At 53.0% G+C, this 105,071-nt stretch carries 87 protein-coding genes and 3 tRNA genes (1 of these 90 running past the window's edge); 44 read left to right on the forward strand and 46 right to left on the reverse strand.

What is annotated here, in order from left to right; genetic code table 11:
• A protein-coding gene (locus BUA93_RS16295; protein WP_175547413.1) for a hypothetical protein crosses the window boundary here: on the reverse strand, positions 1 to 135 show its 5' portion. 24 nt of this gene lie to the left of the window's left edge; 135 of the gene's 159 nt are visible here — the first part of the coding sequence; the start codon lies at positions 133 to 135; its stop codon lies off the left edge, out of view.
• 59 nt (positions 136 to 194) lie between these two features.
• On the opposite strand from BUA93_RS16295, the gene BUA93_RS09440 reads away from it, so the two are divergent.
• The 3 genes from BUA93_RS09440 (at position 195) to BUA93_RS09450 (ending at position 3,063) form a co-directional block, all read left to right on the forward strand.
• Entirely contained in the window at positions 195 to 2,219 is a 2,025-nt protein-coding gene (locus BUA93_RS09440) for a thrombospondin type 3 repeat-containing protein (RefSeq protein ID WP_072978897.1), read from the forward strand.
• Positions 2,186 to 2,335, forward strand: a complete 150-nt coding sequence (locus tag BUA93_RS16770; RefSeq protein ID WP_371359304.1) for a hypothetical protein — start codon at positions 2,186 to 2,188, stop codon at positions 2,333 to 2,335. Before BUA93_RS09440 ends, BUA93_RS16770 begins: the two co-directional genes overlap by 34 nt.
• Positions 2,336 to 2,400: 65 nt before the next feature.
• Positions 2,401 to 3,063, forward strand: a complete 663-nt coding sequence (locus BUA93_RS09450) for an FKBP-type peptidyl-prolyl cis-trans isomerase (protein ID WP_072978899.1) — start codon at positions 2,401 to 2,403, stop codon at positions 3,061 to 3,063.
• Between the two features lie 161 nt (positions 3,064 to 3,224).
• Here the strand turns inward: BUA93_RS09450 and BUA93_RS09455 are convergent, their stop codons facing one another.
• From BUA93_RS09455 to BUA93_RS09490, 8 genes are all read right to left on the reverse strand, one after another.
• Positions 3,225 to 4,379: a hypothetical protein gene (locus BUA93_RS09455; RefSeq protein WP_072978900.1), complete on the reverse strand. Its 1,155-nt coding sequence runs from the start codon at positions 4,377 to 4,379 to the stop codon at positions 3,225 to 3,227.
• Positions 4,380 to 4,479: 100 nt separating this feature from the next.
• Positions 4,480 to 5,355 carry an NAD-dependent epimerase/dehydratase family protein gene (locus BUA93_RS09460; RefSeq protein WP_072978901.1) on the reverse strand — a complete coding sequence of 292 codons (876 nt, stop codon included), beginning with the start codon at positions 5,353 to 5,355 and terminating at the stop codon, positions 4,480 to 4,482.
• 2 nt (positions 5,356 to 5,357) lie between these two features.
• Positions 5,358 to 6,839, reverse strand: a complete 1,482-nt coding sequence (locus tag BUA93_RS09465; protein WP_072978902.1) for a DnaA ATPase domain-containing protein — start codon at positions 6,837 to 6,839, stop codon at positions 5,358 to 5,360.
• A gap of 435 nt (positions 6,840 to 7,274) precedes the next feature.
• Positions 7,275 to 7,709, reverse strand: coding sequence for a hypothetical protein (locus tag BUA93_RS09470; protein ID WP_072978903.1), 435 nt, complete (start codon positions 7,707 to 7,709; stop codon positions 7,275 to 7,277).
• Between the two features lie 29 nt (positions 7,710 to 7,738).
• Positions 7,739 to 9,043: a U32 family peptidase C-terminal domain-containing protein gene (locus BUA93_RS09475; RefSeq protein ID WP_072978904.1), complete on the reverse strand. Its 1,305-nt coding sequence runs from the start codon at positions 9,041 to 9,043 to the stop codon at positions 7,739 to 7,741.
• Positions 9,040 to 9,342: a hypothetical protein gene (locus BUA93_RS09480; protein WP_072978905.1), complete on the reverse strand. Its 303-nt coding sequence runs from the start codon at positions 9,340 to 9,342 to the stop codon at positions 9,040 to 9,042. The genes BUA93_RS09475 and BUA93_RS09480 overlap by 4 nt, the downstream gene beginning before the upstream one ends.
• A gap of 4 nt (positions 9,343 to 9,346) precedes the next feature.
• Complete coding sequence (locus BUA93_RS09485; protein ID WP_072979002.1) at positions 9,347 to 10,918, reverse strand: hypothetical protein; 1,572 nt, start codon at positions 10,916 to 10,918, stop codon at positions 9,347 to 9,349.
• A 19-nt stretch (positions 10,919 to 10,937) separates the two neighbouring features.
• Positions 10,938 to 13,514, reverse strand: coding sequence for a hybrid sensor histidine kinase/response regulator (locus BUA93_RS09490; RefSeq protein ID WP_072978906.1), 2,577 nt, complete (start codon positions 13,512 to 13,514; stop codon positions 10,938 to 10,940).
• A 53-nt stretch (positions 13,515 to 13,567) separates the two neighbouring features.
• On the opposite strand from BUA93_RS09490, the gene hflX reads away from it, so the two are divergent.
• Positions 13,568 to 14,758, forward strand: a complete 1,191-nt coding sequence (gene hflX / locus BUA93_RS09495) for a GTPase HflX (RefSeq protein ID WP_072978907.1) — start codon at positions 13,568 to 13,570, stop codon at positions 14,756 to 14,758.
• Here the strand turns inward: hflX and BUA93_RS09500 are convergent.
• Complete coding sequence (locus BUA93_RS09500) at positions 14,755 to 17,100, reverse strand: ATP-dependent helicase (RefSeq protein WP_072978908.1); 2,346 nt, start codon at positions 17,098 to 17,100, stop codon at positions 14,755 to 14,757. The two genes, hflX and BUA93_RS09500, sit on opposite strands and share 4 nt — an antisense overlap.
• Positions 17,101 to 17,178: 78 nt before the next feature.
• Between BUA93_RS09500 and BUA93_RS09505 the strand changes: the two genes are divergently transcribed.
• The 4 genes from BUA93_RS09505 (at position 17,179) to BUA93_RS09520 (ending at position 20,742) form a co-directional block, all read left to right on the forward strand.
• Entirely contained in the window at positions 17,179 to 18,243 is a 1,065-nt protein-coding gene (locus BUA93_RS09505) for an MlaE family ABC transporter permease (protein ID WP_072978909.1), read from the forward strand.
• Positions 18,244 to 18,251: 8 nt separating this feature from the next.
• On the forward strand, positions 18,252 to 19,037 hold the full coding sequence (locus BUA93_RS09510; RefSeq protein ID WP_072978910.1) for an ABC transporter ATP-binding protein: 786 nt from the start codon (positions 18,252 to 18,254) through the stop codon (positions 19,035 to 19,037).
• Between the two features lie 12 nt (positions 19,038 to 19,049).
• Entirely contained in the window at positions 19,050 to 19,976 is a 927-nt protein-coding gene (locus BUA93_RS09515) for an MlaD family protein (protein WP_072978911.1), read from the forward strand.
• A gap of 160 nt (positions 19,977 to 20,136) precedes the next feature.
• The gene (locus BUA93_RS09520; RefSeq protein WP_072978912.1) at positions 20,137 to 20,742 is read left to right on the forward strand and encodes an ABC-type transport auxiliary lipoprotein family protein; all 606 of its coding nucleotides are present in this window, start codon (positions 20,137 to 20,139) and stop codon (positions 20,740 to 20,742) included.
• A 391-nt stretch (positions 20,743 to 21,133) separates the two neighbouring features.
• Here BUA93_RS09520 and BUA93_RS09525 read toward each other — a convergent pair whose 3' ends face one another.
• The 4 genes from BUA93_RS09525 to dapF form a co-directional block, all read right to left on the reverse strand.
• The gene (locus tag BUA93_RS09525) at positions 21,134 to 23,089 is read right to left on the reverse strand and encodes an NAD(+) synthase (protein WP_072978913.1); all 1,956 of its coding nucleotides are present in this window, start codon (positions 23,087 to 23,089) and stop codon (positions 21,134 to 21,136) included.
• Between the two features lie 41 nt (positions 23,090 to 23,130).
• On the reverse strand, positions 23,131 to 24,651 hold the full coding sequence (locus BUA93_RS09530) for a sigma 54-interacting transcriptional regulator (RefSeq protein ID WP_254793927.1): 1,521 nt from the start codon (positions 24,649 to 24,651) through the stop codon (positions 23,131 to 23,133).
• Between the two features lie 109 nt (positions 24,652 to 24,760).
• A complete protein-coding gene (locus tag BUA93_RS09535; protein WP_072978915.1) occupies positions 24,761 to 25,969 on the reverse strand; it encodes an LL-diaminopimelate aminotransferase in 1,209 nt (402 codons plus the stop codon).
• 128 nt (positions 25,970 to 26,097) lie between these two features.
• A complete protein-coding gene (dapF, locus tag BUA93_RS09540) occupies positions 26,098 to 26,991 on the reverse strand; it encodes a diaminopimelate epimerase (RefSeq protein WP_072978916.1) in 894 nt (297 codons plus the stop codon).
• 296 nt (positions 26,992 to 27,287) lie between these two features.
• Between dapF and orn the strand changes: the two genes are divergently transcribed.
• From orn to lgt, 3 genes are read left to right on the forward strand one after another with little or no spacing between them, the layout of a single operon-like run.
• A complete protein-coding gene (gene orn / locus BUA93_RS09545) occupies positions 27,288 to 27,842 on the forward strand; it encodes an oligoribonuclease (RefSeq protein WP_139257934.1) in 555 nt (184 codons plus the stop codon).
• Positions 27,843 to 27,854: 12 nt separating this feature from the next.
• Positions 27,855 to 29,252 carry a penicillin-binding transpeptidase domain-containing protein gene (locus tag BUA93_RS09550; protein ID WP_254793928.1) on the forward strand — a complete coding sequence of 466 codons (1,398 nt, stop codon included), beginning with the start codon at positions 27,855 to 27,857 and terminating at the stop codon, positions 29,250 to 29,252.
• A gap of 1 nt (position 29,253) precedes the next feature.
• The gene (lgt, locus tag BUA93_RS09555; RefSeq protein ID WP_072978917.1) at positions 29,254 to 30,132 is read left to right on the forward strand and encodes a prolipoprotein diacylglyceryl transferase; all 879 of its coding nucleotides are present in this window, start codon (positions 29,254 to 29,256) and stop codon (positions 30,130 to 30,132) included.
• Here lgt and BUA93_RS09560 read toward each other — a convergent pair.
• The 4 genes from BUA93_RS09560 to BUA93_RS09575 all read right to left on the reverse strand — a co-directional run bounded on the left by BUA93_RS09560 (position 30,107) and on the right by BUA93_RS09575 (position 33,514).
• Positions 30,107 to 31,435 carry a TldD/PmbA family protein gene (locus tag BUA93_RS09560; protein WP_072978918.1) on the reverse strand — a complete coding sequence of 443 codons (1,329 nt, stop codon included), beginning with the start codon at positions 31,433 to 31,435 and terminating at the stop codon, positions 30,107 to 30,109. The genes lgt and BUA93_RS09560 overlap by 26 nt on opposite strands.
• A gap of 26 nt (positions 31,436 to 31,461) precedes the next feature.
• The gene (locus BUA93_RS09565) at positions 31,462 to 31,704 is read right to left on the reverse strand and encodes a helix-turn-helix transcriptional regulator (RefSeq protein WP_072978919.1); all 243 of its coding nucleotides are present in this window, start codon (positions 31,702 to 31,704) and stop codon (positions 31,462 to 31,464) included.
• Positions 31,705 to 31,790: 86 nt separating this feature from the next.
• Entirely contained in the window at positions 31,791 to 33,395 is a 1,605-nt protein-coding gene (locus tag BUA93_RS09570; protein WP_072978920.1) for an alginate O-acetyltransferase AlgX-related protein, read from the reverse strand.
• 46 nt (positions 33,396 to 33,441) lie between these two features.
• Positions 33,442 to 33,514, reverse strand: a tRNA-Arg gene (locus BUA93_RS09575).
• 320 nt (positions 33,515 to 33,834) lie between these two features.
• Between BUA93_RS09575 and BUA93_RS09580 the strand changes: the two genes are divergently transcribed.
• The 3 genes from BUA93_RS09580 (at position 33,835) to purF (ending at position 39,320) form a co-directional block, all read left to right on the forward strand.
• On the forward strand, positions 33,835 to 35,121 hold the full coding sequence (locus BUA93_RS09580; protein ID WP_072978921.1) for a CobW family GTP-binding protein: 1,287 nt from the start codon (positions 33,835 to 33,837) through the stop codon (positions 35,119 to 35,121).
• A 297-nt stretch (positions 35,122 to 35,418) separates the two neighbouring features.
• Positions 35,419 to 37,692 carry an aconitate hydratase gene (locus tag BUA93_RS09585; protein ID WP_072978922.1) on the forward strand — a complete coding sequence of 758 codons (2,274 nt, stop codon included), beginning with the start codon at positions 35,419 to 35,421 and terminating at the stop codon, positions 37,690 to 37,692.
• Positions 37,693 to 37,934: 242 nt separating this feature from the next.
• Complete coding sequence (gene purF / locus BUA93_RS09590; protein ID WP_072978923.1) at positions 37,935 to 39,320, forward strand: amidophosphoribosyltransferase; 1,386 nt, start codon at positions 37,935 to 37,937, stop codon at positions 39,318 to 39,320.
• Between the two features lie 66 nt (positions 39,321 to 39,386).
• Here the strand turns inward: purF and BUA93_RS09595 are convergent, their stop codons facing one another.
• Both BUA93_RS09595 and rpsT read right to left on the reverse strand, forming a co-directional pair.
• Positions 39,387 to 40,307: an NAD-dependent epimerase/dehydratase family protein gene (locus BUA93_RS09595; protein ID WP_072978924.1), complete on the reverse strand. Its 921-nt coding sequence runs from the start codon at positions 40,305 to 40,307 to the stop codon at positions 39,387 to 39,389.
• A 173-nt stretch (positions 40,308 to 40,480) separates the two neighbouring features.
• Positions 40,481 to 40,741 carry a 30S ribosomal protein S20 gene (gene rpsT / locus BUA93_RS09600; RefSeq protein WP_072978925.1) on the reverse strand — a complete coding sequence of 87 codons (261 nt, stop codon included), beginning with the start codon at positions 40,739 to 40,741 and terminating at the stop codon, positions 40,481 to 40,483.
• Between the two features lie 102 nt (positions 40,742 to 40,843).
• On the opposite strand from rpsT, the gene BUA93_RS09605 reads away from it, so the two are divergent.
• The 6 genes from BUA93_RS09605 (at position 40,844) to BUA93_RS09635 (ending at position 50,533) form a co-directional block, all read left to right on the forward strand.
• Positions 40,844 to 41,962 carry a DegT/DnrJ/EryC1/StrS family aminotransferase gene (locus BUA93_RS09605; RefSeq protein ID WP_072978926.1) on the forward strand — a complete coding sequence of 373 codons (1,119 nt, stop codon included), beginning with the start codon at positions 40,844 to 40,846 and terminating at the stop codon, positions 41,960 to 41,962.
• Between the two features lie 87 nt (positions 41,963 to 42,049).
• Complete coding sequence (hisS, locus tag BUA93_RS09610) at positions 42,050 to 43,369, forward strand: histidine--tRNA ligase (RefSeq protein WP_072978927.1); 1,320 nt, start codon at positions 42,050 to 42,052, stop codon at positions 43,367 to 43,369.
• 96 nt (positions 43,370 to 43,465) lie between these two features.
• Complete coding sequence (locus BUA93_RS09615; RefSeq protein WP_254793929.1) at positions 43,466 to 45,049, forward strand: SGNH/GDSL hydrolase family protein; 1,584 nt, start codon at positions 43,466 to 43,468, stop codon at positions 45,047 to 45,049.
• Positions 45,046 to 46,779, forward strand: a complete 1,734-nt coding sequence (locus BUA93_RS16570; RefSeq protein ID WP_072978928.1) for a GDSL-type esterase/lipase family protein — start codon at positions 45,046 to 45,048, stop codon at positions 46,777 to 46,779. Before BUA93_RS09615 ends, BUA93_RS16570 begins: the two co-directional genes overlap by 4 nt.
• Positions 46,780 to 46,871: 92 nt before the next feature.
• The gene (locus BUA93_RS09625) at positions 46,872 to 48,722 is read left to right on the forward strand and encodes an MBOAT family O-acyltransferase (RefSeq protein WP_072978929.1); all 1,851 of its coding nucleotides are present in this window, start codon (positions 46,872 to 46,874) and stop codon (positions 48,720 to 48,722) included.
• A 266-nt stretch (positions 48,723 to 48,988) separates the two neighbouring features.
• Positions 48,989 to 50,533: a THUMP domain-containing class I SAM-dependent RNA methyltransferase gene (locus BUA93_RS09635; protein WP_254793930.1), complete on the forward strand. Its 1,545-nt coding sequence runs from the start codon at positions 48,989 to 48,991 to the stop codon at positions 50,531 to 50,533.
• A gap of 351 nt (positions 50,534 to 50,884) precedes the next feature.
• On the opposite strand, the gene BUA93_RS09640 is transcribed toward BUA93_RS09635, so the two are convergent.
• Entirely contained in the window at positions 50,885 to 51,421 is a 537-nt protein-coding gene (locus BUA93_RS09640) for a DUF5662 family protein (RefSeq protein WP_072978931.1), read from the reverse strand.
• Positions 51,422 to 51,532: 111 nt separating this feature from the next.
• On the opposite strand from BUA93_RS09640, the gene ilvD reads away from it, so the two are divergent.
• The 4 genes from ilvD (at position 51,533) to trmFO (ending at position 56,444) form a co-directional block, all read left to right on the forward strand.
• Complete coding sequence (gene ilvD, locus BUA93_RS09645) at positions 51,533 to 53,392, forward strand: dihydroxy-acid dehydratase (RefSeq protein WP_072978932.1); 1,860 nt, start codon at positions 51,533 to 51,535, stop codon at positions 53,390 to 53,392.
• A gap of 40 nt (positions 53,393 to 53,432) precedes the next feature.
• Positions 53,433 to 54,485, forward strand: coding sequence for an IMP cyclohydrolase (locus BUA93_RS09650; protein ID WP_072978933.1), 1,053 nt, complete (start codon positions 53,433 to 53,435; stop codon positions 54,483 to 54,485).
• 9 nt (positions 54,486 to 54,494) lie between these two features.
• Positions 54,495 to 54,950: a hypothetical protein gene (locus BUA93_RS09655; protein WP_072978934.1), complete on the forward strand. Its 456-nt coding sequence runs from the start codon at positions 54,495 to 54,497 to the stop codon at positions 54,948 to 54,950.
• A gap of 120 nt (positions 54,951 to 55,070) precedes the next feature.
• Positions 55,071 to 56,444 (forward strand): methylenetetrahydrofolate--tRNA-(uracil(54)-C(5))-methyltransferase (FADH(2)-oxidizing) TrmFO, encoded by a 1,374-nt coding sequence (trmFO, locus tag BUA93_RS09660; RefSeq protein WP_072978935.1) that lies wholly within the window; start codon positions 55,071 to 55,073, stop codon positions 56,442 to 56,444.
• A 6-nt stretch (positions 56,445 to 56,450) separates the two neighbouring features.
• Here trmFO and BUA93_RS09665 read toward each other — a convergent pair whose 3' ends face one another.
• The 3 genes from BUA93_RS09665 to BUA93_RS09675 form a co-directional block, all read right to left on the reverse strand.
• On the reverse strand, positions 56,451 to 57,011 hold the full coding sequence (locus BUA93_RS09665) for a hypothetical protein (protein WP_139257936.1): 561 nt from the start codon (positions 57,009 to 57,011) through the stop codon (positions 56,451 to 56,453).
• A 114-nt stretch (positions 57,012 to 57,125) separates the two neighbouring features.
• A tRNA-Pro gene (locus BUA93_RS09670) sits at positions 57,126 to 57,199 on the reverse strand.
• 363 nt (positions 57,200 to 57,562) lie between these two features.
• Positions 57,563 to 57,635, reverse strand: a tRNA-Lys gene (locus tag BUA93_RS09675).
• Positions 57,636 to 57,761: 126 nt separating this feature from the next.
• On the opposite strand from BUA93_RS09675, the gene BUA93_RS09680 reads away from it, so the two are divergent.
• The gene (locus BUA93_RS09680) at positions 57,762 to 58,772 is read left to right on the forward strand and encodes a PorV/PorQ family protein (RefSeq protein WP_072978937.1); all 1,011 of its coding nucleotides are present in this window, start codon (positions 57,762 to 57,764) and stop codon (positions 58,770 to 58,772) included.
• Between the two features lie 9 nt (positions 58,773 to 58,781).
• On the forward strand, positions 58,782 to 59,549 hold the full coding sequence (locus tag BUA93_RS09685) for a hypothetical protein (protein WP_072978938.1): 768 nt from the start codon (positions 58,782 to 58,784) through the stop codon (positions 59,547 to 59,549).
• Positions 59,550 to 59,600: 51 nt separating this feature from the next.
• On the opposite strand, the gene BUA93_RS09690 is transcribed toward BUA93_RS09685, so the two are convergent.
• The 7 genes from BUA93_RS09690 to BUA93_RS09720 are packed head-to-tail and all read right to left on the reverse strand — an operon-like array spanning position 59,601 to position 64,852.
• A complete protein-coding gene (locus tag BUA93_RS09690) occupies positions 59,601 to 60,062 on the reverse strand; it encodes a hypothetical protein (protein WP_072978939.1) in 462 nt (153 codons plus the stop codon).
• On the reverse strand, positions 60,059 to 61,831 hold the full coding sequence (gene nrfD, locus BUA93_RS09695; protein WP_072978940.1) for an NrfD/PsrC family molybdoenzyme membrane anchor subunit: 1,773 nt from the start codon (positions 61,829 to 61,831) through the stop codon (positions 60,059 to 60,061). Before nrfD ends, BUA93_RS09690 begins: the two co-directional genes overlap by 4 nt.
• Positions 61,831 to 62,772: a 4Fe-4S dicluster domain-containing protein gene (locus BUA93_RS09700; RefSeq protein ID WP_072978941.1), complete on the reverse strand. Its 942-nt coding sequence runs from the start codon at positions 62,770 to 62,772 to the stop codon at positions 61,831 to 61,833. Before BUA93_RS09700 ends, nrfD begins: the two co-directional genes overlap by 1 nt.
• 16 nt (positions 62,773 to 62,788) lie before the next feature.
• The gene (locus BUA93_RS09705) at positions 62,789 to 63,325 is read right to left on the reverse strand and encodes a cytochrome c3 family protein (RefSeq protein ID WP_175547414.1); all 537 of its coding nucleotides are present in this window, start codon (positions 63,323 to 63,325) and stop codon (positions 62,789 to 62,791) included.
• A 52-nt stretch (positions 63,326 to 63,377) separates the two neighbouring features.
• Positions 63,378 to 63,713: a hypothetical protein gene (locus BUA93_RS09710; RefSeq protein ID WP_072978943.1), complete on the reverse strand. Its 336-nt coding sequence runs from the start codon at positions 63,711 to 63,713 to the stop codon at positions 63,378 to 63,380.
• A gap of 17 nt (positions 63,714 to 63,730) precedes the next feature.
• Positions 63,731 to 64,315: a hypothetical protein gene (locus BUA93_RS09715; protein ID WP_072978944.1), complete on the reverse strand. Its 585-nt coding sequence runs from the start codon at positions 64,313 to 64,315 to the stop codon at positions 63,731 to 63,733.
• 12 nt (positions 64,316 to 64,327) lie between these two features.
• Positions 64,328 to 64,852, reverse strand: coding sequence for a sulfurtransferase TusA family protein (locus BUA93_RS09720; RefSeq protein WP_072978945.1), 525 nt, complete (start codon positions 64,850 to 64,852; stop codon positions 64,328 to 64,330).
• Positions 64,853 to 64,988: 136 nt separating this feature from the next.
• Here BUA93_RS09720 and BUA93_RS09725 point away from each other — a divergent pair, with 136 nt between their 5' ends.
• Positions 64,989 to 66,548 (forward strand): glycosyltransferase, encoded by a 1,560-nt coding sequence (locus BUA93_RS09725; protein ID WP_254793931.1) that lies wholly within the window; start codon positions 64,989 to 64,991, stop codon positions 66,546 to 66,548.
• Here the strand turns inward: BUA93_RS09725 and BUA93_RS09730 are convergent.
• The 5 genes from BUA93_RS09730 to BUA93_RS09750 form a co-directional block, all read right to left on the reverse strand.
• Positions 66,538 to 66,798: a PilW family protein gene (locus BUA93_RS09730; RefSeq protein ID WP_072978946.1), complete on the reverse strand. Its 261-nt coding sequence runs from the start codon at positions 66,796 to 66,798 to the stop codon at positions 66,538 to 66,540. The two genes, BUA93_RS09725 and BUA93_RS09730, sit on opposite strands and share 11 nt — an antisense overlap.
• Positions 66,780 to 67,112, reverse strand: a complete 333-nt coding sequence (locus BUA93_RS09735) for a type II secretion system protein (RefSeq protein WP_175547415.1) — start codon at positions 67,110 to 67,112, stop codon at positions 66,780 to 66,782. Before BUA93_RS09735 ends, BUA93_RS09730 begins: the two co-directional genes overlap by 19 nt.
• The gene (locus BUA93_RS09740) at positions 67,109 to 67,984 is read right to left on the reverse strand and encodes a hypothetical protein (protein ID WP_139257940.1); all 876 of its coding nucleotides are present in this window, start codon (positions 67,982 to 67,984) and stop codon (positions 67,109 to 67,111) included. The genes BUA93_RS09735 and BUA93_RS09740 overlap by 4 nt, the downstream gene beginning before the upstream one ends.
• A gap of 34 nt (positions 67,985 to 68,018) precedes the next feature.
• Positions 68,019 to 68,468: a hypothetical protein gene (locus BUA93_RS15955; protein WP_139257942.1), complete on the reverse strand. Its 450-nt coding sequence runs from the start codon at positions 68,466 to 68,468 to the stop codon at positions 68,019 to 68,021.
• 653 nt (positions 68,469 to 69,121) lie between these two features.
• Positions 69,122 to 70,864, reverse strand: a complete 1,743-nt coding sequence (locus BUA93_RS09750) for a type II and III secretion system protein (RefSeq protein ID WP_254793932.1) — start codon at positions 70,862 to 70,864, stop codon at positions 69,122 to 69,124.
• 314 nt (positions 70,865 to 71,178) lie between these two features.
• Here BUA93_RS09750 and dapA point away from each other — a divergent pair, with 314 nt between their 5' ends.
• Both dapA and BUA93_RS09760 read left to right on the forward strand, forming a co-directional pair.
• On the forward strand, positions 71,179 to 72,135 hold the full coding sequence (gene dapA / locus BUA93_RS09755) for a 4-hydroxy-tetrahydrodipicolinate synthase (protein ID WP_072978951.1): 957 nt from the start codon (positions 71,179 to 71,181) through the stop codon (positions 72,133 to 72,135).
• A 109-nt stretch (positions 72,136 to 72,244) separates the two neighbouring features.
• Positions 72,245 to 72,931, forward strand: coding sequence for a hypothetical protein (locus BUA93_RS09760; protein ID WP_072978952.1), 687 nt, complete (start codon positions 72,245 to 72,247; stop codon positions 72,929 to 72,931).
• 157 nt (positions 72,932 to 73,088) lie between these two features.
• Here BUA93_RS09760 and BUA93_RS09765 read toward each other — a convergent pair whose 3' ends face one another.
• Positions 73,089 to 74,573, reverse strand: coding sequence for a DUF1846 domain-containing protein (locus BUA93_RS09765; protein WP_072979008.1), 1,485 nt, complete (start codon positions 74,571 to 74,573; stop codon positions 73,089 to 73,091).
• A 161-nt stretch (positions 74,574 to 74,734) separates the two neighbouring features.
• Positions 74,735 to 76,075 (reverse strand): GGDEF domain-containing protein, encoded by a 1,341-nt coding sequence (locus BUA93_RS09770; RefSeq protein WP_072978953.1) that lies wholly within the window; start codon positions 76,073 to 76,075, stop codon positions 74,735 to 74,737.
• A 397-nt stretch (positions 76,076 to 76,472) separates the two neighbouring features.
• Here BUA93_RS09770 and rpsP point away from each other — a divergent pair, with 397 nt between their 5' ends.
• The 13 genes from rpsP (at position 76,473) to BUA93_RS09835 (ending at position 90,246) form a co-directional block, all read left to right on the forward strand.
• A complete protein-coding gene (gene rpsP, locus BUA93_RS16705) occupies positions 76,473 to 76,913 on the forward strand; it encodes a 30S ribosomal protein S16 (protein ID WP_072978954.1) in 441 nt (146 codons plus the stop codon).
• A 123-nt stretch (positions 76,914 to 77,036) separates the two neighbouring features.
• Positions 77,037 to 77,594 carry a ribosome maturation factor RimM gene (rimM, locus tag BUA93_RS09780; protein ID WP_072978955.1) on the forward strand — a complete coding sequence of 186 codons (558 nt, stop codon included), beginning with the start codon at positions 77,037 to 77,039 and terminating at the stop codon, positions 77,592 to 77,594.
• Complete coding sequence (gene trmD, locus BUA93_RS09785) at positions 77,591 to 78,295, forward strand: tRNA (guanosine(37)-N1)-methyltransferase TrmD (protein ID WP_072979009.1); 705 nt, start codon at positions 77,591 to 77,593, stop codon at positions 78,293 to 78,295. The genes rimM and trmD overlap by 4 nt, the downstream gene beginning before the upstream one ends.
• A gap of 15 nt (positions 78,296 to 78,310) precedes the next feature.
• On the forward strand, positions 78,311 to 78,658 hold the full coding sequence (rplS, locus tag BUA93_RS09790) for a 50S ribosomal protein L19 (RefSeq protein WP_072978956.1): 348 nt from the start codon (positions 78,311 to 78,313) through the stop codon (positions 78,656 to 78,658).
• 36 nt (positions 78,659 to 78,694) lie between these two features.
• Positions 78,695 to 79,618 carry a cyclic nucleotide-binding domain-containing protein gene (locus BUA93_RS09795; RefSeq protein WP_139257944.1) on the forward strand — a complete coding sequence of 308 codons (924 nt, stop codon included), beginning with the start codon at positions 78,695 to 78,697 and terminating at the stop codon, positions 79,616 to 79,618.
• On the forward strand, positions 79,615 to 80,547 hold the full coding sequence (locus BUA93_RS09800; RefSeq protein ID WP_072978958.1) for a Crp/Fnr family transcriptional regulator: 933 nt from the start codon (positions 79,615 to 79,617) through the stop codon (positions 80,545 to 80,547). The genes BUA93_RS09795 and BUA93_RS09800 overlap by 4 nt, the downstream gene beginning before the upstream one ends.
• A gap of 122 nt (positions 80,548 to 80,669) precedes the next feature.
• Positions 80,670 to 81,050 carry a preprotein translocase subunit YajC gene (gene yajC / locus BUA93_RS09805; protein ID WP_083597300.1) on the forward strand — a complete coding sequence of 127 codons (381 nt, stop codon included), beginning with the start codon at positions 80,670 to 80,672 and terminating at the stop codon, positions 81,048 to 81,050.
• A 10-nt stretch (positions 81,051 to 81,060) separates the two neighbouring features.
• Positions 81,061 to 81,600: a peptide deformylase gene (gene def, locus BUA93_RS09810; protein ID WP_072978959.1), complete on the forward strand. Its 540-nt coding sequence runs from the start codon at positions 81,061 to 81,063 to the stop codon at positions 81,598 to 81,600.
• 114 nt (positions 81,601 to 81,714) lie between these two features.
• Positions 81,715 to 83,058, forward strand: a complete 1,344-nt coding sequence (locus tag BUA93_RS09815) for a SpoIID/LytB domain-containing protein (protein ID WP_083597328.1) — start codon at positions 81,715 to 81,717, stop codon at positions 83,056 to 83,058.
• 4 nt (positions 83,059 to 83,062) lie between these two features.
• The gene (locus tag BUA93_RS09820) at positions 83,063 to 84,385 is read left to right on the forward strand and encodes a tRNA (N(6)-L-threonylcarbamoyladenosine(37)-C(2))-methylthiotransferase (protein WP_072978961.1); all 1,323 of its coding nucleotides are present in this window, start codon (positions 83,063 to 83,065) and stop codon (positions 84,383 to 84,385) included.
• Positions 84,386 to 84,421: 36 nt separating this feature from the next.
• Entirely contained in the window at positions 84,422 to 86,074 is a 1,653-nt protein-coding gene (locus BUA93_RS09825) for an SLC5/6 family protein (protein ID WP_072978962.1), read from the forward strand.
• A gap of 211 nt (positions 86,075 to 86,285) precedes the next feature.
• Complete coding sequence (locus tag BUA93_RS09830; RefSeq protein WP_083597302.1) at positions 86,286 to 89,678, forward strand: MFS transporter; 3,393 nt, start codon at positions 86,286 to 86,288, stop codon at positions 89,676 to 89,678.
• Positions 89,679 to 89,739: 61 nt separating this feature from the next.
• Complete coding sequence (locus BUA93_RS09835) at positions 89,740 to 90,246, forward strand: RidA family protein (RefSeq protein WP_072978963.1); 507 nt, start codon at positions 89,740 to 89,742, stop codon at positions 90,244 to 90,246.
• A gap of 48 nt (positions 90,247 to 90,294) precedes the next feature.
• On the opposite strand, the gene BUA93_RS09840 is transcribed toward BUA93_RS09835, so the two are convergent.
• The 8 genes from BUA93_RS09840 to BUA93_RS09875 form a co-directional block, all read right to left on the reverse strand.
• Entirely contained in the window at positions 90,295 to 90,798 is a 504-nt protein-coding gene (locus BUA93_RS09840) for an HD domain-containing protein (RefSeq protein WP_072978964.1), read from the reverse strand.
• An 83-nt stretch (positions 90,799 to 90,881) separates the two neighbouring features.
• On the reverse strand, positions 90,882 to 93,494 hold the full coding sequence (gene mutS, locus BUA93_RS09845) for a DNA mismatch repair protein MutS (RefSeq protein ID WP_072978965.1): 2,613 nt from the start codon (positions 93,492 to 93,494) through the stop codon (positions 90,882 to 90,884).
• A complete protein-coding gene (scpB, locus tag BUA93_RS09850) occupies positions 93,494 to 94,201 on the reverse strand; it encodes an SMC-Scp complex subunit ScpB (RefSeq protein WP_072797100.1) in 708 nt (235 codons plus the stop codon). Before scpB ends, mutS begins: the two co-directional genes overlap by 1 nt.
• An 85-nt stretch (positions 94,202 to 94,286) precedes the next feature.
• Positions 94,287 to 96,500, reverse strand: coding sequence for an FISUMP domain-containing protein (locus tag BUA93_RS09855; RefSeq protein WP_072978966.1), 2,214 nt, complete (start codon positions 96,498 to 96,500; stop codon positions 94,287 to 94,289).
• Between the two features lie 219 nt (positions 96,501 to 96,719).
• Positions 96,720 to 98,084: an ATP-binding protein gene (locus tag BUA93_RS09860; RefSeq protein WP_072978967.1), complete on the reverse strand. Its 1,365-nt coding sequence runs from the start codon at positions 98,082 to 98,084 to the stop codon at positions 96,720 to 96,722.
• Between the two features lie 401 nt (positions 98,085 to 98,485).
• Complete coding sequence (locus tag BUA93_RS09865; RefSeq protein WP_083597304.1) at positions 98,486 to 99,673, reverse strand: FISUMP domain-containing protein; 1,188 nt, start codon at positions 99,671 to 99,673, stop codon at positions 98,486 to 98,488.
• Positions 99,674 to 99,691: 18 nt separating this feature from the next.
• Positions 99,692 to 100,699 carry a fibrobacter succinogenes major paralogous domain-containing protein gene (locus BUA93_RS09870; RefSeq protein WP_139257946.1) on the reverse strand — a complete coding sequence of 336 codons (1,008 nt, stop codon included), beginning with the start codon at positions 100,697 to 100,699 and terminating at the stop codon, positions 99,692 to 99,694.
• Positions 100,700 to 100,717: 18 nt separating this feature from the next.
• A complete protein-coding gene (locus BUA93_RS09875; RefSeq protein WP_175547416.1) occupies positions 100,718 to 102,031 on the reverse strand; it encodes a fibrobacter succinogenes major paralogous domain-containing protein in 1,314 nt (437 codons plus the stop codon).
• A gap of 246 nt (positions 102,032 to 102,277) precedes the next feature.
• On the opposite strand from BUA93_RS09875, the gene BUA93_RS09880 reads away from it, so the two are divergent.
• On the forward strand, positions 102,278 to 103,096 hold the full coding sequence (locus BUA93_RS09880) for a TIGR02147 family protein (protein ID WP_072978970.1): 819 nt from the start codon (positions 102,278 to 102,280) through the stop codon (positions 103,094 to 103,096).
• Entirely contained in the window at positions 103,093 to 104,889 is a 1,797-nt protein-coding gene (locus tag BUA93_RS09885) for an FISUMP domain-containing protein (protein ID WP_072978971.1), read from the forward strand. The genes BUA93_RS09880 and BUA93_RS09885 overlap by 4 nt, the downstream gene beginning before the upstream one ends.
• Positions 104,890 to 105,071: the final 182 nt, after the last annotated feature.

Consider the following 105,071-nt stretch of genomic DNA (forward strand, 5'->3'; position numbering starts at 1 on the left):
GCCAAACCAAATGACACCCGCCAGCACGAACGCGGCCACCATCTGCAAAATAATGATAATCCGGTTAATGCGGCACGCCTTTTGCGTCTTACGGTGCCAGGAAGGCAATTCTTCTTTTTCTTGATCCTGATTCATTATAGGGGAAATATAGTAATTAGTCACCTAAAACTATTAACTATATTATACCACAGCGTATGAAAAAACTTTTTGCCGCATTGCTCCTCCTCTCTATCGCCGCCTCCGCCCAGGTGGGAATTGCGAGGTCTGCGAGCGGCATCCATGCGCCTTCAGCCAAGACTCTTCCGCAAGGCAACCTTTTTATATCGGGCAGTTTCGAAATCGTCAATGACGGACAGGCCCACAGTATCGAAGGCTACTACACCGACAACAAGGGCAACCAAATCGAACTCGATAAAGGTTCTCCTTCTAACGACGAAAATCTATTTGTCGGTTTTGGAATTTTTGACAACCTGGAAATTGGCGTCACATTACCTTTCCACTACGAAGGAGATATCCACGAACAAGACCTGAAGGGACTCGCCCTCGGCGACCTCCAGATTTTGGCCAAGGGGCATATCCCCATCAATGACTGGTTCCATTTCGGCCTGAGCGGCGAAATTTTTGCACCGACCGGTTCAAAGGACAAAGGATTCCGCCCAAGGCACCGCTGGTATGTCGGACGCGACGGGAAAGCCTATGCCTATACCGCCGGCAGCTGGGCCGTCGAAGGTAATGTGTACTTCACCCTCGATTTTCGGAACTACATCACCTACAACGCCTATGTAGGCATCTTGAAGACCATCGAAGAAAACGAGAACTATATCATCTGGGGAACCGGGTTCAACTTTTTCCCAAACATGATGATAAGTCCCATTTTCGAGGTCTCCGGAGAAGCGCCCCTACACACCACTCACGCCGAAAACAATTTCTTGAGCAGTCCTTTCCGCCTTACCCCCGGACTCCGGATACATCTCCCCTACGAAAGCAACCTGACTATTTCGGGGGACATCGGACTCGGCTACTTTAGAAAGAAGAAAATCGAAGAAGGGCTCCCCGTCACTCTGATGTCCAGCGACGAGCCCATCTACTATACGCAATCGGGTTCCCCGAACCTGACAATCGCCGTCACCTTCAGCAAGACGCTTGATTTCAGCTGGGACGACGACGATCAGGACGGTGTCATCGACCGCAAGGACATGTGCCCGAACACCGGAAAAATTCTCAAGGTCAACGAACGCGGATGCCCCGTAGACGAAGACCAGGATGGCGTCCTGAACATCGTCGATGTTTGCCCCGGAACCCCTGTCGGCCTGGTCGTAGACTATAACGGATGCCCACTCGACACAGACCACGACGGAGTTTTTGACTACCTGGACAATTGTTCCAACACCCCGGAAGGCTTCGCCGTGGACACCAACGGCTGCACCCGTGACACCGATGGCGACGGAATCGACGACAACAACGACCACTGTGCCCACACGCCTTCACACGAAAGGGTCGGAAGCGACGGATGCCCCCTGGACCAGGACCACGACGGTGTCCCCAACATCCAGGACCAATGCCCCAATACGCCCGAAGGAATTTCGGTTGACCGAGTCGGCTGCCCCCTCGATTTCGACGGAGACGCCGTCCCCGACGAACTTGACAAGTGCCCGAACACCATCCTCGGCGAAAAAGTGGACTCGCTCGGATGCCCCATAGACAGCGACATGGACGGTGTTGCCGATTCCAAGGACCTTTGCCCCGAAACCCCGGCTGGAGTCACCGTCAACAAGCAAGGGTGTCGCATCGATCAGGATAACGACGGCATCTTCGACGAAGACGACAAGTGCCCGGGCACCCCCGAAGGCGCCCCCATCGACAGCTTAGGCTGCCCGCAGGACAACGACATGGACGGAATTGCCGACTGGAACGACATGTGCCCCGGTACCTTCCCGAATGTCGCCGTGAACAACCAGGGTTGCCCCCTGAACGGCAAACTGAATTTCAACTACATCGCCATGCGCATCCGCTTCAAGGGAGCCGATTCCACCCTACTCAATTCCAGCTACACGGCTTTGAACGACATCGTCTACATCATGCGAAGAACCCCATGGCTCTCGAAATCCAATGCAGCGCAAGCGACATTTCGACCGGGGACCCCGACAAGGTTTCCAGTGAGCGCGCCGAGGCCATCTACAATTACCTGGTCCACAAGGGAATCAGCGAAAACCGACTGAAATTCCAGGGGTTCGGAAAGAAACTTCCGCCAACCATGCCGAAAAGGATGGAAAGCAATTACAGCGTGCGACTCATCCCCTCGCCCGAAGCAAAAAATAATACCGAGAAGCAATAGTTTTTTGCTATATTTGCGCATCCAGTACCTATGCGGACATTCCGCGCAACCCCAAAGGATTACCCATGAAAATTGCCGACAAGACCGTTGTCCAGATGCACTACACCTTGACCTCCGACGAAGGCAAGGTCATCGATTCCTCCGAAGGCCGCGAACCGCTGCAGTACATCCAGGGCGCCCACATGATCGTCGTAGGTCTCGAAAAGGCGATGGTCGGCCACGACGTGGGCGACAAGTTCGACGTCAAGGTGATCCCCTCCGAAGGCTACGGCGAATACAACGAAGAAATGACGCAGGAAGTCCCGCTGGACGTTTTCCAGGGTGTCGACAAGGTTGTTGAAGGCATGATGTTCTATGCCCAGACGCCCGCCGGCCCGATGCCCATCCGTGTCAAGTCCGTAAGCGAAAAGTCCGCCGTCATCGACGCGAACCACGAACTCGCCGGCCAGAACCTGAACTTCGCCATCGAAGTGGTTTCTGTGCGCGAAGCCACCGAAGAAGAACTCAATCCGCAAGGTCACCACTGCTGCTGTGGCGGCAAGGGAGACGGCGAAGGATGCTGCGGAGGCAAGGGTGAAGGCGATCACGAATGCAAGTGCGGCGAAGAAGGCCACGAATGCGAATGTGGCGGCGAAGGCCATGAATGCGGTGGCCACGGCCACAAGGAAAACTGCGACGGCAATGGCGGCTGCGGCTGCCCCAACCACGACAAGCATCACGGGAAGTAATTTCGGAATTCAGATTTCGGAATTCGGATTTCAGATTTCAGAGTTCGGATTTAGGATTTAGAAATTCGGGTTCAAAGCGTAAAACAATTAACGCGTGTAATTTTTCCAATTACACGCGTCTTTTTTTGAAATTTATCCGGGATCAACCCGCTTTTCAGCACTTATTCGTACTGCGGGAGCGTCCAGTCCTTCGGCATGACCGGCGTGCTGCTGTCGTCATGCTGGTAGGTGAAACCCTTCTGCGGATCAAAACCTTCAACAGCGCCCTTCACGGACTTGGCGCATTTCGACGGAGATTGGCAACTGGAATTCTTCAAAAAGAGAATGTCTCCGTAGATATCCCACTTTCCGGAACGGACATCCTCGGAGTTCTTGCCCTTCGCCGCGTCAAGAGCATATTCTCCCGACGTCTTGAGTTTCATGGTCCAGTCAACGCCATCCGCATCGGCAACCCATTCCTTCGCGATGCTGTCACGATCCACCTCGTCGAACTTGAAAGTCGTCTTTTCGCACTTGATTTCTGCGCCGGTATCCATCGACAAGTTGAAGTCGCTACTCACCTGGCCAGAAACTAGCGAATAGGCAGACTTATTAAAGAACACGGGCGTCATCAGCAAGTGGCTGCGCTGGATATCGTAGAAACCGGCCGACCAGAAGGAAGAGTCCCCTATCGATTCCTCGACAACATAGCGTCCCTTGTAGAAGGAATAGGTCTGCTTTGCATCATCGTTCTTGCAGGAAAGCCTTACGCCCTGCAGCTTGGTTCCATCGGAAAGCCAGTTCGAAGAGGTCTTCACATCGGCCTTTTCGACATCGGCATAATCACCGCCGTTAATGGAATACTGGAGCTTTTCACCCTTCACGACAAATTCAATCTTGCCACCTTTTTCGAAGAAAGCCGTCAATGAATCAGAGACAGCCGTAGCGGTCGCCATGATCGAGCCGTTCGACTTTCCATATTCAAGGACACCGTCCTTGAATTCCGAATGGACTGCAATCCACGCCGTATCGGGAATCCAAATAGAAAATACGCCGAGTTTTGCACCCGTCGCAAGGTAAATATCAGACCCGAACATCTTGCCCAGGGCCATATTCTTCTGCAAATCGTCCAGAGTAGCGGCACGGGTTCCTTCGGGAACCTCGCGCTTTTCGGAAGAGGATGATTCCTCCGAAGAAGAGGAGGTCGCCTCGACACTGGAGCTGGAGCCCTCTTCGCGTTCAACGTTAGAAGAATTATCGTCGCTGCCACAGGCGGCAAACATCATCGTCGCAGCCACTGCAGCGGGCCAAATCGCAAGTCCAAAAGATTTTTTCATAAAAACACGTCCTTCAAGACAATTCTTTTTCCACGAATATATACAAAAAGCGTCAAAAAATCAAGAAAAAAGCAAAATCTGTGAGCTAAACGACAGATTTTCACCCCTTTTCGAGCGGACAGCCGGGATTATACCCCAAATCGCGCATCGATTCGCCGATATCGGGGGCGGCATCGTACAGGAACCCCGCAAGCGCCTGCTCCGCCGTCACGCGACGACCACCGATCCAACTTTTCAGCACGGCAAGCCTGTTTGCAATCCACCACGGCAAGGGAATCATCCAGTGACGCATTCCCGCCGATTGCAATATCAGCCGCGCCATCTGCGCCATGCTCATCATGGTAGAACCGGCCAGCGAATAAGTCTTGCCACAGGCTTCTTCATTGAGGCCCGCCGCGACAATTCCCTTGACCAGGTCCTCGCTGCAAACAGGACGCTTGAGGCACTTGCCCCCGCCCGGCAAGAAATATACCGGGAAACGTTTCACGTAGGCAGCGAACATGTTGAATTCCACACCGCCACCATCGCCGATGACCAGGGTCGGCCGCACGATTGTCCACCGGAGCCCCGATTCCTTCACCACGGATTCCCCCGCAAGCTTGCTCGCACCGTATTCCGTAAGAACCGGATATGTCACCGAAATGCTCGATACGTAAACCAGTCGGGAAACGCCTGCCTCGCGGGCGGCATGCACCACATTGGCCGTCCCCTGTGCATTGATACGGTCAAACGCCCCCTTTTTTGTCGAAAGGAGAATGGCGGCAAGGTGATAGACTAAATCCACCCCCTTAAACGCAGCACGAATCGAATCGTAATCCGAGACATCCCCGTAAAAGACCTCCACCCCTTCGGGTAAAAACCCAGCCTGGGTATCGCCCGGAAGCACCAGGACCCGCACACACACATCGCGGCTCAATAGCTCCCGACAAAGCGCCTTCCCTACGACGCCCGCGCCCCCCGTCACCAAAGCAATCATCGCTAGGCTTCCAGCAAATAGCGGATATCCTGGACCTTGCGAGCAAGGGCCTCGTCTTTATCCATCTGCTTGATCAGTGAACGGACGGCGGCGATCACAGAAGAGTAATCGCGGTTAAAAAGCATCCCGATTTTTTCGTGGGAATCCGTCGTCATTTCGCGGCAAAGGTACATTGCCACCTTGCGCGGTAGCGAGACACCTGCATCCTGACGCTTGCTCGCGAGCGCCACCATATCGGTGCCGAACTCAAGCGCCACCACTTCGGCAATTCCCTTGATCGTCAATTCCTGCATACCGTTCGCACTTGAAGGAGCCACCAGACGCTTGACGGCGCACAAGTCCAGATTTTCCTGGCAGAACTGGTTCATCGCAGAAAGGCCGTTCAACATACCCTCAATCACGCGCACGTTTTCACGACGCGGAATCGAAAGGAACCTGCAAATTTCTTCGCGATCCTTGTCGACAAACGGAATATTCATCGACTTTTTCTGGATAAGTTTCATGCGGGTCGACAAGTCCGGCTCATCGATACCGACCGCCACGCAAGATTCCAGCGGGGCAAGCAGCTTGGCCGAAATGCTCGGAATGGAGGAATGCCCGGCGGGCTTCTTTTCGCCTTCGGCAAGACGGTTGAACTGGGACGGATGCCTGTCGCAAGAAAGCACCACCTGCTTGCCTGCCGCGCGGAGGTGCTTGATCAGGATAGCGAGTCGCTCCTGCGTTCCTACGCCACATTCCAGCAACTGCACGTCATCCAGCAACAGGATATCGCAATTTTCATACTTTTCCTGGAATGCCACGGCGAGTTCGCGGACATTCCCTATCTTATACTTCAGGGCCTTGCTCATGGCCGTCGCGTCACGCAAGAAATCGTAAGCGTGACAATAGACGATACGCGTATGAGCCCTGGACTTCTGAATCTGAGCGGCCACCGCCTGCAACAGGTGCGTCTTTCCGAGCCCCGACTTGCCATAGACAAACAGCGGGTTCAGCGCCGGATCACCCGGATTTTCGGCAACGGACTTGCAAGCCTCGCAAGCGGTAAAGTTGCAGTCTCCCTCGACAAAGTTTTCGAACGTATAGCCCGCATACAGCGAAAGCTTGCGGCGAATCACCTTCTTGGGCTGCGGCTTCTGGACCACGCGCGGAACGACCGGGAAAACGGGAGCAGCCTTCGGAGTCAAAGCCTGTTTTTCCGGTTCCACGATACGAATACGGTAACCCACATATTCCGAGCCCAGCACCTGCGCCAGGGCCTTGTTCAAAATGTCGCCGTAATGGGAACGAATCCAGTTTTCACGCAACTCGTCGGGAACGGCTATCTGCACGTATCCGTCAAAAAAGCCTTCGTAATCGGCCGCATCCAAGATGGTGAGGCCAAAATAGTCGTTACATTCCTCGCGAAGGAGGTCAAGCACGCGCTGCCAAACAGGGACTGCCTGGAGACGGGCGGAAGGTTCAACCAAAGAAACAGTGTTTGTCACAATCTACCAATGATCTAAAAAGCAAGGTGAAAGTTAAATAAAGCTCCCCGACAAAAACTCACTTTCTTAAAAAAATCTTCCAAAGTGCCTTTTTTGGCCCGTTTTGACCATTTTTATTTTTATCCCCCGCTGTTCCCAAAACTCTACAAACAAATCACGCCTTTAGTCACTCTCCAATCCATTCTCAACCCCTATGTTTAACACAACTTATCAACAGAAAAATTTTCAACTATCTCTTGACAAAAAATCAAGCAAACTTTTGCTCAAACAAGCACTATTCTAAACTTCTTACAAAAAAATAATAGGCGAATTTTGACAAAAAACGGCATTTTTTCGTAGAAAATCTTGACAGACAACAATTTAGCGATAGGAATAAAATACACCCAAAAGAAAAAGGGCCTCGAAGAGGCCCCGTCAACAATATATAAACTACGATTACTTGGATTCGTCCAGCTTCGAATGAAGCGCCTCGAGGCGGCGTTCCAGGAGCTTCTGGATTTCGGGCAAAAGGGAATCCTTGATGCGGTCCAAATATAGGCACTGCAACTGAATCATGCGGTTACGGTGACGGCCGGCGTGCTCCTGGATCCAGTGGCTCACGGCCCCCTGACGGTCCTGAACGCGTTCCTGCAACACCTGCTTGATGTAGGTCGTCTGCACCGACATGTATCGCTGCATATTGAACGGCAGCTTGTAGGTGCGAATGAACTGCTTTAGGTATTCCAGCAGGGAAAGGTTCTGGCAACGGCGATCCTGGATAAAGTTGCGCAATTCATCAATATGGCTTTCAAAAAAAGGCAGAATGGCTTTATCGTCTATCTGATAAAGTTCCAGTTCATCCTGCTTTTTGGTCGCTTCGTCAACAGCCATATCACAAATTTATGAAAAAAATCTAATTTTTAAGGTTTTTTCTTAAGAAAAAAGAAAAAATTAGCATTTTTTGACATATCGCCAGCAGATTCAGAAAGGAAGATCCAGCCTTCCGTCCCCGGGTGGAGCGTATCGGTATCGCCGCCCTTAAAATCCTTCATCGACAGCACATCGCAAGAAAACTGCCCCGCCGGAGTCATCAGTTCCAGAGAATCGTCCAAGGAAAAACGGTTCTTGACATTCACGCGGCACGCACGGGTCGCCTCGTCGTAAGAAAGGACCTGCGCGACAACGCAACCTCCCGCGGCATCTTCGTGCGTCGACTCGTAATTCTGCGGAAGCGGGCCTTTCATAAAGCCGGTCATAAAGCCGCGGCCATCCACGAACGAAATCGCCCTGCGGGCTTCGGCCGAAACCTCGAGCGGCTTCCCCGCCTCGGCCTGTTCGGCGCAGGCATCAATCGCCATACGGTAAGCGCGCACGACCTGACTCAAGTAATACACCGACTTGGTGCGACCTTCGATTTTAAACGAATCGAGTCCGGCCATCATCAAGTCCGGGATGACGTCCATGGCGCAAAGGTCACGACTACTCATAAAATAGGTACCCCAGGCATCTTCATCCAAGGCGATGGGGTCCAGTTCCGGGCGGTCCGTGCGTTGCAAGGTGAACGAACCTTCGTGTTCGCGATAATTTTCGCTCTGCGGTTCCGGATTGGCGTACAGGCGGTAGGGCATTCGGCAGCTGTTGTCGCAGGCCCCCTGGTTCGCATCGCGACGGGTCACCCAGTTGCTGAGCATGCAACGGCCCGACATCGACATACACACGGCACCGTGTACAAAAACTTCAAGTTCCAGGTCCGGGCAGCGTTCCTTGATTTCCACCACTTCGGACAAGCGGAGTTCGCGACTCAATATGATACGGCGCACCCCGAGATCCTGCCAGAATTTCGCCGCCAAATAATTGGTCGTATTCGCCTGTACCGACAGGTGAATCTCGACTTCGGGACACACCTTGCGCAACCACCCCACAAAACCGGGGTCGGCCACGATCAACGCATCGGGCCCTAGGTCGATTGCTGCAAGCAAAGCCTTCTGAAATGCCTCGACCTTGACGTTACGCGGAATCACGTTACTCGTCAGGTAGAACTTTTTTCCGAGACGGTGGGCGTATTCGATCCCTTCGGCCAGGTCGTCCAGATTCTTGAATCCGTTTTCGCGGGCACGGAGCGAAAAGGCGGGTTGCCCCGCATACACGGCATCGGCACCGTAGGCAAAGGCATACTTCATTCGGGTCAGGTCACCCGCAGGAGCTAATAACTCAGGAAGTTTCATAAGTTTCCAACTGCGTCGTCCTGGATTCCGTCGCTGCGTTCCAGAATGACTGTTTCTTTTGCGTCCTCCTGGATTCCGTCGCTACGCTCCAGAATGACTGTTCCTTTTGCGTCATCCTGGATTCCGTCGCTGCGCTCCAGAATGACTGTTCCTTTTGCGTCACCCCGGATTCCGTCGCTGCGCTCCAGAATGACCGTTCCTTTTGCGTCATCCCGGATTCCGTCGCTGCGTTCCAGAAAGACTGTTCCTTTTGCGTCATCCTGGAACCACGAAGTGGTGACGGGATCCATAAGCAACATTAAACTACCACTTGAATCCAGTTCTCAAATAAACCTTTTCATCGTTAAACAAGGTAATCTCGCCCAGGAAGAACACGTATTGACCTTCGTAGCTGAGCGACGGCGTAAGCGAATATTCCATCTTCGCGCCGCGCAAGAAATGCTTAGGAAGCTTCATGTGGTCTCGATTCGGAGTCGTGTCGTTCACGGCGCTGCCGAAATCCGTTCCCTTCCAGAACCAGCTGTTGCGAAGCGAGGCGAAAATACGGTGGTCTAACCTTCCGTAGGCCGTAAAGTCAACCCTCTGGCTATTGGGACCGTTCTGGTTACCGATCGGGCGACCGAGATGTTCCATCTGCGCCGTATACTGCTTGAAATGCGAATAGACATACGGTTCGATGCGAGCATATTCCGCAATGAAACCCGATTCCAGCAGATGGGTATTGATCTTAAAATCATGGGCTCCATGCATACCGGCCATCCAAGCCCACTTAGCTTCGATGTTGTCGTTTTTCACGAGGCTCACCGGACTTTCCATATCATCCAAGAAGAATTCGCTATAGACGCGGAGCGAACGGAACAGGCGGTAGTTGAAATCAAACGAAAGCGATCCGTTATTGGAACTTTCGGAATAGTTTCCCTTTTCCATGAACAGGGGGACCACCGGAACAAAAAGCCATGGTTTCAGGTTGTCATACTGAATCTGAAGTTCGCTAATGCCGAAAGTGGCATTGCCCGCGGCCAGTTCATAGCGGTGGCCGAAAATGTTGCGGGTTTCGTCCTTGTTCTTGTCGCTCATGCTCGAATAGATGCGCAAGTCCCCGTAGAAAGACATCACACGCAAGGGTCCAAGCTTCATGTCAAGTGAAAGCATGTTGTACGGGAGCGCAAACTGGTTCAGGCTCAAGTTGTTATAGTAGCCCGGGCCCCAATGCATCACGTCGCGACCAAAGTCAATTCGCGCCCAGTCGTAGTTCAGGGCAATATGGGCGCGGTAGCGAGCATAGCTCGTATATTCGATACCCGAATTGTTTTCTTCCTTCTGGACTTCCAGAAATTCCCCATCGAAAGACTTCGGATACTTCGCCGAATGGCCTTCGTCATAAATTCGGGCGTCCAGGACGAAGTCGACGGAATCCGCATAGCCGCGCAGGTAAATGCCGCCGTCAATACCCGGCCGAATCGTATCATTCAGCGCCTCGCCGCCACGATAGTCGATACCGCCCACCAGCGACATCGCCAAAGCCATGCGCGGCACATTGAGATTCTTGAGTTCGGCATTGCACACAGAATCCTGCGACGTACAGGAATCACGATATCCCGAGACAGAGGCTCCGTGTTCGCTATCGTAATAAAGCAGGGCCTTTCCCTCGGAATTCACGAAATTCTTGCGGAAAGTCGTATCACGCTGCGGATAGGCAAAGAACTGGCGGCCCTCCCCCGTCGTTACCCGGTGCAGTTCGAACAGCATCGGAGAATTTTCCAGAAGCCGCAAGTTGCGCACATTTTCGGGGCCGACCACCGGCGAGGCAGCAAGAGCCTGGACCGCGGCGAAAGCCAACATCAACGAAACAAGGGACAAGGTTGTTTTCTTCATAAAATTCATCCAAGACAAATTAAGTCAGTACTTGACCTAGCATACCGAACAGTTCCGACGAGGTCACCGGCTTGGCAATCAGTCCTTTCATTCCCGCCCTGCTCGCACGCAAGCGGTCTTCATCAAAGACATTGGCTGTCAAGGCCAATATCGGTATATTCGCATTCCGTGGATTATCCAGCTTACGAATCTTCCGAGCCGTTTCAAATCCATCCATTCCGGGAAGACGCAGGTCCATCAAGATGACATCGAACGAGCCTACCGCAGAATAATCAATCCTTTGGACACACTCCGTTCCCGATTCCACACAAACGACCCTCATGCCAGCATCCTTCAGCATTTCTCCCACGATTTCGCAGGTTTTCGGGTCGTCATCGACCAAAAGAACATGCTTTCCGGCCAAATTCACATGGGGCACGTCACGGTTCGACTTTGGGGCAACGGAATCCTCTTTGATCGTCTTAAGCGGAAGTGTCAAAACGACGCGAGTCCCCTCGCCCACACGGCTCGTCACCTTTACGGACCCCTGCATCAGGTCCACTAGCTTTTTTACGATGCAGAGCCCAAGCCCCGTACCTTCCACGTTGCGAGTCAAGGCTGTCTGTTCGCGTTCGAACTCGTCAAAAATGCGAGGCATGAAATCTTCAGAAATTCCAACACCAGTATCTTCCACCACGATTTCGACATTGCACATGCCGGGAGTCTCGTGCGAGTAGTCCCTCAGCGAGATACGCACCAAGCCGTTTTCACGCGTAAACTTGATTGCGTTGCTCACCACATTCAGCAAGATCTGCTGGATTTTTACCTTGTCCGCATAGACATACTGGTTCTTGAAATTCCTGGACACCTGGAGAAGGATATTCTTCTGATGCGCAGCCTGTTCAAAGGTCGCTACAATCCAGTTCGTCATTTCCAGCGTATACACAGACGTTTCGTTCAAAGTTTCTACGCCCGATTCGATACGGGCCATATTCAAGACTGAATTAATCAGGTCCAGGAGCAATTCGCCCGCATTGTGGATATTGTTCAGGTAGCGTTCGAATACGGCAGTCTCTTCTTTGGAAAGGTTCATGTTCCAAAGTGTTTTCTTGGCCAGGGCCTCGTAACCAAGAACCGCATTCATCGGCGTGCGGATATCGTGGCTCATATTGAACAGGAACTTAGACTTCGCCCGGTCAGCCATACGCGCCTGGTCCAAAGCGCGGACAAGTTCCATCCGCTGTTCGTTCAACGCCTTGCGCTTTTCCAGTTCCGCCGACATGACATCGTCAATAAACTTGAATCCCATCACAAACTCCGGACGAGTCTTGGACGGTTTCACCAAATGAGCCTGGAGATAGTGAATCTTATCCTTGACAAAGATGCGGTATGTAATATCGAATCGTTCGTTTTTCAGGAATTCGCGACGAACATTTTCCAGATTTGCAATCCGTTCAAAAGAAGAACGGTCTTCGGAAAGGACCATTCTTTTTTGATAAAGGGATAAAAGGGAATCGTAGCGAACATCCTGCCCTGCAACTTCATTCATCAGGCGTTCAATGGCCGGGTGAACCCTATAAGCCACCATTTTCCCCGTATCGAGGTTGATTTCAAAGGCGCTACCGTACGACTCGGTCAAGGCATTGATGACATTCAGATGACGCCCTTCGTTTTCGGAGTGCAAGCGCCGATTCGTCCTATACACGGAATGCAGATAAAGAATAAAAAAGAGGGCAACGAGCAGAATGGCCGCTATCGCTCGGCTATTATTTTTCCACGAAAATTCCTTCAGTATGTGGAACGGTACCATCTGGACAACGACCCACCCCGTATTCGAGACTCGCGCTACCCCCGCAACAGAATTTCCGTATTCCGTAGAGAAACTAAAAGCATTCGTGGAGCCGGACCTCGCCTTTTTCTTAAAGGTTTCAATGACATTCTGCGGTAGGAAATCCTGGGATTTCTTTTCGAACGGCTGACCGTAGACATCGTCATCCGTATTTGAAGCGACAATCTTCAAGTGTCGGTCACACACCAAAGCAACAACCCGTTCACCAAACAGCGTGTTATCCATCATGGAACGGATTTCAGTATTGCCCCCCAGGATTCCAGCTACAACCCCCACGACCGAATCGCGATAGAACAGCGGCGTATAAACTATTACCTGAGCTTCCGATGCGTATAGAGGGCGGTAGTCGACCCAAATTCCCGTTTCGCCACGAACACCCCGCTGGAAAAATTCACGGTCAGACACATCGAACGAAGAATCACCATACGCCGTATTCCAACCGTCGCCTCGAACATATTCGATTCTCGAGAACGGGGTCTCGGCAAGTTTCGACAGGAACAGCGAATCCGGATTACGTAGCACAGGGCCATTCATTTGATGGGTCGCCATCAGAGAAACAAGCTTTATGCTGCTTTGCGCATAACGCATACTGTTTTCTAGTTCGGTGGCGACACTTTCCGCATTCTGCGCAATGGTGGTTTCAACCTGTTTAAAGAAGTAGACACGAGAAAAAAAGGAGTACAGGCTGATTACGATAATCACTGCGACCGCCATCACGACCACCGCAGGACTAGGAGCCATCCACTTTTTTAACTTAATCTTTTTCATGCATCCAAAAACAAGTCCAATTATAACAAAATTTTTACTAATATATAGGGCGTATGAAGGATTTGACCATCGAACACAAGGCCGAAAAGGAACGATGCATTCTCGTGGGGATTTCTACCCCAAAAGTTCGCCCCTGGCTCGCCTCCGAGCAGCTCGCCGAACTGGGCCGGCTCGCCGAGACCGCAGGGGCCGAGGTGGTGCAGAGTTTTTTGCAACGGGTACAGAACTTTAGCCCGGCAACGCTCATTGGCGAAGGCAAGGTGAACGAGGTCAAGCACGCTCTAGAAGAACTGAACGCTAAGATGGTGGTTTTCGACGACGACTTGTCCGGTTCTCAGGTCAGGAACCTGGAACAGAGGCTCCCAGGAATCAAGGTTCTCGACCGCACGGGGCTTATCCTGGACATTTTCGCGAAACACGCCGTCACGGCGGAAAGCCGCCTGATGGTCGAAGTGGCGCAACTCCAGTACATGATGCCCCGCCTGACCGGTGCATGGACGCATCTTTGTCGCCAACACAACGGCGGTATCGGCACCAAGGGCCCCGGCGAAACGCAGCTCGAAACGGACCGCCGCATGATCCGCAAGCGAATCCAGGAACTCAAGAAGAAGCTTGAAAAAATCGAGGACGCCCGCGAAAGCCAGGCCGAAAATCGTAACGATATTTTCCACATCGGCATCGTGGGCTACACGAACGCGGGCAAGTCTACGCTGACCAACCGCCTGACCGGCGCCGACGTGTATGTAGAAGACAAGTTGTTCGCCACCCTTGACAGCACCACGCGCAAACTCTACCTCGACGGTGAAAACATCATTTTGTCAGACACCGTAGGCTTTATCCGCAAGCTTCCGCACAACTTAATCGAAACCTTCAAGAGTACGCTGGGTGTGGCCGCTCATGCGGACTGCATCCTGGAAGTTGTTGACGGCTCCGCCCCCGACTACCGGGAGCATCTGGAAGTCACCCACAAGACGCTGGAAGGCATCATCAGTTCCGAGACGCCACGTATCCGCGTATTCAACAAGGCCGAAATCTGCGACGAGGCCCGCCGCACAGAACTCCGCGAAAATTACCCCGAAGCAATCCAGGTGAGCGCCCGCGAAAACATCGGCATGGAACGCCTCCGCGAAACCTTCAAGGAGCAGCTCGCCGCTTGGCATAAAAAACGCGAAGCCCACGAACAGAAAGAGAAAGAACGCAGCGAAGCCCCGTGGAGAGAAACGGAGCACGCGCTAGACGGTTAATCCTCCAGGGTTTCGCTGTCCACCACCCGCTTGAGCGGAAAATCGAATTGAATCGCCCGCGGGGTTTCAATTTTATCGAATTTAATCTGGTAGCAAAGGGCCTGTTCATCGACCTTGGCGACGCTCCCAAAGCCCATGATGCGGTGGAAAACGCGGTCGCCCACGGCAAATTCCGCAGCAGGCGCCCTTTTCACGAGGCCCAAAGTTTCGTCGCTGAAAAGTTCTCGGTTGCGGTCAGATTCAGCTATGTAGGCGCGAGCCTCTTGCAGTAGCTTCTCGGAAACGCCACGGACCACATGCAAGTCGGTCATATCCATTTCGAGCAGGAACCGCGACGGGTAGCGACTCGATTCTTCGCCGACGCCGTCTTCGGCATCGCTCAGGAACAGCACATTCTCGGCACGGGTAAGCGCCACGTACGCAAGACGGCGTTCCTCTTCGAGCTGCATCTTGTTCTCGATGCGCTTGACCGGGAAAAAGCCCTCGTTCATTCCACATACGAACACGTAGGGAAATTCCAGTCCCTTGGAATTGTGGATGGTCATCAGCTGCACGCGGTCACGGTCGCCGTCGTTCTCGTCGGAGTTCGTAAACAGCACAATGTTCTGCAAAAATTCGTCGAGCGTCGCATCTTCTTCGAGAATGTTTTCAAATTCGAGCAGGCCCTGTTTGAGTTCCGCAAGGTTGTCGAGGCGGTTTTCGTCGCCATCGAGACGCAGCATTTCCTCGTAGCGGGATTCGCGCATGAGCCGCGTAAACACTTCGGTAATAGGCATTTCGCGGTACTTGAAACGGAACTTTTCAATGAGCGAGACGAACTCCACCACCTTGCTTTTCGCAAGGAAAGCCTTGCACTGCTCCGCACTCAGCGCAAAAGGTTTCGCAACCACCGCCTCCGCAACCGCCGCATCCTTCGCCTGGGCAAGCGGCAAAGCTCCCGCCACAGAACATATCTGCAGCAAGGTTTCGTACAGCGACATTCCCTGTTCATCGGCAAGAGCCGCAAGTGCCGCCACCTTTTTCGGGCCGAACTGCCGCTTGGGCGTGTTCACCGTACGCAAGAAAGCCATATCGTCGCCGTACACCAGCATACGCAAGTAGCAAATGGCATCCTTGATTTCGGCCCGCTGGTAAAAGCCCACGCCGCTATAGACCTTGTAGGGAATATCGGCGGTCATCAGCGCCTCTTCGACGGAGCGCGACTGCGCGTGCATGCGGTAAAGCACCGCGATATCCTTTTTCGCGACCCCGTTCGCAATCGCTTCCTGAATGTTTTCAACAATCCACGAAGCCTCGTCGCGGGTATTTTTCGCGTGACAGAACACGGGCGTCTTACCGCCGCTACGCATGGGACGCAGCACTTTCTCGATACGGAACTCGTTGTTCCTGATAACCGCATCGGGGAGTTTCAAGATGCTCGGCGTACTGCGGTAATTGTTCTGCAAAAGAATCGTCTTTGCGTCCTTGTGCACCTTGTCGAATTCCAGGATGCGATTCACATCGGCGCCACGCCAGCCGTAAATCGTCTGGTCCGGGTCGCCGACCACGAACAAATTATGATGGTAGCTCGAAAGGAGCTCTGCAAGCTGGTACTGCTGCAGGTCTATGTCCTGAAACTCGTCGACCATCACGTACATCATGCGTTCGCTCCACTTCTTGAGCTTTTCGGGGAAACGTTGCAATATGTACAGGGTCACCAATATCAAGTCATCAAAGTCAAGCGCAAAGTTCTTTTTCTGTTCATAAAGATAGCGAAAATAGACCTTATGCCACTTGTCAGGGGCATTTTCCACCATCTTGAGCAAGTCGTCGTTGGCCGAGGCCGAATCGTGCCCCGCAAACCACTGCACATACGAGATATCGTTGCCCTTGCGACCGCCAATAAAGTCGATTACGCTACTGATGCGCAAATCCTTGAGCGAATAGCCGAGCTCGGTGTAGGCCTTTTTCACGAGCGACTTCTGGTCCTCTTCGTCGAGAACAAGGAACTCCTTTGGGAACTGGAGCACGTGGATATCTTCGCGCAAGAGCCGCACGCAAAAGCTGTGGAAAGTCGAAATATAGCCCGAATCGTCCCCTTTCAGCATGGTGCGGATTCGTTTTTTCATCTCGAAGGCGGCCTTGTTCGAAAAAGTCGCACATAAGATATTCGACGGCGAAATTCCAAGCTCCTTGGCCAGGTACAGGTAACGGTGCGTGAGCGTCCGGGTCTTGCCGGAACCTGCCCCCGCAATCACGCGGATATAGCCTTCGGTCGTCTCTACAGCGAGCCTCTGCTCGTTATCGAGCCCGTCCGTGATTGCCGAAACCGGTCCATTTGTCAAGTCAAAATTACCCATCATAACCTATATATCGCCGTTTATCCCCAAATTATAAAATCTATTATGTAAATTTTTCTTCTTTTGCTAAATTTGCGCACAATGGAAGGAAGGACCATTACTCTACCCGTAGCCCTTACCGCAACAAACAGCAAAGAATTGTTGCGGGAGTGTCGGCGCACGCTCTACAAGGAGCCGCTCAACCTCGACGGTTCTTCCCTCACGCGCATGGACTACAGTGGCGACGCCTTCTTTGCGCTCCTTGCCGATTTGAGCGAAAAGACCGGCAACAAGCTCACGCTCGCCCACTTTAGCGAAGAAATCAAGGCGCAGCTCAGGGCACTCAAGAAAGAGAAAATCCCTGAAAAAGTCAAGACGGGCTATAGCAATTTCCTCGAAGCACTCGGCGCAAAGACCATCGTCATCGCCAAGGAAGTTGCCGAGGTGTTCATTCTCTTGAACATGAGCATCTACTGGATGATCTGCGGGCCTTTCGATAAAGGGCGCAGCAAGTTCGGCGGCACCGCCAAGCAGGTCTTTATGCTCGGCACCGAAGCCACGGGCATCTGCTTTCTGATGGTCGCCCTCATCTGCTTCACCATGGCGCTCCAGAGTTCGTTCATGCTCAAGGCCGTGGGCGGCGGTTCCTACCTCGCCTCGGGGCTTGGCTACCTAATCTTTGCAGAAATCAGCCCGCTACTCACCACCATTATCTTGGCGGGGCGTTCCGGCAGCTCCATCGCGGCAGAAATTGCGAACATGTCCGTCTGCGAAGAAATCAAGGCCATCAAGACCATGGCGATTTCGCCGGTACAGTACCTGGTGGTTCCCCGCTTTATCGCGATGACCATCTGCACGCCGATTCTTGCCTTCTGCGCAGGCATCGCGGGCTGCCTCGCCGGTTTCCTGATCGGTTACTTTTTCTTTGACATTTCTTTTGCGAACTACTTCCAGTCTATTCGCGACGGGATTCCGCCGATTCTTTTCTTAAAGAGCACAGTGAAATCCATCGCATTCGGTTGGCTGGTCACGCTGATTTCTTGCAACAAGGGCCTCAACGCCGAAGGCGGTGCCGAAGCGGTGGGCCTCGCAACAACCTCCAGCGTCGTGGTTTCGATTTCTGCCATCATCGTCGCAGACTGCGCGTTCAGCTTTATATTCTACTAGGGGCTACAATGGACGACATTACACTCAAAGTAGATCACCTGAAAGCCGGTTACGACGGAAAGACCATCTTGAACGATATTTCGTTCGATGTCAAGAAGGGCGAAATCCGCATGATTCTCGGAAGTTCCGGTTGCGGAAAATCGACGCTCATGAACAACATCCTCAAGCTCTACAAGTCCGAAAGCGGAACCATCACCTATTTCGGCAAGACATTCGGAGCCAAGGAAGGCCTTGATTTTGAGACGCGCCTGCGTACGGGCGTATTGTTCCAGAACGGAGCGCTCCTTTCGGATTTGACCGTGGCCGAAAACGCCATGCTCCCGCTGATTCGCAGCATGCCCTACATGCCCCGGAAACAGATGGAAGCGATTGTCGCCGACCGTCTCGAAAAAGTCCACCTGTTGCACGCCTTCCACAAGTATCCTTCCGAACTTTCGGGCGGCATGAAGCGCCGCGCAGCCCTTGCCCGCGCCATTGCCCTCAAGCCGGAGTTGCTCTTTTGCGACGAACCCTCGACCGGACTCGACCCGGTAACCGCCCGTTCCCTCGACGAACTGCTGCTGGAGCTCCGCGACACGCTCGGGGTCTCGATGGTCATCGTAAGCCACGAACTCGAGAGTATCAAGATCGTCTGCGACCGCTTTATTTACCTAAAAGACGGCTACGTGCTCATGGACGGCACCTTGCAGCAGGGGCTCGATAGCGACGATCCCATCCTGCGGCATTTCTTCAACAGACAATGCCCCAAGGAAGAGGACCACAATGAATATTACCATTTTAACTTTATTGACTGATTTGGAGTAACCATGGAAACCACACGTGCCGAAAGAATCAAGATTGGCGCCTTCATGCTCCTCTGCGGAATCATGATTTGCGTGTTCCTGGGCTATGTGCTTTCGCGATTCTTGAACAAGGAATACGACAACTATTACACGGTATTCAGCGAATCCGTTATCGGTCTTTACAAAGATGCGCAGGTCAAGCTGAACGGTATCGATGTCGGAAACGTCACCGAGATTGCAATCGATTCCTCGAACCTGAACCAGGTGATCGTCCGTTTCCGCGTGAACAAGGGAACGCCCATCAAGCTCGGCACCCGCGCCGGCATGACACACGGCATTTCGCTCACCGGCGAAAAGCAGATCGTGCTTTCGGGGGGCCGTTTTGATGAACCGGACGTTGCCGAAGGCGGTTTCGTTCCCGCTGAAAAAACGGCATTCGACGCTATCGCCAACAAGGCGACCGACATCATTGGCCACGTCGATTCCCTGATGACGAACCTCAACAGCATTTTCTCCGAAGAAAACTCGCAAAGCATCAGCAACTCGCTCAAGAATTTCGAAAATGCCACGCAGAACCTAAACCGGCTGACACAGAACCTGAACGCGCCCATCAACAACATCTCGAATGCGGCAAACTCCATGAAGAACGTTCTCTCCGAAATCGAAGAAGCCAAGATTGCCGCCAAGGCGGGCGAAAACATGGATGTCCTTAAGGAAAAGCTCGAAGCCATCGACACGAAGGCGATGAACGAGAACCTGACGCAGGCGATGGAATCCATCAAGCAGCTCACGCAGCGGCTTGACCAGGTGGTGTACAAGAACCAGGACCAGGTGGGCGACGCCGTCGTGGAACTCAACGCCGTCCTCGAGAACCTTGAAGAATTTACGCAGAAAATCAAGAACAATCCGTCGGTGCTGATCCATTCGGAGAACAAGGCTAGGCGGAAATAGTTTTTTAGAAAAAAAGAAGAAAAAAATTTATGATTAATAAGTTTAATGCATCTAGCGGGGAGGGGGCCCGCGCTCATAGTTGCGAAGGCCGCCAGCCCCACTCCCCTGCACCCCACCCCCGCCCGGCCACGCTTTCATTTTCTGACGAAAGGCTTGTATAATGAATTATAAATCCATTTTTCTCGCATCAATTTTATGTTGTTTCGCAGTCACGCTCACGGCCTGCCTGGGTGGCGGCTCCAGCGAGCCCACCAAGTACTACACTATCGCTGTCGAAAACATCAGCATGCCCTCGGCCGGAACATACGCCGACAAACGCCTGCAAGTGCGCAAGTTCACCATCGAACCCGCCTACCAGCGCGCAAACATTGTCTACCGCGAATCCGCCTACGACTTCATGTTCTACGACCTGGACCTGTGGGCCAGCCGCCCCGAACACATGATGGCGCAAGTCGCAAGCGAATACCTCGCCAAAAGTGGCCTTTTCAAGAGCGTCGAGACCAAGGCAAACGGCAAGCCCGACTATGAACTCCTCGGAAACATCGTCGCCATCGAAGAAGTGGACGAAGGCTCCTCGCAGTACGCACGCCTCGCCGTGCAGCTTACCTTCCGCAAGACAGAAAGCGACGAAGCCCTCTGGGAAAAATCCTTCGACCAGAAAATGAGCATGGGCGACCGCGAACCGCGAACCACAGCCGAGACAGTCTCAAAACTCTACGGCAAAATTATGGAAGAAGCGCTCGGGGATATATCTCGCAAGCTCTAAAAACTGCCTCCGATTTTAGACTCTTTTTTGTGATTTGTACCTATAAAAATGCTGTTTTTCCCATTTTATAGGTACAAAACAATCCCACAAAGCAAATTATATTGAACTTGTACCTATAAGCAAAGTCAAAAGGGTAGTCTTATAGGTGCTTTTTCCGAGCCTTTAGCATTAATTTATTCGCAAAATAAGAAAAACGTACCTATAAAGGGATTGATTTTCAAAACTTTATAGGTACGAAAAAAAAATCATTTTTCAAATACCTATAAAAAGAACTTGTCGCCCTATTTTATAGGTACCGAAATTACAAATTCCGCAATTACAGGTTCAGCAATTACAGGTCCCGCAACGGACAAAGCTAGAGCCTGTCGCCGAAGCTCGAAGTCGGCATTATCTAGAGCCAGTCGCCGAAACTCGAATCGCTGGGCATACGCCAGTCGGCACGCGGCGACAGGGAAATCGTTCCGACCTTCGGGCCGTCAGGAATACAGCTGCGCTTAAACTGCTGTGTAAAGAATCGGCGCACGAATACGGCAAGCGCCTTTTCCAGTTCCTCGTCGCTATATTTCCCTGCAAAGGCGTACTTCGCCAGGAACAGCATCTTTTGCGGAGTCGCACCGTACTTGGCAAAATGATACAGGTAAAAGTCGTGGATTTCGTAGGCGCCCAGAATACTTTCGGTCTTCTGCGCAATCTGTCCGTTGGCATCGGCAGGTAACAGTTCCGGCGAAACCGGCGTATCGAGAATGTCGCGGAGCACCAAAGAAAGTTCGTCGGCCGTCTTTTCATCGGCAATGAAGTTTCTCGCACGGTCCGCATACCAGCCCACCACATGGCGCACGAGCGTTTTCGGAATATCGCAGTTTACTGCATACATCGACATGTGATCGGCATTGTAGGTGCTCCAGCCGAGCGCAATTTCAGAAAGGTCACCCGTTCCCACCACGATACCGCCTTCCTTGTTCGCGATATCCATCAGGATCTGGGTGCGTTCACGGGCCTGCACATTTTCGTAGGTCACATTGAGCGTATTCGGGTCGTGGTCGATGTCCGCAAAATGCTGCATGCACGCCTTCTGGATATCGATCGTACGAAGTTCCACGCCCAACAGTTCCGCCATCGTAACAGCGTTGTTCTTGGTGCGTTTCGTCGTTCCGAAGCCAGGCATCGTGAGCACGAGAATTTCGCTTGCAGGGCGTTTCAGCAACTTGAATGTTTCCGAAATCACGAGCAATGCCAACGTCGAATCGAGTCCGCCGCTAAGCCCCACGACCGCACGTTTGGTATGCGAAGCCTCGATGCGTTTCGCAAGCCCCGCACACTGGATATTGAAAATTTCCTTGCAGTTCTGGTCACGGGTTTCGGCATTCCCCGGAACAAACGGAGTTGGAGCCACAAAACGGTACTTGAGGCTCTCCATCGAGCGCAGCCCGTCGAAACTCGCCGCACGCGCATAAAATTCGCGGCTATCGAAATCCTGGAACGAGCCTTCGCTCAATCGCTGCATGTTCAGGCGTTCCACGTCGACATCGGCGTAGATAATTTCTGATTCGCGGCTGTAATTTTTCGTCTCGGCAAGCATTGTCCCGTTTTCAGCAATCATCAAGTGACCGCTAAAGACCATATCCGTCGTCGATTCGTGCACCCCCGCCGAAGCATACACATAGGCGGCCATGCAACGAGCCGACTGGTTCATCACCAGGTTGCGGCGATAGTCGCCCTTGCCCACCAAGGCGTCACTTGCGGAAAGGTTCACAATCACATTCGCTCCGGCCAGGGCAAGTTCACCGCTCGGAGGCACAGGCGTCCACAAGTCTTCGCAGAGTTCCACGCCGACACGTACCTCGGAACCCTCGCCCTTCACCGTAAAGAAATTCGTCACCGGCACATCGCCAAAGCCTTCGACACGGCAAACCGGCGCAGCCCCTGCCGCACCGCCGCGCAACAAATCGCGGCCACTCGAGAAATGACGTTTTTCGTAGAACTCACGCTGGTTCGGCAAATGAATCTTGGGCGTCACCGCCACAAGCTTACCCTTCTGCACAAAGGCGGCGCAGTTGTAGAGGCAACCGAACATACGAAGCGGAAGCCCCACCGCAATCACCGTATCGCTATCCGCAAAAGCCTTCGCAATCTCCGAAAGCGATTCCAGGCTCTTTTTAAGCAACAGTTCCTGATGGAACAGGTCACTGCAGGTGTACCCCGTAATGCAGAGTTCGGGGAACACGACAAAGGCCGCTCCCCCGTCAATCGCCTCGCGGGCGCAACGGATAATTTCAGCCGTATTGTAGGCGGTATCGGCGACTTTCAGCGTCGGGCAAACAGATGCGAATCGGTAAAATCCAAACATAACCTAAATATAGATTAGTTCGGGGATTTCTGCGAGGCAAATCAATGTCCGGACTTGATTCCGAGCTTGTTCATGCGGTAATTCATCATGCGCGGAGAAACGCCCAGGTCGCGGCCAGCAGCAGAAAGGTTGCCGTTGTTGCGCTTGATGGCCTCGGTGATGATTTCCCGTTCATAATTGTTCATCATGACATCGAGAGGAGCCATCTTCGAAGTCACCGCGCCGACCGTTCCCGCACTCAGGCTTGTCTGCAGCGAAGGCGGCAAGTTGTAGCTGTGAATGCAGTCGTCACTTGCGGTAAGCACCGCGCGTTCCATGCAGTTTTCCAGTTCACGCACGTTGCCCGGCCAGTGGTAACTCATGAGCAAGTTGATGGCCGTCGTCGAAAGGCGCACAATCTTCTTGTTGTAGCGAAGGTTCATCTTTTCGATAAAATGTTCCGCGAGCAAGATGATATCGGACTTACGCTTTGCAAGATCCGGCATGGTAATCGGGAAAATGTTCAGGCGGTAGAACAAGTCTTCGCGGAACTTGCCCTGAGAAATCAGCTCTTCCAGGTTACGACTCGTGGCCGCCAAAAAACGCACATCGGAATGGAGTTCCTCGTTGCTACCCACGCGGCTAAAGGTGCGTTCCTGCAAGAAGCGCAAGAGTTTCACCTGCGTTTGCATCGTCAGGTCGCCAATTTCGTCAAGGAAAAGCGTTCCCCCGTCGGCTGCCTCGGCGCGGCCGATACGGCGGTTCATCGCTCCCGTAAAGGCGCCCTTCTCGTGACCGAAAAGTTCGCTTTCCACAAGATTTTCGGGCAGAGCGGCGCAGTTGAGCGTAATGAAAGGCTTATCCTTTCTTGCAGACAAATTCACAATCGCACGGGCGATCATTTCCTTACCCGTACCGCTACCGCCGCGAATCAAGACAGTCGCATCGCTCGGGGCCACCTGGCGCACCTGTTCGTAAATCTGCTGCATTTCGCGGCAGTTACCCACGAGTTCGCCGGGATTGTTCGAAAGCATATCGCGAAGCTTGCGGTTTTCTTCGAGCATGGCCTCGCGTTCATTGTGCAACTCGATGCATTCGTTCGCCGCATCGCCGGTGATGTTTGCGATAATTTCAAGGAGTGCCACGTCACGATCCAAGTCCGTAGAACCGTCTACCGGGCGGTCAATCGAAAGAGTCCCGATGACCTGGCCATCGTGAATCAGGGGCACGCAAATAAACGCCACCTGGGAATCATAATGGCGGCTACCCGTGCGGTTCAAGAAGCGGGAATCCTTGCGCAGGTCCGGAATCACATGGCTAATACCGCGTTCTGCGACATGGCCCGTAATGCCTTCACCCATGCGGTAAGAGCCGCGCTGCTTTTCGGATTCGTCAAGCCCGCGGGAGGCTTCAATCTTCAAGGTATCACCAAACAGAAGCGCGAACGTTCCGCGCAACATGCCAAGTTCGGATTCCAGAATACCAAGGACGTTTTCCAGCAACTTTTCCACATTGCGCTCGTGAATGATCGCGACGCTGATCTTCTGGATGACAGAAATTTCGGAACCTATTGGGGACGGCATGGACATAAGATAGAAATAAGTAGCAGGTGGTTCAACGAGTTCAGAATTCAGAGTTCAGAATTCAGAGTTGTTATAATTCCGAAATCCGAAATCTGAAATCCGAAATATATTATAGTTTCTCCCTGATTCTCCTAAGGGCTTCGACGGTGCGTTCGTAGTCACCGAAGGCGGTCAGGCGGAAGTATCCTTCGCCGCAGGGGCCAAAGCCGCTGCCCGGGGTACCCACGACTTCGCAGGTGGCAAGCAAGCGGTCAAAGAAATCGAAGGATTTTTCGCCGTCCGCAATTTTCCACCAGATGTACGGGGCATGTTCGCCACCGAACACCGTGTAACCGGCGGCTGTCAGTTCCTTGCGGATTACGCCTGCGGTACGCATGTAACCGGCAATGACTTCTTTTGTCTGTAACCAGCCCACCGGCGAATAGATCGCCTCGGCGGCACGCTGCGTCACGTAGCTTACGCCGTTGAACTTGGTGCACTGTCTGCGGTTCCACATGGCGCGGAGTTTAGAAAGTTCGTGCGGAATCACCGTATAGGCGCAGCGCACGCCCGTAAAGCCGGCCGTCTTGCTGAAACTGCGGAATTCAATGGCGCACGTGCGCGCACCCGGAATTTCGAAAATGGAATGCGGCAAGGTTTCGTCCTGGATGTAGCAGTTGTAAGCGCCATCAAACAGAATCAGCGCACCATTTTCGTTGGCATAGTTCACGAACTTCTGCAAAGTTTCGCGGCTAAGGACCGTACCCGTGGGGTTGTTCGGGCTGCAAAGGTAAATCAGCTGCACCGGATCCTTGGGCAAATCCGGCTGGAAATTGTTTTCGGCAGTCGAAGCAAGGTAAGTCACCTTAGAAAAATGTCCGTCACTTTGCAACACGCCTGCACGGCCAGCCATTACGTTGGAGTCCAGATAGACCGGATAAACCGGGTCCGGAATGGCAATCTTTACATTTTCTGTAAAAAGCTCCTGGATGTTCGCCACATCGCACTTGGAACCATCGCTCACGAAGATGTCATCCGGGTCCATTTCGATGCCGCGGGCGGTGTATTCGCCACGAACGATCGCCTCGCGAACAAAATCGTAGCCCTGTTCGGGGCCGTAACCGCGGAAAGAATCCTTCACGGCCATTTCGTCCACGGCCTTGTGCATGGCCTTGATGACTTCCGGGATCAAGGGCGTGGTCACATCGCCAATACCCAGTCGAATGATGTCTGCATCGGGCTTTTTCGCCTGATATTCCTTGATTTTCTGGGCGATCGTCGAGAAAAGGTAGCTGCCAGGCAGCAAGTCGTAGTTAGTGTTGATGATTGATTCGTTCATAATAAGTGGTCAGTGGTTAGTAAACAGTGGTTAGTGGTAATGCAGGTTGAATTAGGAATTGAAATAATCGCGGCTTCGCCACTTAAGTAAATAATTCCGAACTCCGAATTCCGAATTGTCCTCATTGCTCACGCCTCAATCTCTCCTCTAAATACTTCTTCTGCGGGGCCGGTCATCAGGACGGGGCCACCTTCTTCGTGCTTGATGTGGAGAACACCGCCGTCGAGGATGAAGTCGGCTTCGACGCCCACGCGGCCCGTGCGCTGGGCCGCAACGAGGGTTGCGCAACTGCCGGTGCCGCAAGCCATGGTGACTCCGCAACCCCGTTCCCAAACCCGCATGCGGATTTGGGTGGGCGCCGCTCCCGCAGCGGGGATTACCTGGGCAAATTCAATGTTACAACGGTCGGGGAACTGTTTGTCCACTTCTAGAATGCTCCCCCACTTTTCCAGCTGAATTTTTTCGATGTCATCCACGAAAATCACCGCATGCGGATTCCCCATCGAGACCGTCTCGGCGGTAAAATCGAAACTATCGGCCGTAAGCTTAATCGAGCCCAAGAAGTTTCTCGGAAGTCCCATATCTACGCACACGCGACCATCGTCTAAAAGCGCAGGCTTCACCAGGCCACTCTTGGTATGCAGATTAAAAACCTTCGTGCTATCGTCTTTTGCAAGACCGCGGCTGCGGATATACTTTGCCACACAACGCGTCGCATTACCGCACATGGCCGCCTCGGAGCCATCGGCATTAAAGATGCGCATTTCAAAATCAACACCATTCGGTGCTGATTTCGCAGCAGGCCCCACGCTGGCACCGACGCCCGTATCGCCCAGCACCAGGCAACCGTCGTTATCCATCGGAGTTACAATCACCACTCCATCGGCACCGATACCGAAGCGGCGGTCGCAAAGCTTGACGACGCGATCTGTAAAGGCGGCGCCATATTCCGGCGTCTGCCCCGGTTCATACAACACGAAATCATTTCCCAATCCGGTCCATTTTGAAAAATTCAATGACATATACTACTCACTGTGTATTTTGTTCGCCCTCTATTTTATTCGCCCCCTCCATTTGCAAAAAATATGCCAACTTTACAAAAATTGTTAAATCAATTCAAAATCGCCATTTTCAGCACAAATGAGCTAATTTCAAAAATTTTCCAATTTACATTTATTGTAAAATCCACATCCTTATTTTACATATTTTGTAAAACATTTTATCATAGTATGTAAGACTCCGTTCCAGACACCCAGGGGGCATCGCGGAAGCTTCTCCCTCAATCACCCCCAGCCCTTTTTTCTAAATTACGCGCGTTATGGCAAGAATTAAAAGCGCACCGAATCTCGTCTGGATGGACCTCGAAATGTCGGGGCTCGAGCCGGAGAGGGACGTTATCCTCGAAATCGCGACTATCATCACAGACCCGAACCTGAACATATTGGCCGAAGGACCCGTCTTGGCGATTCACCAGACCGAAAATGTCTTTGAGAGCATGGACGACTGGAATAAGCGTCACCACACCCAGAGCGGACTCGTGGAACGTTGCCGTAAGTCGACTCTCAGCATGGCCGACGCCGACAAGATGACCCTCGACTTTATCAAGCCCTTCACCACCGAACGCGGGAACGTGCTCTGCGGAAATTCCATTACGCAGGACAGGCGTTTTCTGTACAAGTACATGCCGCGGATTTCGGGCTGGCTCAACTACCGCAATATCGACGTAAGCTCCATCAAGGAACTGACTTTCCGCTGGTACCCCACGCTACCCGAATTCGAGAAGATGGAAAAGCACCAGGCCCTTGACGACATCCGCGAAAGCATCGCCGAACTCGAATACTACCGCAAGACGATTTTCAAGACAAGTTTATAAGTTTTTTTCAAGATGGATTTCAACAAGTACCCCCGTCACAACTACAAGCCGATTGAACGACTCCCCTACGCCGTGAGGATGCGTAACCGCATTATTGTTTTTGCAGTCTTCATGGGAATCTGCGCCCTGCTGGGCACCTGCATTTTCGGCGGTAACGAACCCGAGAAAATCGAAAACGACACGGAAATCGTAACCGAAAATACCGACGGCGACATCGAAGGTTCCCGCACAGATGCCCCCCGCACCGAGACCGGAGAACAGCAGACACAAGGGGAAATCCCGACCGGGCTATTCCCTAAAGCCGACTCCGAAGACATCGCGAACATGCAGAGCGCCATTGCCGCGTCCGTCGCGCCGACCGAGATGCCCCCCGAAGTCGAAACCATCGACAGCACGCATATCAAGGCGCAGGCCGACGTGTTCCTGGCCGAAAAGATCGACAACCTGTTGCGCCGTTTCCGCCCCGAGCACGCGATTATATTGATGGTGGACCCGAATAGCAACGAGATTATCGCCTGGGGTGAACGCCGCGACAACCACGTGCAGGAAAAACCGGACTATTTCATCAAGAACACCTTCCCCGCCGCGTCGCTTGCCAAGACGATTACGATTGCGGCCGCCATGGAAAGCAACCGCTACTCGCTCACCAGCCAGATTCCGATGATTGGCGCAAGCCACACGCTTTACCGCAACCAGCTGCGCGTAAGGGACGGATTCAAGGGACCGTTCATCGAGATGCAGGACGCCTACGCAAAATCCGCTAACCCGCCGCTCGCCCTGATAGGCATGAATGTGGGTGCAGACCGCCTGAAATCGGCAGCCAAGAAACTCGGCTACAATATGAACTTCCCCGCCGGGCTTCCCGGACGCTCCACGTACGCACCGCCCGATACCGGCTACGGACTCGCCGAGGCCAGCTGCGGTTTCACCGAAGCGACAACACTCACGCCGCTCCTGGCCGCCGCCCAAGTTCGCGCCATTCTCACGAAACAGCCTCTGGAAATTCCCTGGGCAAAGAACCTCGACGGTTACGCACCCAAGAGCCGTATCGCCCTAGATGTCGGCAAGTTCACCGAGAATACCTACTACGGGCTCCGCGAAGCGATGGTCCGCAGCGTGACCAACGGAACCGCCCGCAAGAACATATCGACCAAGCACATGGCCCGCAAGAATTTCAACGCCCTCACCATCGGCGGCAAGACTGGCTCTCTCGACGGACACGACCCCTACGGCCGCTACGAGTGGTTCATGGGTTTTGCACAGTCCAAGGAAAACCCGAGCAAGGCGGTGGTACTCGTGATTATGCAGGTGCACGACTTGCAGGGTATGCGTTCGCAGCCGGCAACACAGGTCGCCGCGAAGCTCTTTAACTACTGGGCACATCAGAATCTCCCCAAACAAGGAAAATAAAATGGAACCGACTTGGTGGAACCTCATCCCTTCTTATTTTGACGGAACGGCCTTTACGCTCGGGAGCTTCCCGGTGCGCTGGTACGGCATCATGTACATTTTCGCCTTCGTGACGGGCTACCTCACGCTGATGCACGTGAACAAGAAAGAAAAGCTGGGCTACACCAAGGACCAGTTCGACAGCCTGTTCACCTGGATTATCGCAGGCATCATTATCGGTGCGCGCCTCGGCTACGTATTCTTCTACAAGCCGGGCTACTACCTCGCGAACCCGACCGAAATCATTTTCCCGATGACCCACGATGCGCTCGGCTACCACTTTACGGGAATCTCGGGAATGAGTTACCACGGTGGCATGATCCTCGGAACGATTTTCACCTACATCGGCCTCAAACGCAACAAGATGAAGGTGTGGGAAGGGTTGAACCTTTGCTTTATGCTAGCTCCGCTCGCCTACACCTGGGGCCGCTGGGGCAACTTCATTAACGGCGAACTTTTTGGCGAAGTCACCACTAGCGGAATCGGCATGTGGTTTCCGCTCGCCCACGACAGTCCCATTACCAACCCGATTCTGCACCACCCGAGCCAGCTTTATGAGATGCTTTTTGAGGGTGTTATCTTGTTCGCAATCTTGTACAACTTAAGGCGCATTCCGCTGTTACGCGACAAGATGCCTTGCCTGTACCTGATGGGCTACGGCTTCTTCAGGTTCTTCATCGAATTTTTCCGCAGGCCCGACGCACACCTCGGCCGCGTGGACCTGTTCGGCATGAGCCGCGGACAGACGCTTTGCAGCGTCATGTTCCTGACCGGCTTAATCTGGCTGATTGTGCTGATTTACAGGCAGCGCAAGGCTAGCAACTCACTGCAAGTTCGCTGATGGCGAGCGCAGGCACCTTCACGCTAGAGAACGGATTGTAGTATTCGTTGCCGACACCAACTACATTCTGAATAATGTCGAAATAGTTTCCGGACAACGTAACACCATCGACGGGGTGTTGGATTACGCCGTTTTCGCACCAGAAGCCATGAGCTCCGATGCTGAGTTCGCCACTCACGGAGCTACAGCCCGAGCCGCCTTCGAGGCGCACCACCAAGAGACACTTGGGGAAAAGCTTTAAAAGGTCTGCCGACGAGAACTCCCCTGCCGGGACAAGCATGTTCCAGAACGCCGTAGACATCTTGGAGCCGAAGTCGCGGGCTCCGTTGCCTGTCGTGGCTCGGCCTGCCTTGGCGGCCGTTTCCAGATTATAGAGAGCTTCATTAAAGACGCCTTCCTTGATGACCTCGACGCGGCGCGTCAAGCAACCTTCGGAATCAAAGAACACCCTGTGGCAGAAGTTTTCACCCAGCGGATCACTCCAAAGAGAAAGCTTTTCGGAAGCAATCTTCTGGCCTTCTTTACCGGCAAGGCGCGAAGTTCCCTTCTGCATAGATTCCGCAATGTACGGCGATCCATACATTCCTATGAAACGTCCCGAAACTCGTTCCGAGAACACGACCGGAATCTTGCCACCTTCAATTTTCTTTGCACCGAAAAGCTCGGTGGCATAAGTGGCGGCCTTGTCGGCGATTTCACCCACGGTGAATTCACTCCAGTCGCGACCACTCTTGACAAAGTTGCCTAGTTTGCTGATTCCACCGCGCACGGCGACCGCACCCGCACCGACCGATACGGAATTATCCTTTTCGGTATAGAAAAGTCCCTTATGGTTAGCGACAATCGAAAAGTCGCGATTCAGGTCGGCCCCCAGGTACGGAATATTCTTGATGTCGGCAGAACGCGCAAACGTTTCTTTTTCGAGTTCGATGCAGAAGTCCTTGAGGTCTGCCAACGTGAGCGATTCCAGTGCCGGATTGTAATCGTGGCAATCTTCCGGAATCTTTGCAGGAGCAGGAAGTTCAATATCAACTTTTTCGGTCCACTGCGTATGGCAAACCGCATCCTTGATGGTCTGCGCAATAGCCTCTTTCGTCAAGCGTTCCGTATGGGCATAGCCCGGATGACCATCCTTAATCACGCGAATGCCAAGCCCCACAGAATCCGAGATTTCAGTATTCTGCACCTGGCCCTGAAAAACAGACAAGCCCTCGGAATGGGAGTTCGAAGCAAGCACGTCAAACTGTTCCGCCTCGCCCTTCGCGAGATCGCACATACAAGAAACAGCATCGGTAATATTCATAGTAAACAGTGGTTAGTGGTTGGTGGCTAGGATTGAGAGACGCGTTTTACTTTCGACGCGAGCATGCGCCAGTAGGCGGCGGGGCTCCCCGTTACGGATTCAAGCGATTCGGCAAGTTCGCGGGTAATTTCAACCGTTCCCGCAATCAAGCCCTCTAGAGTTTCCATCGGAACTCCGATGCGGCGGGCAAATTCCGCCTTGTCCATCTTGAGCCATTCAATACCTTCTAAAATTGCCTGTCCCGGAGTGGGAGTTCCATGCCTAGCCATTTTGCGCCTCCAGCGCAGTTTGCAGAACTTAGTTGATAGAACATAGAAAAATCAGCTTCTAAGTTCTAAGATCTAAGCTCTAAGTTCTAAAAAATTACGTCCTTCCAGCCTTCGGCACCAAAGCGAAGGTCGCGTTCCACAAATTCCCAAATCAGGAGTTTCTTGCCCTTGAGTACGCCCGCCTTGCGGGCGAGCTTTTCACGCACAAGTGTAGAAGCGCCGCCGTCGCTCACAATCGAGGACACCGGTCGGCTGATATTCCTAGCAAAATGGGCAATCCAGCCCGCGTTTACAGGCGCATCCGTCTGGTATATGCGGCTAAAGCTGTCCCCCAGAATCAAAATCTTTGACTTGCGGAAGTCGTCCTTAAAAGGAGTCTTGGTCGTATCGATTTCAAGCGCCACCGAATCGTCTACATCCAGAAGTCTCGACGCCAGAATACGTTCGTCCATCGCCTGTTGGTACACCACATGGCCCGTTACCAGCTGCGGCTTAAACACGTCAAACTTGTTGAGTCCACTCATTTCGCCAATATCGCCCATGCGATCCGCCGAGCTATCGACCGGCACATAGCGCAACGCGCCTGAACCTAGATCAATCACTCCTGCCGCATTCATCTGTAAGACCGAGCCCGCAATTACCGCCGCCGCAAGTTCGGCCCCGCGCGGAGTCCAGTGCGTATCGTCGTCCAAGTACAGCGGGCCAAAACGCCCGTCGTATTTTTTAGCGGCCAAAAGCGGCGTATACAAGTCAACCGTATTCAGCCCAAGCGAGGTCAACGAATCAAGAATCATCTTGCCGTGTCCAGGCGCCACAACGGAATCTACGATGCCGGTCAAACGTTCCGGATAAATACTCGGCTTGCCAGGAGTAATGACCACCAGGAGTTCTACACCCTTCGCCTTGAGTTGATCCCGGAACTTGAGAATCGCCTGAATCGGGTTATCAAGCTTTGCGCTGCGCACATCCAGCGGCGACGGCTGCACCAGGAATTCCACGTCCTGCCGGTAGAAAAGCCAACGGCCCGGACGCTTAGCACAATTATTCTTTTCGGGATCGCAATCGGAACCTAGCACCACCTTTTCACCGGGATCATTAAAAAGTTTCCAGACGGCGAGCTGGTACTGCGGCCTAAACTTGAGCACTAGCGCATTTTCGTCTTCGACCTTTTTTTCGAATGCTCGCAGGTAACGGCTTGTCCACACGCCATAATGCTTGACGCCACAAATCGCGCGCCAAACCGACAAATGACCAAATTCAGCCACCACAGCCTTCAGCGTTGAATCCACCATCTTGAATGATTCCGGTTCATCTTCAAGGGCAGCCACCAAGGTATCAGCCTGTTTTAACAACTTGTAGTCAGCCTCGGCCGTATCGAGTTCAGCATAGCTGTTCACCGAAAGCGCAACGGCTTCTAGATCGGAAAGTGCACTGACCACGCCTTCCAGCGACTCGCCCACATCGCCACCACCGGCAATGGATTCACGAGCGGCAAGCCAGGCATCGTTCAACTTGATGGACAAATCCACCATCCTAGATTCACGCACAAACGGCGTATAAACGATGTCCTTGAAAATATCTAAGCTAACGAACCGTTTTTCGCCGCGTAAATCAGCAACCGTCTGCACCGAAAACGGCAACAACAATAAAACTGCAAAAACGACGACAAAAAAGATATAGATTTTTTTCACAAAAGAAAAAATAAAAAAAAGCTGGCAGCCGAAGCTACCAGCGATATACCCGGATCGCGATTCGAACGCGAGTCTGATCCTTAGGAGGGACCCGTTCTATCCAACTGAACTATCCAGGCAACTAACTATTGGTTTCAATAGAGCGGGCAAAATATAGCAAACAAGCAAAAAATCATCAACTTGACCTCTTTTTTTACGAAAACGGAACTTTTTGTACCATTCATTTGTTTCAAATCACGTAAAAATCGCAAAAATAATAATTTTGTAAGTTTCTTAAAAGCAAATCCCTTGCCTAATCTCGCAGAATTTTGTATCTTATTGTGCAGAACTCTTTGTTCTCCTCCTAACCCCCAAAAAACTAGTCCGGCTCTGCTGGGCTAGTTTTTTATGGGAAAAGCCGAAATTCGCCTTGCTCACTTTTGCTAAATTATAGGGTACTATGAAAAAGTCAGTACCTATTACGCTGCTCACCGGCTACCTCGGAGCCGGAAAGACCACCCTCCTCAACTTTGTTCTCAACAACCAGCAAGGTTACCACGTCGCCGTGATTGTAAACGACATCGGCGAAGTGAACATCGACCAGACCCTTATCGAAAAGGGCGGAAACATCACTAAAGAAGACTCCGGCAAGGTGGTGCCGCTGTCTAACGGCTGCATTTGCTGCTCCCTGAAGACCGACCTTTTGGAACAAATTGCCGAACTGTTGGAAATGAACAAGTTCGACTATATTCTGATTGAAGCCAGCGGCATTTGCGAACCCATTCCTATCGCACAGACTATTTGCATGGCCGGCGCCCAACTCCAGAGCCGCGACGGCCGTCCGCTCCCCTGCCACCTGGACAACATCGTTTCCGTGGTAGATGTGGCTCGTCTAGCCGACGAATTCGCCGGTGGTCAGAAGCTTTTGTCCAAGGATCTCGAAGAAGAAGACATTGCGAACTTGCTCATTCAGCAGATCGAATTCTGCAACACCATCGTGATGAACAAGGTTGATAGTTTGTCTAAAACCGACCTTGAACACGTGAAGGCCGTGGTTCGCGCCTTGCAGCCCGAAGCCAAGATGATTGAGACGAACTACGGCAAGGTCGACATGAAGGATATCTTGGACACCAAGCAGTTCGACTTCGAAAAGGTCGGCAACTCCGCCGCCTGGGCCAAGGAACTCATGAAGGAAACGTCTCCCGAAGACGATGACGATGACCACGACGAGCATGAGCATCACCATCATGACCACGATGATGATCATGACGAACACGAACATCATCATGACCACGATCACGAAGACCATAGTCACTGTGATCACGAACATGGCGTGTGCCACTGCGGTCACCACCACGACAAGGATCATCCGCATGGTGACGAATACGGCATCAGCACGTTTGTGTACGAACGCCGCCGCCCGCTGATTCGCGAGCGTTTTGAAGTGTTGCTTGACGACTACCCGACTAGCATTATCCGCACCAAGGGTCTCGTGTGGTTCGAAGATGAACGCGACAACAGCTACCTGTTCGAACAGGCTGGCAAACAGGCGTCCGCCCAGAATTTCGGACCTTGGTTCGCTAGCGAAAGCGAAGCGGAACAGAAGCGAATCCTGCGCGAAAATCCGGACTTGCTCAAGGTGTGGGACGAAAAGTACGGGGACCGCATTATCCGCCTCGTCTTCATCGGCCAGCACATGGACAAGAAGAAGATTATCGCCGCGATGGATTCTTGCCTAGGCGAGTAACAGACCGAGCTGGCTAAACTCAACCGAGTCCTTACTCTGAAGCCAGCTCTCTCGCCACCGCCCCAGCTTAACGCATGGGGCTTTGTGGCTCACAGAAGACCGAGCTGGCTAAACAAGACCGTTCGTGACAATTCAAGATAAGTCCGCACCTAAATGGTGTGGACTTTTTTCTATCTTTACGCCCGAAAGAAGTAAACAGTATACAGTGATCAGTAAACAGGAATGTAAAAGGAACATTCTTATTACAATCCCAACCACTAATCACTAACCACTAATCACTAACCACTAACCGCTATTATGCTTTTCAATTTCGACATGATCCAGGGCGTCTATGCCCGCATTCCCGCCCGCGTTGAAGCTGCCCGCAAGCAGCTGGGCCGTCCGCTCACCCTCGCCGAAAAGATTATCTACAGCCACCTAATCGATGGCGCCGAGAACAGGACTTACGAACGCGGCAAGGATTTTGCCGAATTCCACCCCGACCGCGTGGCCATGCAGGACGCTACCGCCCAGATGGCCCTTTTGCAGTTCACCACCGCCGGTAAGGCCCGCGTGGCAGTGCCCAGCTCCGTGCACTGCGACCACCTGATTATCGCCCGCGAAGGTGTCGAAAAGGATTTGCCCCGCGCCAAGGAAGAAAGCAAGGAAGTTTACGATTTCCTCCAGTCCGTGTCCGCCAAGTACGGCATTGACTGCTGGCTCCCGGGTGCAGGCATCATCCACCAGGTGGTGCTCGAAAACTACGCCTTCCCGGGCGGAATGATGATTGGTACCGACTCCCACACGGTGAACGCTGGCGGCCTCGGCATGCTCGCGATTGGCGTGGGCGGTGCAGACGCCGTGGACGCCATGGTCGGTCTTCCGTGGGAACTCAAGTACCCGAAGATGATCGGCGTGAAGCTCACGGGCAAGCTCCAGGGCTTCGCTACCGCCAAGGACATTATCCTGAAGCTCGCTGGCATCCTCACTGTTAAGGGCGGCACCAACGCCATTATCGAATACTTCGGCGAAGGCGCACGCAGCCTGTCCGCCACCGGCAAGGCAACGATTGCCAACATGGGTGCCGAAGTGGGCGCCACCTGCTCCACCTTCAGCTACGACGATTCCATGAGCCGCTACCTCAAGGTGACCGGCCGCGCCGACGTTGCCGCCGCCGCCGACAAGATTGCAGAACACCTCAAGGCCGACCCCGAAGTCGAAGCAAATCCGGAAAAGTACTTTGACCGCGTCGTGGAAATTGATTTGAGCACGCTCGTGCCGCACTTCAACGGCCCGTTCAGCCCGGACCGCGCTTTCGCCGTGACCGACATGGCAGAAAGCCTCAAGGCCACCGAAACCAAGCCGGAATCTACCCCGGTCGTGAGCGCCGCCCTCATCGGCAGCTGCACGAACTCCAGCTACGAAGATTTGTTCATGGCCGCCAACATGATCAAGCAGGCCCTCGCGAAGGGACTCAGCCCGAAGTGCCCGCTTCTCATCAACCCGGGGAGCGAACAAGTTCGCTACACCGCCGAACGCGACGGCCTCATCGACTTGTTCAAGCAGTTCGGTGCCACCATCATGACGAACGCCTGCGGTCCTTGCATTGGCCGCTGGGACCGTGCCGGAGCAGACAAGAAGGAACTCAACACCATCGTTCACAGCTTTAACCGCAACTTCGCAAAGCGTGCCGATGGCAACCCGAACACTCACGCCTTCGTCGCCTCCCCGCTCATGGCCGTGATCGCCGCCCTCTCTGGCGACATTCGTTTCAACCCGATGACCGACACCCTCGTAAACAATGAGGGCAAGGCCGTGAAGCTCGACCCGCCGGAACAATGCGAACTCCCGCCGAAAGGCTTTGAAGTCAAGGACGCCGGTTATCAGGCCCCGGCAGAAGACGGTTCCAAGATTACCGTTTCCATCAACCTCGAAAGCAAGCGCCTCCAGGCTCTCGCTCCGTTCGCGGCTTGGGACGGCAAGGACATCGCCGGTGCCCCGCTCCTCATCAAGGCCAAGGGCAAGTGCACCACCGACCACATCTCCATGGCCGGTCCGTGGCTCAACTACCGCGGTCACCTCGAAAACATTTCGAACAACATGCTCATCGGCGCCGTGAACGCTTTCAACGGCGAAACGAACAAGGTCCTCTGCCAGTGCGGTGAATACAAGGAAGTCCCCGCACTTGCCAAGATTTACAAGGCCAAGGGCACGGGCTCCATCGTCATCGGTGACGAAAACTACGGTGAAGGCTCCAGCCGCGAACACGCCGCTATGGAACCGCGCTTCCTCGGCGTGAAGGCCGTGATCGTGAAGAGCTTCGCCCGCATCCACGAAACGAACCTCAAGAAGCAGGGCATGCTCGCCCTCACTTTCAAGAACGCTGCCGACTACGACAAGATCCAGGAACAGGACGTGTTCGATATCGTTGGCCTCACCAAGTTCGCCCCGGGTTCCGAGTTCACGCTGGTCGCCCACCACAAGGATGGCTCCGTCGATAACATCGCCCTCAGCCACACCTACAACGAACAGCAGTGGGCATGGTTCAAGGCGGGTTCGGCCCTCAACCTCATCCGCGCGAACAACAAATAAGTTTATCGAAAAATTTTTCGATTTACACCTCATGTAAAAGATTTTCGCGATTTGCGAAAATCTTTTTCATATTATGTTAAACTCAGCGAAAAGGCTTAAAAAAAATTTTTTTTGACAGCTTTTTTGACCTATCCAACAAATAAAGTCCTTTTTATATTTGCCTTGTTCGCTTTCCCGCTTGCACCCATACGGGTGGGCAATGACCATCGAGGTAAGGAAAGCACACATTCCAGAGAGGCGTTATGCTCGACGAATTGCACGAAGAATGCGGCGTCATCGGCATCTATAATGGCGATACCGTCGTAAGGAATATTACCATGGGGCTTTACGCCCTGCAGCACCGCGGTCAGGAAAGCGCCGGATTCGCAGTCACCGATGGGGAAAAGATCCGCGTCCGCAAATCCATGGGACTTGTATCGACCCTGCTCCGCGAACACAATATCGACGAATTCGACGGTTTTGCAGGCATCGGACACGTGCGTTACAGCACCACCGGAGCCTCCACGCTCGCCAACGCACAACCGATTCTCGTAAGTTGCAAATGGGGCCAGATTGCAGTCGCCCACAACGGCAACATCACGAACGCCGCCGAGCTCCGCGCCGAAATGGAAGCCGACGGACACATTTTCCAGACCACCTCCGATTCCGAAATCCTTCTACACGAAATAGCACGCACCCAGGCCGATGACCTGGGTGAAGCCATTAAGAAGGCTATTGCAAAATTTACCGGTAGTTTCTGCCTCGTCTTTATCAGCAAGGATTCCATGTACGTGGCCCGCGACGGCTTCGGTTTCCGCCCGCTATCGCTTGCCCGCATGGGCAAAGCCTGGTGCGTTGCCAGCGAAACATGTGCCTTCGACCTGCTCGGAGCAAACTACGTTCGCGACATCCAGCCCGGTGAATTTTTGACGATTACAAAGAACGGGCTCCATTCGGAACGCTTTACGCACAAGGACCGCCTCGCCCACTGCATTTTCGAATACATCTACTTCAGCCGCCCCGATTCCAAGATATTCGAGCAAAGTTGCGACAAGATCCGCCGCAAGATGGGCAAGCAACTTGCCAAGGAATGCCCCGTCGACGCCGACATCGTCATCTCCGTTCCCGACAGCGCCACCACGGCGGCATTAGGTTATTCGCAGGCCAGCGGCATCCGCTTCGAAATCGGATTGCTCCGTAACCACTATGTGGGCCGCACCTTCATCGACCCGACACAAAACGTTCGCGAGCAGAAGGTCAAGCTCAAGTTCAACCCCATCGAGGGCGTCCTCAAGAACAAGCGCGTCTGTGTCGTAGAAGATTCCATTGTACGCGGCACGACCCTCAAGATTCTTTCCAGGATGCTCCGTGACGCGGGCGCTCTCGAAGTGCATATCCGCATCGCATCGCCACCTGTCGCACACCCGTGCTTCTTCGGTATGGATTTTCCGAGCCAAGGCGAACTCGCCGCAAGCTCCATGACGCCCGACGAAATTGCCAAGATGCTCGGAGTCGAAAGCCTCGGCTACTTGAGCGTCGAAGGCATGAAGGAATGTACCGGCGAAGGCGAAAACTACTGCGCAGCCTGTTTCGACAACGACTACCCCGACTACATCGGCAACGATTCCAGCAAAACAAGGTGCGGGTAAAAATTTACCATTACCAATAAAAGGCGAGAGCAAATGCTCTCGCCCTCTTTACAAATTTTCGGTTCATTAAACTTGGCTATACGTCCACTTGACGTGATCCATCATGAAATCATGCGCATCGAAGGCCAGTCCGAACTGGTCCTTGATTTTGCTGACATCGAAAAGCATCGGTTCATCGCCCCAGCCCAGATCCGTTTCGACAATTTTCGACTTACAGCCGGGCTTCTGGGAAATCATCATTTCGGCGATTTCCTTCCAGCTCATCCACACTTCACCGAGACCGAGGAAAATCTCCTCATTCTTGTCGGATTCAAGCAAGCTCAGGTAAAGCTGCGCCTGCTGACTGGCATGGATAAACTGAGTACCGTCATTCTTGATGACATTGATATCCTTGTTTTCCTTGACGGCCTGAGCCATGGCAAAGAATCGGCGGTCCGGTTGGCTACAGCCATCGGGCCAGGCGGGATTACCGAACGTGTACCCGGGGCGAATAATGTTGCGGGTCATCTTGACTTCGGGGAACTGCGTCCCGTAACCGTGCGTAAAGCCGAGGACAAAAGCTTCACCTGCGGCCTTGGTTGCACCATAAAGATCCATCGGCAGGTTGCTCGTGATTTCGCGCATCGTAGGACGCATACGGCCCATGGCAGCGGTGCTACTCGTGTAAATAAACTTCTTGCAGCCGGCCTTTGCTGCATTTTCAAGAAGCATGACCGTCGCACGCGTATCGTTCATCATCATGGCACTCGGGGTATCGCCCCAGCCGAGCGCAATATGGATACAGGCGTCACAACCATGCAGGCCCTCGGCCATGGCATCGAAATCAGTCAGTGCACATTCTACAAAAGAAACATTGGGCATCGCCTTGAGCGTGGGCACCTTGTTCGGATGCCTCGTGGCAATAACCACCTCATGGCCTTTTTCCAGAATGGCCTTGACGACGTAGTGACCAATAAAACCTGTTCCACCAGTAACGAATACACGCATAACAACCTCTTTTTCCCTAAAATACAAACCTTTTAGGATCAAGGCAACCCTTTTTTTGTGCAAGATTTCTAAACCCGCAAAGAAAAGGGCATACCTTATAAAACACGAACAAACCGACACACTCAGTGTATCGGCCTATTCAAAAGTTTCGGCAACTTGCCGAGATTCGCTAATTAAGCGAGGCTGTTGACGACCTTAGCGGCCTTAGCCTTGTAGTTAGCGGCGCGGTTGGCGCAGAAACCGGCACGACCCTTGGCGGCAGCCTTGTCAAGCATGCTGAACAGAGCCGGCATAGCCTTGAGGGCTTCTTCCTTAGAGGTAGCAGTACGCACAGCCTTGAGAGCGGTACGGATAGCAGAACGAGTCGAACGGTTCATGGCGTTGGCCTTTTCAGCCTGACGCAGACGCTTTTTGCAAGATTTGTGTTGAGGCACCTTATTATCTCCGGGTGAAAACCTACTTAAAAATGTTGGCACAAAGTTAGTAAATTATTCAAAGATTTCAAGGGGTAGTCAAAAAATTCTAACTTTGGAGGCATGATTCCCTTCGTAAACCTCACCGGACAGCGCGAAAAATACCGTTTTGAACTCGAAAAAGCCGAACAGGCGGTGCTGGACAGCGGATGTTTTATCGGAGGGCCGCAGGTCGAAGCCCTGGAAAACGAGCTTTCGGACTACCTGGGCGGGTGCCACGTCCAGACCTGCGCAAGCGGGACCGACGCCTTGACGATAGCCCTGATGGCACTCGGACTACAACCGGAAGACGAAGTCATCGTCCCCGATTTCACCTTTATCGCCCCCGCCGAATGCGTCGCCTTTCTTGGAGCGACCCCGGTATTCGCCGATATTGACCGCGAAACCCTGCAAATTTCCCCCGAGAGCGTCCGTTCGCTGATCGGATCGAAAACCAGGGGTATCATCGCCGTTGACCTTTTCGGACAATGCGCCCCCTTCGAGGAATTAAGGGAAATCGCCAACGAGCACGGGCTTTGGATTATAGAGGATGCCGCCCAGGCTTTCGGCGCCACCGTCCGTGAAGCAGGAAACGCCAGCAAAGCATGCACCTTCGGCGACATATCCATCACAAGTTTCTACCCGAGCAAGCCCCTCGGCTGCTACGGGGACGGCGGGGCACTCTTCACCGCAAGCAAAGACCTCGCCGACAAGATGCGCATGATAGCGAACCACGGGTCTTCGGGTAGGTACTGCCACGAAATCATCGGGATTAACAGCCGATTGGACGCCCTGCAAGCATCCGTCCTCCGGGTGAAGCTTGGTCACCTAGCCGAGGAACTCCCCGTCAGGCAGCAAAACGCCCAGAATTACGACCATTTTTTCACGGAATACAACCGAACCGCCCCTGACGGACAAAAGATTCTGTTGCAGAAAATCGCCACGGGCAACACGAGCACTTACGCACAGTACACCGTGCTCGCCGAAGACCGTGATTCGTTCATTGGCAAGATGAAGCAAGCCGAAATCCCCTGCTGTATCCATTACCCCATGCCGCTGCACAAGCAGCCCTGCTTTTCGAAGGGGAACGAGCAACTCTGCCCAAATGCGGAATGGGCTTCGAAACACGTCGTGAGCCTCCCCGTCTGCGCCTTTACCGACGCCGCCGAAATTACAAACAAATTAAAGCTGATTTTTCGGTAAACAGCCTCAATTCGCCTGCTATTTAGGGCGTGAATCGTTGTGGATTTACAATAGACAGCCCTATTATTTTCTAAATTGCGTGCCACTATGAGTATTTCTATCCCTCAGTTGCCCAAGGGCACACGCGATTTTTACCCGGAAGCCGAGCGCATCCAGAACTACATTTTTGACACCTGGCGTAGCGTCGCCGAATCTTTTGCCTACGAAGAATACGAAGGCCCGATGTTTGAGCATCTGGAGCTTTATACGGGCAAGTCCGGCGAAGAAATCGTAAGCCAGCTTTACAACTTTAAAGACAAGGGCGACCGTGAAATCGCGCTCCGCCCCGAAATGACCCCGACGCTTGCTCGCCTCGTAATCCAGAAGGCCCGCGAACTCAAGAAGCCTTTCAAGTGGTTCAGCATGCCGCGCCTGTTCCGTTACGAAAAGGCACAGAAGGGCCGTCTCCGCGAATTCTTCCAGCTGAACATGGACATTATCGGTACCGAAAGCATTTACGCCGAAGCCGACCTGATGGCAGCCATCGCCACGATGCTCCGCAAGTTCGGCCTCAAGGACGGCGAATTTGCGATTGGCGTTTCTAGCCGCAAGCTCTTGGCCACCTACCTCGAAGAAATCGGCGCCCCGAATCCGGCGCTTGTTTACCCGGTGCTTGACCGCCGCTTGAAAATCGGGCCCGAAGCGTTTGCCAAGGCTCTGGCCGATGCTGGTCTCAGCGAAGACCAGGTGAAAAAGCTCGACGACTTCATGAGCTGCAAGAGCATCGAAGAAGTCAAGGCCAAGGTGCATAGCGAAAACGCGACTGCCGCCCTCGCCGAAATCGAAGACCTGTTCGCAACGCTTACCGCTGCAGGCTACGGCGAATGCGTGAACCTGGACCTCAGCATTGTTCGCGGCCTCGCCTACTACACCGGCATCGTGTTCGAAGTGTTTGACAAGGGCAAATCCATGCGCGCCATCGCCGGCGGTGGCCGTTACGACAGCCTCACCGAAAAGCTCGGTGGCGAACGCATTCCGGGGGTGGGCTTCGGCATGGGCGACGTGGTACTCGCCGACTTGCTCGCCGAACACAAGTTGCTCCCGAGCCCGAAACAGAGTGTCGACTTCTACATTGCAAGTTTTACCAACGACATGAAAAAGGTTTTCGAAACAGCCCAGGTGTTCCGCAACGCCGCAGGTAACACGAACGCCAAGCCGTTCTCGGTCGCACACCCGCTCGCCGCCATGAAGATGGGTAAGCAGCTGGACCAGGCCAACTATCAAGGCGCCAAAATCGTCGTGTACGTAGACGGTTCCAAGGCCGCCGAAGGTGAATTCGAATACAAGGACATGCGCACCGGCGAAATGTTCGTCGGAAACGTAGACGCCATCGTAGAACGACTCAACACCGAGGTAAAGAAAGCCTAGCCAATTCAGAATTCAGAGTTCGGAATTAAGAAATTAGGCGGCGCTGCCAAGATTGTATTAATTCAGAATTCCGAAATTCGAATTCATAATTATACCATGATGTCCCCTTTAAAAGTTCTCTTATCCATCATCAGCCTGTTCGCCGTGCTGGGGCTAATCGCCCTAATTTACCCCGACGGCGGCATCCATGTCGGAGATTACACGCTCCGTTACCCGAAGCTCACCGAAATCTTCGAGAAACAGAACTCCGCTATGGGGGATTCGCTTGCGGATTCTTCGGCGGCGGACCCCGAAGATGCCATTCGAGAAATGATGGAAGCGACCAAACGGAAGGAATTTGCAGCCTTCAGCGACTCGCTCAAATTCTACGAGGACTTTTTTAGAAAGGGCAAAACCCGTTTCGACTTGCCGAACAACGATCCGACTTGGTTTGACCGTTTCTTCTTGCACCTGGAACTGGCGAGCCTCGATTCGAACGTGGTCCACATCGTGCACTACGGCGACTCGCAGCTCGAAGAAGACCGCATTTCGGCGACCATCCGCGAAGACTTGCAGGACGAGTTCGGCGGTGCAGGCCCCGGCATGATGCCGCCGATTATGACCGTACCCTCGATGACGACGAGCCACTCCAATTCCGGAGCCCTTTCGCGTTACATCCTGTTCGGCCCCAAGGAAGAAGAAGCGGACCACAGCCGCTACGGACCGCTAGCCCAGTTCGCGAAACTCGAAGGCGAAGCCGCGATTACAATTCAGAAGCGCAAGGAACGCAAGAACGCGTTCAGCCACGTAGGCGGCTACAGCACCGTCAAGATTCTGATGAACAAGGGCGCGCACCTCAAGGCGAAGCTCAACGTGAACCAGACTTTTGTGGAAGTCGTCGGTGAAGATGCCGAAGGCAACCCGAAAGAAAAGCGCACGACCAAGGTGGTCGACGCAGGCGAGCCCACCGTCGAGACCTACAACAAGCTGAAGGTCTACACCTGGAAACTCAAGGACACAACCTCGATTGCCAAGATGTACCTTTCCGGTAACGCCGAAATCTACGCCATTGCGGCAGACGGCGCCTACGGCGTCGCCGTTGACAACGTCGCCATGCGCGGATCTTCGGGTACAATTTTCCACCGCATTGACTCGGATCTTCTTGCGGAATCTTACAAGGCGATGAACGCCCGCCTGATTATCATGGAATACGGCGGCAACCTCGTTCCGGGCACGAATTCCGGCAACATCGAATGGACCAAGAAAATCATCACCCGCCAGATTCAGGCAATCCAAAAGGCGAACCCCGATGCAGACATTCTTTTCATCGGCCCTGCCGACATGGCACGCCAAAAAGACGGGCAATGGCAAACTTACGCCGGACTCAACATGACCATCAAGGCTCTCCGCGAAGTGGCCCTTGATAATGGCGCCGCCTACTGGGACATGCACCGCGTCATGGGTGGAAACGGATCGATGATCAAATGGGTCAACAAGGAACCCGCGCTCGGTTTCACGGACCACATCCACTTTACCCGCAGGGGTGCGGCCTACATGGGAGACCTTTTCTGCGCAGCACTCCGCATGCACTACGACTACTTCAAGTTCCGCGATCGCCATCACATCAGCGACGAAAAGCTGAAGGACATCCACGAGTGGAAAAAAAGCGAAAAGGATAGCGCAAAGGAGAATAGCAAGTGAAGCGTCTCTTCCTTCTTGTGATATTCATCGCATTGGTCGCCACGAACGCCCTCGCAGGCGAGACAAAGCAACCAACCGCGCCGGGAGCATATTCCATTGACCTGTCGCGCTACGACTTTATCGATTCTTCGCTGAACGTAATCCAGTTCCCCAAGGGGAACGCCGCGTTCACACCGTTTTTCAATAAGCTGGACACGCTTGTATTCGAAAATAAGGGGCAAGTCCGCATCTTGCATATCGGCGGTTCGCACCTGCAGGCGGACGTGATTTCCGGACGCATCCGCGAGCACTTTATCAAGGAATATCCGGGAGCATCCGCCGGTCGCGGTTTCGTTTTTCCCTACTCCGCGGCACGCACCAACACGCCCGCCAGCTACGCCAGTTACTATAAAGGCATCTGGGACATGAACAAGAACGTGCAACGCGAAATCAAGAAGCCGCTCGGACTTCTCGGCATCGCTGTCAGCACCTCCGACCCGCGCGCCGAAATTTCGATTCTTCTGGACAAGTACAATTCGACACCGCTCTGGGGCGAAACCAAGTTCCGCCTGTTCGGCTATAGCGACAACAACGATGTCATTCCCGTGCTGCGGGTCGATTCAACCGATATCTACGGCACGCTGGATACCACAAGTCAAAGTTACGTGTTCACCTCCCCACGGCCGATTGATTCCATACAAATTGCATTTCGCTGGATGGATTCTTTACAGCAGGCGACTGTTGCGCAGTTTATTACCGACTCCCTGTTGCAGGATTCCATCGCCCGCGCCGTCGAGGATTCGCTAAAAAAAGCAAATGGAGACACACTTGCAAACGACAAACATGGTTCGGCAGGCTCGCCGACCTCAAAAATCGAAACCGATGCTCCCGCCAAGATTCCGAACAACGTAGCGATTCCTCAACCTGACGTTGCCCGCGACTCCATGTTCCAGGGAGAATGCGACGTTCTTGACACCGCCTGCCTCGCTCGCGAAGAAGCGAAGAACAAGGCTGCAAGCAACAGTTCCCGCAGCTGTGCCAACATGGCGAAGAAGCCCTCCGTCAACTACGCCGAAGGCGAACTTGATTCCACGAACATCGCCGAAGAGCACTGCATCGCCGACACCGTCGCCGTTCCCGATTCTGTGAAAAAGAACGCCCGTCCGCGTTTCACGCTCACCGGCATTCTCACCGAAACCGACGCCCCCGGCATCACCTATACGGGCGTAGGAATCAACGGAGCCAAGGTTCATGACTATTTCGAAGAAGTCTGTCCGCTGTTCGAAAAGCAGCTCGCCTACTACAAGCCCGACCTCGTCATTTTCGCCATCGGCATCAACGACGCCAACGTGCAGCACTTTAACGACAAGCAGTTCAAGGACGATTATGATAAGCTGATAGCCCGCATCAAGAACGTGAACCCGAACGCAGCGATTATCTTCGAGACCAACAACGACATGTACCGCAAAGTCAAGAAGAAACGCTACGTGCAGCACCCCAATGGCGACATCGCCCGCAAGGCGTTCTTTGCACTCGCCGAAAAGCACCAGGCCGGCGTCTGGGACAAGTTCAGCATCATGGGCGGCCTCGGTTCCATGGCCAAGTGGGAAAAGGCGGACCTCGCCAAGGCCGACAAGGTTCATTTCAAACTTTCGGGCTACAACCTGCTCGGCGACCTGTTCTACAAGGCTATCATCAACAGCTATCAGGAACACATCGCGAATTTGCCCGCACAAACGAGGAGCGAATAAAAAGGAACTTAGAACTTAGACCGCTTCGCTCTTAGAGCTTAGACAAAAGATAGTACTAAGTTCTAAGATCTAAGCTCTGCCAACTAATTCATATGCTTGACTATTTAATACCATACCTCACTCGCACTTTCTCGTTTGACCCGAACAGTCCGCTGCTGTTTACGCAATTCTACTTCTGGGGATTCTTCGCAGTCGTTTTTGCGTTCCTCACCCTCATCAAGAACCGCATTCTACTGCGCAACGCATTCTTGTTTGCGACGAGCATGTTCTTCTATTACAAAACGAGCGGGAGCTACGTTTGCATTCTTATTTTCTGCGTGGTTGCGAACTTCTTTATAGGCAAGTGGATTGAACGCGCCGAAGAGCATTGGAAAAAGAAGCTTTGGATGATCATCATCGTCATTATTGACCTGCTTGTATTGTGCTACTATAAATATTCCTACTTCTTCTTGGACGCTCTCTACGACTTTACCGGCATCGAGCTTCACGTCTACAATTTCTTTGCCGCCGCCAGCAACAAGCTGTTTGGCACGAATTCCCTCGTCGACACCATCATCCTGCCCGTAGGCATTTCGTTCTTCACCTTCCAGGCGATTAGCTACTGTATCGACATTTACCGCGGCAAAATTTCGGCCGTCAAGAACATTCTCGATTTCGGATTCTATCTCACGTTCTTCCCGCAGCTGGTCGCAGGTCCGATCGTTCGCGCCGACAAGTTCGTGCCGCAGCTTTACCGCAAATACTTCCTGCCCCGCCGCACCTTCGGCATCGCCGTCTTCTGGATTCTAAACGGACTTGCCAAGAAGATTATCTTGAGCGACTACCTCGCCACCAACTTCGTAGACCGCGTTTTTGATACGCCGCTCCTGTTTACGGGACTTGAAAACCTCATCGCCCTGTTCGCCTACTCGCTGCAGGTTTACGCCGACTTCTCCGGCTACACCGACATCGCTATCGGCGTGGCCCTCCTGATGGGATTCCGCCTACCTCAAAACTTCAACAGCCCCTACAAGGCGCTCAGTCCCACCGAATTCTGGCGTCGTTGGCACATTTCCCTTTCGAGCTGGTGGCGCGACTACCTGTACATTCCGCTAGGCGGTAACCGCAACGCCACCCTCGGCACCTACTTCTGGATGGCCTTCTTGAGCCTTGTCGCCATTCTCCTTTCCGGTAGCGTCTGGGTCGGCATCGCCCTCGGCCTGTTCTTCCTCTACATCGCTATTTATGCTTATTTCAAGCCGGATTCCCGCAAGTTCATCACCACCAACATGAACGCCATGTCCACGCAGATTGTGGGCGGCTGGTGGCACGGAGCGAGTTGGAACTTTATCATCTGGGGTGGCCTCAATGGTTTCGGCCAGGTATTCAATAAGTTTTGGGTCAAACGCAGCAGGACGTTCCGCGCCTCGGCAGCCTTCCTGCTTTTCGCCGCTAGCGCCATCATCTTCAAGCAGACGCACACCGCCATCTTCGCGATTACCGCGGTCTATTTCGGCGTTCTCTTCGCAGGCATCTACGCCGTCATGATTTTCCGCCTGTTCAGCGACAAATACTTCCACGGCCTTTACGTTGCCTGGAACGTCACCCTGACCTTCGTGTTCATCACGTTTACGCGACTTTTCTTCCGCGCCGGTTCAAACCTCGACCCCGCCGAAGCAAACGAAGTCGCCTGGAACACCGCCAAGAACATGGTGCAGCAGATGGGTACCGCCTGGAAATGGGACACGCTCGGCTCCATCGCCTGGGAACACATCAACATCATCCTCGTGTTTGTCGCGGGCATGCTCATCCACTGGGTCCCGAAAAAATTCAAGAGCCGCTACCGTATCGCATTTGCGTCGCAGCCGGTTCCGCTCATGGTTATTTCGACCGCTTTCATCATCTTCGTCATTTACCAGTTTATGAGCGCAGACAGCTGCCCGTTCATCTACTTCCAGTTCTAGCACATTCAAAAAATTCACCTCGCGCAAGGTGAATTTTTTCAAAGCCCTTGCCAAATGTCCAAAAAAGGTGTTTTTTTCGACATCTTTTGAAAAATGACGTCTTTTTAAGGGTCTTTTGAGGCGGGCGGGCATATAAAGCCGTCTGTTTTTCGATTTCATATGCTTTGGCCCACACAGGGAAAGTTAATTTATTCAAATCAAGCATATAAAAGAGACTTTCTCTGCAATTTATATGCTTCGGCATTCGTAAAAGTTATATTTGGGGCGTGATTCACACTCCGGCAACAAATTCCGCTTTCGAAAAGCGCATCAAGCGACAAGTCATCGGCAAGCCACACCGATTTCAGGCGGTTGTCCCGCTCGGTTTTGAAAAAACGCTCGCCCACGAACTTAGCAGCATCTTAAAAAACGGCGATTCGGTCAAGACACCCGACACCAATTCTCTCCCGCACGTCACCGGAGACGGCAAAGTTGAATTCACCGCGAAAATCACCGACGCGTGGAAAGCGGTCGCCTGCAGCCGCATTGCCAACCGTATTCTGATGCACATCGCCGACTTCAAGGCTGAAAACTTCCGCAATTTTGAAAAGAAAGCCGCCGAAATTCCATGGGAGCTCTATTTAGACGAGAGAACAGGTAGCGTCCAACAGGCGATAGACGAGAAATCAAATCCTACTAATTCAAACAACGTAGCTCGCAACACCATCAACATCCATGTTACCTGCAGGCATTCACGCCTTTACCACAGCGACGCCGTCGCAGAAAGGCTACAGAATATTATCGAAGGGGAACGCCGCCTCGCTCCTGCAGTCACGGCATCCGCTACCCCCTCTGCGGGGACACCCCGCAACACCCCGTTCAAAGTCATCCTCGCAAAGGCGGGGAACTCCAACCCAATAAAAAATTTCGAACAACATTTATACGTTACCTTCCTCGATGATCGTTGCACCATTTGGCTAGACCTCGCCGGAGAAGAGCTCTATAGACGTGGCCACGAACGGTTCGTCAACGACGCCCCACTCAAGGAAACAATTGCCGCCGCAATGATCTTTGAGGCACAAAGTATCATCCAAAATTCTTCAAATCAGTCCCATCACATTTTCACACAAGACACCCCCTTCCGAGCAACCCTTTTCGACTTGATGGCAGGCAGCGGCACCTTCAGCCTCGAAGCCGCCTACATGGCAAACGGATTCATTCCCGGCATCTGCCGCGACTTTGCACTCAAGCACCAGCCCGCCTTCAAAGAAGCAACGTGGAAGTTCTTAACTAGACGAGAGAACGGGCAAAGCCCTACAGACGAAAGACTAGAGGTTGCTGCCGCAACAATCACTAAAATTGTCACGAGCGACATCTCGGAACACGCTATCGAAATCATCAGGCACAATGTGGAATGCAGCCCGCTCGCAAGCTTCGCTCCAAACGGGAACTCGCCCACCATCACCCCGCAACTCCGCGACTTTTTCAGCTACACCTCAAAAGAAATTGCAGGCCTTTGCGGCGACACCTCACCCATTCTCGTGTTGAATCCCCCCTATGGCAAGCGCCTCGACTTTGACGCCCCGAAACTTTATACTAAAATTGGGCGTCATCTCGCTTCGCTCGCAAGCGGATTAAGGCAGCTCGGCAAATTTTTCAGTGTCGCCATTCTCGTCCCGAAAGACGATACACGCGATGGCGCCAGATACACCTGCACCGCAAATCTTTTACGCGAATGCCCCGCCCTTTCGCCGGAGAACAACGCTGCAGCCAAACACATCGTCACAAGCCACGGCGGCCTTACGCTGAATGTGCTTATTGCAAAAATCTAGTGACATTCACAGACGCAGACCATTTTTCGCCAAAGCATTTTTAAATAGAGCTATTTTACCTATAAACCAAGCTAAAGTCAATCATTTATAGGTACGTCCCCCAAGCAAATATAAAAGTGTACCTATAAAAGACTCAAAATAAGAATGTTTATAGGTAGTCGGCCTTAAATCACAAACAAACCAAGTAAACGTTTTTCATCATTTTTATTATTTTTACCTATAAGGCCCTATTTAAACAAACCGTTATAGGTACAATGCCCCAAACATCAACCAATTACAGAAGTAAAAAAAGGCTTTTCGTACCTATAAACTTCATTTTTTCCGATGTTTATAGGTACACCTAGCGAAAAACTACTCTGTCGGCAACACCTTCGTGCGGCGCATAAATGCAAGCGTTTCTTTTTCGCCCTTTTCGGCAAGCATCTTTAGCAGGTAAAGCAACTTCTTGTAAGTCGTCTCCGTCATTTTTTCACGGGCGGTACTTTTGGTAAGGTACAGCAACGGAGATTCCTGCGTGTACCCCGCCTTGTTATACGTCTTGGAAGCAGCCACACGATCGCAAAACATTTCCTTGATGTAGCGGTCGGGCATATCGATGGGCACCAACTTCTTGGTCGCCATTTCGTAGTCGTACCAGAATTCAAAATGATGCTTGTTTCGGCCCTTGTGGTGCATCCATGCGAGGCTGTAGCCCTTGTCGTTGCGTTCGCCGTTATTTGGCGACTGGTCACCCAAATAATACTTCGCCCCGGGAATAAACTCCGTCGGACTGTACTTGGACAAATCATGGAACAGGCCCTGAAAGCCAATTCCCGCCTTAAAGCAAAGCCGAATCACCTCGTTGCGGTGCTTAGTTATCGTCAAGAAATGTTTTATTGGGTGAAACATAGCACGCATAAAAATAGAATTTTCTACATTTTCATTCGAAATTTGGCGTTTTCATCCGTAATTTTTTACGGGTAGCGTCGCAGAGCTTAAAGACACAAAAAGAGGATTATTATGCCGAAACTTCGTTCGCTCAAGACTATGGAAGGCCGTGAAATGGCCGGTGCACGCGCCCTGTGGCACGCAACTGGAACCAAAGTGGAAGACTTTGGCAAGCCGGTGATTTGCGTGGTGAACAGCTATACCCAGTTTGTTCCGGGCCACGTTCACCTGAAGGACTTGGGTCAAGTGGTCGCCCGTGCGATTAAAGCCGCCGGCGGTGTCGCTAAGGAAATGAACACCATCGCGGTCGATGACGGTATCGCCATGGGCCACGACGGCATGCTCTACAGCCTCCCCAGCCGCGACCTGATTGCGGACTCCACCGAATACATGGCAAACGCCCACCGCGCCGACGCCCTCGTGTGCATCTCCAACTGCGACAAGGTGACTCCGGGTATGCTCATGGCCGCCATGCGCCTCAACATTCCGGCAATCTTCGTGAGCGGCGGCCCGATGGAAGCTGGCCACGTGACCACGAAGGACGGCAAGGATCGCGCCCTTGACCTGATTGACGCCATGATCGATTCCGCCGACAGCACCATCAGCGACGAAGAAGTGGCCGCCATCGAAGCGAACTCCTGCCCCACTTGCGGTTCCTGCTCCGGCATGTTCACCGCGAACTCCATGAACTCCCTCACCGAAGCCCTGGGCCTCAGCCTCCCGGGTAACGGCACCATCGTTGCCACCCACGCCGAACGCAAGAAACTCTTTGAAGCTGCCGGTAAGCGCATCGTGGAACTCTGCCACCAGTATTACGACTTGAACGACGACAGCATCCTTCCGCGTAGCATCGCCACGAAGGACGCCTTCGAAAACGCCATGCGCCTCGACATCGCCATGGGCGGCTCCTCCAACACCGTGCTTCACTTGCTCGCCGTGGCCCAGGAAGCAGGCGTGGACTTCACCATGAAGGACATCGACCGCCTCTCCCGCAATACGCCGTGCATCTGCAAGGTGGCCCCCACCGTTCACAACATCCACATCGAAAACGTGAACCGCGCCGGTGGCATCATGGGCATTCTCGGTGAACTGGACCGCATGGGACTCCTCCACAAGGACGCGAAGACCGTCCACGCAAAGACCATGGGCGAAGCTCTCGAAGTGAACGACCTCAAGCGCAACCCGACCGAAGAAGCCAAGCAGCGCTACCTCGCTGGCCCCGGCCGCAAGTACAACCTGGTCGCCTTCTCGCAGAACTTCATGTACCCGGACCACGACCTCGACCGCGCTAACGGCGCTATCCGCGACGGCGAACACGCCTATACCAAGGACGGCGGCCTCGCTGTTCTGTACGGTAACCTCGCCGTGGACGGCTGCATCGTGAAGACCGCTGGCGTCGACGAATCCATCTTCAAGTTCACCGGCCCCGCCGTGGTGTTCGAAAGCCAGGAAGATGCCGTGAAGGGCATTCTCGACCCGAACATGGTGAAGGCAGGCGACGTGGTCGTTATCCGCTACGAAGGCCCGAAGGGTGGCCCCGGCATGCAGGAAATGCTCTACCCGACCAGCTACCTCAAGAGCCGTCACCTCGGCAAGTCCTGCGCCCTCCTTACCGACGGTCGCTTCTCCGGCGGTACCAGCGGTCTCTCCATCGGCCACGCTTCTCCGGAAGCCGCCAACAAAGGTAACATCGGCCTCGTGCACACGGGCGACGTCATCGAGATTGACATTCCGAACCGCTCCATCAACGTGCAGCTCACCGACGACGAACTCGCCGAACGCCGCAAGGAAATGGAAGCCCGCGGCGCCAAGGCATGGAAACCTGAAAACCGCGACCGCGTCGTGTCCAAGGCTTTGCAGGCATACGCCGCGATGGCATCGTCCGCTGACAAGGGCGCTGTGCGTGACCTCTCCCTCATTGGTGTGAAGTAATCTTCACCCCACAGAAATTTTAGACAACAAAGGAATAATCATGTCCGAAGAACTCGTTTTGAAATTCGTTGACCCGAAGCCGATGCGCTACGGTGAAAACTCCCACCAGTCCGCAGTGTTCTACCGCGACCCGACTTGCACCGAAGCAAGCCTCGCTACCGCCAAGCAGCTCTGGGGTAAGGAACTTTCTTACAACAACATCGTGGACGCTGACGCCGCCCTCGAAATGGCCCGCGAATTCAGCGAAGGCAACGCCGTCGTGATCGTGAAGCACATGAACCCCTGCGGACTTGCTACCGGCGAAAGCCTGCGCGAAGCCATGGAAGCCGCCTGGGCAGGTGACCCGGTGTCGGCCTTCGGTTCCGTGATTGCAGTGACCCGCAAGGTGGACCTCAAGACTGCTGAATTCTTGAAGGGCCGCTTTGTCGAAATCTTGCTCGCTCCGGCATTCGACGACGACGCTCTCGAATTCCTGAAGAACAAGTCCAAGGACATTCGCCTGCTTGAAGTCGGCGAAATCAAGAAGGCAACGCACTGCAAGGTGTACAAGCACGTGATCGGCGGCATGCTCGTTCAGGACCGCGACGTGGACACCTACGAAAAGTTTGAATGCGTGACGAAGGCCCAGTTCCCGAAGAACAAGGAAGACCTCGCCCGCTTTACCTGGCTCGTGACCAAGCACACCAAGTCCAACGCTATCGTGATGGGTTACGAATACAAGCCCGGCTACTTCCAGGTGATGGGTCTTGGCCCCGGTCAGCCGAACCGCATCGACTCCAACCTCCGTCTTTGTCAGCCGCGCGTGCGCGACAATGTCGCCCGTATGGAGGAAGCCAAGGCTTTCTTTGACGAAAACGGCAAGTGCATCAACGAAGCTGGCCTCAAGGCTCTCGAAAAGAAGGTCTTCGGCGAAGTCGTGATGGGTTCCGACGCCTTCTTCCCGTTCCCAGACAACGTCGAAGCCGCCCACGATGCAGGCGTACGCTACATTGTACAGCCGGGTGGATCCAAGAAGGACGACCTCTCTATCGAGAAGTGCGACGAATTCGGCATCGCCATGGTGTTCACCGGCATGAGGCACTTCCGCCACTAAGGGTCGCCTATGGTTCCAACCTCCCAAAAGGAAATCAATCAGCGGGAAAAGGACCTGTATTACACGGTCCTTTCCTTCCTGAAAAAAATTCGCAAGGCAGGCAAGACTACAGCGAAAGAGTGGGACGAATACCGTTCCGCTATCAAGAATGTAGCCATGACCGCCGATATGGGTAAGGCCGCTGACTTGTGGACCATGGACAACCTGGACCAGTTCAGCCCCGACAACACGCAGCTTCCGCCGCTCAACGACATGGAATACGTGGCACGCGTATCGCCCGAATTCCTTTCGCAGCTCATGGAAGCGCTGTATTACGGGATGCTGAACCCGACCCAGGCGAACATGATTTCCGACGAGATTCAGGACGCCGATCCGGAATACGTAACTTCGGCCTCGCTCGAGGAACTGCTCGTAAAACTCTGGATCGGTAACGCCAAAAGCTACCGGAAGATGATTGCAAACTAGGTGTGAGGTGTGAGCACGGGCTAACGCCCTCTGAGCCACAGAGAACAATTTCTCAAAACCTCAAAGCGCCATAGGCACGACCTCATACCTCGTAACCCCAAATCCCTCAAAGCGAATGAAATGAGCGACCTCATTACTCAAAGGGGCGAAGCCCCGACTTCAAAGCCTCAACGTGTACGTGTAATTGGCGGTGGTCTCGCAGGTTGCGAGGCGGCTTTACAACTGGCGAGCCGCGGTTTTAAGGTCGATTTGTACGAAATGCGCCCGGAGAAAAATACACCTGCGCACAAAGACGGCCATCTAGCCCAATTAGTTTGTTCCAATAGTTTTAAGGCTTTGGGCATTACATCTGCCCACGGGCTCCTGAAGCAGGAACTCACGATGCTCGGGAGCTTTCTGCTGGATTCCGCCCGAGAAGCTGCCGTGCCCGCAGGCGACTCGCTCACCGTGAACCGCGATATCTTCAGCGAATCGGTTGAAAAAAAGATTGCAGAGAGCCAGAACATTACGCTCCACCGCGAAGAAGTCACAAGCCTCGAAGGCGACTGCCCTACGCTCGTTGCCGCGGGCCCCCTGGCAAGCGACACGCTCGCCGATGACATTTTCAAGCGCCTGGGCAGCAACCGCCTGCATTTCTTTGACGCCATCGCCCCGGTTGTCGAAACGGACAGCATCGACTTTGACCACGCCTTCTACATGAACCGCTGGGAAAAAGGCGAAACGGCAGACTTTATCAACTGCCCCTTGGACAAGGAAACCTACGCAGAATTTGTACGCAAGCTCTGCGAAGCCGAAAGCACCGAGCCGCGCCCGTTCGAAAAGAACGAACTGTTCGAAGGTTGCTTGCCGGTCGAAGAAATGGCCCGCCGCGGTTACGAGACGCTCCGCCACGGTCCCATGCGTCCGATTGGCCTTGGACTCGGCAACAACGGGAAATTGTGGTACGCAGTCATCCAGCTCCGCGCCGAAAACAAGCAGAAGACTTTGTTCAACATGGTGGGTTTCCAAACGCGCCTCAAGTGGGGCACGCAAAAGGAAATCTTCACCATGGTGCCGGCGCTCAAGAACGCGAAGTTTGCACGCCTCGGCTGCATGCACCGTAATACCTTCATTGAATCGCCCAAGTTCCTGGACAAGACTCTTCGCCTGCGCCCGGATCTTGAATGCGCCAAGGGCATTCCGCCCACGTGGTTCGCAGGCCAGATTACCGGCAGCGAAGGCTACACCGAAGCCGTCGCCACCGGCTGGTACGCCGCCTGGAACATGGCGCAGACCCTTTTGCACGGGCATGCCGACCCGCTCCCCGACGAAAGCTGCATCGGTTCCTTGATGAACCGCCTGGTGGAAGAAAACGAAGACTTCCAGCCCATGAACTTCAACTTCGGGCTGCTCCCCCACCACGAAGGCCTCAAGAAGAAGAACAAGAAGGAAATTCTTGCGGCCCGCGCCGAAGAATCCGTGCGCAAGTGGATTGCGGATAGGAAATTGGTATAAACCGCCCTACTGGGTCAATTGTTGCTTGGCCAGTTCCGAACGGCGTTCGCCTTCTTCAACAGAGACTTTTTCTCCGTTCGCACACTTGTAACCGGACAAGCTGCCTTCAGCCTTGAAATTTGCCATTGAGCATTTTCCAAGTTGTTCTGCAACTCTATTATAAGCCCCGTTCACAAGATATTCTGCACACCCCTCATAAGCCGATGGCTGTGTCGGCGTTGTGCAATAGAGTTGTTCCGACTCAAAGAAACTACCATAGAACACGCCCTTGTTCAGAAGCATCGAGTCTGCACATTTATCATTACAGTCTGCCAACTTCTTTATTTCATCTGCAATGGTCTGCTCGCATGCATCGTAGCCCAGCCCAGACATCTTGTTCACATCAAAAATCGGGTTGCACATTAACGAATTATCTACTTCGGGCACGTCATCGTCTACGCCATAGGCACAAGCAATATGCTGAACGGCCCAAAATCCTGCAAAAACGCTGCACAAAAAGCGTTTCTTGTTGCCCCAAAAACAGGCAAAGATTCCAGCAAGCATTTTTCCAATAAATGTTCTCATCATGCGTTTAACATACAAATTAATTTGAAAATGGGATGTTTTTTGTCGAACTGGTCTGTTCAATCTGGCGCCTAAGATACAAGAAAAGCCCCCAAAAGGGGGCTTATCTTTCTTGTATCGGGGTAACCAGATTCGAACTGATGACATTCTGCTCCCAAAGCAGACGCTCTACCAGGCTGAGCTACACCCCGAGTGTGTGCAAATATAGCAAATTATTTTGACCTTTTGGAAAGTTATTTATAGTTTTTATTCGGTCCTGACGGACCGGGGTAACCAGATGGCCAAAATTCTCACTTCGTTTCGTATTTTGCCCTTCGGGCTTACTTGAACTTCGTTCAAGATAAGGCCTAGAATCGTCATGTTCGCTTCGCTCTCGACGATTCTAGTCGAACTGATGACATTCTGCTCCCCAATAAGACTGCAAAGTCCTACAGACTTCGCTCTCGCAACCACCCTCGGTTTACACCCGAGGGCGTGTTGGCTCACGACAGACGCTCTACCAGACTGCGTCTTAAAAAGAAAAACCGATTCTAGAAAATCTAGAACCGGTTTCCTGAGCTACGAAGGGCTCGAACCTTCGACCCACGCCTTAAAAGGGCGTTGCTCTACCAACTGAGCTAGTAGCCCGAACGCACCCAAATATATTAAACCTTTCGCCATTTGTAAAGGCGAAACTCGCCTTTACCTCAAAAAAACATCGCATTTTTCTGCACATTTCACATATCCGAACCACATTATTTGTAAATTTCAACCATGAATTTCAAACACTTTTTGACCTCGGCACTTGTGCTGCTCGCGATACCTGCAGCAAGCCACGCCTACTTTACCCAGGGCGACGCCGGACAAGAAGTTTTTTCCTTCATCAACACGTTCGACAGCCCCCGAAACGCAGCCCTCGAAAAATCCGCTGGCGCAGGTCTTTCAAACGACCCGACCATTACGCAGCTAAACCCGGCCGCCTTTGTCATGCCCGAGAACAAGGACCACGTGGCATCGGCTCACTGGCAAACGGGAGACATGGCCGACAACCAGGGAAGCCTGTTCTACACGGGACATTCCGGCAAATACATTTACCAAATTTCCTACAACTGGCTCTCCTACGGTACCATCGACGGCTATGACGAATATGGCGAGGCTACGGGCAAGGACTACGAACCTTTCAGCCAGTTGGCAACGGCGACCTTCGCCTTTCCGCTCAAGCATTTCCGGTTCGGCGCCACGCTTAAGTTCGCCGCAGACAAATTGACAGACGATTCCGGTGACCGTACAGCCCTAGGTGCCGCATTTGACTGGGGTATCGCCTGGCAAGCCGAGAGCAAACTTTACGGTTTCGCCTTCATGGCCCGCGACTTCGGCTGCCTGTTACGTGACTATGTCGACGATGGCGAAGACAAGTATTACCCGATGTCGCAAACATTTGCGATTTCGTCCTACTTCCGCCCCAAGCTTCTTCCCCGACTCACGGTCTTTGTTGACAGCGACTTTCCCCGCTACCAGGAAGCGTTCCTCAGTCTAGGTGGCGAATATGCCATCGGGCAGCATTTCTTTGCACGCGTCGGTTTCCAGCGCACCTGGCTTGACCTGACCCGCGACTTCAAGGAACTGTTCGCCTCCGAAGACCGCCCCGACGAGACCAACAATGCCCACATGCTGAGCGCAGGCCTCGGTTACGCCATGAATCTTTTCGCACTGGATTACAGTTTCTCGTACCTTGCCGAAGGAATGGGGCATGAACACCGGCTCGGTTTACGGCTGAATTTCTAGGCAGTCAAGATGCGTCAATTCGACGTTTTTGTTTTCGAAAAAGACTCTCCCCGCTTTGAGCAATGGAGCCCATCCTTTGAAGATCCGGCGCTCGGCTGGTTTCACGACTCCGACTGGAACCGCCCGTTGCATAACATTGATGCCGAGTGGGTCGTGTTCGCCCACCCCGCCGTTACGGTCGACCGCAACTTCCTGAACAACCTGGCTCAAGTCATCGAAGGGTTTCCGATGGTGGATGCCTTCGCACCCAGGGTAAAATTCAATGGGCATTTTTATGGTGGATTGCTGCTCAACAAGGGGAAAGAATTTGCAGCCATTTCAGAAAACGAGACAATGCGATTTGTCGCAGCACCGAATCCGACAATAGCCGTCTTTTCAAGCAGGATTATACAACGCACGGGGCTTTTTGACCTGGACCTGCCACCTGAATTCAGACTCCTGGATTACGCGCTTCGCATGGCACATGCGGGCGGCAAGATGTTCAACGTGCCGTACCTGGTAGCCGAAGCAAGCTCCGTCGACCTTTCATCCAAAGAACTCGTCAACGGCCAATTTTTAATTCAAAAGCAATCCGTCGTTCCGCTTTGGGAAATATTCTACAAGTCACTTCCCGTTTCAAGTCTCACGGGATTCACCTTACGCCACCCGACCCAATTATTCAAGTTCCTGGGACTCGACAAGGACAAGAAACACCGTCAGTTCAAGCGCGACAAGGCCACGGCACTGTCGAAACTCAATGCGGATTACCTGAAAGAAATATCCTCAAAAAATGTGTAATGAATAATGTGGAATGAAAAATAAATCACCACTCATTCCTCATCGCCCATTCTAAAAGAACACCCAGACCGCAATCCAGAACACCATCAGGCAAAATTCCATTTCCTTCGATATCTTGGAAAGGAACGTACTGCAAAGAGTCATGCCAAGAATTGCCAAGATTCGCATCCAGGCGATATCGAACCCACGATAAAAAAGCGCTATTCCACCAAAGAGTTCTATCCAGAGCCACAGCGCTTGCGCTAGCACCAGGTAACGCCTGCGATACAGTGCGAGCGACGTCGTCGAAAAGCAAAGGCTCAGTGCCATCATGCGGAACGGGTAATGTTCCAGCATCGGATCGGCGACGCGAGCATCGAACATTTCGCCGCCGAAATAGGTGAACACGCTGAACAGCAACAAGGAGCCTGCAAGTAGGGCTCCGTTGCGGTACGGCGAAGACCCTTTCTTCCATAAGAAAGAGGCGCAGCCAAGCGCAATCAGGCAGGCGAGCGCATTGACAAGCGGAATCATCTTGCTCCCTCCCCAGAATCACGTACCGCAAGCGACCGCATATAGTTTACCAAGCCGAATGCTTCGGCAGGAGTCAACCGGTTCGCATAAGCACTCATATTTACCCGGCCATTCAAAATAACCTTGACCAAGGAATCCGTTCCCAGGCTATCGAGTCTCTGCAAATTCAATTTCGGCGGAACCGGATAATATTCACGCACAAATTTTTCGTTGAACTTTCCGTCGGCACCATGACAGGTAGCACACCGGGCGTTCCACACCAAAGCCGATTGAACGAGGTCCACTGAGGCATTTTCATTGAGGCCAGCCGCATCAACCGAAGCACCCGAAGTTTCAGAGGCTCCCCCCGCAAAGAAAGTTCCCGCGCACGCACCCGCCAAAATCAGGATGGCAACCCCCAGGATTTTTTCTAGGCGGTGCAGCACAAGGGTCTTTTCGATAAAGTAAATCCGCACAAGCAACGTCATCACCGTCGCCAGGGCAATTACCGGATAAATCAGGGGCAGCACATTGGCTAACGAAAGTTCCACATTCGCAAAAGGGAACTGTCCCCAGGCCCAGACCACAAAAATCAACGCTACGGCAATCCCGACCAGCAGCGGAAACCGCAGAATACGGTATTCCTCGGAAGACCACGGCTGGATGTAAAACCCCTTCTTCGATTTTTCAACGCCAAGTCCTGAAGCGGCTTCGCGTTCAGCCTTCTCCGCTTCTTCCACTTTCGCCATATCGCTGCCATCGACTTCGCCAAAGTAAGCCCCTGTGTTTTCCGCATAGCGGTTCAGCAGGCGACGCACGCCGAAAAACAGCAGCATAAACCCGCCGACAGAAAAAGCGACGAGCCCCAAATCGACCCAGCCGAACGATGACGAAGTCCCATACTCCGGCGATACAAGGTAGAAGCGTTCAAGGAACAAGCCGAAAAGCACACTCACCGAAAGTGCGGCTCGTCCCCAACGGTTTTCACGGACGACCGATACCAGGCGAAGCTGAGGTAGAACACCCGCAAAAATAAAAGCCGAAGCAAAGAAAGTTCCCTTGAGCAAAAAATCCCAGAACCAGATGGCGCAGAGAATCCAGGAACAGATCAGCTGCAAGCGTTCCAGAAGACGCACGCGGTAACCTTCGGTACAAAGGAGCAAGTTCACGAGCGCAATTCCCGAGAAAATCGCCCCCGCAATAAAGTAAACCGGGAAAAAGGCGCCACGCCACTCGGGCACAAATGTCGTCGCAAAATCGAGACTCACCACCGTATGCACCCAGAGCACCAACGGGAAAAGGAGCCACGCCATGGGCTTGCGGTACTTATCCAGAGCAGGATTTGTCCGCGCCTTCAGGTGCACCCCAAAGAAAACCAGCGAAAGGACTGCATAGACGGCGATGCAGCAGAAATCCCAGACGAGCGGCGAGCCCACATTCGCAAAGTTTCCCCGCGCATCGAGAAATGGAGCCACCATATAGAAGTTTTGAAGATATCCCAGATGCATCAGCGGGAAAATTCCCGCAAACACGAGGCTTGCAAGTGTCGAAAGTTCCGCAATCAAGGCCGTGCGACGGTCCAACTTGACATCGAGCGCCAAGAATACGGCCGACAAGAGTGTCCCCGCATGGGCAAGCCCCACCCAGAATACAAACAAGCTAATCGGCGTACCCCAGAAGGTTCGCGAATCGAGCATCCACGCCGAAGGTCCTTCGTACAGCGAATAGCCCAAGGCACAAAGCCCCGGCAAAAACAGCGCAAGCCCCGCAAGCATCAGGTAACGGAACATCAGCGCCGCCCCCGCATAAACACGACGGATGGATCCAGGCCGGCGATTTCACGCGGTGCGTACAGGACGCGGTCCTTTGTCAACTGGACCAGCGGAGATTCTTCGTCGAGCCAGTTGCCAAAGATGATCGCACGCCTCTTGCAGGCGTCCGAGCATGCGGTGGTCACACCGCGACCGCGCCATTCCGTGGCGTTTCCCGCGGCATTTTCCGAAGCGTTCTTCACCGACGCCACCCCGATTCCTTCTGCGACCGAAAGTTGCGTCTTGAACTTCAGTCGGTCATTCTGCAGACGGTGCAGACAGAGGCTGCATTTTTCCATGACGCCCTTGTCACGGAGCGGGACTTCCTTGTTGAACTTGCGGGCAAGTCCCAGTTTCTGGGCGTCGTTAAAATTGAACTTGCGGGCCTGCACGGGGCAATTCGCCCCACAGAAGCGGCTCCCGGCACAACGCTTATACACCATTGCCGAAAGTCCATCGGGCGTATGGTTCGCCGCCCCCGTCGGGCACACGCGTTCGCAAGGAGCCTTACCGCAGTGGGCGCACATAAACGGTGCTCCGCTACGCATATCGACCCAGTGCATAAAACGTCCACGAGCCGCATCGTCTTCGGGGACCAAGGGCACATTGTTTTCCAGGTTGCACGCAAAAATACATTCGCCACAACCATCGCAAAGGTCCAGGTCTATTGCCATCCCGAACCGGTTCACCGGCGATGCCCCCGGAATACTCAAGGATCCCGGACGCGACACCTTCACCAAATCCAGTTGCTTTTTCGCCTGCGAAACCGCAAGCTTCACCTCATCCTCGAATTGCTTGAGAGTCGGACCATCGCCCAACCTCGCCACCTCGTCGAGTGGCAACTTGCGGCAGCCAAACAGTAACCCCATCACCGCCACCAGCGAGCAACTTTTAATGAATTCGCGACGATCCATTCCCATAAGATACCTTCACGCCTCAACGGTGGCAAGCGGCACAATAAGTCGCCGCCGGTTTAAAACCACGCTCCTTGAAGGTTTCCCCTCGATGGCACTTGATGCACGACTGCATGTCGAACTGTTCGCCGCCATAACGGTTCTGCCGGTAGCCCGTTCCATGGCAATCCGAGCAAGCGACTCCCGCCGCCGCATGGACCCCGTGATGAAACACGACATGGTCTGGCAAATGGCGCCTGTGCGACCAGGGCTTTTCAGACCGATCCGCCTGCATTTCTTCTTCGGCGAGCTTATCGTTCATCGGGAGCCGATGACAATCCATACAATCCGCCATCGAAGGCATATACGCATTCGCCGAGGCCCGAGCCCCTGTATGGCAGGCGGAGCAGTCCAGGCCTATCGAATCGCCGTGAATGGCGTGGTCAAAGGGAATCGAGGACATTCCCCGTTCAGGAACCGCCGGTTCCCCCATCAGAAAATCGGCGAGGAACATCGAAAATACAACCACAAAAAGGACGACCGCCCAACGGAACGGCCCCCCATTCAAAAGCCCAGGCATTTTAATGCCCGAAAACCTCATATCACCAAGAACAGAAATCCCTTAAAAGCGACTAGAGCAGTCCCTTCTTGGCCGATCGCATCAAGTTCCTGATTTGCTTGTTGTTCAGCTTGGGCACCTCGGCATCCTTCTGGGCACGGGACTTCGGGGCACAGTCTTCGCAAAGGTGTTTCGTCACCGTGCCAAAACTGGCGGCGCCGTTGCTCACGGACGTTTCCCTGAAACGGTAGGAGCGAAGCAGGGCTTCCTTCTTGCACTTGTCGCAAATACCCATCTTGGGAGCGGCGGCCTCGTGCGAACGTTCCTTCTTGGGAGCGTCGCTCGTTTCTTCCCAGGCCTTGCTCTGGGCTGCAATCTTGCGTGCGAAATGATCGTCTGTCAAACTCATATTTACCCTTCCTTTTTTTATTTCAATTCTTTCTTTATAAAGTCGTATAGGAACAGCGAGAGGAACGTGTTGCATATCGATGTCGGCAAGCCGTCGTCCGTATACAGGCTACGCCCGAACTTTCCTCTTTCCAACTGTTTTTCCTTGAAATCCGCCACATAGGCGGCAAAATCCATAATCCGGACACGCTTGTCATCCTGGGAGGCAAGTCCCCGGAGCAAATCGTTCAGGGCGACCACCTGCGAAGGGGCCTGCGGAAACATGTCCTCGGGAATCGTCAAGAAATGGACCGTCGCAAGCGTCTTGCTCAAGATTTCGTGAGCAAGGGCCTGGTACAGGGTAAATACCCCATTATAATCAGTTCCGCCCCGTTTCAGTTCCTTGAGTCCGAGCCCCAAGATAATCCGTCCCGCCTTCTTGCCAATAATGTCGGCCGAGGCGCGGTCCAAGAGCTGGCGCAAGCTCTGGGGCGCAGGTGCGTTGATCGAAAACTGTACAGGTCTGTTGGCTTCCCGACAAAGAAGAATTTCGGCAAAGCGGTTGGCAGCCTCGCCCTGTTCTCCGAGAAGTTCGTCGCCGATAATCAGAATCCTGTTTTCCATTACATATATAATCTACACTCTTGAAGGGCGTTTGACCACCGAAAGTAACCAAAAATTCTCTTTTTTTTGCCTTTTTTTGACAATATGGCCATCGGCGACTAGGGCTCCAGGCACATTCTCGATAGGAGATCCATCATCCAGGTAAATGTCGAGAGAAGCCCCTTCCGGAAGCCCCGCCATCACGAGACGACTCCGCATCGCATTATTTGGACACACGACGCCACGCAGGTCCAAGTGTTCCGGAAACGTTCCTTTTAAAGCCTTCGGCAAAGGGGCAATCTTTGTTTTTTCGCAAAAATCGGCAATTTCGGGGGCAAACCTCGCAGGCGAGTCCAACCAATTTCCGAGAGGATATTCCGGCATATCTGTCGCAAGAACTCGCGCGAGAGCCTCTTCCGGAGCCACCGCGACCAGATTTTCGCGACGGAACCATTCCGCACAGGCATACGAAACCAGTTTCCGGAGAGCGGCATCGAACCCAGGATTTCCCTTTTGGGCCTCGATCCACTTTTCTAGGGGACTTTTATCCTTATCCATAGCCGTTACCCAAGTTTATTTGATAAATTTTTGTGAAAACTCGGTTAACAATGTAGCAAACTTTGTGTAGGGTTTCTATATTTGGCCGCAAGTTCCGAAAAGGGGCAAAAAGTTTTTAAATAGGTTATACGGTTTTATGGCAATCAGTACAATCCTACTCGACATTATGTTCGTCGTCTACGTCATCGCAGGCATCGGACTGGTCATTTACGGTTTCAGCTGTTACTATAGCATCTATCTCTTCCTGAAGAATAGCCGCACCACGCGACTTTCCGACAGGAAAAAGATTCTGCAGTTCTATCGAGAACATTCCATGGACGACCTTCCGCAGGTCACCACCCAGTTGCCGGTCTTTAACGAAGCGAACTGCGTCGAGCGCCTGCTCGAAGCCGTGTGCGCCATCGACTACCCCAAGGACAAGCACGAGATCCAGGTGCTGGACGACTCCACCGACGAATGCTACGAAGTCGCCAAGAAGAAAGTCGCCGAACTCGCCGCCAAGGGTTACGACATCAAGCTCATTCACCGTACCAACCGTTCCGAATTCAAGGCTGGCGCCCTTAAAGAAGCCATGAAAGTGGCCAAGGGCGAATTCCTCGCGATTTTCGACGCCGACTTCGTCCCCGAGAAGGACTTCCTCCTCAAGACGATCCCCTACCTGGTGATGGACGATCAGATTGGTCTGGTCCAGGGTCGCTGGGGCCACTTGAACCGCACCGAATCCGGTCTTACGCTCGCACAGTCTATCGGTATTGACGGCCACTTCGTGGTGGAACAGTCTGCTCGCAGCTGGGGCAAGCTCTTCATGAACTTCAACGGCACCGCAGGCGTGTGGCGCAAGCAGGCCATCTATGGCGGTGGCGGCTGGGAAGGCGACACCCTGACCGAAGACATGGACCTTTCTTACCGCAGCCAGCTCGCCGGTTGGAAAATGAAGTTCGTGTTCGACGTGATCGTTCCGGCCGAACTCCCCAACGACATCAACGCCTTCAAGGCACAGCAGTTCCGCTGGGCAAAGGGTTCTATCCAGACGGCCATCAAGATTTTGCCGCGCGTGCTCAAGGCCCAGGTTCCACTCCGCGTAAAGATTGGCGCCATCCTCCACACGACGCACTACTCGATCCACCCCTGCATGTTGTTTACCGCCCTCTGTGCTTGGCCGCTGCTCGCCTTCTTTGAACCGGTCGCACACCTGCCGACCTGGGCCTACACTGTCGGTTTCAGCTTTATCTTCCTCGCCGCAATAGCTCCTTCTGTTCTTTACTTTGTGGCTCAGCGCTGCTCCGGCTACACCGGTTGGAAAATCCGCCTGCTCTCCCTCCCCATCCTCATGGCTCTCGGCGTAGGTATCGCAGTGAGCAACTCCCGCGCCGTGTTCTCTGCCGTAATCGGTGCCAAGGGCAGCTTTGTCCGCACCCCGAAGAGCGGCGGATCCAAGAAGAAGGCCAAGAGCCACTACGCCCAGAAGTTCCCGTGGCAGGCCGTTGTTGAACTGGGTGTCGGCGTCTACTGCATTTTCGGTCTTCTGGAATACATCGGTGCGCAGAAGTTCATTATCGGACCGTTCCTCGCCCTCTATTCTGTCGGATTCCTCTCGGTGAGCGTGCTTAGCTTTATGCACTACATCGGCAACCTCATCGAAATGCACAAGGCCCGCGCCGCAGAAAAGGCTGCAGAAAAGAAGGCTAACGCCTAAGGCAAGGCCCCGATTCATACGGATTTATCCGCCGCAGTTCCTCGAGGATTGCGGCGGTTTCTTTTTGGTAGCCGCCGTACAGTTGCAGATAGAGCCTGTAATAGCCCGAATAGACGCCTAGCGCTCCAATCGAGATGACAGAAGCCGCCACGACGGCCACCAAAAGTTCAGCCAGCGTAAAACCGCGATTTGTCAGATTTTTCGCGGGGTACAGCGGATTTTTTGACGGTTTTAGCGGATTTTTTCGCACCGGACAAGCCTCCGCAGTTCAACCTCCCGCATTTTCACCGAAAATACCTCGACCCATGCCAGTGGCTTTACCCCGGGAACCGCATTTAGGACAACATTCACCTCGTTACGGACAAAAGAGGAATCCTTGCAGCGAGGAGGTTTTAGGACAAGTTCTTCTACGGTTTCACCCACGGCGACAACAGATTTCGCCTTAGCCCGCTCCAAGGCCCGCAAGCGATTGAACCCATCCAGGAAGCGCCCAAACACGAGTATGCCCGCCGAAAGTACGGCAAGGGCGATACAGATTTCCATCAAGGTAAAGCCTCTTTTCATTTCAAGCTCCATTCAAAAGGTTGCAACTGGCCTGAAATGAACGCGGGTATCAGCATCGAATCCGGCTCCGATCTTTCAGCATTTTCAAGCGACATCGCGAACGAAGGATACCGACGGCGTACCTTTCGCACCCCGTTCGGGAACAGCACCTCTCGGCGCGCCACGACAACGCCCGAGAAATCAAACCCCTGCGAAATTTCGACGCGTTCTTCGCTGAAGGCCTCTAGCCAGCGTACACGGACATTGCCTCGTAATGTAACCGGTCCCCGCGCATAGACCCGCAGCGTATCAAAGTTCACGCTCCCCCGCACTTCCGCGGAACCATCGACTCTAAAACGCCCCGACGAAGTATTCCCATCCAAATTCAGAGTCAAGTCACCTTCCTGCACCCAAAGCGACATGGGCTGCATCCGTCCCAAAAAGCGACGGTTTCCCGACTTGACTTTCAGGGCAAGCGGTGGCTTCGCCATCGTGATTTCGCGGATCAGTTCCCGGCGAAACCCCTCGTAAATTTCACGACGGCGTTCATAGGAATTCAGCAAGGAGCAAGCGCTATCGCAGGGGACGCCCGCCAAGATACGAATCCGCTTGTCGGCGCTACCCGAATTCGCAGATGACATAGGCGCCGACAAGACCGCCCAGGGGCCAAGACGCCCCCGTTCTACTTTAGGGAGCGCCCTGTTCCATGGCGGGCGCTCAAAGAAATCCGCCGGCAGCCCCGACAGGTTCGCAATCAGCGCCGATTCCGCATCGTAAATCCGTTGCTGTTCCTGCAACTGCCGAAGAGCAGCTCGCCGCACCCCACCCGGCATCTGCAAAAGGGACGTCAGCAGGAGTGTTACCGCCAGGAGAATCCCCAGCACGAGTGGCAAAACGGCCCCACGGCGCCTCAGTGCAAAAAAGCCCCTACCCATCGCCGACTCCACGCACGACCACTGAATCGCCACAGACAAGACGAACGCCGGCACGACCGATGTTTTCCACGGCAAAATCACCGAGAGAATCTCCCAGCGAAACGACACGAGATTCCGTCGCCACAGTAAACATCGCCAACTTTTCGCCAACCACCCCGTTCAAGCGGAATCCAGGCAACGAGCATTTTTTTCGAGCGACAGCCGATTCCACGACAAATGCTTTTTCGACTCTGCCCTTTTCTATCGGTTCCATTGATTTTGGCATCTCGGGAGTCAAAAGCAGTTCCACCGGGGCTGCCTCGACACAGTTTTCACACGACAAGGCCCCCTTTCCGCTGTACACCACCCCAAATTCATACAACAACGCCAAGCATAGGAGCGATACCGTTCCGAGGATTTTCCAGGGAATCTCCAAACGGAAATTTCGACGAATGCCTTGCAAATTCACCTCATTCCAGAGAAAACTCCGCGCCGACTTCTTGAAATTTCGCCTTTCAAATCGGGGCGGCAACTCAATTTCAGCAAAACGCCCTACTCGCGAAAAAAGTACATCCGTCTTCAGAAAACAACGGAACCGACACAAGTACGCCTCCATGGAAGTTCCTTCTCTGCCGATGTCGCATTCCTCAGACCAATACGCCAATCGCCCTTCGCAAAACACCAGCGAATAGAGGACGCCATCCACCAACGCATAGCACCAAAAATTGGCGTCACCGTTTTCCGTCATATTCCGACAAACAAATTCTTCCGCTGCGGAATACAATGCGATTTGACGCGGCAAAAGGCACCTCCGCTTCGAAAAAATCCAAAAGCGAACCGGAAATTTCCTGATTTTTGAAGCACCCATCGCTGTCGTTTCTACATTTTCCGCAGCCCTCACCACAACAAGGCACCGCGAAACGGTTTGATGCGATTCAACAAAAGAGACTAGCGGCAAGACGGCGAAGTTCCCCCCTTTCGATTTCAAATGCCAACTGTTTTCGGGAAACTCCCGCGCAAACGCAATTTCCGCATCCTGCGACGAAACACACTCGCCATATTCCGCCGGGCAATCCCACGTAAAAATTCTTGCTTCTACTGGATGCACTCGCAACATCATTGCCCCTCCTTTTCTACATGCGGCGTAATGAATATCGCCAATTCATTTTCTTCTTCCTGTTCCGAAGTGTAACTGAACAACCGTCCAAGCAGCGGGATACTTCCCAGGAACGGCACCGCCGAACGCACCTCGGACTTGCTCTTGCGAATAAGGCCTCCCAGACAAAGCGTTTCGCCGTTTTCCAACACCACGACCGTCTTCAGGTTCCGCGTACTGATGTCACGGGGGCCGTCACCGGAGCTGCGGCCCGCCGTTTTGATTTCAGGCGATACTTCCAGAGTGATGCGTCCATCTTGCGTCACTGACGGCGTGAGTTCCAGCGAGATGCCGTCGTTGAACGAACGGTAATCCGTAATCGGGTAACCATCGGCAGAAACCTGGCTGACTAGATAGTAGACAGTATTCGTCACATTGAGTTCCGCCTTGTTGCCGTTGAGAGTCGTAAGGCGAGGACGTGCCAAGACTTCGGCTACATTATTTTCTTCCATCGAGGCAAGTTCCATTTCGAACCGATCGGGCAGCAAGCCGATTTTCCCGAACGCACCCGACACGGAGAAATCCTTACTCATAAAATCAAGATAACCGCGCGCCCCGATATCCCGCTCGGCCGTTTTCCGCGTCGCGCCACTATGAAGACCGATTTCGAAACCGCGCCCCCGTTTGAATTCCACCACGATACACGAAAGAGTCACCTGCATCGCGGGGAGGTCCACTTGTTTCAGCAAATCGACCGCCATTTGGATTTCGGAAAGCGAACCCGCCAAAAGCAGGGCGTTCTGTTCCTTGACTTCCGTCGAAATAAAGTTCGCACTCGGCGAGATCTTCCCCAGATGAGCCAGCGCACGCTCCGAGTGGATATGGCGCAACGGATAAAAGCGCGTCGTAGAAAGGGCGTTGCGCATCCCTCCTTCGGATACATACAAAGTATTGCTATCAAGTACATAGCTGTAGCGACGCCCCCTGAAAAGCGACTCCACCAAATCTTCGAGAGTCGCCCCGTCAAACTTGAGGCGAACCGTTTCGTGAACGTCCCCGTAGACCGCCAAGTTGAGCCCCGAAAGATCCGCCAGTTCGTCAAGCACCTGCAAGAGTTCCCCTTCTGCGATTTCCGCCGAATACAAGTCGCCGTCGCGTTCCAGGCGAATGTTACCTGACGGACTTCCGCCACGGTCATTCGCCCCGGCTTTCGCGCTCTGACGGCGCTTTTCTCCGACGCGTAGGCATTCCCCTTCGCGCCACACGCGAAAGCCGTGCGCCCCCATCAGGGCGCGGAACGCCCCTTCCGCAGGCATTCCCCTGAGAGTTCCCGTAATGCGCCCCTCAAGCCCCGGCGATGCCAAAATGTTCAGCCCCGAATTCAGCGCAAACTCACGCACGAACTCGTTCACCTCCTGCCCCTTGACCGAAAGCGTCACCAGCGAATCCTGCATACGGAATTCCGACTCGCCGCGCGCCCGTGCCCGCCGCACATGGAAAACAGAGCCTTCCTGCACAACCTCTAGGCCGTGCGCCGAACAAAGGGCCGTAAGTCCCTCCATGACGCCCACCCCGTCCAAATGGAACGTCACCCTGAAATTGAGCGAATCATCCACCAGCATCGGCGTATCGTAAGCGCGCGACATCGCCCGTACGACATCCGCCAAGGGCGTATCAACAAAATCAAGAGTCGCACCCCTCAAGTACGAAAGCGGGAGCAACAAGTAAACGAGGATTTTAAGGAATCCCAAAGATCTGGACAAAAGTCTCTCGGGATAGGCAATGACCCTGCCGCGGGATATACCAATAACCGCCACTTTGGCGGATATTCGCAATATACAAAAATTTTCCGGTTAAGGCAAACGATTTTTTTCAAACAAATTCCATACATCTATCATCACGAACAACGAAACAGGTCTGTCAATACCCCAATTTTGTAACATTGTACTTGGATGTAAAGCCATGCATTTTTTTTGTGTTCGTAAATGTAAAAGAAGTCATCGCAAGCGGCAATCCGAGGGTATTTTCCAAGTTCTAAGTTCTAAGCTCTAAATTCTAATACTATATTTTAGTCACTATGCAGATTACTAACGCTTCTCAACTTACTGGTGTTTTCCCCGCGTTGTTCACCCCGCTCAAGAACGACGATCCCAAGAACCTTCGCAACTCCATCGACTACAAGAAGATGGGCCAGATGATCGACGACGTGATCGCTAACGGCGCAAGTGGCGTGCTCCCTGCCGTGACCACGGGTCAGAGTGCGACGGTTTCTCCGCAGCAGCACCTGGATGTTATCAAGTTTACGCTCGACTATGTGGACGGCCGCGTGCCCGTGATTGCCGGTGCCGGTTCCAACTGCACTCGCGAATCGATCGAAATGATCGAAAACGTTCAGAAGATTGCCCCGGTGGCAGTCCTCTGCGTTACTGGTTACTACAACAATCCGCCGCAGGAAGGCCTCCTGAAGCACTACCGCACGCTCAGCAGCGAGACGGGCGCCAAGATCGTGATTTACAACGTTCCGGGCCGCACCTCCAGCTACGTGCACCCCGACACCTTGATTGAACTTGCCGAAGACAAGAACATCATTGGTCTGAAGCAGGCAGTTGAATTCGGCTTTGGCGAAAAGTTCCACGAAGACACGATGCGCGTGATCAAGGAAACGAAGGGCAAGGACTTCGCCGTCATGAGCGGTGAAGACGGTCTCTTCGCGGACCTCCTCGAAATGGGCGGCACGGGCCTCATCAGCGCTTCGGGCAACATCCCCGAAGCCACGAAGACCTTCGTGGACCTGTACAAGGCTTTCCAGACCGGCGACAAGGACAAGGCTCACAACCTGCAGAAGGACGCCCGCGACTTTATCGACATCACGTTCTGCCGCAAGAATCCGATTCCGCTGGGCACGCTGTTCAACAGCCCGCTGTTCCAGCCGCTCGTGAGCGTGAAGGATACCGCAAACGGTGCAGACGCCGTGGCCCGCATCATGAAGTTGATTGAAGAAAAGGCCCCGAGCCTGAAGAAGTACCACGTTTAGTAAACAGTGGGCAGTGGTTAGTAAACAGGATTAGTATGGTGGCTTCGACGCGATTATAATCCTAACCACTAATCACCAACCACTAATCACTTTTTTACTGGAGAATCCAATGGCAAAGACTCAGAAATCCATCAGTGACGAAATCTGCGACTACCTCAAGAAGCAGAAGCTCTCCCCCATTCCCGTTCAGACCTTGAACGAAGACATGGAAACCACCCGCTACTTCGGTGGCGACCTCAAGGAATTCATTGCAGCCGCCAAGACTCTCGGCGCCAAGGGAATCTTTGTTGAAACCTTGTACCTCGAAGAAGACGAATTCTACTACGACAGCGGCATGGACGACGAAGAATACATGGCCCTGTACGGCGACGAAGAATGCTGCAACGGCGAGTGCAAGTGCGGCAAATGCGACGACAAGAAGAGCAAGAAGAAGGCAAAGGATGACGATTCCGACGTCGACGGCGTTTACTTTGAACCCGAAGACCTCGACGGTCTCGACCTCACGCTCCTCAAGCCCCAGATGGCCAAGTACCTCGACCGCGTAGGTGAAGCCTGCGGCGCACGCCTCACCGTTCCGGGCGTTGACCACCTCGAAGTGGAAATCTTCGCTGACTGGTACGACGACTTCGCCGAACTCGTAGACGAAGCCTCCGAAGCAATCGAAATCGACCCGACCGACGCACTCCGCCAGGCTCAGGCCATCTTCGAAGCTGAAGAAGCGGAACTCGCCAAGGAAGAAGACAAGAGCGTCAAGAAGATCGCTGCTCATCCGCCTAAAAAGACCAAGAAGAAGTAATTCTTCAAACGAAGTATTTGCATATAAGTTAAAAAGTCGCGACATTGTCGCGACTTTTTCATTTTGATCTAGATTCTGCGGTTTCGCTCAGGATGACGGTTCGGCCCTTCGGCAGGCTCAGGGACCTTCACGGACGAGACTAGAATGACATTCTAGCTTAGCCGTGGTACAGCTTGCTGGTTTGGTATGTAGGTTCCGTGGTGAGATTCACACCCAAGCGGCGGAACACGCCTACGTCGACCTGAGAAAGAATCACGCTGGAGTGCACTTCGCAGTGGCGGAGTTCCGGCAACTTTTCAAGTGCAATCTTCGCGTTGTAATCCGTGAGGGCGCAAACAGAAAGCGCGACCAGGACTTCGTCCATGTGCAGGCGCGGGTTCTTGTGGCCGAGCTGCTTGGTCTTCAGGTTCTGAATCGGTTCGATCACCATCGGCGAAAGCAGACGCACTTCGTCGGGGATTCCGGCCAAGTGCTTAAGGGAATCCAGAAGCATTGCAGAAGAGGCGCCGAGCAGCGAAGACGTCTTGCCCGTAATAATGGCACCGTCGTTCAGCTGAATCGCCACCGCCGGACCACTTGTCAATTCCGCCTTTTCGACAGCGGCAGCAATCACGGGGCGGTTTGCAGTGCTGATCTGGGCCTGTTCCATAATCAGTTCCTGCTTATAAACTTGGTCCTTGTCGGCATTGCCCTTACGCACGTCGCAAAGCGTGTTGTAGTAACGGCGAATGATTTCCTGACGGGCGGCTTCGCAGACAGCATCATCATCGACAATGCAGTTGCCAGCCATGTTCACGCCCATGTCCGTCGGGCTCTTGTACGGAGATTCCCCGAGAATGCGGGTAAACAGGGCGTTGAGCACCGGGAAGATTTCCACGTCGCGGTTGTAGTTGATGGTCGTCTTGCCGTAAGCTTCCAGGTGAAACGGGTCGATCATGTTCACGTCGTTCAAGTCGGCCGTCGCGGCTTCATACGCGAGGTTCACCGGATGCTTGAGAGGAATGTTCCAAATCGGGAAGGTCTCGAACTTGGCGTACCCCGCCTTAATTCCACGCTTGTTTTCATGGTAAATCTGCGAAAGGCACACAGCCATCTTTCCACTTCCCGGGCCCGGTGCGGTCACCACCACGAGTTCGCGGGTGGTTTCAACAAATTCATTCTTACCGTAACCATCGTCGCTCACCACCAGCGGAATGTTGCTCGGATAACCCGCAATCGGGTAATGGCGATAAACCTTGAGGCCAAGATCTTCAAGCTTCTTCTGATAGGCAACAGCACTCGGCTGTTCCTGCCAGCGGGTCAGCACCACGGAACTCACGTACAGACCATAGCCACGGAAAGCGTCAATCAGGCGCAACACATCCTGGTCATAGGTAATGCCCAAGTCGCCGCGAACCTTGTTCTTTTCGATGTCACCCGCGTTAATCGCGATAATGACTTCGGCCTTGTCCTTGAGCTTTTCAAGCATGCGGATTTTACTGTCGGGCGCAAAGCCAGGCAACACGCGGGATGCGTGATGATCATCGAACAGTTTTCCACCAAATTCCAGATAAAGTTTTCCACCGAACTTCGCAATGCGCTCGGCAATTTTCTCGGACTGCGTCCTCAGGTACGCGTCGTTATCAAACCCTACTTTAAACATCTTTTTGTCCATCTAAAAAATATCTGCACAAAAATAAAAAAAAGAAAGATCCTCACTTGTGCGAGGATGTCGATTTAATGGAGATGCCCGCAGGAGTTTTCCCCGCACTTGATGCAGGGTGGGTACAAAAGGCTCCAAACAGTCACTTTGGCTCCAGCCGTTCAGACGACCGCATCGATGATTTCGTCGCGACCGCCCTTCATAGACTCCTTATTCTTGTACATCAAGGCGTCGGCTCGTTCAAAAACAACGGAAACGTTCTTGTCGTGAGCCGGGTCGAACACAGAAATTCCGCAAGCCAAGGAGACCTTATTTTTTCCGGTACCGTCATTTACTTTTTTGACAAAGTCCTGCTCCAGTTTTTCGCGATTTTCATAATCGGAGCCGAGAAGAATTACAACAAACTCATCGCCGCCCACGCGGAACACGGGACTATGCTTGAAAGTTTCGCACACCAGTTTCGAGGCTTTCTTGATATAGATGTCGCCCACCTTGTGGCCCTGCGTGTCGTTTACGGTCTTGAGCCCGTTCACGTCGCAAATGGCAACGGCAAACTCCACCGGTTCCTTTGACTGGATTTGCCGGTTGAGTTTCGTCTCAAATTCACCATACGCATTCTTGTTCTTGATGCCCGTCAAATCGTCTCGACGCGACTTTTCGAACGCAAGGTTCGCCTCTTCCCTAATTTTCTGTTCGCGGCGCACCTGGGCATCCACGTTGGTAACACTGATAACCACATGGTTCTTGTCCGCATACACAGCCACCAGGTTCACATACTGCGGACCTGCCGGAGAATTCAAGCGATAAGTCAAGGAGAACATGGCGTGTTCGTCGAGTTCCCTCAACAGGCTTTCCCTTTTCAGAGCCGCCACAATCAGGGGGATATCCTCTTTGTAGATAACACTCAAGGCGTCCTTCTGAAGTTGGTTGAAGAAATCATCACCTTCGAAAGCGATGCAGAGTTCGCAGAACAGGCGTTCGCTCTTATACAAGGCGTAATGGTTCGTGACTAGATCTACCATATAAAGAGCGTCGTAACGTTCGGCAAGCGCCATCACGATCCGCCCAAAGACTTCACCTTTGGAAGCCTTTTTTTCCAGTTCAATGCGCTCGCGTTCACGCTTGTCAACATTGTTCACGCCAATCACTAAAAATTCATGCCCATGCGAACGAGCAAAAACCGCCTTTATCTGGAACCAGACGGGCTCACCAGCTATTACCAAGCGGTACTTGAATTCAAATACGTTTCCATCTTGAATCGCTTTGAGCAACGATTCGTGGTTGATATGGTCAGCAAAGGACTGTTTGTCTTCGGGATAAACGACAGCTTCCACATTGACTTTCACATCATCCCAAAAATTATTGCTATTCACCAATTTCAGTTCCTGATGCTCGCCGCGATAAACACGCATCGAATAACAGCTCGTTTCGTTATCAACGAAGAAAACACACTCGTAATCAAGTGAAAGAGCCGAAGCGAAATCTTCAAAAGTGAGTTGCATATCTTCTTCCCAAACTTATTTATAGAAAAACAAGTTTTTTTACAGGGAAAGGGATCTTTCTACAGCACAAAGTAAGATTTCCGCCACATTTTTATCATTTTTATCGAGCCGTTTCCACCGCTCCAAAGGGTCAATCCTTGAAGCAACCTTCCATAAACCACCAGTTAGCGGCAGGACTCCGAGCCCCCAAAATCCGTTTTTTTGCTAAAAATCGGCATTTTTACGGTTTTAGAAACTGAAATCGCCCAAATCTAGCGTTAATTTATACGCAAAGAACGGGAAAATTTTACATTCCGTCCTTTACACACAAGATTTTTTTTGCTATCTTTGGCCCAAAACAATAAAAACAAACCCCATTTTCCCCGAAAACGGGAAAATAAACAAATAAGAGGTTAAAATGGCAACCGTTATCCGTCTCGCTCGTTTCGGCAAGCGTCACAACCCCTTCTACCGCGCCGTGGTGATCGACTCCCGCAAGGCTCGCGACGATAGCTTTATCGAACAGGTGGGTTTCTACAACCCGAATTCCAAGACTCCGGAAATCAAGTTCGAACAGGAAAAGGTCCTCAAGTGGCTCCAGACCGGTGCACAGCCGTCTGACACCGTTCGCAGCCTCCTCAAGAAGGTCGGCATCATGGACCTGTTCCACGAAATCCGCGCTGGCCGTTCTATCGAAGGCAAGTCCGCTACTCCGCGTGCTGAAAAGGCCAAGAAGGCCAAGCTCGGTCCCAAGGCTCTCGCCAAGATCGAAGCTGAAAAGGCCGCCAAGGAAGCCGCCGCTGCTGAAGCCGCTGCCGCCGCAGAAGCTCCGGCCGAAGCACCTGCTGCCGAAGCATAATTTTCGCTTGAAAGGAAACCTCGTGCCGACCACACAAATTGGCACGGGGCTTTTTTATCTGGCAAAATCCGCTTGAACCAAGGTAACCACCTTCCGCTGATTCAAAACCCCACTAAGTCTTTCATGTCTGAGTCCCAAGATTACATCACCGTATGCCAGCTCATGCGCACGCATGGCGTCAAGGGATACATCAAGGCGATGCCGCTTACTCACGACCTCACGCGTCATGAGAAGCTCAAGGACGTGATGCTAAAGAAGACCAATGGTGAACAGGTACAATTGACTCTGGAAGATTCCAGGCTTGCAAACAATCTGTGGTTATTAAAGTTCAAGGGGTATGACACGCCGGAATCCCTGGTACATTTCGTCAATGCAGACGTAATGATTCCCGAATCGGAGAGGCTCCCCGCCCCCGAAGGCGAATATTACCTGGACGATTTGGAGGGTTTCCGCGTAAAACTGGAAGACGGCCGCGACATAGGCGAAGTTCTTGAAGTCGAAGAACTGCCTACCGTGAATGCGTTTCACGTCAAGTTCGACGCAGCCTTCCAACGCGAATTTTCCGCGAAAACAATCCTCGCCCCCTGGATAGACGACTGTGTCTTGGACGTGGACGAAGATGGCAAGAACATCGTATTCAGCGCAGACTATTTAAAGAGTCTGTGCCCGGAGGAAAGGTGAGAATCGACTGCATCACCATTTTCCCCGAGATGTTTGCCCCCATGAAGCAATCAATCATGGGTCGCGCCCAGAGCAAAGGACTGATGGAGTTCAACACCGTCTACCTGCGCGACTTTGCCATCAACGATTACGGCCAGGTGGACGACGTGCCGTATGGCGGCGAACCGGGAATGGTCATCAGGCCAGAACCTATCGCCAACGCCATCCGCAGCACGGGTGTCAAGGAAGATGGCGGCAAAGTCATCTACCTGACGGCAGACGGCGTTCCCTTTACCCACAAGATGGCCAAGGAACTTTCCAAGGAAAGCCACCTGGTACTCATCTGCGGGCATTACAAGGGGATCGACGACCGCATCCGCCAGTCCGAGGTCGACCTGGAAATTTCTATCGGCGATTTTGTCGTGAGCGGGGGCGAACTCCCTGCCATGCTCGTGACGGACGCCGTGGTGAGACTCCTGGACGGGGCTCTCGGCAACAAGGAATCCGGCGAAACGGACTCTTTCGCGCAGGGGGTACTGGGGTGGCCGGTCTATACCCGACCCGAAGTTTTTGAAGGAAAAAAGGTCCCCGAAGTGCTCCTTTCGGGCCACCACGCGAACATCAAAGCCTGGAGGCGCCAAGAATCGTTAAAAAGAACGCAAGAAAGACGCCTAGACATCTTTAAAAATCTTGAAGAAGATACTAAATTTGGCATCAAATAAAAACGAGGTACACAAATGTCCCTGAACATTGAAGCAATCCACAACGAAAATTTGAAGACCGACCTTCCCGAACTCCGCGCCGGTGACACCGTTACCGTGAACGTAAAGGTGATCGAAGGCACCAAGGAACGTATCCAGCCGTTCAAGGGCGTCGTGATCCAGAAGAAGAACACCGGTATTTCCGCAACTCTTACCGTCCGCAAGATGAGCGGCTCTGTGGCCGTGGAACGTATTTTCCCGCTCCACTCCCCCCGCATCGACTCCATCGTGCTCGACCGTCCGGGTAAGGTTCGCCAGGCTCGCATCTACTACATGCGCGACCTCCGCGGTAAAGCTGCTCGTATCGACGAACGTCAGGCTTAATTAGTCTTTCATCGAGGCGTTTGCATTCCTATGAATATGGGAAATTCAAATCAGCCCTCGCGTCAAGAGATAATCCCGCCCACGCACCAAAGCGTGAAGGCGGGTTTTATTGTATACTCACCCAAAAGCGAAGAACGCAGTATCGTCATTCTTGAAGAAGGCGAACTCGTCGCCCGCGAAACCACTCCGCCCCATCCGGTCGTATTCACCATGCGTCCTGGAGACCTGGTCGGGGTGGCGTCGCTTCTTGAACGGGAACCGTTCAAGTATGAACTTTCGGCAAGCAAGGATTCCAAGATTACCCTCGTTACCGAAGAATGCATGGAATCGGAGCTCAAGCGGCTCCCACTTTGGCTTTTGGCGCTTATCCGCAAGATGTCTTCCAAGACGCACCAGCTGAAGCGCGCGACCGTGGAGACCCGCGTCAAGAACACGCTCAAGAGTCTCGCCGAGTACCTGTACCACAAGCCCGAAAAAGTGAATTTCAACCTCACCGAACTGATCCGCGAATTCCGTTTCTTGACCAAGATTCCGGCGGCGACCATCCAGGAAGACGTGAAGGCGATTTTCCGCAGGCACCTGATCAAGCTTTCGCAAAAGGACGAACGCATTTACTGCCGGGTCGTCGATACCGAACTGATGCGGATTTTTGCGGATTATCAGCAGAGTATCGACAGCGGAAAGGACTTCGTTCCTTACAAATTAAGTCTCCTACAAAAGAAGCTCCTGGTATTTCTCGCCACCCTCGAAAAAGCCGAACCCAAGACCAGCCCCGAATGGATTTCGTTTATCCAGGAAAAGTTCAAAGAAGTCGAAGTCTCGCAGTGGATTAACCTGCTGAAGCTCGAGTGGTTCCGCAAGCTGGATACAGATTCCGACCGCTACGAAATGGACAAGAAAACCATCCGGTATTTTTTGAAGGCGCTCCGTTACGAGACCAACATTCGGGGGGTGCTATGATTCTTGGAGAAGGATCGATTCTTGTTCACGAAGGCGATCGCAACAACAACCTTTATGTTGTTCGTAAAGGAATTCTTCAAGGAAACAATACGCGTGGCGACAGCACCACCTACGAAGCCGGCGACCTGATAGGTGAACTTTCGCTCCTGAAGAACGAGCCCTGTCCCGAAACAATTACCGCCGATGAAGACTGCGAACTCCTAGAGATTTCTCCCGAAAACCTGAACGAAATCCAGGAACAGGAACCAGTGTGGTTCAAGTCGATTATCCAGTTCATGACAAGTCGACTTTCCATTGCGCAAAGCAACAAGCACAAAAGCGACAAGATCAAGGCGCTACCGAGCGTTCTCTACATTCTGGATTCCAAGGCGACCAAAACCGCAAGCAACGGAATCGCCTTAGACGAAATTCTCCAGGCGGTCTACAACCTTTTCAACATCTCACGCGACGGCATCAAGGACGTCCTACATCTGCTTGAGGAACTTGAAATACTCAAGGAACAGGGCGACAAGGTGTTTTTCAAGAACAGGAACGTGGTGCATCTACTGTACGAAACCATCCGGTACCGTGCCCGCTACCAAAAGATGCCTCCCCAGATTCTTTCGATGACAGAACAGATGGTGCTGAACGCCGTCATCAGGACCGTGCAACAAAGCAACGAACCGCTCAAGAACGGCATGTTCACCGTGATGACACCCGACCTGCTGAAGGTCTCACGGCGCGCCATGTACGGGGCGACACTCACGACGCGCACCCTGCTCCCGCTTTTGCAGCGCAAGCTGCTGAACGCCTCCGTAACACTTGGAGACGGGAGCGCACTACCCGAAATCGAGGCAGTTCCGTTCTTCTTCGGCGACTTCGACAATATCCTCGACCTGATGGAACTCAACCGCATTTACCCGCTGCTTGATAAAAAATTAGTGAAATAGCTAGTTCAGAATTCGGAATTCAGATTTCAGAATGGACTCAAGATTTCCGAACTCCGAACTCTGAAATCCGAATTTTTCTATATTTACCCCGCAAATCAACTAAACCCCTAGCAGGTAAAAACATGAAACTTTCCGCACTTCTCGTGACCCTTTCCTCCATCGCCGCATTCGCCCAGGAAGCAGCCCCCGAACAGCAGCAGGGTGGCATTATGAGCTTCCTTCCGCTCATTCTCCTGTTCGTGGTGATGTGGCTTTTCTTTATCCGTCCGAAGAACAAGGAAATGAAGAAGATGGAAGAAATGCGCAAGGCGCTCAAGAAGGGCGACAAGGTGATGACCACAGCAGGCATTATCGGCACCGTCACCAACATCGACGAAACCGGCACGAGCATCACCGTCCGTACCGCCTCTACCACGCTGATCGAATTTGAAAAGTCCGCCATTCTCCGTGTTCTGAACGCCGAAGCCGCTCCGGCCGCCGCCAAGACCGAAGAAAAGAAGTAAGGAGTAGCCGATGGCTCTTCTCGAAATTAAGACCTACGGCGATCCGGTGCTCCGCAAGAAGTGCGAGCCGGTGACCGAGATTACCCCCGAACTGCGCCAGCTCGCCAAGGACATGCTCGAAACCATGTACGACGCCCCGGGATGTGGTCTTGCCGCTCCGCAAATTGGCAAGAACATCCGCCTGGTCGTCATTGACACAGCCGTTCCCGGCGAAGAGGAACCGCGCCCCTACATCATGTTCAACCCTGAATGGGAAGCAGAACCCGATGCGAAGCCGGTCCCTTATGACGAAGGATGTCTTTCGGTACCGGACATTTTCTGCAACGTGATTCGCCCTGACAAGGTGTGCGTGCGTTTCTTCGATATCAACGGGGAACCGCAGGAACTGCATGACTGCGATGGACTCTTTGGCCGTTGCATTCAGCACGAGACGGACCATCTGAACGGCGACCTGTTTGTCGACAAGATTTCGACAGCCGACCGCACCATGAACCAGTCCAAGCTGCGCAAAATGGCCAAGGAAACGCAGGCGAAGTTGAAGAAGCATTAATTCTGAATTCGGAGTTCGGATTTCGGAATCATTCTTCAGTAGTCAAGTCGAATGTTCAAAAGGGAAAAAATGGATTGTAAGAAGCATAACCTAGCTGCATTTATGCTAGAAACTATGCGACAAAGCAATCCTTTTTTCTTTTTCCCTATTCTTGTTTTCTGCGCTTCGTTTGCATTCGCAGACGATGGTTTTGACTTGCCCGACGATGTGCAGAAAGCGGAAGTCCCTGCAAGCGTTGAAGACATCGCTGATGTTCCCGTCAATTTCGCACCGATTGAAGCGACGACAACAGGAACAGCCGATTTGTCCGTCAAAACAACGGCGGCAACATTCAAGGAGCACCCGATTCCCGATGAACTGAACCGTCCGCTCCGCGTAGGGATTTTCACGGGAGTCAGGGAACTTTACTTTAAGTACCAGGGCGAAACTGTCCATGTCACCGCATCCAGGAACAAGGTCAAGTTCGAAGCCGGGGGAAATTCCACCGAGGATATTTCACGGGAATTCAATAGCGATGAAGGCGGATGCCTCGCCGTCGCGCCAGACACCAAGACTCTCGGCAAGGCGTGTTACCCCGGAAGCATCCTGTTCCGCAACACGAACGGCAAGCTGGATGCCATCAATTCGGTCGATGTCGAAGACTACTTGCGCGGAGTCGTACCTTACGAAATCGGGAAACTGGACAGCAGCCGTATCGAAGCCCTGAAAGCACAGGCCGTGGCCGCGCGCACCTACGCCTACAAGCATTTCAACAGCCGTGAATCCGTAGGCTTTGACGTATACGCAGACACTAAAGATCAAGTATACAAGGGCCTCGAATCGGCAACACCGCTGACCGATGCAGCCGTCAAGGCAACCGCAGGCGTTGTCATGACTTATGGCGGAGAATTCATTATCGCCTACTATCATTCCACCTGCGGGGGCATTACCGAGACGCTCGCCACCTGGAATCGCACCGATCTCCCTTATTTAAAATCAGTCCCAGACAGGCGCCCCAACGGAAAGCCCTGGTGCGACGAATCCAGCTACACCAAGTGGGAGCGCCACTTTGCGGACAAGGAAATCGTCAAGCTTTTCAAGGCAAACGTCACCGAAGCCAAGGCGACCTTCAGCAGTGCAAACGGAAAGGATTTCAAGAAAATCAAGTCCATCAAGATCAAGGACAAGTTAAAAAGCGGGCGCATCATGACGCTCCGCGTCGAAACGGACAAGGGGCATTTCGACGTATTGACCGACCGAACGCGCTGGCTATTCAAAAAAGCCGGGACGATTCTCCCCTCTTCATTCTTTACCGTGAAAAAGGAAGGCAAGGAATGGGTGCTGACAGGGACCGGATTCGGACACGGCGTGGGCATGTGCCAAATGGGCGTTCGTGCACGAGCGCAGGCCGGGCAAAGCTACCAGGAAATCCTGAGCCATTATTATCAGGGAATCACCCTGGAAAAATTCGATCGGTAAGGCCGTGGATTATCCCAACGAAAAGCCGTTACTCGTCGTGATTAGCCAAGGTTGCGCAGCCAACTTTGGCGACGGTGAAAAAATCGCCCGCATTTTTGCAAATGATTACCGCGTTGTCTTTGGGATGCCTAAAGAAGCTACTAACGGCGAAACAGAAAAGCCCGCGGCCTTCGTACTGAATGTATGCACAGTCAAGGGAAACGCAAGCGCGTTAAAGCTGCTGCGCGAAGCCATGAGCACGGCCCCAGAGGCAAAATTATTTGTTACGGGATGTGCGCCGAAAGATTTTCGAGAAGAAGTTACAAAGATTACAGATAAAGTAATGTATACGAGTTTGAAGGAACTGCTAGCTAGTGATTGCCACGCCCCTCACGGGGCTCGCAATGACGCACAAGATTTTCGCGACCATCGCGGGGCTCGCAATGACATTCCGCTGCGAGAATCTCCGTTGGTAGGAATCGTCAACATCGAGGAAGGTTGCCTCGATGCCTGCGCCTACTGTTCCACGCGACTCGTAAAAGGCCGCCTGTACAGCTACCCCGTCGCCGATATCGTGCAACAGGTCAAGAACCTCGTTGCAGACGGCTGCGTCGAAATCCAGCTGACAGGGCAAGACTGCGGCTGCTACGGGTTCGATACAGGAACAAACCTCGCCGAACTGGTGCAGCGAATTCTTGACGAAGTTCCTGGAGACTACAAGATGCGCCTAGGCATGGGCAACCCGCGTCACATGTTGCGTTACGCCGACTCCCTCCTGAAATGTTTCGACGACGAGCGCGTCTACAAGTTCATCCACCTGCCCGTCCAGAGCGGAAGCGAAGATATCCTCAAGGCGATGAACCGCAAGCATTCCGCCCAGGACTACATCGATCTCGCCGAAGCATTCAACAGGATTCCCCGATTCACGCTCAGCACCGACCTTATCGTCGGTTTTCCCGGCGAATCGGAGCGGGACTTTCTGGACACCTTGGCGCTCCTCGAAAAGACCCGCCCGACAGTCTGCAACATCACCCGTTTCGTGCCGCGCCCGAATACACCGGCCTACAACATGACCGGCGCCGTTCCCGACAGCATCAAGCACGAGCGTTCCGCCGCCCTTGCTGAAGCCTTCCAGCAGATTGCCGCCGAGAACAATTCCCATTGGGTCGGCACCACCGAAACGGTTGTCATCGAAAAAAACGGCTACCGCAAGGGCACTTACATTGCCCGGAACGCCGCCTACCGCCCCGTCGCTATCACCAGCGAGGCGCCGCTACGGCCGGGCGAAAGGTTCACCGTCACGATAACCGCCGCAGAACCCTTCGCCCTTATCGGCGAAAGAATCTAATTTTCTAACTTTATCCCCAAAATAAAGGGAAAAAAAATGAAAAGTTCTAGAGATAACTGGGGTTCGAAACTTGGCGTTATCCTTGCAGTCGCAGGTTCCGCCGTCGGACTTGGCAACTTTTTGCGTTTTCCGGTACAGGCAGCCACAAACGGTGGCGGCGCATTCATTATTCCATACCTCATCGCCTTCCTGCTCCTGGGCATTCCTCTTTCTTGGATGGAATGGACTCTTGGTCGCGCAGCCGGCAATAAGCACCACGGCACCGCTCCGGGTGGATTCCACTATATTCTGAACAAAAAGCCCTGGGCAAAGCACCTCGGTTCGCTCGGTCTTCTCCCGCCCCTGTTCATCAGCTTCTACTACATCTTTATCCAGTCCTGGATTCTGGCGTTTACCTACTACTCCGCCACGGGCAAACTGATGGAAGTCGTCGCCGGCGGTTACGAACCGATGAAGGAATTCTTCGGCAACTATATCATGCTGAACACCAAAGTCGGCCCTGTTCCTGCCGCTATCCTCTTCTTCTTGCTCACCTTCGCCTGCAACATGGGACTCCTGTCGTTCGGCGTGCGCAAGGGCATTGAACGCGTGAACAAGATTACCATGCCGATTCTTTTGATCATGGGCATTATCCTCGTGGTGCGCGTGCTTACGATTACCGACATCGGTAAGGGTCTTGCCTTCGTGTGGAACCCGAACCTTTCCGAAATTCTTAACCCCGCCGTTTGGCTTGCCGCCTCCGGCCAGGTGTTCTTTACCATGAGCCTCGGTATGGGCATCGTCTTCTGCTACGCAAGCTACCTGAAGCCCAAGGAAGACCTGGTGCTTTCGTCTTTAACTGCGAGCGCCACCAACGGCTTTGCCGAAATCATTCTTGGTGGTACCATCGTGATTCCGATGGCCGTACTCATTGCCGGCAACAATATTGAAGAATGCGCGAAGCTCGGCACCTTCGGCCTCGGCTTCCAGACTATGCCGTTCGTGTTCGGCCAATTGCCCTTTGGCGGATTCTTCCAGACGCTTTGGTTCGCGATGCTCTTTATCGCGGGCGTCACTAGCGCTATTTCGATTATCCAGCCCCTGATCAGTTTCTGCGAAGACGACCTGAAGTTTAGCCGCAAGGGCTCCATTACCGCCACCGGTACAGTGACCTTCTTGGGAGGCCTTGTGGGTATTTTCGGCCTTGCCGCAGGCGCAGTCGATGAACTCGACTTTTGGGGCGGAAGCTTCTTGCTGGTGGTTCTCGGCACCATTCAGGCGTTCATTTTCTCGTTCGTACTCGGCCGCCGCAAATCCGACGTGATTGGCGAAGACGGCAAGCCGGAATGCGAAGCTTTCGCCTTGATGAACGACGGCGCCGCATTGAAACTCCCCCGATTCTTTAGGCCGATCATTATGTACGTGTGCCCGATTTACCTGGCAATCGTGCTAGTCGCCTGGATCATTCACGACGGCATGGGCGTACTCCTGTTGAGTAACGTTCCGGCCGATGCCAAGGTCACATTCCTCGGCAGCGAATTCTCACAGATTGGCTTTACCTGGGGCGTTCGCGGGTTCCTGCTCGCCCTCGTGGTGCTTTTGAACATTACCATCTACTACGCCTGGAAGGAGAACGGCCCGGCCAGAAAAGCCAGCATACCCCACAAGCAAAATATGTCTGTCGGCGATTCCGACAGCGAGGAGGCATAATATGGAATTTTCTACTAGCGGCCTGATTTTTATGGTCCTTTCGTGGGCAGGTATTATCGGGATGTGCACCTTCTGCTTTTACAAGGTGTTCAAGAAGAAATAGTTATGAATTCGGATTTCGGAATTCGGAATTATTTGTAATCGCGACTTCGCCGCCAAATTTTCTCATTCTGAACTCTGAATTCTGAAATCTGAACTAATTTGAGGATTTATGAAACTGACCAAGTACCAGAGTTCCATTGCGTACCTGATTTTTGTTTTCTGTAGCATTTTTGTGCAGATGGGCCTGTTCGTCCATTTCCAGAGATGGCTGTCCATCTCGTTCGAGGGGCCCGCCTTCTGGTGGCGCAGCATGCTTTTACAATTTGCCATTTTTGCACCGAGCATCTTTATGCTCCCGGCAGCCAGCTATTTTGCAGGCCGATTCCACAAGGGTCGCGTCATGGCATGGTCTTCGGTGGGAATGCTTGCCTCCGTGATTGCCGTCGTGGTCTGTTACGTGGCGGGCGCCGAATGGGTCGCCTACGGTCTCCTCGGGCTGTACGGAATATTCCTTGCCGTGCACAGCCCGGCCAAGCTCGGCATCATGAAAGAGATGGTCGAAAGCGAAGACCTCGTGAAGGTGAACTCCTGGTACATGGCGCTTTCTGTTCTCGGTACTGCTGCAGCGGCTTTCTTCGCCATGGGACTTTCTGGCAGGCCTGATTCGCCCATCAGTATCGACCTTACGCTTTGGATTTATCTCGGCTTAAGTGTCGTGACAACGATTGCTGGCTTTTGCATCAAGGTCGGCGAAAGGCACGACAACCTCAAGATGCGTTCCCCCATGCGAAATTTCTCGGCCACCTGGAGCCACCCGATTGTACGTCTATCGATTCTTGGTCTTGCCGCCTTTTGGGGCGTGACGCAGATTTTCTTGATTTTGATTCAAGACTTGGCGAATATGCTGAACACAGCCGTGATTCCGATTTCCATGTTCATCGTGACCGCCGGCTATGTGGTTGGAGCATTCTCTGCCAGTTGGGCTTCCAAGGGCTTTGTCGAAACAGGCCTGATCCCGTTTGCAGCAGTAGCCTCCGCTATTACCATGTTTGCACTCCCGTTCGTACATAACGCCTGGTTGCAGGCGATCCTTTACGGCATTATCGGTTGGAGCGCCGGCTGCGCCTTCGTGATTTTGCGTACGGTCATTCAAAGCTACACCCGCCCCGATACAGCAGGCCGCATTCACGCAGTGGCAAACTGCATTCAGATGGCTGCACTCGTGCTGATTATGGGCGGTCAAACATTGCTCCTCATCTTTACGCCGATTACGCTCGATTACTGCTTTATGATTTTAGCGGTAATTCTTGCACTTTGCTTTATTGCAACCCTCAAGAACAACCCGATGGCCCTTTTGCGAGCGGCACTCCGCTTTGCGTTCGCCTTCGTATTCCATTACCGAGTCAAGGTGATGGGCGTACAGAACATCCCCGAAAACGGTCCGGTCCTTCTCGTGGGTCCGCATTTCAGCTTTATTGACTGGGCGGTCCTCCAGATCGCATCTCCCAGGCCACTCCGCATCGCAAGCAACCGCAACACATTCGCCGACTGGTACCAGCGCTGGTTCTTCCACGGGAACTTCCTGATTAGCATTAACCGCCGCGACCCGGCCCCTGCCATGGAAGAAATCCACAAGGCGCTCCTGAACGGAGAAGCGGTCGTCATCTTCCCCGAAGGCGAAGTATCGAAAACTCCGTTCGTCTCGACATTCTCTCTCGATTACAGCAAGGCCATCGAAGGCACCGAAGCGCAGATCGTTCCGTTCTATATTCAGGGACTCTGGGGCAGCCGCTATAGCCATGCCTCGGAATGCGTGAACCGCCCCCAGTCCTTCAACCGCATCATCAGTGTCGGTTTTTCGAAACCGCTCCCGGCGAACGCCTCCGAAAAAGACATCCGCCGCGACCTGGAACTTCTGGACACCGACATCTGGAACGCCGCCATAAACTACTCCGAAACCATCGTTCCGCTTTGGTTCAAGGCCATGCGCAAGCGCCGTTCCCGCGTGATGCTTATTGACCCCGCCGGCAACCACGTCAACGGCTACGACATGATTCGCCTGTGCCACTATTTCGGCAAGGTCATCAAGTCTGTCGCCAAGGGTGACCGCAACGTAGGCTTTATGCTCCCGACCAGCCGCGACGCCGCCCTCGGCATTATGTCGATTCTCGGCACCGGCAAGACGTCCGTGAACCTGAACTACTCTGCGCCGGTCGATACGATTCTCGGCTGCATCGAAAAGGCCGACCTTTCTACCGTAGTGACGACGCACGCCTTCTTCGACAAGCTCTGCGGAAAGAACGTCGCCTTCGGACAAATCGCCGGTAAATGCCAGATGATTTACCTGGACGAAGAAGAAGCGAAAATGTCGACGATATGTCGCCTTGTTTCGACCTTTATCATCCACATCTGCCCGGGAGCGATTTTACGCCGTCTGTGGTTTACCGCAGCCGACCTGAACGACGACGCCGTCATCCTGTTCAGTTCGGGTTCCGAAGGCACCCCGAAGGGTGTCGAACTCACGCACAAGAACGTGATCGCGAACGCCCAGCAGGGTGACCACATTATCAAGCTTCGCCGCACCGATGTCATGACAGCCCTTCTCCCGCTGTTCCATTCGTTCGGCTTCACCATGACTTATATGATGCCACTTCTGGACGGAGTCCCGATGGTTCTCTGCCCCGACCCGACGGACATCAAGACGCTCGCCCGCGTGTGTGCCCAGTACAAGACGACCATCATGATGGGCACGCCGACCTTCCTCCGAGCCATCGCTATCAACCGCTGGGTTCATCCGATGTGCCTGGATTCGTTGCGCTACATTATCGCCGGCGCCGAAAAGCTCCGCCCCGAAATGCGAGAAACCTTCAAGCTCAAGTTCGGCAAGGATGTCTACGAAGGTTACGGATGCACCGAACTCACGCCGCTCGCTACGCTCAACGCCCCGAACGTACTCCTTGACGACTTCCTCACCATGGAAAAATGCTCCGACAACTCGAGCATCGGCATGTCCGTACCGGGTTCCGTCTGCGCCATCATCGATCCGGAAACCAACGAATTCCTGCCGCAGGGTGAAGAAGGCATGCTGGTCGTGACCGGTCCGCAGGTCATGAAGGGCTACCTCAAGGACAAAGAAAAAACAGACAGCGTCATCCTGGAAGTCAACGGACGCCGCTGGTACAAGACCGGCGACAAGTGCACCATCACCCCGGATGGGTTCGTACAAATCCTCGGACGTTACAGCCGCTTTGCCAAGCTCGGTGGCGAAATGATTTCACTCACCGCCGTAGAACTCCGCATCGCCGAATCCGGCATCATGGAAGACCACGAATTCGCCGTGACGGCCGTTCCGGATTCTGCCAAGGGCGAAAAAATCGTGCTCCTGGTCAAGGAGGGTAACGCCGAAGAAATATCCCGCAAACTCCGCAAATCGGGCATTCCGCCGCTTATGCAGCCGGGCGCCGTCTTCAGTGTCGATCAGATTCCGAAGCTCGGGAGCGGCAAATGGGACTTCAACGGGATGAAAAAACTCGCTTTGGAACTGGTAGACGAGAAAAAATAACCCTTCTATGCTAAAATATTGTATATTAAGTTGTATAGGAGCAGAATAAAAAGGAGTCTAAATGGATCAAATCGTCAAGAAAGTTCAAGAACTGGGGCTAACGCTCCCCCAATGTCCGGCACCGCTTGCCGCATACGTCCCGGCCACCCGCAACGGCGACACGATTTTTGTCTCGGGTCAGCTTCCATCGGTCAACGGGGATTTTTCGGCATTCTGTGGATCGGTCCCGAAAGATATTTCTGTTGAAAAGGCCGCCGAAGGCGCCGCCATCTGCCTCATGAACAACGTGGCAGCCGCCCTTACCCTGCTCGAAGAAGACGAAACGCTTCGACTCGTGCAGATGCAGGGCTTTGTGCAATCCGCCGAAGGTTTCCATGAACAGCCCGCGGTACTGAACGGAGCAAGCGAACTGGCCGTTAAGATTTTCGGCGAAAACGGTAAACACGCCCGAACCGCCGTCGGAGTAAGCGCGCTTCCCAAGAATGTCGCAGTCGAAATCAGCTGCACCTTCCAGGTCATCAAGGCCGAAGCCAAGTTCACCGGCCGCTACGGATGGATCGAAGGATAACCTCGATTAAATCTTATTATTACGCCCGCTCAACAGAGCGGGCTTTTTTCACACCGTAACCGTCTTCAGCCATTCGCGCATTTCATAGACATCGACTTTCGCCTGCAAGGACTTGTGGGCGATTCTTGCACCCGGATTGGTCGCCATCTTTTTAGGATCCAGATGCATACCTACGCGGCCGAGGTCTAGGCGGTCGGCATCGTAGCAGGTGTTGATGGTCGGATCATCGGTCTGATGTTCCTTAGTGTGATAAAAGCAGGCGTGATAAAGTTGGTCGAACTGTTCCTGCGTAATATCGAGGAGTCCCTTTTCGAAACATTCCTTGGCAAAAGCCGCGCTGCGCTCGCCATGCTCGCCATCGTAGCCGTCATCTTCGCGCTTGCAATCGTGAAAGAGAGCGAACAGTCGCACGACCGTCACATCGGCACCTGTAATAGGCGCAAGGAGCAAACCGTTGAATTCCACCTGCCGCCAATGAGCAAGCCCATGAATCGTCGAATCCACGATTCGGTTGCTATAGACAAACTCTTGTAAAGCAGCAAAGTCTAGCATAGATCTAATTCAGATTTCGGTGTTCGGAATTCAGAATTACCTATATAAAATTTAATTCATAATTCTGAAATCTGAATTCCGAATTATTTTCCGTAGTGCTCCTTCAGGTCCATCAGGCATTGGAGCGCCTGCATCGGTGTCATTTCTTCGGGTTTCAGGCGGCGGATTTCTTCTTTAAGGAGCTGCGTGGATTCGTCAGGGGGAGCGAACAGGTCGACCTGCGGCTTTTCCATGAGTTTCTTGTGGGTCGCGCCATCGCTCGGGTCAATCTTCTGCTTTTCGAGGCGCAAGAGAATCTTGCGGGCGCGGCGCAGCACGTTGTTCGGGAGGCCCGCCATTTCCGCTACGTGAATACCGTAGCTGGAGTCGCAAGCGCCTTCGAGAATCTTGTGCAAGAAAATCAGCTTGTCGCCCTTTTCCTGAACGCCCACCTGGAAGTTGCCGGCATGTTCAAGGCTTTCGACAAGGCCCGTGAGTTCGTGGTAGTGCGTTGCAAACAGCGTAATAGCGGCGCGGGCCGGTTCATCGTGCAGAGTTTCCACAATCGCCCACGCAATCGAGAGACCGTCAAAGGTGCTGGTACCGCGACCGATTTCGTCGAGAAGCACCAGGCTGTGCGAAGTCGCATTGCGCAAGATGTTCGCAGTTTCGATCATTTCGACCATGAACGTCGAAAGGCCGCGGCTCAGGCGGTCGCTGGCACCCACGCGGGTAAAGATGCGGTCCACCACGCCGATGCGTGCACTTTCAGCAGGCACAAAGCAGCCGATTTGCGCCATGAGCACAATAAGCCCCGTCTGGCGCAGGTAAGTCGATTTACCGGCCATGTTCGGGCCCGTAATGAGCATCAGGCGGGTCGCTTCGGGCGAAAGGTTCACATCGTTCGGGATAAAGTCCAGGTCGGAATTGACCGCGACAATCACCGGATGGAAACCACCCTTGATTTCGATACCCGAGCCTTCGAAGACTTCGGGGCGAACGTAATTGTACTTGCGGGCGGCGCGGGCAAAGCTGTAAAGCGTATCCACGTGCGCAATCGCATTCGCAATTTCTTGCAGTTCGGCACGCCAGCTGTTCACGCGTTCGCGCAGTTCGCAGAAAATCTTGTATTCCAGCGCATGAATGTTGACTTCGGCGTTACTGATGATGGATTCGCATTCCTTCATCTCGGGCGTAATGTAGCGTTCGCCATTCACCGTCGTCTGCTTGCGGATGTATTCGTCGGGAATCGGACTTGTGGCCTTCGCCATCTGCGCCTTGGTAATTTCGATGTAGTAACCGAAGACACGGTTATAGCCCACCTTGAGGCTCGGGATGCCGAGGCGTTCTCGCTCGCGAACTTCCAAGGAGGCTATCCATTCGCGGCGTTCCTTGATGTCTTCGTTCATGGCATCGAGTTCCGCGTTTGCACCCGCGCGAATCATGCCGCCCTCGCGGACGGTCAGCGGCAAGTCATCGTTAAATTGCGAGAGGAGTTCTTCGCCGCGGCCACGGGCGGCAATGAGGGCCGCTCGCATCGGTTCAAATATCGGCGAATTCAAGCCCTCAAGTACATCGGCCACCTTGGATGCCTGCGAAAGCGAACGGCCCATGCCCGCCAAATCGCGGGCATTCGCGCGGCCAGAACCGACGCGGCCCATCAGGCGTTCCATATCGAGAATCGAAGTCAGCGATTCTTTCAGTTCATCGAGAGCGACCGGGTTGTTAACGAGTTCTTCGACGGCTTCTTCACGTTCCTTAATGCGGTCCACCGAAATCAACGGGTGACTCACCCATTCCTTCAAGTTGCGCCCGCCCATGGCCGTCACCGTAAAGTCGAGCACGTAGCAAAGCGTGCTGCTGATATCGTCGGCATTCAGCGGGCGCACCAGTTCCAGATTACGCAGCGTGCTCGGGTCAAGCGTCATGTAGTCGTCGAGATTCAGAATCTCGAGCGTCGTAAAGTGCGAAAGTTCGGACTTCTTCTGGTCCATCAAGTACTGGAGAAGCGCTCCCGTCACCTGGGTTTCGACCACTCGCCCATCGAGACCGAGACCGTCCAAAGCCTCGACCTTAAAATGCGTAAACAGCACATCCTTCGCGGAATCTTCGCCGAACAGGAAAGCCGGAAGTTCTGTCACCAGAATGTTTTCGGAGCGGATCAAGTCCATGACGCCGCTAGGAATCACGGTTCCTTCGGGCACTACGACTTCTTTCGGCATACGGCGGCAGAATTCACATTCGAACGCCTGCACCGAGCTCTTGCACGCGGCCAGGTAGCCGGTCGTCACGTCGGCAATCGCAAACGAGACCGAGTCCTTTTCGGGAATGAAAGCGCAAAGGTAATTCGCCTCTTTCGCATTCAAGTTCGACTCGTCCATTGCAGTGCCGGCACTGATGATTTCTACAATGTCGCGCTTGACGATTCCCTTCGCGAGTTTCGGGTCTTCCACCTGTTCGCAAATGGCAATGCGGTAGCCCGCCGCCACCATCTTGGGCACGTAGCGGTCTGCGGCATGGTGCGGGAACCCGCACAAGGGTGTAGCTCCCGAGGCGCCGTTGTTGCGGCTCGTGAGCGTGAGTCCTAAAATCTTCGAGGCAACCACGGCATCGTCTTCGAAAAGTTCGAAGAAGTCGCCCATTCTAAAAAACAAGATGCAGCCGGGATTCTGTTTCTTGATCTCGTAATACTGCTGCATTAACGGGGTCACAGCCATTAGGCATCTCCCATCGACAATTCAACCTGGTCCGGATTTTCTTCGGGCTGCACCGGTTCTTCGGGGCTCACCGATTCGGGTTTAGCGTACTGCGGCACCAAGGCGCCCGCTTCCAGAAGTTCGCTGAATTCGCGGAGGCGCGGCAGGTCTTCAGGAATGCGGTTGATGCCGAAATACTTCATGAATTCCTGCGTAGTCACGTAGGTATAAGGGTTTCCGACCGTATCGGCGCGGCTACCCAGCGCGATAAAGCCCTTGTCGAGCAGGTTACGGATCGGGCCGTCCACCGACGACACGCCACGCACCTGTTCAATGGCCGCCTTGGTAATCGGCTGCTGGTAAGCGATGACCGCCAAGGTTTCAAGCGCCGCCTGGCTGAGCCTGCGGGCATTTGCCTCGGGGAACAGTTTGCGCACCCAAGGGTAATACTTCGCACGCGTGCGGAAACGGTAACCGCCCGCCTGTTCCACGATTTCGAACGGGGAATTAATCTTGTTCAGCGAATCGTTCGCCGCAATCAAAGCATCGGACACCAAACGCGCATCCAAAAAATCGCCCAGAATTTCACGCAACTTCTTGAGCGTCACAATGTCAGGAGACGCAAACACCAGCGCCTGGATAATGCGGGCCAAATCCTCTTGGCTCTCGACTTTCGGGAGTTCCGCCGATTCTTCGGCCAAATCGTCCAAATTCTGATTTTCTTCCATACATCCGCAAAATAAAAATTTTCACCGCGGCAAGTAAAGCGCCCACCAAGGATTTCACTCTTTTAGGCGAGTCCGGGTCAAAATTCTATTCATCCTGAACACATCTAATTCCATAAGCGGCAAAATTTCTGCTTGTAGCAGTCGGGAATTCGTACAGGAATCGGCTTGCGTTATAATTAAAATTCAAATACCCCGCTTTATATTTCGAGTCCGATGCATAAGCTAGGTACGCAACTCCATTTATATAGTAATCATGCGATAGATACCCCGAAGGAAGAATCGAAAAACCATAGAAATTCAATCCATTTTCATCTGCTTTCCAACCATCTTCAGAACGTAACATAAGCCCATTAGGACAAAATACAGCCTGCTGAGGGATATCATCTTTTATATACGAAAAGAGCTGATTCCATTCAGTATAGTTCGGGATATGCCAACCGGAGGGACATAAACGGACACTACTATCCATAATAGTCTCGTATGCATAAAGGCGACCATACTTTGCACAGCTATCAGGTTCATTTTGAAGACAAAAACTCAATGAATCTTTTTCTTCATTTGATTCTAGATAAGCGTAATCTAAATTTTCGGCCATCCAATTTTGGTCACCGATTTTGGTCGTATTATACTTCTTTCCGTCCCTAGCATCAATCAATGTTCCATATTCATAATCAGAATGCAAATTTTTTATACAGCGAACAGGAATCTGCGTTGCATAGTCAACAAATCCCTCATACTCAGAATCGGCATCTTCTAACTTAAATATATACTGTGCATCTCTGCTGCCTAAAATATCCCTAGCCCAGAGCCAACCCGAAGTTCCGTTTCCATTTAACTCGCCACTACGAAATGTTCCTGAAATATATCCAGAAGGAGTTCCCGAAAATCCAAAGACATCCCTACCCGGTTCAATATCAGGATGGTAATTCCATCCGTCTGTTGATTTTAGCGCAGATGCAATCGAGATATTTTCCCTATTGCGATCCACATAGGCTACCAGCGAATCCCATTCGCTCATATAGGGCAGATGCCATCCCTGGGGGCACACAGCACGGGCTTGATTCGCTGTATAATATTTTCCTCCGTACGAAGTACTGGATGCATTCAAAGTGTCGTAATCAAGATTTTCAGCCATCCATTCACGAGGTCCAATCTTAACGGTTTTATATTCTTTTCCGTCTCGTTCATCCTTCAAAGTTCCATACGAACCTTCATACCCCTTTATAACAATTGTATCGGCGGGATTCTTTTCAGAAACATCCTTAATACAACGGACTGAATAACTCTCATCAACGAACCACGATTGAATGCCACTCCACATATCAACATCTGACAAGCGGTATGTATCACACTGTTGAACCCAATGATCTCGTTTCGGATGGAGAGATGATGTCCAAAGCCGAGTTTCATCACCATTATCTTTGTATGCAGACTCTTTATAAAAACCTGCAGGTAATGCCGAAAAGCCAAACCGGTCTAATTGAGATTTTTCCCATTCGTATTGAGATTTCAGACCATTATGTCCCCCCGCGTTTTCGCTTAAAATTTCGTATTCACCCGACGAAGGTAAATGCCAACCGGCAGGACATGCTCCTTTTGCATTTTCATAAATATATAGGGCACCATATTTTTCGCAATTCGTTTCCAACTTATCATAGCAGTGAGATTTCACAACCGAATCGCTAAAATTCATATTTTGCGCCATCCAGGTCTGAGTTCGTTCCCCGACACCAATGACAATTGTTTTGTAGACTTTTCCATCCCTTTCATCCAAAAATTCGCCATATTTGCCAGATTTTAACAAATCCTGATTAAGGAATTCCGTTGTGACACATTTGTATTTTGAACAGTCGCAAGTCCCCGAAGAAACGATTTTTACATCAACGGTATCGTGATTTGAGGCTGCCCCGCCGGTAGCGCTACTCGACAAGCCTTCCTTGTCGGCAGTCTTGGAGTCGCTGGAGCCGTCGGGATTCTTGCTGCTCGACGACTTTGTAGAAGTCGAACTCGGCTTTGCCTGGTCGTAGGACTTGAACCACTTTTCGCCGTCGCATTCGTAGTTCTCTTCGAGTTCGGTCACATAGACCTTCTCGCCGATGACATCCATGCTGCACTCGTATGTTTCGAGTTCCGCCTTGTCCGTCACTTCGGCAGGGAGTCCTTTCGCGCTCGGCGAAGACGAGTCGTCGTCCCCGCAGGCGGAAAGGGCGAAGATTGCCGCCAACAAGATGATGGCTAGAGATTGCTTCCCCTGAAACAAGTTCAGGGTCGCAATGACACGCTGGAAAGACTTCTTCATAAAAACATCCCTTCGTAAACCTTACCCCCTAAAAATAACAAAGCACCCCCCTGCACCGCAAGCCTTCAGCGCACATAAAAACAACTTTTTTCAAGTTTTCCGTCAAAAATTTTCTATATGACTCAACCTGGGACATATAGGAGTTATAACCTGCCAAATGTAGGCATTTTATGGTAGATTTGGGCAAATAAATTATTCAGCAGAAAAATAATTTTCCTACTAAATAATTTTAAGGACATCTTCCGGCAAAAAGACAATTCCATCCGTCTTGTCGCGAGGTCTTTCTTTCAAAAAAAGAACCGGGACGATTTTTCTATACTTGTGGACGAACGGCAATTTCTGGACCTGCTCATTCAGATGAGCAAACAGGCGCCCTGCATTTTCGCTATTCGTCCATTTGCATTCCCCGACAAGTAGCGTTTTCTTGTCCATGCTTTCGGCAACGACATTGATTTCGATCCGTTCTGACTTGCCGACATTGCCCCACCACCTGGAAGCCACATTGAACATCTCGCCACCGACAACCTGCCCACTAACCGCCTGCCGGCAAAGGCGTTCCCAGCAAAATCCTTCAAATTCAGGGAAATGCTGTTTTACGATTTCTTCCACGTAATCAACACGCCCCAGTTCCAACAGCGAGCGATACGGGCTGATAAACCGGTAATAGAAACTGATAAACGGGTCGGACAAGTGGTAAATGCCGTGCTTGCTGTTTTTAGGATTTTCACCGAAAGGGATTTCCCGGTCCACAAGCTGCATGGTCACAAGCCTTTTTAAAGGGGCGCTCAAAGTCGCCGCATTCTTTTCGGCACGCGCCGCAATCTCCGAAATTCGGTTCGCACCGTTCCCGATGATTCCAAGAAGTGTGGAAGCCTGCACCAGGTCGCGCATGTCGTCGCGCAAAATATGCACAGGCTCGTCATGAAGGACGCCCATGGGAGAAAGGGCCAATTCCCTCAGGGCCGACTTGAAATTCCGATACCGTTCACGCAATTCCCAATAGCGGGGCACCCCGCCCCAAACGGCATATTCAGAAACGGCCTCCTTTGCCGAAATTTTCAACGCAGAAGGCAAGTAAGAAACCGGAATAGGCTTCAACCGGAGAATTTCATGGGCACGCCCATACAACGGCGATTTTTCGTCGAGGGCGACATCGAACATCATCTGTTGCGACGAGCCGCAAATCACCAGGTTGAAGTTCAAGGACTTTTCGTCCAGTAGCTTCTGCAGCGTAGAGGGCAACATCTCGCAGGATTTCACAAGATACGGGAACTCGTCCAGGCAGAGCGTAGAACCCTTCGCGCACCTGTAGTTGAAAGCCCTAAAAAGCGACTCCCAGTCGGGGTAAGCAACGGAATCGAAACCCTCATACCGGACTGCAATCGCCATGGCCAGGAAACGCCGCTGGGCGGATTCTTCTGAACGGTCCGCCATAAAATAGATATCGTTTTCCTTCAAGACGCGCTTTAACAAGGTGGACTTGCCCAACCTGCGACGGCCATAGACAACGACAAAAGACGCCCCCTTCCGGGAGAGTTCCGCCTTCAGCCTTTTCGATTCTTCTTCACGATCTAGGAATTCCATACCCCTAATATAACAAATTATTTAGCAGAAAAATAATTTTCCTACTAAATAATTTTCGAAATTTAGCCATTTATTGGGCGTTCCCCGGCCCCAACTTGTCATCCCCGCAACCTTTCTTGTCATCCCCGCGAAGGCGGGGATCTCCCAGCGTCAGCCATGGGCCGGGTCGGGTGCTGCTCGCCGAGCACGCTCGGCTCATCGAGCCTTGCGATGTGTCATCCTGAGCGAAGCCCGTCAGGGCGAAGTCGATATACGAAACTTGGCAACTTGTTGCCTTAGTTGAGTTAGGTTCGAAGGAGCAGAATCTATCGCAAGTCTCGCCACAAAGGTGCGACGCCCCCTAACGCGATTCCAGTGTGTAATGTGAAGTGTGGGGTGTGGAATGATTGTTTATCGGCGGGTTATTCCGAGTCCTTGATGCAACGGACGGAGAAGCCGTTTTTCTTCCACTCGCCCCACAAAAGGGCGGAATCGTCGTCGTGTTGCAATCTCAAACAGTAGGATTTGTCGCTACCGTACACACTAGAAGACCAGAAGAACGTACCAACGCCCTTTGACCTAAAAAATTCTCCGATGTACATAAAGCCTGCAGGGAGGGCTGAGAAACCAGAGGCATTCGTTCCCGACGTAGAAGTCGAATATTCCTTCCACCAGTCCGCAGTCTTCAACTCTACACTAGCACCAAGGTAACTCCAGTAAGTAGTTAGGTCTTCAACGCCGCTCGCTATTGGTTCTACCAGTTTCTTCCACTCTTCCTTTGTAGGCAAATGCCAGCCTTTGGGACAAACGCCCTGCGTACCTTCGTTGCCAATGTCGCAATTGTAGTGATAGCCACAATTGACCTTATTCATTGCAACTTCCCAGGTGTACAGGCGACCGTACCTGGAGCAGTTCGCAGCAAACTCTTCTTCCGTCAAAACTCTTTTACTGATTTCATCAAGGGCACCGTCACCATAGCAGCCGCTCCATGCATACCTACCCAAGCTGGACACATCGCCCGGATCGTAATTCAAGTTCTGGGCCATCCATATCTGATCTCCGATTTTAACCGTCTTATAGACTTGTCCATCGCGTTCATCGGTAAACTCGCCATAGTTAATGTCCGGATTCAAGTAATCCCAGGCGGTTTTGCTAGACCCCTCGACATCGCTCGGGGTGACACTCGAAGAACTAGAGTTGCTGGACTTGGTCGATGTTCCTGCCGAAGAAGGATTGTCCTTGCTGTCGCTGGAGTCGTCGGTCACTTCGGCGGGATCGTTGGACTTGCTATCGCTCGACTTGTCACTCGATGAAGAGAAGTCGCAGTCCATCTTCTCGATGAGAGTCCCGATGACCCAGCCGTTGTTACCATCGCACACAGCCATGTCATGGTATTCCGTCAGGTAGGTGGCAACGCACTTCTGACTCTTGCCGCAGTCGTAGTCTGACAGTTCCATGAAAGTCTCGACGGTGTCAGGAATTCCACCACGGTTCCCGCCACTACCATTATCGTCACCCGCCGACGACGAGTCATCGCAGGCGGAAAGGGCGAAACCGAGCACCCCCGCAAGGGCGCAGACCGTAAACATTTTCGCGAATGTATTTTTCATAGCAAAACCTTTTGGAATTTATTCAGAGTCCTTGATGCAGCGGACAGAGAACGCGTCGTACTTACTCTCGTCGTACAGGTAAGCACCCAGGTATTTGTGGTACAAGACCATGCCGTAGGTGTAGTAGATATTGTGCTCGCTAGACGACCAGAAGCGGGCGCGGTCGCCGGCACTGTTGAAATCGCCATTGTCGTCTCTGCGGCCTGCAGGGAGAGCGGAAAAGCCGTAGTAGTCGATACCCTTGGTTGACTCGGAGTAATAGTTCCATCCTTCCTCCGACTTCAACTTTCTACCAGCAACATTTTCTCCTCCAACATTCCTAAACAAGGTCTCCCATTCATTGTAACTTGGCAGGTGCCAGCCGGCAGGGCAAATACCCTGAGAACCTTCGTAACTGTTGTTGCAAGATTCTCCATAGCCACAACCAGCCTTGTCCATGGCCACTTCCCAGGTGTACAGGCGACCGTACTTGGCGCATGAGTCCGCCTTACCGCCATAACAGCCACTCCAGGCATAATCGCCCAAGGAGTGCACATGATTTTCGTCTGGCGCATAGTTCAGATTCTGAGCCATCCAAACCTGATCTCCGATTTTAACCGTCTTATAGACTTGTCCATCGCGCAGGTCCTTCAGGGTGTTCTTATCGGCGTCATAAACGCTGGAGTCGCTGCTGCCGCCGGGAACGCTTGCGGAAGAGCCTTCCACGCCTTCGGAGCCGCTGGAGTCAGGCTCTTCGGAAGCGCTGGACTTGGTCGATGTTCCTGCCGAAGAAGGATTGTCCTTGCTGTCGCTGGAGTCGTCGGTCACTTCGGCGGGATCGTTGGACTTGCCGCTGCTGGAGATTGCTTCGTCCTTACAGTCCTCGCAATGACGAGATGACGATGACATTTCGGCACTGCTACTCAGGACACTTGTTTCGCCGTCATCACCCCCCGCCGACGAAGAATCGTCACAGGCGGAAAGGGCGAAACCGAGCACCCCCGCAAGGGCGTAGACCATAAACTTTTTCGCGAATGTGTTTTTCATAGAGAAACCTTTTGAGATTTAGTCCGAGTCCTTGACGCAACGGACCGCGTGGCCGAAGTACTTTGTGCGGTAGCTCCAAGTCGCGAGCGCAGTATAGTAGGTCATCTTCATGATGTACGCGTTGTCCCCCATGTACTCCGAAGAGGACCAGAAGTGCGAGTATTGACCCGCGTAGTAGAAGTACCCGCCGGTCTCTTTGGCGCCGGACGGGAGCGCCGAAAAGCCATAAGCGTCCGTGCCGATGACATCCATGCCGCGGTACGCATCGATTTGCCAGCCTTCAGTCGTCTTCAGCATCGTTCCCGCAGTAGACACACCGCCCACCGCGTCGATCAGCACATTCCACTCCGCCGTATCGGGCAAGTGCCAGCCGTTCGGGCAGACGCCCTGCACCCTTCCGGTATCCGCCGCGCATTTCCAACCACGACCGCAACCGGTCTTGACACTGTCCATCGCCCCAGCCCAAGTGTAGAGACGTCCATACTTGGCGCAGGAGTCCGCACTTTCTTTGTAGCATTTGCTGCCAAAATTCTCGCCATGAAAATCATTGTAGTTGTAGTCGAAATTCATGTTTTCGGCCATCCAAATCTGCTCACCAATCTGAACAGTCTTATAAACCTGACCATCTCGCTCATCGAGAATTTCACCATACTTACCCGCTTCAAGGAATTCCTGGTTCAGGTATTCTGTCGTGAAGCAGTTGTATTTGGAACAATCGCATGTTCCAGACGGCATGACCTTCGCTTCGGCATAACTTTTCGGAACTTCGCCCTTACTAGACGAAGACTCTAACTTGTCCGCGGAACTGCTGCTGGACGAGTCACCCGACTTCACAGAACTTGAACTCTTGGAGTCAGAAGAAGTCTTGGTTTCTTTCGCCGAACTGCTGGACTTGGCGTCGCTGTCCGGCAGCCCCTTCTCCACCGACGAACTGGAGCCTTCGGCAGGCCCACTATCCTTATCAGTGGCCTTGGCGCTCGACGAAGAAAAGTCGCAGTCCATCTTCTCGATGAGAGTCCCGATGACCCAGCCGTTGTCGCCATCGCACACTGCCATGTCATGGTATTCCGTCAGGTAGGTGGCGACACACTTCTGACTCTTGCCGCAGTCGTAATCCGACAGTTCCATGAATGTCTCGACGGTGTCAGGAATACCACCACGATTGCCGCCACTACCATTATCACCCCCCGCCGACGACGAGTCATCGCAGGCGGAAAGGGCAAACCCAAGGCAAAGTGCCGTCAGGATGGATCCTATCGCCGCTGATTCTATCGGGGCTCTGCCCCTCCAGAATGACAGGCTCCAGGATGACTGTAAAAAAGAATTTCTCATAAAAAACATCCCTTTGTAAACCTTACCCCCTAAAAATAACAAAGCACCCCCGTTCAGCGCAAGCCTTCAACGCACACAAAAAAAACTTTTTTTTCGCTTCGGACAAAAAATTTTCTATATGTCTCACATTGCGACATATGGAGAATTTTCTTAAAGGGAGAGTGATAAAAAGCATATCTTATCAAAATTTTCCGCTCCGTAAAAATTGCAATTTTTTCTCTAATAAGGTAAATTTGAAGAAGCCCTATGAAACCGATATCCGACTACAACGACTACCGCCCTTTTATCAGGGATTTCTACGAAGAACGTAAGTTGATGACGGGTCTGTCCTGGCGCGGCTTCAACAAGATGGCGGGATATGCCAATACAAGATTCTTGAAACTTGTCTGCGACGGAAAGTCAAAGTTGAGCAGTGTCGGCGCAAGTCGCCTGGCAAAACTCATGGGGCTTTCCAAAATCCAGACATCCTACTTCTTGGCACTTGTCACCTACTGCAATTCTCCCGTAGAAAAGAAGAAACTTGCCGCCCTTGAACACATGCAGTCCCTGGCAAAGGACGACAGGATCCGGGTCGTAGGGGGCGACGGCTACGAATACTTCAAGAACTGGTGGAACCCAATCTTAAGGGAACTTGCCCCTAGGGTCGCCAATGCCACGCCGTCAAAAATCGCGAACATGCTCCACGAGAGCGTGACTCCCGAGAACGTGAAGAAATCCCTGGATTTCCTGGTCCAGGCGGGGTTTCTGAAGGAGCGGCGCAACAGGTATGTCCAATCCGACAAGGCAATCCTTGGCTCGTCCGAGAAGATTCCGCGGGCCATCCGCGGCATGCACAGGCAGATGGCAAGGCTTGCGGAGAAGGCCGTCGAGGCATTCCCCGTAACGGAGCGCAACTTTTCGGGAATGACGGTCGCCGTGAATCGTGCGGCATACGAGCAGATTGTAAACGAACTGGACATCTGCCGCAAGAAAATCGCCGGAATCGTTTCTGCCACGGAGAGTTGTGACCGAATTTACAGGGTGAACCTGCAGTTGTTCCCGTTGACAAAAGAGATTAAAAAATGAGATTTTCCCCGAACATTCTATCCATCCCCTGCCTTGCGTTCCTGTTCTGCACCGCCTGCAGCGATTCGGAAAAGGAAATCGCCAACGGCTACACCGAAGAGCAGAACGCCAGCCTGGACAGCGCCGCCTATGCAAGGCTCATGACATGGGAACCCAAGGTCGCCCTGAGGCTCGTGGAAGTCAAGGACAAGGAACGGGGCTTGTCGTGGTTCGATGTCGATTTTACCACAGCCGCCAAGCCCTACTACGAGCATGCTGGCGAAACCGTCGGCGAAGCCTGCACCGTGAAGCTGTATGCCGAACAGAACGGCGTCCGCATGAACTTGACTCGCACCTACAAGAAGAACATCTATACGGAATTTTTGAATCGGGATTCGCTGGACGCTGTAGTGGAGGATCACCTGGACAATTCTTACGGCGACAGTGCCACAGCAAGTTGCCGGGCGGATTCTACGGCCTTCGCAGACTACTGTGCCGAAAACGACGGCGTCTTCACGGACTATTTCAAACTGGAAAAATGCAGCGTTCTGCACCTCTCGTGCGTCATGAAGTTCACGCCGAAAGTTGCCGCCGATGAATACTTGCAGGCTACGGCCAAGAGAATGAAGGATATCTGCATTGCCGAGTTCTACGCCCCGGGAGAAGACGCTGAAGCCGATTCCACGCTCCTTGTGGACAAGCGGGACGGTCAAGTGTACAGGACGGTAAAAATCGGCGAACAGGTGTGGATGGCGGAGAACCTGAACTACGCCTATCGGGCTTCTTCGGAAACCATGGATTCCCTCAGTTACTGCCCGGAAGGAAATCCCGCCAACTGCGAAAAATACGGGCGGCTCTATACATGGGCCGCGGCAGTGGACTGCACCGAAGAGCCCTGCGATATCGGGCGCAATGTCCAGGGGATATGCCCAGAGGGCTGGCGCGTGCCGAACCTTGACGACTTCGAGATTCTCGAAGAAGAAATGGGCGGGCGCGACGTCGCCGGGAAAAAGGCGGCGGCAGAAGAGTTCATGGGAACGGACGATTACGGGTTTACGGCACTGTTCCCGGGTTATTCCGTTCTGCCGCCCGAAACGGAAAGGCAGGAAAAGTATTTCGGCTACGGGGCCTTCTTTATCATGACTTCGACGAACATGGGAATCCCGCAGCATTGGACACTCCTTTTCGGCGATACCAGCTCGATTGTCCAATTGGCTTCGCCATACGCATTCGAATCGCTCCGCTGCATAAAGGGCGCGGCGACGGATATTCCCTGGGGCGCCGTGGACCCTACTCAGGTTGTCGCCGGGACCTTCACGGACGAGCGCGACGGGCGGACTTACGCCACCACGACGATAGGCTCGCAGACCTGGCTGGCCGAGAACCTGAAATACAAGGGGGATTTCACGAGTTACTGCTACGAAAACGACGACGAGAACTGCGAAAAATACGGCAGGATGTATTCTCCCGACGACGCCAAGACGGCCTGCCCGGAGGGTTGGCGGCTGCCGTCCGCCCAGGACTTTGTAGACCTGGAGGATAACACCGGGAAGGACATGACTGCTCTCAGGACGACCGAAGGCTGGGAAAGCGGAAACGGAAGCGATCTTTACGGATTCAGCCTTTACCCGGCAGGACGCTACAGCATCATCGGAAACACCCTGAAATTCGTGCAAATGGGAGTGGCGGCCTACCTATGGACGGACACGGAAAGCGAATTCGGGACGCTCGTTTTTGACGGACTCAATGTCGGTTACCCGGCAACGTCCATGACATCGGGCAACTACCTGAATGTCCGATGCCTAAAGGATTGACGAAGCGAGGGGGGCGAGCCGCAACCGTGCCGGGACGCCATGTGCGAAACGCATGGATAGGCGACAATAAAAGCCCCGTGCATTGCGCGGGGCTTCATCATATATAAGGAGTATTGGTGACGGTTACTTCTTCTGGAGCGGGGTATCCTTCAGGATTTCTTCGACCAGGTTCTTCATGTTTT

This window comes from Fibrobacter sp. UWH4, assembly GCF_900142475.1.
In the GTDB taxonomy this organism is placed as follows: domain Bacteria; phylum Fibrobacterota; class Fibrobacteria; order Fibrobacterales; family Fibrobacteraceae; genus Fibrobacter.

Excerpts from the sequence above, each read along its gene's own strand:
- BUA93_RS09860 (WP_072978967.1), bottom strand. The coding sequence starts at position 98,084 with ATGGAATTCCTAGATCGTGAAGAAGAATCGAAAAGGCTGAAGGCGGAA.
- rpsP (WP_072978954.1), top strand. The coding sequence starts at position 76,473 with ATGGCAACCGTTATCCGTCTCGCTCGTTTCGGCAAGCGTCACAACCCC.
- BUA93_RS09655 (WP_072978934.1), top strand. The coding sequence starts at position 54,495 with ATGGTTCCAACCTCCCAAAAGGAAATCAATCAGCGGGAAAAGGACCTG.
- nrfD (WP_072978940.1), bottom strand. The coding sequence starts at position 61,831 with ATGTTCCGTTACCTGATGCTTGCGGGGCTTGCGCTGTTTTTGCCGGGG.
- hisS (WP_072978927.1), top strand. The coding sequence starts at position 42,050 with ATGAGTATTTCTATCCCTCAGTTGCCCAAGGGCACACGCGATTTTTAC.
- BUA93_RS09735 (WP_175547415.1), bottom strand. The coding sequence starts at position 67,112 with ATGAAAAGAGGCTTTACCTTGATGGAAATCTGTATCGCCCTTGCCGTA.
- BUA93_RS09530 (WP_254793927.1), bottom strand. The coding sequence starts at position 24,651 with ATGCCGTCCCCAATAGGTTCCGAAATTTCTGTCATCCAGAAGATCAGC.
- BUA93_RS09855 (WP_072978966.1), bottom strand. The coding sequence starts at position 96,500 with ATGAAGAAGTCTTTCCAGCGTGTCATTGCGACCCTGAACTTGTTTCAG.
- BUA93_RS09470 (WP_072978903.1), bottom strand. The coding sequence starts at position 7,709 with ATGGCTGTTGACGAAGCGACCAAAAAGCAGGATGAACTGGAACTTTAT.
- BUA93_RS09615 (WP_254793929.1), top strand. The coding sequence starts at position 43,466 with ATGATGTCCCCTTTAAAAGTTCTCTTATCCATCATCAGCCTGTTCGCC.
- BUA93_RS09840 (WP_072978964.1), bottom strand. The coding sequence starts at position 90,798 with ATGCTAGACTTTGCTGCTTTACAAGAGTTTGTCTATAGCAACCGAATC.
- BUA93_RS09515 (WP_072978911.1), top strand. The coding sequence starts at position 19,050 with ATGGAAACCACACGTGCCGAAAGAATCAAGATTGGCGCCTTCATGCTC.
- BUA93_RS09885 (WP_072978971.1), top strand. The coding sequence starts at position 103,093 with ATGAGATTTTCCCCGAACATTCTATCCATCCCCTGCCTTGCGTTCCTG.
- BUA93_RS09560 (WP_072978918.1), bottom strand. The coding sequence starts at position 31,435 with ATGAATATTACCGATGCTGTTTCTTGTATGTGCGATCTCGCGAAGGGC.
- BUA93_RS09565 (WP_072978919.1), bottom strand. The coding sequence starts at position 31,704 with ATGGCTAGGCATGGAACTCCCACTCCGGGACAGGCAATTTTAGAAGGT.
- ilvD (WP_072978932.1), top strand. The coding sequence starts at position 51,533 with ATGCCGAAACTTCGTTCGCTCAAGACTATGGAAGGCCGTGAAATGGCC.
- dapF (WP_072978916.1), bottom strand. The coding sequence starts at position 26,991 with ATGTCATTGAATTTTTCAAAATGGACCGGATTGGGAAATGATTTCGTG.
- BUA93_RS09795 (WP_139257944.1), top strand. The coding sequence starts at position 78,695 with ATGGGAAATTCAAATCAGCCCTCGCGTCAAGAGATAATCCCGCCCACG.
- purF (WP_072978923.1), top strand. The coding sequence starts at position 37,935 with ATGCTCGACGAATTGCACGAAGAATGCGGCGTCATCGGCATCTATAAT.
- BUA93_RS09505 (WP_072978909.1), top strand. The coding sequence starts at position 17,179 with ATGGAAGGAAGGACCATTACTCTACCCGTAGCCCTTACCGCAACAAAC.
- BUA93_RS09830 (WP_083597302.1), top strand. The coding sequence starts at position 86,286 with ATGAAACTGACCAAGTACCAGAGTTCCATTGCGTACCTGATTTTTGTT.
- def (WP_072978959.1), top strand. The coding sequence starts at position 81,061 with ATGGCTCTTCTCGAAATTAAGACCTACGGCGATCCGGTGCTCCGCAAG.
- BUA93_RS09595 (WP_072978924.1), bottom strand. The coding sequence starts at position 40,307 with ATGCGTGTATTCGTTACTGGTGGAACAGGTTTTATTGGTCACTACGTC.
- orn (WP_139257934.1), top strand. The coding sequence starts at position 27,288 with ATGGCAAGAATTAAAAGCGCACCGAATCTCGTCTGGATGGACCTCGAA.
- BUA93_RS09585 (WP_072978922.1), top strand. The coding sequence starts at position 35,419 with ATGCTTTTCAATTTCGACATGATCCAGGGCGTCTATGCCCGCATTCCC.
- yajC (WP_083597300.1), top strand. The coding sequence starts at position 80,670 with ATGAAACTTTCCGCACTTCTCGTGACCCTTTCCTCCATCGCCGCATTC.
- dapA (WP_072978951.1), top strand. The coding sequence starts at position 71,179 with ATGCAGATTACTAACGCTTCTCAACTTACTGGTGTTTTCCCCGCGTTG.
- BUA93_RS09765 (WP_072979008.1), bottom strand. The coding sequence starts at position 74,573 with ATGTTTAAAGTAGGGTTTGATAACGACGCGTACCTGAGGACGCAGTCC.
- BUA93_RS09605 (WP_072978926.1), top strand. The coding sequence starts at position 40,844 with ATGATTCCCTTCGTAAACCTCACCGGACAGCGCGAAAAATACCGTTTT.
- BUA93_RS09680 (WP_072978937.1), top strand. The coding sequence starts at position 57,762 with ATGAATTTCAAACACTTTTTGACCTCGGCACTTGTGCTGCTCGCGATA.
- BUA93_RS09705 (WP_175547414.1), bottom strand. The coding sequence starts at position 63,325 with ATGCCTGGGCTTTTGAATGGGGGGCCGTTCCGTTGGGCGGTCGTCCTT.
- BUA93_RS09710 (WP_072978943.1), bottom strand. The coding sequence starts at position 63,713 with ATGAGTTTGACAGACGATCATTTCGCACGCAAGATTGCAGCCCAGAGC.
- BUA93_RS09815 (WP_083597328.1), top strand. The coding sequence starts at position 81,715 with ATGCGACAAAGCAATCCTTTTTTCTTTTTCCCTATTCTTGTTTTCTGC.
- BUA93_RS09865 (WP_083597304.1), bottom strand. The coding sequence starts at position 99,673 with ATGAAAAATACATTCGCGAAAATGTTTACGGTCTGCGCCCTTGCGGGG.
- hflX (WP_072978907.1), top strand. The coding sequence starts at position 13,568 with ATGAAGGATTTGACCATCGAACACAAGGCCGAAAAGGAACGATGCATT.
- BUA93_RS09835 (WP_072978963.1), top strand. The coding sequence starts at position 89,740 with ATGGATCAAATCGTCAAGAAAGTTCAAGAACTGGGGCTAACGCTCCCC.
- BUA93_RS09875 (WP_175547416.1), bottom strand. The coding sequence starts at position 102,031 with ATGAGAAATTCTTTTTTACAGTCATCCTGGAGCCTGTCATTCTGGAGG.
- BUA93_RS09535 (WP_072978915.1), bottom strand. The coding sequence starts at position 25,969 with ATGAACGAATCAATCATCAACACTAACTACGACTTGCTGCCTGGCAGC.
- BUA93_RS09625 (WP_072978929.1), top strand. The coding sequence starts at position 46,872 with ATGCTTGACTATTTAATACCATACCTCACTCGCACTTTCTCGTTTGAC.
- BUA93_RS09490 (WP_072978906.1), bottom strand. The coding sequence starts at position 13,514 with ATGAAAAAGATTAAGTTAAAAAAGTGGATGGCTCCTAGTCCTGCGGTG.
- BUA93_RS09500 (WP_072978908.1), bottom strand. The coding sequence starts at position 17,100 with ATGATGGGTAATTTTGACTTGACAAATGGACCGGTTTCGGCAATCACG.
- BUA93_RS09665 (WP_139257936.1), bottom strand. The coding sequence starts at position 57,011 with ATGATGAGAACATTTATTGGAAAAATGCTTGCTGGAATCTTTGCCTGT.
- BUA93_RS09725 (WP_254793931.1), top strand. The coding sequence starts at position 64,989 with ATGGCAATCAGTACAATCCTACTCGACATTATGTTCGTCGTCTACGTC.
- BUA93_RS09760 (WP_072978952.1), top strand. The coding sequence starts at position 72,245 with ATGGCAAAGACTCAGAAATCCATCAGTGACGAAATCTGCGACTACCTC.
- BUA93_RS09485 (WP_072979002.1), bottom strand. The coding sequence starts at position 10,918 with ATGAAGAAAACAACCTTGTCCCTTGTTTCGTTGATGTTGGCTTTCGCC.
- scpB (WP_072797100.1), bottom strand. The coding sequence starts at position 94,201 with ATGGAAGAAAATCAGAATTTGGACGATTTGGCCGAAGAATCGGCGGAA.
- BUA93_RS09825 (WP_072978962.1), top strand. The coding sequence starts at position 84,422 with ATGAAAAGTTCTAGAGATAACTGGGGTTCGAAACTTGGCGTTATCCTT.
- BUA93_RS09720 (WP_072978945.1), bottom strand. The coding sequence starts at position 64,852 with ATGGATAAGGATAAAAGTCCCCTAGAAAAGTGGATCGAGGCCCAAAAG.
- BUA93_RS09580 (WP_072978921.1), top strand. The coding sequence starts at position 33,835 with ATGAAAAAGTCAGTACCTATTACGCTGCTCACCGGCTACCTCGGAGCC.
- BUA93_RS09510 (WP_072978910.1), top strand. The coding sequence starts at position 18,252 with ATGGACGACATTACACTCAAAGTAGATCACCTGAAAGCCGGTTACGAC.
- rplS (WP_072978956.1), top strand. The coding sequence starts at position 78,311 with ATGTCCCTGAACATTGAAGCAATCCACAACGAAAATTTGAAGACCGAC.
- BUA93_RS09640 (WP_072978931.1), bottom strand. The coding sequence starts at position 51,421 with ATGTTTCACCCAATAAAACATTTCTTGACGATAACTAAGCACCGCAAC.
- BUA93_RS09700 (WP_072978941.1), bottom strand. The coding sequence starts at position 62,772 with ATGGGAATGGATCGTCGCGAATTCATTAAAAGTTGCTCGCTGGTGGCG.
- lgt (WP_072978917.1), top strand. The coding sequence starts at position 29,254 with ATGGAACCGACTTGGTGGAACCTCATCCCTTCTTATTTTGACGGAACG.
- trmFO (WP_072978935.1), top strand. The coding sequence starts at position 55,071 with ATGAGCGACCTCATTACTCAAAGGGGCGAAGCCCCGACTTCAAAGCCT.
- BUA93_RS09685 (WP_072978938.1), top strand. The coding sequence starts at position 58,782 with ATGCGTCAATTCGACGTTTTTGTTTTCGAAAAAGACTCTCCCCGCTTT.
- BUA93_RS09650 (WP_072978933.1), top strand. The coding sequence starts at position 53,433 with ATGTCCGAAGAACTCGTTTTGAAATTCGTTGACCCGAAGCCGATGCGC.
- BUA93_RS09550 (WP_254793928.1), top strand. The coding sequence starts at position 27,855 with ATGGATTTCAACAAGTACCCCCGTCACAACTACAAGCCGATTGAACGA.
- BUA93_RS09475 (WP_072978904.1), bottom strand. The coding sequence starts at position 9,043 with ATGAAACTTCCTGAGTTATTAGCTCCTGCGGGTGACCTGACCCGAATG.
- rimM (WP_072978955.1), top strand. The coding sequence starts at position 77,037 with ATGTCTGAGTCCCAAGATTACATCACCGTATGCCAGCTCATGCGCACG.
- BUA93_RS09450 (WP_072978899.1), top strand. The coding sequence starts at position 2,401 with ATGAAAATTGCCGACAAGACCGTTGTCCAGATGCACTACACCTTGACC.
- BUA93_RS09690 (WP_072978939.1), bottom strand. The coding sequence starts at position 60,062 with ATGATTCCGCTTGTCAATGCGCTCGCCTGCCTGATTGCGCTTGGCTGC.
- BUA93_RS09460 (WP_072978901.1), bottom strand. The coding sequence starts at position 5,355 with ATGATTGCTTTGGTGACGGGGGGCGCGGGCGTCGTAGGGAAGGCGCTT.
- BUA93_RS09520 (WP_072978912.1), top strand. The coding sequence starts at position 20,137 with ATGAATTATAAATCCATTTTTCTCGCATCAATTTTATGTTGTTTCGCA.
- BUA93_RS09525 (WP_072978913.1), bottom strand. The coding sequence starts at position 23,089 with ATGTTTGGATTTTACCGATTCGCATCTGTTTGCCCGACGCTGAAAGTC.
- mutS (WP_072978965.1), bottom strand. The coding sequence starts at position 93,494 with ATGGCTGTGACCCCGTTAATGCAGCAGTATTACGAGATCAAGAAACAG.
- BUA93_RS09770 (WP_072978953.1), bottom strand. The coding sequence starts at position 76,075 with ATGCAACTCACTTTTGAAGATTTCGCTTCGGCTCTTTCACTTGATTAC.
- BUA93_RS09455 (WP_072978900.1), bottom strand. The coding sequence starts at position 4,379 with ATGAAAAAATCTTTTGGACTTGCGATTTGGCCCGCTGCAGTGGCTGCG.
- BUA93_RS09480 (WP_072978905.1), bottom strand. The coding sequence starts at position 9,342 with ATGTTGCTTATGGATCCCGTCACCACTTCGTGGTTCCAGGATGACGCA.
- BUA93_RS09800 (WP_072978958.1), top strand. The coding sequence starts at position 79,615 with ATGATTCTTGGAGAAGGATCGATTCTTGTTCACGAAGGCGATCGCAAC.
- BUA93_RS09440 (WP_072978897.1), top strand. The coding sequence starts at position 195 with ATGAAAAAACTTTTTGCCGCATTGCTCCTCCTCTCTATCGCCGCCTCC.
- BUA93_RS09870 (WP_139257946.1), bottom strand. The coding sequence starts at position 100,699 with ATGAAAAACACATTCGCGAAAAAGTTTATGGTCTACGCCCTTGCGGGG.
- BUA93_RS09715 (WP_072978944.1), bottom strand. The coding sequence starts at position 64,315 with ATGGAAAACAGGATTCTGATTATCGGCGACGAACTTCTCGGAGAACAG.
- BUA93_RS09880 (WP_072978970.1), top strand. The coding sequence starts at position 102,278 with ATGAAACCGATATCCGACTACAACGACTACCGCCCTTTTATCAGGGAT.